The sequence below is a fragment of the Curtobacterium sp. MCBD17_003 genome, assembly GCF_003234885.2.
In the GTDB taxonomy this organism is placed as follows: domain Bacteria; phylum Actinomycetota; class Actinomycetes; order Actinomycetales; family Microbacteriaceae; genus Curtobacterium.
In genome coordinates this window covers 224709-337345 of the sequence record NZ_CP126275.1, presented here as the reverse complement: position 1 = coordinate 337345, position 112637 = coordinate 224709, and the positions used below count along the sequence as shown (strand labels likewise).

General features: G+C 71.2%; 113 protein-coding genes and 2 pseudogenes (2 of these 115 cut by a window edge). 24 read left to right on the top strand and 91 right to left on the bottom strand.

Annotated features, from left to right (window positions below; genetic code table 11):
* A protein-coding gene (locus DEI88_RS01720; protein WP_111027355.1) for an aldo/keto reductase crosses the window boundary here: on the bottom strand, positions 1 to 744 show its 5' portion. It extends 315 nt beyond the left edge of the window; the window shows 744 of its 1059 coding nt (coding positions 1-744); its start codon is at positions 742 to 744; the stop codon falls past the left edge of the window.
* Positions 745 to 802: 58 nt separating this feature from the next.
* Positions 803 to 1048 carry a hypothetical protein gene (locus DEI88_RS01715; protein WP_111012141.1) on the bottom strand — a complete coding sequence of 82 codons (246 nt, stop codon included), beginning with the start codon at positions 1046 to 1048 and terminating at the stop codon, positions 803 to 805.
* Positions 1049 to 1122: 74 nt separating this feature from the next.
* Between DEI88_RS01715 and coaA the strand changes: the two genes are divergently transcribed.
* On the top strand, positions 1123 to 2070 hold the full coding sequence (coaA, locus tag DEI88_RS01710) for a type I pantothenate kinase (protein WP_111009815.1): 948 nt from the start codon (positions 1123 to 1125) through the stop codon (positions 2068 to 2070).
* A gap of 67 nt (positions 2071 to 2137) precedes the next feature.
* On the opposite strand, the gene glmM is transcribed toward coaA, so the two are convergent.
* The 5 genes from glmM to truA form a co-directional block, all read right to left on the bottom strand.
* Positions 2138 to 3511: a phosphoglucosamine mutase gene (gene glmM / locus DEI88_RS01705; protein WP_111072191.1), complete on the bottom strand. Its 1374-nt coding sequence runs from the start codon at positions 3509 to 3511 to the stop codon at positions 2138 to 2140.
* A gap of 22 nt (positions 3512 to 3533) precedes the next feature.
* On the bottom strand, positions 3534 to 4019 hold the full coding sequence (gene rpsI / locus DEI88_RS01700; RefSeq protein WP_111009817.1) for a 30S ribosomal protein S9: 486 nt from the start codon (positions 4017 to 4019) through the stop codon (positions 3534 to 3536).
* A 38-nt stretch (positions 4020 to 4057) separates the two neighbouring features.
* On the bottom strand, positions 4058 to 4504 hold the full coding sequence (gene rplM / locus DEI88_RS01695) for a 50S ribosomal protein L13 (RefSeq protein WP_111009818.1): 447 nt from the start codon (positions 4502 to 4504) through the stop codon (positions 4058 to 4060).
* Between the two features lie 179 nt (positions 4505 to 4683).
* Complete coding sequence (locus DEI88_RS01690; protein ID WP_111036917.1) at positions 4684 to 5430, bottom strand: MBL fold metallo-hydrolase; 747 nt, start codon at positions 5428 to 5430, stop codon at positions 4684 to 4686.
* Positions 5427 to 6422 (bottom strand): tRNA pseudouridine(38-40) synthase TruA, encoded by a 996-nt coding sequence (truA, locus tag DEI88_RS01685; protein WP_258369898.1) that lies wholly within the window; start codon positions 6420 to 6422, stop codon positions 5427 to 5429. The genes DEI88_RS01690 and truA overlap by 4 nt, the downstream gene beginning before the upstream one ends.
* Before the next feature lie 87 nt (positions 6423 to 6509).
* Between truA and DEI88_RS01680 the strand changes: the two genes are divergently transcribed.
* Together DEI88_RS01680 and DEI88_RS01675 are read left to right on the top strand one after the other, a co-directional pair.
* The gene (locus tag DEI88_RS01680) at positions 6510 to 7511 is read left to right on the top strand and encodes an ATP-binding cassette domain-containing protein (RefSeq protein WP_111009821.1); all 1002 of its coding nucleotides are present in this window, start codon (positions 6510 to 6512) and stop codon (positions 7509 to 7511) included.
* Positions 7508 to 8329 carry an ABC transporter permease gene (locus tag DEI88_RS01675; RefSeq protein ID WP_111027359.1) on the top strand — a complete coding sequence of 274 codons (822 nt, stop codon included), beginning with the start codon at positions 7508 to 7510 and terminating at the stop codon, positions 8327 to 8329. Before DEI88_RS01680 ends, DEI88_RS01675 begins: the two co-directional genes overlap by 4 nt.
* Here the strand turns inward: DEI88_RS01675 and DEI88_RS01670 are convergent.
* The 7 genes from DEI88_RS01670 to infA all read right to left on the bottom strand — a co-directional run bounded on the left by DEI88_RS01670 (position 8311) and on the right by infA (position 14955).
* Positions 8311 to 11571 carry an AfsR/SARP family transcriptional regulator gene (locus DEI88_RS01670; RefSeq protein WP_111072190.1) on the bottom strand — a complete coding sequence of 1087 codons (3261 nt, stop codon included), beginning with the start codon at positions 11569 to 11571 and terminating at the stop codon, positions 8311 to 8313. The two genes, DEI88_RS01675 and DEI88_RS01670, sit on opposite strands and share 19 nt — an antisense overlap.
* A gap of 93 nt (positions 11572 to 11664) precedes the next feature.
* On the bottom strand, positions 11665 to 12321 hold the full coding sequence (gene rplQ / locus DEI88_RS01665) for a 50S ribosomal protein L17 (protein ID WP_111027361.1): 657 nt from the start codon (positions 12319 to 12321) through the stop codon (positions 11665 to 11667).
* A gap of 62 nt (positions 12322 to 12383) precedes the next feature.
* Positions 12384 to 13376, bottom strand: a complete 993-nt coding sequence (locus tag DEI88_RS01660) for a DNA-directed RNA polymerase subunit alpha (protein ID WP_111009825.1) — start codon at positions 13374 to 13376, stop codon at positions 12384 to 12386.
* A gap of 187 nt (positions 13377 to 13563) precedes the next feature.
* Positions 13564 to 13962, bottom strand: a complete 399-nt coding sequence (gene rpsK / locus DEI88_RS01655) for a 30S ribosomal protein S11 (RefSeq protein WP_055950867.1) — start codon at positions 13960 to 13962, stop codon at positions 13564 to 13566.
* A 9-nt stretch (positions 13963 to 13971) separates the two neighbouring features.
* Positions 13972 to 14346, bottom strand: a complete 375-nt coding sequence (gene rpsM, locus DEI88_RS01650) for a 30S ribosomal protein S13 (protein WP_111009826.1) — start codon at positions 14344 to 14346, stop codon at positions 13972 to 13974.
* A 203-nt stretch (positions 14347 to 14549) separates the two neighbouring features.
* Positions 14550 to 14666 (bottom strand): 50S ribosomal protein L36, encoded by a 117-nt coding sequence (gene rpmJ / locus DEI88_RS01645; RefSeq protein ID WP_066517823.1) that lies wholly within the window; start codon positions 14664 to 14666, stop codon positions 14550 to 14552.
* Between the two features lie 67 nt (positions 14667 to 14733).
* Positions 14734 to 14955 carry a translation initiation factor IF-1 gene (gene infA, locus DEI88_RS01640; RefSeq protein WP_017885509.1) on the bottom strand — a complete coding sequence of 74 codons (222 nt, stop codon included), beginning with the start codon at positions 14953 to 14955 and terminating at the stop codon, positions 14734 to 14736.
* A gap of 398 nt (positions 14956 to 15353) precedes the next feature.
* Between infA and DEI88_RS01635 the strand changes: the two genes are divergently transcribed.
* Positions 15354 to 16661 (top strand): LCP family protein, encoded by a 1308-nt coding sequence (locus DEI88_RS01635; RefSeq protein WP_258372050.1) that lies wholly within the window; start codon positions 15354 to 15356, stop codon positions 16659 to 16661.
* A 255-nt stretch (positions 16662 to 16916) separates the two neighbouring features.
* On the opposite strand, the gene map is transcribed toward DEI88_RS01635, so the two are convergent.
* The 43 genes from map to DEI88_RS01420 form a co-directional block, all read right to left on the bottom strand.
* Complete coding sequence (gene map / locus DEI88_RS01630; RefSeq protein WP_111072189.1) at positions 16917 to 17750, bottom strand: type I methionyl aminopeptidase; 834 nt, start codon at positions 17748 to 17750, stop codon at positions 16917 to 16919.
* 2 nt (positions 17751 to 17752) lie between these two features.
* Positions 17753 to 18346, bottom strand: a complete 594-nt coding sequence (locus DEI88_RS01625; RefSeq protein WP_181435195.1) for an adenylate kinase — start codon at positions 18344 to 18346, stop codon at positions 17753 to 17755.
* Positions 18343 to 19665, bottom strand: coding sequence for a preprotein translocase subunit SecY (gene secY, locus DEI88_RS01620; protein ID WP_111012132.1), 1323 nt, complete (start codon positions 19663 to 19665; stop codon positions 18343 to 18345). The genes DEI88_RS01625 and secY overlap by 4 nt, the downstream gene beginning before the upstream one ends.
* Positions 19666 to 19765: 100 nt before the next feature.
* Positions 19766 to 20257: a 50S ribosomal protein L15 gene (rplO, locus tag DEI88_RS01615; RefSeq protein ID WP_111009830.1), complete on the bottom strand. Its 492-nt coding sequence runs from the start codon at positions 20255 to 20257 to the stop codon at positions 19766 to 19768.
* Positions 20254 to 20442 (bottom strand): 50S ribosomal protein L30, encoded by a 189-nt coding sequence (gene rpmD, locus DEI88_RS01610; RefSeq protein WP_111009831.1) that lies wholly within the window; start codon positions 20440 to 20442, stop codon positions 20254 to 20256. Before rpmD ends, rplO begins: the two co-directional genes overlap by 4 nt.
* Positions 20442 to 21155 carry a 30S ribosomal protein S5 gene (gene rpsE, locus DEI88_RS01605; RefSeq protein ID WP_111009832.1) on the bottom strand — a complete coding sequence of 238 codons (714 nt, stop codon included), beginning with the start codon at positions 21153 to 21155 and terminating at the stop codon, positions 20442 to 20444. Before rpsE ends, rpmD begins: the two co-directional genes overlap by 1 nt.
* On the bottom strand, positions 21152 to 21523 hold the full coding sequence (rplR, locus tag DEI88_RS01600) for a 50S ribosomal protein L18 (protein ID WP_111012131.1): 372 nt from the start codon (positions 21521 to 21523) through the stop codon (positions 21152 to 21154). The genes rpsE and rplR overlap by 4 nt, the downstream gene beginning before the upstream one ends.
* Before the next feature lie 2 nt (positions 21524 to 21525).
* On the bottom strand, positions 21526 to 22062 hold the full coding sequence (rplF, locus tag DEI88_RS01595; protein WP_111009834.1) for a 50S ribosomal protein L6: 537 nt from the start codon (positions 22060 to 22062) through the stop codon (positions 21526 to 21528).
* A gap of 6 nt (positions 22063 to 22068) precedes the next feature.
* Complete coding sequence (gene rpsH / locus DEI88_RS01590) at positions 22069 to 22467, bottom strand: 30S ribosomal protein S8 (protein WP_111009835.1); 399 nt, start codon at positions 22465 to 22467, stop codon at positions 22069 to 22071.
* Between the two features lie 152 nt (positions 22468 to 22619).
* On the bottom strand, positions 22620 to 23225 hold the full coding sequence (gene rplE, locus DEI88_RS01585; RefSeq protein WP_111036927.1) for a 50S ribosomal protein L5: 606 nt from the start codon (positions 23223 to 23225) through the stop codon (positions 22620 to 22622).
* Positions 23225 to 23584 carry a 50S ribosomal protein L24 gene (gene rplX / locus DEI88_RS01580; protein WP_111009837.1) on the bottom strand — a complete coding sequence of 120 codons (360 nt, stop codon included), beginning with the start codon at positions 23582 to 23584 and terminating at the stop codon, positions 23225 to 23227. The genes rplE and rplX overlap by 1 nt, the downstream gene beginning before the upstream one ends.
* A 2-nt stretch (positions 23585 to 23586) precedes the next feature.
* Entirely contained in the window at positions 23587 to 23955 is a 369-nt protein-coding gene (gene rplN, locus DEI88_RS01575; protein ID WP_066517778.1) for a 50S ribosomal protein L14, read from the bottom strand.
* Between the two features lie 34 nt (positions 23956 to 23989).
* Entirely contained in the window at positions 23990 to 24286 is a 297-nt protein-coding gene (gene rpsQ / locus DEI88_RS01570) for a 30S ribosomal protein S17 (protein ID WP_111012128.1), read from the bottom strand.
* Positions 24286 to 24624, bottom strand: a complete 339-nt coding sequence (gene rpmC, locus DEI88_RS01565; protein WP_111009839.1) for a 50S ribosomal protein L29 — start codon at positions 24622 to 24624, stop codon at positions 24286 to 24288. Before rpmC ends, rpsQ begins: the two co-directional genes overlap by 1 nt.
* The gene (rplP, locus tag DEI88_RS01560) at positions 24624 to 25043 is read right to left on the bottom strand and encodes a 50S ribosomal protein L16 (protein WP_111009840.1); all 420 of its coding nucleotides are present in this window, start codon (positions 25041 to 25043) and stop codon (positions 24624 to 24626) included. The genes rpmC and rplP overlap by 1 nt, the downstream gene beginning before the upstream one ends.
* Positions 25044 to 25045: 2 nt before the next feature.
* The gene (rpsC, locus tag DEI88_RS01555; RefSeq protein ID WP_111009841.1) at positions 25046 to 25846 is read right to left on the bottom strand and encodes a 30S ribosomal protein S3; all 801 of its coding nucleotides are present in this window, start codon (positions 25844 to 25846) and stop codon (positions 25046 to 25048) included.
* Positions 25846 to 26238: a 50S ribosomal protein L22 gene (gene rplV / locus DEI88_RS01550; protein ID WP_111009843.1), complete on the bottom strand. Its 393-nt coding sequence runs from the start codon at positions 26236 to 26238 to the stop codon at positions 25846 to 25848. The genes rpsC and rplV overlap by 1 nt, the downstream gene beginning before the upstream one ends.
* Positions 26239 to 26264: 26 nt before the next feature.
* Positions 26265 to 26546 carry a 30S ribosomal protein S19 gene (gene rpsS, locus DEI88_RS01545; protein WP_111009845.1) on the bottom strand — a complete coding sequence of 94 codons (282 nt, stop codon included), beginning with the start codon at positions 26544 to 26546 and terminating at the stop codon, positions 26265 to 26267.
* Positions 26547 to 26558: 12 nt separating this feature from the next.
* Entirely contained in the window at positions 26559 to 27398 is an 840-nt protein-coding gene (gene rplB / locus DEI88_RS01540; protein WP_111009847.1) for a 50S ribosomal protein L2, read from the bottom strand.
* Positions 27399 to 27417: 19 nt separating this feature from the next.
* Complete coding sequence (gene rplW / locus DEI88_RS01535; protein ID WP_111009849.1) at positions 27418 to 27717, bottom strand: 50S ribosomal protein L23; 300 nt, start codon at positions 27715 to 27717, stop codon at positions 27418 to 27420.
* The gene (rplD, locus tag DEI88_RS01530) at positions 27714 to 28373 is read right to left on the bottom strand and encodes a 50S ribosomal protein L4 (RefSeq protein ID WP_111012127.1); all 660 of its coding nucleotides are present in this window, start codon (positions 28371 to 28373) and stop codon (positions 27714 to 27716) included. Before rplD ends, rplW begins: the two co-directional genes overlap by 4 nt.
* 2 nt (positions 28374 to 28375) lie before the next feature.
* Positions 28376 to 29029, bottom strand: coding sequence for a 50S ribosomal protein L3 (rplC, locus tag DEI88_RS01525; RefSeq protein WP_111009852.1), 654 nt, complete (start codon positions 29027 to 29029; stop codon positions 28376 to 28378).
* 13 nt (positions 29030 to 29042) lie between these two features.
* The gene (rpsJ, locus tag DEI88_RS01520; RefSeq protein ID WP_111009854.1) at positions 29043 to 29351 is read right to left on the bottom strand and encodes a 30S ribosomal protein S10; all 309 of its coding nucleotides are present in this window, start codon (positions 29349 to 29351) and stop codon (positions 29043 to 29045) included.
* A 524-nt stretch (positions 29352 to 29875) separates the two neighbouring features.
* The gene (locus DEI88_RS01515; RefSeq protein WP_111072188.1) at positions 29876 to 30688 is read right to left on the bottom strand and encodes a DarT ssDNA thymidine ADP-ribosyltransferase family protein; all 813 of its coding nucleotides are present in this window, start codon (positions 30686 to 30688) and stop codon (positions 29876 to 29878) included.
* A gap of 57 nt (positions 30689 to 30745) precedes the next feature.
* Entirely contained in the window at positions 30746 to 31723 is a 978-nt protein-coding gene (locus DEI88_RS01510; RefSeq protein ID WP_111009909.1) for a DNA topoisomerase IB, read from the bottom strand.
* A gap of 254 nt (positions 31724 to 31977) precedes the next feature.
* Positions 31978 to 33168 carry an elongation factor Tu gene (tuf, locus tag DEI88_RS01505; RefSeq protein ID WP_111009858.1) on the bottom strand — a complete coding sequence of 397 codons (1191 nt, stop codon included), beginning with the start codon at positions 33166 to 33168 and terminating at the stop codon, positions 31978 to 31980.
* Positions 33169 to 33305: 137 nt separating this feature from the next.
* Positions 33306 to 35420: an elongation factor G gene (gene fusA, locus DEI88_RS01500; RefSeq protein WP_111012125.1), complete on the bottom strand. Its 2115-nt coding sequence runs from the start codon at positions 35418 to 35420 to the stop codon at positions 33306 to 33308.
* 88 nt (positions 35421 to 35508) lie between these two features.
* Positions 35509 to 35979 carry a 30S ribosomal protein S7 gene (gene rpsG, locus DEI88_RS01495; RefSeq protein ID WP_111009862.1) on the bottom strand — a complete coding sequence of 157 codons (471 nt, stop codon included), beginning with the start codon at positions 35977 to 35979 and terminating at the stop codon, positions 35509 to 35511.
* Between the two features lie 5 nt (positions 35980 to 35984).
* Positions 35985 to 36353, bottom strand: coding sequence for a 30S ribosomal protein S12 (gene rpsL / locus DEI88_RS01490; protein WP_111009864.1), 369 nt, complete (start codon positions 36351 to 36353; stop codon positions 35985 to 35987).
* A 285-nt stretch (positions 36354 to 36638) separates the two neighbouring features.
* Positions 36639 to 36896 carry a hypothetical protein gene (locus DEI88_RS01485; RefSeq protein ID WP_146246073.1) on the bottom strand — a complete coding sequence of 86 codons (258 nt, stop codon included), beginning with the start codon at positions 36894 to 36896 and terminating at the stop codon, positions 36639 to 36641.
* Positions 36893 to 37348: a DUF6121 family protein gene (locus tag DEI88_RS01480; RefSeq protein ID WP_111072186.1), complete on the bottom strand. Its 456-nt coding sequence runs from the start codon at positions 37346 to 37348 to the stop codon at positions 36893 to 36895. The genes DEI88_RS01485 and DEI88_RS01480 overlap by 4 nt, the downstream gene beginning before the upstream one ends.
* A 49-nt stretch (positions 37349 to 37397) precedes the next feature.
* Entirely contained in the window at positions 37398 to 38168 is a 771-nt protein-coding gene (locus DEI88_RS01475) for a hypothetical protein (RefSeq protein WP_111072185.1), read from the bottom strand.
* Complete coding sequence (locus DEI88_RS01470; RefSeq protein WP_111012121.1) at positions 38165 to 38965, bottom strand: hypothetical protein; 801 nt, start codon at positions 38963 to 38965, stop codon at positions 38165 to 38167. Before DEI88_RS01470 ends, DEI88_RS01475 begins: the two co-directional genes overlap by 4 nt.
* Positions 38962 to 40014: a type IV pilus assembly protein PilM gene (pilM, locus tag DEI88_RS01465; protein ID WP_111009871.1), complete on the bottom strand. Its 1053-nt coding sequence runs from the start codon at positions 40012 to 40014 to the stop codon at positions 38962 to 38964. The genes DEI88_RS01470 and pilM overlap by 4 nt, the downstream gene beginning before the upstream one ends.
* A gap of 27 nt (positions 40015 to 40041) precedes the next feature.
* Positions 40042 to 40881 (bottom strand): prepilin peptidase, encoded by an 840-nt coding sequence (locus tag DEI88_RS01460; protein WP_111072214.1) that lies wholly within the window; start codon positions 40879 to 40881, stop codon positions 40042 to 40044.
* Positions 40878 to 42737 (bottom strand): hypothetical protein, encoded by a 1860-nt coding sequence (locus DEI88_RS01455; protein ID WP_111072184.1) that lies wholly within the window; start codon positions 42735 to 42737, stop codon positions 40878 to 40880. Before DEI88_RS01455 ends, DEI88_RS01460 begins: the two co-directional genes overlap by 4 nt.
* Complete coding sequence (locus DEI88_RS01450) at positions 42734 to 43426, bottom strand: PilW family protein (protein WP_181441240.1); 693 nt, start codon at positions 43424 to 43426, stop codon at positions 42734 to 42736. The genes DEI88_RS01455 and DEI88_RS01450 overlap by 4 nt, the downstream gene beginning before the upstream one ends.
* Entirely contained in the window at positions 43423 to 44835 is a 1413-nt protein-coding gene (locus tag DEI88_RS01445; protein ID WP_111072183.1) for a prepilin-type N-terminal cleavage/methylation domain-containing protein, read from the bottom strand. The genes DEI88_RS01450 and DEI88_RS01445 overlap by 4 nt, the downstream gene beginning before the upstream one ends.
* A 95-nt stretch (positions 44836 to 44930) precedes the next feature.
* Positions 44931 to 45431: a type II secretion system protein gene (locus DEI88_RS01440; protein ID WP_284183582.1), complete on the bottom strand. Its 501-nt coding sequence runs from the start codon at positions 45429 to 45431 to the stop codon at positions 44931 to 44933.
* Positions 45432 to 45623: 192 nt separating this feature from the next.
* Positions 45624 to 46847 carry a type II secretion system F family protein gene (locus tag DEI88_RS01435; protein ID WP_111012118.1) on the bottom strand — a complete coding sequence of 408 codons (1224 nt, stop codon included), beginning with the start codon at positions 46845 to 46847 and terminating at the stop codon, positions 45624 to 45626.
* The gene (locus DEI88_RS01430; RefSeq protein WP_111009877.1) at positions 46847 to 48466 is read right to left on the bottom strand and encodes a PilT/PilU family type 4a pilus ATPase; all 1620 of its coding nucleotides are present in this window, start codon (positions 48464 to 48466) and stop codon (positions 46847 to 46849) included. Before DEI88_RS01430 ends, DEI88_RS01435 begins: the two co-directional genes overlap by 1 nt.
* Before the next feature lie 28 nt (positions 48467 to 48494).
* Positions 48495 to 50165 (bottom strand): GspE/PulE family protein, encoded by a 1671-nt coding sequence (locus DEI88_RS01425; protein ID WP_111036952.1) that lies wholly within the window; start codon positions 50163 to 50165, stop codon positions 48495 to 48497.
* Between the two features lie 189 nt (positions 50166 to 50354).
* Entirely contained in the window at positions 50355 to 51383 is a 1029-nt protein-coding gene (locus DEI88_RS01420) for a GNAT family N-acetyltransferase (RefSeq protein ID WP_111072182.1), read from the bottom strand.
* Positions 51384 to 51462: 79 nt separating this feature from the next.
* Here DEI88_RS01420 and DEI88_RS01415 point away from each other — a divergent pair, with 79 nt between their 5' ends.
* Entirely contained in the window at positions 51463 to 51870 is a 408-nt protein-coding gene (locus DEI88_RS01415; protein ID WP_111009880.1) for a VOC family protein, read from the top strand.
* A gap of 204 nt (positions 51871 to 52074) precedes the next feature.
* Here DEI88_RS01415 and rpoC read toward each other — a convergent pair whose 3' ends face one another.
* From rpoC to DEI88_RS01385, 6 genes are all read right to left on the bottom strand, one after another.
* Complete coding sequence (gene rpoC / locus DEI88_RS01410) at positions 52075 to 55956, bottom strand: DNA-directed RNA polymerase subunit beta' (RefSeq protein WP_111009881.1); 3882 nt, start codon at positions 55954 to 55956, stop codon at positions 52075 to 52077.
* Positions 55957 to 55997: 41 nt separating this feature from the next.
* Positions 55998 to 59489, bottom strand: coding sequence for a DNA-directed RNA polymerase subunit beta (gene rpoB / locus DEI88_RS01405; protein WP_111009882.1), 3492 nt, complete (start codon positions 59487 to 59489; stop codon positions 55998 to 56000).
* Between the two features lie 391 nt (positions 59490 to 59880).
* Positions 59881 to 60852 carry an aldo/keto reductase gene (locus DEI88_RS01400; RefSeq protein WP_111009883.1) on the bottom strand — a complete coding sequence of 324 codons (972 nt, stop codon included), beginning with the start codon at positions 60850 to 60852 and terminating at the stop codon, positions 59881 to 59883.
* Positions 60853 to 60943: 91 nt separating this feature from the next.
* A complete protein-coding gene (locus tag DEI88_RS01395; RefSeq protein WP_111049920.1) occupies positions 60944 to 61693 on the bottom strand; it encodes a response regulator transcription factor in 750 nt (249 codons plus the stop codon).
* Entirely contained in the window at positions 61690 to 62979 is a 1290-nt protein-coding gene (locus DEI88_RS01390; protein ID WP_111035627.1) for a histidine kinase, read from the bottom strand. The genes DEI88_RS01395 and DEI88_RS01390 overlap by 4 nt, the downstream gene beginning before the upstream one ends.
* 7 nt (positions 62980 to 62986) lie before the next feature.
* Complete coding sequence (locus DEI88_RS01385) at positions 62987 to 63487, bottom strand: hypothetical protein (RefSeq protein ID WP_111011256.1); 501 nt, start codon at positions 63485 to 63487, stop codon at positions 62987 to 62989.
* A 153-nt stretch (positions 63488 to 63640) separates the two neighbouring features.
* On the opposite strand from DEI88_RS01385, the gene DEI88_RS01380 reads away from it, so the two are divergent.
* From DEI88_RS01380 to DEI88_RS01355, 6 genes are all read left to right on the top strand, one after another.
* A complete protein-coding gene (locus tag DEI88_RS01380) occupies positions 63641 to 64480 on the top strand; it encodes a spermidine synthase (protein ID WP_111011255.1) in 840 nt (279 codons plus the stop codon).
* Between the two features lie 93 nt (positions 64481 to 64573).
* Positions 64574 to 65380 carry a DUF4383 domain-containing protein gene (locus DEI88_RS01375; protein WP_181441239.1) on the top strand — a complete coding sequence of 269 codons (807 nt, stop codon included), beginning with the start codon at positions 64574 to 64576 and terminating at the stop codon, positions 65378 to 65380.
* A gap of 64 nt (positions 65381 to 65444) precedes the next feature.
* Positions 65445 to 66134 (top strand): hypothetical protein, encoded by a 690-nt coding sequence (locus tag DEI88_RS01370; protein WP_111012108.1) that lies wholly within the window; start codon positions 65445 to 65447, stop codon positions 66132 to 66134.
* Positions 66131 to 66598: a SprT-like domain-containing protein gene (locus DEI88_RS01365; RefSeq protein ID WP_111011252.1), complete on the top strand. Its 468-nt coding sequence runs from the start codon at positions 66131 to 66133 to the stop codon at positions 66596 to 66598. Before DEI88_RS01370 ends, DEI88_RS01365 begins: the two co-directional genes overlap by 4 nt.
* A gap of 39 nt (positions 66599 to 66637) precedes the next feature.
* Positions 66638 to 67327 (top strand): CGNR zinc finger domain-containing protein, encoded by a 690-nt coding sequence (locus DEI88_RS01360; protein ID WP_258368739.1) that lies wholly within the window; start codon positions 66638 to 66640, stop codon positions 67325 to 67327.
* Positions 67324 to 68553 (top strand): Nramp family divalent metal transporter, encoded by a 1230-nt coding sequence (locus DEI88_RS01355; protein ID WP_111049924.1) that lies wholly within the window; start codon positions 67324 to 67326, stop codon positions 68551 to 68553. The genes DEI88_RS01360 and DEI88_RS01355 overlap by 4 nt, the downstream gene beginning before the upstream one ends.
* 119 nt (positions 68554 to 68672) lie before the next feature.
* Here DEI88_RS01355 and DEI88_RS01350 read toward each other — a convergent pair.
* Positions 68673 to 68974 (bottom strand): annotated as a pseudogene (locus DEI88_RS01350) (DUF427 domain-containing protein).
* Positions 68975 to 69032: 58 nt separating this feature from the next.
* Complete coding sequence (locus tag DEI88_RS01345) at positions 69033 to 69662, bottom strand: hypothetical protein (protein ID WP_111011249.1); 630 nt, start codon at positions 69660 to 69662, stop codon at positions 69033 to 69035.
* Between the two features lie 35 nt (positions 69663 to 69697).
* On the opposite strand from DEI88_RS01345, the gene DEI88_RS01340 reads away from it, so the two are divergent.
* The 6 genes from DEI88_RS01340 to DEI88_RS01315 all read left to right on the top strand — a co-directional run bounded on the left by DEI88_RS01340 (position 69698) and on the right by DEI88_RS01315 (position 74229).
* A complete protein-coding gene (locus DEI88_RS01340) occupies positions 69698 to 70339 on the top strand; it encodes a GNAT family N-acetyltransferase (RefSeq protein WP_111027518.1) in 642 nt (213 codons plus the stop codon).
* 7 nt (positions 70340 to 70346) lie between these two features.
* The gene (locus DEI88_RS01335; protein ID WP_258375094.1) at positions 70347 to 70838 is read left to right on the top strand and encodes a hypothetical protein; all 492 of its coding nucleotides are present in this window, start codon (positions 70347 to 70349) and stop codon (positions 70836 to 70838) included.
* Between the two features lie 100 nt (positions 70839 to 70938).
* Entirely contained in the window at positions 70939 to 71598 is a 660-nt protein-coding gene (locus tag DEI88_RS01330; RefSeq protein ID WP_258375092.1) for a DUF1684 domain-containing protein, read from the top strand.
* Positions 71595 to 71963 carry a GntR family transcriptional regulator gene (locus DEI88_RS01325; protein WP_111072179.1) on the top strand — a complete coding sequence of 123 codons (369 nt, stop codon included), beginning with the start codon at positions 71595 to 71597 and terminating at the stop codon, positions 71961 to 71963. Before DEI88_RS01330 ends, DEI88_RS01325 begins: the two co-directional genes overlap by 4 nt.
* A gap of 375 nt (positions 71964 to 72338) precedes the next feature.
* Positions 72339 to 73925 (top strand): DEAD/DEAH box helicase, encoded by a 1587-nt coding sequence (locus tag DEI88_RS01320; RefSeq protein ID WP_111035810.1) that lies wholly within the window; start codon positions 72339 to 72341, stop codon positions 73923 to 73925.
* A gap of 106 nt (positions 73926 to 74031) precedes the next feature.
* Complete coding sequence (locus DEI88_RS01315; protein ID WP_111011245.1) at positions 74032 to 74229, top strand: CsbD family protein; 198 nt, start codon at positions 74032 to 74034, stop codon at positions 74227 to 74229.
* A gap of 144 nt (positions 74230 to 74373) precedes the next feature.
* Here the strand turns inward: DEI88_RS01315 and DEI88_RS01310 are convergent, their stop codons facing one another.
* Positions 74374 to 74916, bottom strand: coding sequence for an NUDIX hydrolase family protein (locus tag DEI88_RS01310; protein WP_111011244.1), 543 nt, complete (start codon positions 74914 to 74916; stop codon positions 74374 to 74376).
* Positions 74917 to 75038: 122 nt separating this feature from the next.
* Complete coding sequence (locus DEI88_RS01305) at positions 75039 to 75728, bottom strand: PadR family transcriptional regulator (protein ID WP_111072178.1); 690 nt, start codon at positions 75726 to 75728, stop codon at positions 75039 to 75041.
* Positions 75729 to 75895: 167 nt separating this feature from the next.
* Here DEI88_RS01305 and DEI88_RS01300 point away from each other — a divergent pair, with 167 nt between their 5' ends.
* From DEI88_RS01300 to DEI88_RS01290, 3 genes are all read left to right on the top strand, one after another.
* Entirely contained in the window at positions 75896 to 76225 is a 330-nt protein-coding gene (locus DEI88_RS01300) for a DUF7882 family protein (RefSeq protein ID WP_111035635.1), read from the top strand.
* Between the two features lie 303 nt (positions 76226 to 76528).
* Positions 76529 to 81214 carry an ATP-dependent helicase gene (locus DEI88_RS01295; RefSeq protein ID WP_111072177.1) on the top strand — a complete coding sequence of 1562 codons (4686 nt, stop codon included), beginning with the start codon at positions 76529 to 76531 and terminating at the stop codon, positions 81212 to 81214.
* Positions 81207 to 81986, top strand: coding sequence for a DNA-formamidopyrimidine glycosylase family protein (locus DEI88_RS01290; protein ID WP_111072176.1), 780 nt, complete (start codon positions 81207 to 81209; stop codon positions 81984 to 81986). Before DEI88_RS01295 ends, DEI88_RS01290 begins: the two co-directional genes overlap by 8 nt.
* A 101-nt stretch (positions 81987 to 82087) precedes the next feature.
* Here DEI88_RS01290 and DEI88_RS01285 read toward each other — a convergent pair whose 3' ends face one another.
* Positions 82088 to 82606, bottom strand: coding sequence for a hypothetical protein (locus DEI88_RS01285; RefSeq protein WP_111011239.1), 519 nt, complete (start codon positions 82604 to 82606; stop codon positions 82088 to 82090).
* A gap of 156 nt (positions 82607 to 82762) precedes the next feature.
* Here DEI88_RS01285 and DEI88_RS01280 point away from each other — a divergent pair, with 156 nt between their 5' ends.
* Entirely contained in the window at positions 82763 to 83572 is an 810-nt protein-coding gene (locus DEI88_RS01280) for a DUF4184 family protein (RefSeq protein ID WP_181435069.1), read from the top strand.
* A 13-nt stretch (positions 83573 to 83585) separates the two neighbouring features.
* Here DEI88_RS01280 and DEI88_RS01275 read toward each other — a convergent pair whose 3' ends face one another.
* Positions 83586 to 84461: a hypothetical protein gene (locus tag DEI88_RS01275; protein WP_111035639.1), complete on the bottom strand. Its 876-nt coding sequence runs from the start codon at positions 84459 to 84461 to the stop codon at positions 83586 to 83588.
* Between the two features lie 74 nt (positions 84462 to 84535).
* Positions 84536 to 85360, bottom strand: coding sequence for an alpha/beta fold hydrolase (locus tag DEI88_RS01270; protein WP_181441238.1), 825 nt, complete (start codon positions 85358 to 85360; stop codon positions 84536 to 84538).
* 526 nt (positions 85361 to 85886) lie between these two features.
* Between DEI88_RS01270 and DEI88_RS01265 the strand changes: the two genes are divergently transcribed.
* Complete coding sequence (locus tag DEI88_RS01265; protein WP_111012097.1) at positions 85887 to 87113, top strand: cobalamin-independent methionine synthase II family protein; 1227 nt, start codon at positions 85887 to 85889, stop codon at positions 87111 to 87113.
* 123 nt (positions 87114 to 87236) lie between these two features.
* On the opposite strand, the gene DEI88_RS01260 is transcribed toward DEI88_RS01265, so the two are convergent.
* The gene (locus DEI88_RS01260; protein WP_111072175.1) at positions 87237 to 87872 is read right to left on the bottom strand and encodes a methylated-DNA--[protein]-cysteine S-methyltransferase; all 636 of its coding nucleotides are present in this window, start codon (positions 87870 to 87872) and stop codon (positions 87237 to 87239) included.
* The gene (locus DEI88_RS01255; RefSeq protein WP_111072174.1) at positions 87869 to 89482 is read right to left on the bottom strand and encodes an AlkA N-terminal domain-containing protein; all 1614 of its coding nucleotides are present in this window, start codon (positions 89480 to 89482) and stop codon (positions 87869 to 87871) included. The genes DEI88_RS01260 and DEI88_RS01255 overlap by 4 nt, the downstream gene beginning before the upstream one ends.
* Positions 89483 to 89642: 160 nt before the next feature.
* Between DEI88_RS01255 and DEI88_RS01250 the strand changes: the two genes are divergently transcribed.
* Entirely contained in the window at positions 89643 to 90281 is a 639-nt protein-coding gene (locus DEI88_RS01250; RefSeq protein WP_258375090.1) for an MOSC domain-containing protein, read from the top strand.
* A 92-nt stretch (positions 90282 to 90373) separates the two neighbouring features.
* Here DEI88_RS01250 and DEI88_RS01245 read toward each other — a convergent pair whose 3' ends face one another.
* From DEI88_RS01245 to DEI88_RS01155, 19 genes and pseudogenes are all read right to left on the bottom strand, one after another.
* Positions 90374 to 90937, bottom strand: coding sequence for a type 1 glutamine amidotransferase domain-containing protein (locus DEI88_RS01245; protein WP_111011232.1), 564 nt, complete (start codon positions 90935 to 90937; stop codon positions 90374 to 90376).
* 186 nt (positions 90938 to 91123) lie between these two features.
* Entirely contained in the window at positions 91124 to 91786 is a 663-nt protein-coding gene (locus DEI88_RS01240; RefSeq protein WP_258375089.1) for an HAD-IA family hydrolase, read from the bottom strand.
* The gene (locus tag DEI88_RS01235; protein ID WP_111072173.1) at positions 91786 to 92610 is read right to left on the bottom strand and encodes a pyrimidine reductase family protein; all 825 of its coding nucleotides are present in this window, start codon (positions 92608 to 92610) and stop codon (positions 91786 to 91788) included. Before DEI88_RS01235 ends, DEI88_RS01240 begins: the two co-directional genes overlap by 1 nt.
* The gene (folP, locus tag DEI88_RS01230) at positions 92607 to 93659 is read right to left on the bottom strand and encodes a dihydropteroate synthase (protein WP_111072172.1); all 1053 of its coding nucleotides are present in this window, start codon (positions 93657 to 93659) and stop codon (positions 92607 to 92609) included. The genes DEI88_RS01235 and folP overlap by 4 nt, the downstream gene beginning before the upstream one ends.
* Positions 93656 to 94282, bottom strand: coding sequence for a GTP cyclohydrolase I (gene folE / locus DEI88_RS01225; RefSeq protein WP_111012092.1), 627 nt, complete (start codon positions 94280 to 94282; stop codon positions 93656 to 93658). Before folE ends, folP begins: the two co-directional genes overlap by 4 nt.
* Positions 94263 to 94730 carry a PHP domain-containing protein gene (locus DEI88_RS01220; protein ID WP_111072171.1) on the bottom strand — a complete coding sequence of 156 codons (468 nt, stop codon included), beginning with the start codon at positions 94728 to 94730 and terminating at the stop codon, positions 94263 to 94265. The genes folE and DEI88_RS01220 overlap by 20 nt, the downstream gene beginning before the upstream one ends.
* A gap of 82 nt (positions 94731 to 94812) precedes the next feature.
* Positions 94813 to 95397: a DUF1697 domain-containing protein gene (locus DEI88_RS01215; RefSeq protein WP_111072170.1), complete on the bottom strand. Its 585-nt coding sequence runs from the start codon at positions 95395 to 95397 to the stop codon at positions 94813 to 94815.
* Positions 95394 to 97901, bottom strand: coding sequence for a glycoside hydrolase family 65 protein (locus tag DEI88_RS01210; protein ID WP_111072169.1), 2508 nt, complete (start codon positions 97899 to 97901; stop codon positions 95394 to 95396). The genes DEI88_RS01215 and DEI88_RS01210 overlap by 4 nt, the downstream gene beginning before the upstream one ends.
* The gene (locus tag DEI88_RS01205) at positions 97898 to 98692 is read right to left on the bottom strand and encodes an HAD family hydrolase (RefSeq protein ID WP_111072168.1); all 795 of its coding nucleotides are present in this window, start codon (positions 98690 to 98692) and stop codon (positions 97898 to 97900) included. Before DEI88_RS01205 ends, DEI88_RS01210 begins: the two co-directional genes overlap by 4 nt.
* An 88-nt stretch (positions 98693 to 98780) precedes the next feature.
* Positions 98781 to 99080, bottom strand: coding sequence for a DUF6510 family protein (locus DEI88_RS01200; protein ID WP_111072167.1), 300 nt, complete (start codon positions 99078 to 99080; stop codon positions 98781 to 98783).
* On the bottom strand, positions 99077 to 99796 hold the full coding sequence (locus DEI88_RS01195) for an FAD-binding oxidoreductase (protein ID WP_220038161.1): 720 nt from the start codon (positions 99794 to 99796) through the stop codon (positions 99077 to 99079). Before DEI88_RS01195 ends, DEI88_RS01200 begins: the two co-directional genes overlap by 4 nt.
* Before the next feature lie 113 nt (positions 99797 to 99909).
* A pseudogene (locus DEI88_RS01190) lies at positions 99910 to 100500 on the bottom strand (molybdopterin-dependent oxidoreductase); the annotation flags it as partial.
* Between the two features lie 258 nt (positions 100501 to 100758).
* Positions 100759 to 101430: a LysM peptidoglycan-binding domain-containing protein gene (locus DEI88_RS01185; RefSeq protein WP_111027523.1), complete on the bottom strand. Its 672-nt coding sequence runs from the start codon at positions 101428 to 101430 to the stop codon at positions 100759 to 100761.
* A gap of 432 nt (positions 101431 to 101862) precedes the next feature.
* Positions 101863 to 103374 carry an L-arabinose isomerase gene (gene araA, locus DEI88_RS01180; protein WP_111049939.1) on the bottom strand — a complete coding sequence of 504 codons (1512 nt, stop codon included), beginning with the start codon at positions 103372 to 103374 and terminating at the stop codon, positions 101863 to 101865.
* The gene (locus DEI88_RS01175; RefSeq protein ID WP_111012084.1) at positions 103371 to 104102 is read right to left on the bottom strand and encodes an L-ribulose-5-phosphate 4-epimerase; all 732 of its coding nucleotides are present in this window, start codon (positions 104100 to 104102) and stop codon (positions 103371 to 103373) included. Before DEI88_RS01175 ends, araA begins: the two co-directional genes overlap by 4 nt.
* Positions 104099 to 105784, bottom strand: a complete 1686-nt coding sequence (locus DEI88_RS01170) for a xylulokinase (protein WP_111072210.1) — start codon at positions 105782 to 105784, stop codon at positions 104099 to 104101. The genes DEI88_RS01175 and DEI88_RS01170 overlap by 4 nt, the downstream gene beginning before the upstream one ends.
* Positions 105785 to 105890: 106 nt before the next feature.
* Entirely contained in the window at positions 105891 to 106904 is a 1014-nt protein-coding gene (locus DEI88_RS01165) for a LacI family DNA-binding transcriptional regulator (protein WP_258375087.1), read from the bottom strand.
* 78 nt (positions 106905 to 106982) lie between these two features.
* A complete protein-coding gene (gene arfA, locus DEI88_RS01160; protein WP_111012083.1) occupies positions 106983 to 108494 on the bottom strand; it encodes an arabinosylfuranosidase ArfA in 1512 nt (503 codons plus the stop codon).
* A 144-nt stretch (positions 108495 to 108638) separates the two neighbouring features.
* Positions 108639 to 111038: an alpha-galactosidase gene (locus DEI88_RS01155; RefSeq protein WP_111072164.1), complete on the bottom strand. Its 2400-nt coding sequence runs from the start codon at positions 111036 to 111038 to the stop codon at positions 108639 to 108641.
* Between the two features lie 162 nt (positions 111039 to 111200).
* Between DEI88_RS01155 and DEI88_RS01150 the strand changes: the two genes are divergently transcribed.
* On the top strand, positions 111201 to 112637 hold the 5' portion of the coding sequence (locus DEI88_RS01150) for a phospholipase D family protein (protein WP_111027500.1). 153 nt of this gene lie beyond the right edge of the window; 1437 of the gene's 1590 nt are visible here — the first part of the coding sequence; the start codon lies at positions 111201 to 111203; its stop codon lies off the right edge, out of view.

Here is a 112637-nt window from a genome sequence, read left to right as displayed (position 1 = left end):
GTCCTCGTCGTCGATGGGCGGCTCGGTCCAGCCCTCGAAGCGCCGCGAACCCTCGGGCACGTCCTGACCGCGACGGTACTTGCCGGTGAGCAGCCCGCCCGCGAGCGGACTCCAGACGAGGATGCCGATGCCCTGGTCGAGCGTGATCGGCACGAGCTCGTTCTCGGCGTCACGGGACTGCAGCGAGTAGTAGATCTGCTGGCTCGCGAAGTGCTCCAGGTGGTGCTTGTCGGAGGCCCACATCGCCTTCATGAGGTGCCACCCGGAGAAGTTCGACGCACCGATGTACCGCACCTTGCCCGACCGGACGAGGTCGTCCAGCGCGCTCAGCGTCTCCTCGAGGGGCGTCGAGCCGTCCCAGCCGTGCAGCTGGTAGATGTCGATGTGGTCGGTACCGAGCCGACGGAGGCTGTCCTCGGCGGCCTTGACGATGTGGTGACGGGACAGCCCGCCGTCGTTCGGCCCGGGGCCCATGCCCCCGCGGACCTTCGTGGCGATGAGCACGTCCTCGCGCGCGCTGCCCAGCGCCTGGCCGAGGATCTCCTCGGACGCGCCGTCGGAGTAGACGTCGGCCGTGTCGATGAGGTTGACGCCCGCGTCGCGCGCGATGTCGATCTGCCGGCGAGCCCCATCGACGTCGATGTGGCCGACCGGACTCGCCCAGCCGGTGCCGGCGAACCCCATCGTGCCGAGGCTGATCGTGGAGACCTGCAGTCCCGTGTTGCCCAGATGACGGTATTCCATGCGGCCGACCCTACTCAGACAACAGACAGCAGTACGCCCAGATGAGCGACGCGCTCGGTCACTTCGACGAGGCCTGGGGCGGGGTGTAGACGGCGGAGGGAGTGCGCGGAGCCTGCGCAGGGGCCGGCCGGTTCGTTGCGGGAGGCGCGCCCCACCACTGCACGGGTGGCGCCTCGAGACGGAGTTCCGCGTGGAGGCCCAGGGCCAGTGCGGTGGGGATGACGACCGCCATCACGAGGATCGCGACGCCGGCGAGCGCCGGCTGTGCGCTCAGGGTCTCCCGCGGCGCTGTGATCCGGTCCACCCGCTGTGGACAGCACGTCGTCCACACCGCGCCGGCTCGGAGACTGCACCATCCTCTCGTCTACCCTCGTCCTCATGGCCAACGCCCACGCGGAGACCGTCGCCCACCCGACGCCCTTCGTCGAGATCGACCGCCCCGAGTGGTCCGCCCTCGCACCCTCCCAGCACCTCGCGCTCACCGAGACCGAGATCGTCCAGCTCCGCGGGCTCGGCGACCGGCTCGACATGGACGAGGTGCAACAGGTCTACCTCCCGCTGTCCCGGCTGCTCAACCTCTACGCGGCGGGCGCCCGGAGCCTCCACGCCGCCACGAGCGGGTTCCTCGGCGAGCGAGCGTCACGCACGCCCTTCGTGATCGGCGTCGCGGGGTCCGTCGCGGTGGGCAAGTCGACCGTCGCGCGGCTGCTCCGCGAGCTGACGAAGCGGTGGGAGGACACCCCGCGGGTCGAACTCGTGACGACGGACGGCTTCCTCTACCCGAACGCGGAGCTCGAGCGCCGCGGGATCATGGACCGCAAGGGGTTCCCCGAGTCCTACGATCGCCGCGCCCTGCTGCGCTTCGTCAGCCAGGTCAAGAGCGGTGCGGCCGAGGTCCGCGCCCCGTTCTACTCACATCTGCAGTACGACATCGTGCCCGACGCCGAGATCGTCGTCCGCCAGCCCGACGTGCTCATCGTCGAGGGGCTCACGGTGCTCGCACCACCCGTCAACGGCGGCCTGGCACTGTCGGACCTCTTCGACTTCACGATCTACGTCGACGCGAAGACCCGCGACATCGAGTCCTGGTACGTCGACCGCTTCCTCGCCCTGCAGCAGGCGGCCTTCGCGGACCCGAACTCGTTCTTCCACCGCTTCGCGACGCTCTCCCACGAGGACGCCGTCCGCACCGCGACGGACGTCTGGCGGAGCATCAACGAGCCGAACCTCCTCGAGAACGTCCTGCCGACGCGATCCCGCGCGACGCTCGTGCTCAAGAAGGGTGCGGACCACTCCGTCTCGAGCGTGCTGCTCCGCAAGATCTGACGCACCACCCGGACACGACCGGGAGGCGCGGTGCGGGTCCGATCCGCACCGCGCCTCCCGCCCGTGATCAGGCCGCGTCGAGTCCGAGCCGGTCGTGCACGACCGCGGCGAGTTCGTTGGCGACGCGCTCCGCGGTCGCCTGGTCCGCCGCCTCGACCATCACCCGGACCACGGGTTCGGTGCCCGACGGCCGGAGCAGGACCCGCCCGGTGTCACCGAGCGCTGCCTCCGCGCCCGCGATGGCGCGCTGGACACCGGCGTCGTCGAGGCCGTGCCGGTCGACACCGCGCACGTTGACGAGCACCTGCGGGAACACGGTCATGCAGGCGGCCAGTTCGGCCAGGGTCTTGCCCGTGCGGGCCATCTCGGCGACCAGGTGGAGCCCGGTCAGGATGCCGTCGCCGGTCGTGGCGAACTCGTTGAAGATGATGTGGCCCGACTGCTCGCCGCCGAGCGAGTACCCGCCCTCGACCATCTTCTCGAGCACGTACCGGTCGCCCACGGCGGTCTCGAGCACCGCGATGCCGTTCTCGGCCATCGCCCGGCGGAGACCGAGGTTGCTCATGACCGTGGCCACGAGCGTGTCGTCCTGCAACCGGCCGCGCTCCTTGAGGGACAGCGCGAGGATCGCCATGATCTGGTCGCCGTCGATCGCGTTGCCCTCGGCGTCGACCGCCAGGCACCGGTCGGCGTCGCCGTCGTGGGCGATCCCGACGTCGGCGCCGGCCTCGAGCACGGCGCGGGCGAGGTTGTCGATGTGGGTCGACCCGACGCCGTCGTTGATGTTGACGCCGTCCGGGTCGGCACCGATGAGGGTGATCCGCGCGCCGGCGTTGACGAACACCTCGGGCGACACACCAGCCGCCGCCCCGTTCGCGCAGTCGAGGACGACGTGGATGCCGTCGAGCCGTGCGGGCAGGGTGCTCAGCAGGTGGACGACGTAGCGGTCCTCGGCGTCGGCGAAGCGGGTGATCCGCCCGACGTCGGCGCCCGTGGGCACCGGGACCTCGGCGCTCCCGATCGCTGCCTCGATGCGGTCCTCGACCTCGTCGGGGAGCTTCCGGCCGCCGGCGGCGAAGAACTTGATCCCGTTGTCGGGCGCCGGGTTGTGGGACGCGGAGACCATCACGCCGAAGTCCGCGTCGATGTCGGCGACGAGGAACGCCGCCGCGGGGGTGGGGATGACCCCGGCGTCGAGGACGTCGACGCCGGCACTCGCCAGGCCGGCCGCGACGGCCGCGCCCAGGAACTCCCCGGAGACGCGCGGATCGCGCGCCAGGACCGCGATGGGACGCGGCCGACCGGACGCACGACGTGCGTCCGCGTGGTGTCCGTGCGTGAGCACGGCCGCGCTCGCCTGGGCGAGGCCCAGTGCGAGCGCGGCCGTCAGCTCGCCGTTGGCGAGACCACGAACACCGTCCGTTCCGAACAGACGTGGCACGGTGATGCCGTCCGAAGCGCGATCAGCGCTTCGAGAACTGCGACGCCTTACGGGCCTTCTTGAGACCGGCCTTCTTGCGCTCGATGACGCGGGCGTCACGGGTGAGGAAGCCCGCCTTCTTGAGCGTGGCGCGGTTGTTCTCGCGGTCGATCTCGTTGAGCGCCCGGGCGATCGCCAGACGCAGCGCGCCGGCCTGGCCCGAGGGGCCTCCACCGGTGATGCGGGCGGTGACGTCGTACGAACCGATGAGCTCGAGGACCTTGAACGGGTCGTTGATGAGCTGCTGGTGGAGCTTGTTCGGGAAGTAGTCCTCGAGCGAGCGGCCGTTCACCGAGAACGTGCCGGCGCCGGGGACGAGGCGCACGCGGGCGATGGCCTCCTTGCGGCGACCGACGGCCGCACCCGAGACGTTGAGGATCTGACGAGGAGCCGCCTCCGAGGTCGCCGGGGCGCTCTCGGTGCTGAAGCTCGACGGGGTCTGGTCGATGGAGTCTGCGATCTGAGCCATGAGTGTGGAGTCCTGTGTCTTCTGCTGCGTGGCCGTCGTTACTGCGCGACCTGGTCGAGGGTGTACGGCGTCGGCTGCTGGGCGACGTGCGGGTGCTCGGGACCGGCGTAGACCTTGAGCTTCTTGAGCTGGGCGCGGCCGAGGCTGTTCTTCGGGAGCATGCCGCGGATCGCCTTCTCGACGGCGCGGGTCGGGTGCTTCTCGAGCATCTCCGGGTAGGTCGTGGCGGTGATGCCACCCGGGTAGCCGGAGTGCCGGTAGTACGTCTTCTGCGCCAGCTTCGAGCCGGTCAGGGCGACCTTCTCGGCGTTGACGATGATGACGAAGTCACCCATGTCCATGTGCGGAGCGAAGGTGGCCTTGTGCTTGCCGCGCAGGAGCGCCGCGGCGTGCGAGGCGAGACGGCCGAGGACGACGTCGGTGGCGTCGATGACGAGCCACTTCGGCTGGACGTCCGCGGGCTTCGGTGAGAACGTGCGAGTCACAGGTGTGCTGCTTTCGTGTCGAGGTGAGGTGTCCGTGAATCCCACTCCGGTGGGGTGTTCCGCGGGGCGACGCCCGGCGAACGCTCCGGTGGAGGGCTCAACTTCGGGTCCGACGCACGAGGCGCAGACCAATCGACCACACTACCGGAGCGTCGCGGTACCGTCAAACCTCGACGGACTCAGTGCCCGATCGGGACCCAGCGGTCACCGACCCGGTGCACGGCGGGTCCGTGGCCCGGCAGCACGATCCCCGGCAGGGGCAGCGCCGCGGCCGACTCGACAGCCGTGGCCGTGTCCGCGGTGAACAGGGCCGGGATCATCCGCGGCCGCGGCGACCACGACCGGGGCTGCACGTCGTGGTGCGTGACGACCGCGTCGCCGGTGACGAGCGCGTCCGCGGCGGGCAACAGGTACGCCGTCGACCCGAGCGTGTGCCCGGGTGCCGGCAGGGGTGCGATGGCCCGCTCGTCGAAGTCGCGGGCCGTGAACGCGCGGACCGGGGGCACGGTCACGGGGTCGAGGCCACCCGAGCGGACGGCACGGGCGGCCCAGCCGAGCACCCGCGGCGCCGCGATCCGGCCACCGATGTCGCCGAGCGTCGCCTGGTCCCGCTCGGGCCCGCGCACGGCCGCGACCTCGTCGGCGTGGGCCAGCACGGTCACGCCGGGGTGGGCCTCCAGGATCGCGGGGAGGCCACCGATGTGGTCGACGTGCCCGTGCGTGACGTACACCCGGCGCAGGTCGGCCGGGTCGTGTCCCGCGTACCGGATGGTGTCGAGAACGAGTCCGGCGTCGGCGGGGTACCCGGCGTCGACGAGGGCGACCCCGTCCTCCTCGGCGAGCACGACCCAGTTCGACACGGGTCCCTCGACGAACACCACGCCCGGTGCGACCGCGACGACGGCCCGGGGCCTGCGCCGGCTCACGCGCGTCGCTCCGCGACCGCACCCGACCCTGCGGGGCCTTCCGGGACGGCGGTGGGCGCGGCGGTGCTGATGGCGACCTGTCGAGCCTGGTCGGCCTCCGACCGGTGCCCGTCCTGGTCGCGGCGGGCCCGGGTCTGCTCCGCGCGGGCCGCGAGCTCGTCGTCGGGCGGGTAGCCGACCTCGGTGAGGACGAGCCCCTTCGCCGGGGCGACCGTGAACGCGCTCGTGCGCACCGCGTCCTCGCGCAGCTCCGCCAGCCGGTGCGGCGCGAGCCGCCCCTCGCCGACCGCGAGCGACGCACCCACCATCGCCCGCACCATGCTGTGGCAGAACGCGTCGGCCTGGAGGGACGCCACGAGCACGCCGTCCGGCTCACGGTGCCATCGGAACTCCTGGAGCGTTCGGATGGTGGTGGCGCCTTCCCGCGGCTTGCAGAACGTGGCGAAGTCGTGCAGGCCGAGCAGCGTCAGGGCGCCCGTCTCCATCGCGCCCTCGTCGAGGCGCGTGGGGTACCACAGCGTGTGGCCGCGGCGGAGCGGGTCCCGCGGTGCCCCGAGGTCCGCGACGCGGTACGCGTACCGTCGCCAGACCGGGGAGAACCGGGCGTCGAACCCCGGCGGCGCGACCGCGACGGCCGTCACCACGACGTCACTGTCGAGCCCCGCGATGCCGTTCAGGCGGTGCAGGAGGGCGTCCGTCGGCAGCCGCTGGGGTCGGCCGGCCGCACCGCGGTGCGGCCGAGCGAGGCTTCCCCACTGTTCGGGGGTGAGGTCACAGTGGGCGACCTGCCCCGTCGCGTGCACGCCCGCGTCCGTCCGGCCCGCCACCGTGAGGCGGGGCGCCGGACCGGAGCGCCGGAACACGGTCTCGAGCGCGGACTCGAGTTCGCCCTGCACCGTCCGGAGGGTCGGCTGCCGAGCCCATCCCGCGAAACCGCTGCCGTCGTAGGCGATGTCGAGCCGGAGACGCACGGTGCCGGCCTCGTCTGTCACGGGACGAGGGTACCGGCGTCAGCACCACGTCAGTGCCACGTCAGCGCCCGCCCGGAGCATGGGCACCGTCGAACGAAAGGACACCCCATGAACGACCAGGCGACGCTCGCCGTCGAGGCGACCGGCCTCGTCAAGACGTTCGGGCAGAACCGTGCGGTGGACGGCGTCGACCTGCGGGTCGAGGCGGGCACCGTGTACGGCGTGCTCGGGCCGAACGGCGCGGGCAAGACCACCACCATCAGCATGCTCGCCACGCTGCTCAAGCCCGACGCGGGCGAGGCACGCATCTTCGGACACGACGTGCGGCACGAGGCCCAGGCGGTCCGACGGCTCATCGGCGTGACCGGGCAGTACGCCTCCGTCGACGAGACGCTCAGCGCGACCGAGAACCTCGTCATCTTCTCCCGACTGCTCGGCCTCGGTCGGGCCGAGTCGCGGGCGAAGGCCTCGGACCTCCTCGAGCGCTTCGGACTGACCGAGGCCGCGAAGCGCCCGCTCAAGGCGTTCTCCGGTGGGATGCGACGGCGGCTCGACCTCGCCGCGAGCCTCATCGCGCAACCGCCACTCATCTTCCTCGACGAGCCGACCACCGGGCTGGACCCCCGGACGCGTGCGCAGATGTGGGACACGATCCGCGAGCTCGTCGCGACCGGATCGACCGTGCTCCTCACCACGCAGTACCTCGACGAGGCCGACCAGCTCGCCGACCGCATCGCCGTCATCGACCGTGGACGCGTCGTCGCCGAGGGCACGGCGGACGACCTCAAGGCATCGGTGGGCACCGCCTCCCTGCAGCTCCGGCTCGCGGACGCCGCCCGGCTCGGCGCGGCGCAGGCGATCGTCGAGCGGATCCTCGGGGCCGGCGCCGCCGTCTCACCCGAGGGCGCCCGCATCACCGCACCGATGGCCGACCCGGACCGCGTCGCGGACCTGCTCGTCGCGCTCCGCGACTCGGGCGTCTCCCTCGCCGAGATGAGCGTGCAGAAGCCGACGCTCGACGAGGTCTTCCTCACCATCACCGGGCGGAGCGTCGCGCAGGACGACCCGACCGACGACACCGACCGCGTCCTCGAAGGGACCCTCGCATGACCGCCATCACCAGCACACCCCGCACCGTCACCCCGCGCCCCGGCGTCGGCGGTTCGGGACTCGGGGCCACGGTCCGACAGTCGCTCACCATGGCGTACCGCGGGCTCATCAAGGTGCGTCGGACGCCGGAGCAGCTCTTCGACGTCACGCTCATGCCGATCATCTTCACCGTGATGTTCACGTACATCTTCGGCGGGGCCATCGCCGGCGGCGTGACGGCCTACCTCCCGATCATCATCCCGGGCATCCTCGTCCAGACGAACATCACCTCGTCGATCGTCACGGGCGTCCAGCTCCGCGAGGACATGGACAAGGGCGTGTTCGACCGGTTCAAGTCGCTGCCCATCGCCCGCATCGCCCCGCTCGCCGGAGCGCTGCTCGCCGACACGGTCCGCTACGCGATCGCGACGACCATCACGTTCGTCGTCGGGTTCTGCATGGGCCTGCGTCCCGAGGGCGGTTTGGGGTCGGTCGTCGCCGCGGGACTCCTCGTCGTCGTGGTCGCCTGGGCGATCAGCTGGGTGTTCGCGTTCTTCGGTGTCGTCGCGCGCACCGCGTCGAGCGTCTCGGGCATCTCGAACATGGTCCTGTTCCCGCTGACGTTCCTGTCGAACGCGTTCGTCCCCGCCGACACGCTGCCGTCCTGGCTCCGGTGGTTCAGCGAGGTGAACCCGATCTCGCACCTCATCACCGCCGTGCGCGACCTCGTCAACCACGGGCAGGTGGGCAGCGACCTCGTGCTCTCGCTCGTCGGCGCCGCGGTCGTCGTCGCGGTCTTCGCCCCCTTGACCGTCCGCGCCTACATGCGGAAGGCCTGAGCCTCCGCCCGCCGCGGGACGCGGACCTGCTCGAGCAGCGCTCGGGCCCGCGCGACGGCCTCGGCCCGGTCCAGACCGGCCGAGGCCGTCTCGGCGTCCGCGAGGGCGGCCCGTCCCGTCCACCGCGCGAGCACGCCCCGGACGCGCTCGTATCGGAGCACGGCGAGGTCCTGCCGCGCTCCCACGCGCACGGCGGTCCCCCAGATCGCCGCGACGAGACCCGGTTCGACGCGCTGCGTGGTGGCCCCCCACAGGGCAACCGCGATGAGCGCGTCGCCGATGACCGGCAGGTCGAGCCACCACGCGCCGATGCGGATCGCGACGAGCGCGCCGACCTTGGCCACCCGGGCCGCCTCCGTCGCCCTGCCGTCGTCCGGGAGGCGCGGTGCACCCCCGTCCCGCTCGCGGGCCTCCAGGTCGATCGCGATGCGCGCCGCGGCGACCATGAGCGTCCACTGCGGTGCCTGCTTCATGTGGTCACGGACGTACGCGAAGCCGCGGTCGTACTCCTCCAACGCGGTCTGCACGTCGCCCTCCGCGCGGGCGGCCTCCGCCCGGACGGCGAACGCGAGCGTCCGGAACTGGAGTCCGTCGTCGTCGAGTCGGGCGCCCGGTCGGGGCAGATCGAGGTCGACCGCGACGGCGCGCGCCCGGTCCGGCTGACCGGCAGCGGCGGCAGCCAGGCCCATCGACCAGCTGATCTCGGCGAGGTCGTCGTCCGCGCCGAACCACTGCAGTCGCTCCCGGGCGCGATCCGCGGCGACCAGTGCCTCCTCGGGGTGCCCGGTCTGGGTGAGGAGCTGCACGCGGGACACGTCGGCCGTTCCCGCCGTCCAGAGGTCGCCGTGGGCGCTCGCGAGCGCCTCCGCCCGGCGGGCGTAGCGGAGCGCGTCCGCCACGTCGCCCGCGTTCTCGGCCAGGGGCGCACTGATCGTCAGGGCGAAGCACGCGACCTCGGGGTCGTCGTCGTCGCGGAGGCGGGCGAGGGCCGCCATCGCGAGGTCGGCGCGTCCGATCGCGGTGAAGAGCTCCGCTTGCGCATCCGCCAGGCGGACTCCAGTCGGACCGTGCTGCCGACGCAGTCGGCGCAAGGCGGACACGGCGACGGCGGCCGTCCGGAGGTCGGTGAACGCCGACGACGCCCCCATGACGGTGAGGGCCACGACGGTGGGCAGGAGCAGGTCGGGGTCGGGCGCGCCGCCCGCCAGCGCCGCGACGACGTCGGGCGCGATCGCCACGACCTCCCCGTGCACGCCCCGGAGTGACCAGTAGGTCCCGAGCGCTGCGGCGATCGGCGCGATCGCCCTGTGGTCGTCCCGGCCGAGCGACCACCGCAGGAGCGCGACGAGGTTGTCGACCTCGCGTTCGACCTCGCGGAACACGCGACGCTGCCCGGGACCGGCGAGGAGCACGTTCCGATCGAGGGCGTGTGCCGCGCCCCACCGGATCATCACCGTGCGCACGTCCTCGGTCGCACCCCGCTCGGTGAGCCGCGCGGCACCGAACTCCCGGACCGTCTCGAGCAACCGGTAGCGTGCGGGCTCGCCCTCGCGCTCCGTCAACTGGACGAGCGACTGCTCGACGAGCTCCGCGAGGTCGTCGAGCGCCGTGTCGACCCGGTCCGGGCGCACGACGGCCTCGACCGCCTCCACCGCGACGCCGTCCGGGAACAGCGCCAAGCGGGTCAACAGGTCCTGGGCGCCGTCGTCGAGGAGGCGCCAGCTCCACTCGATCACGGCGAGCAGCGTCCGATGCCGTTCGGGCGCGGTCCGATCGCCTCCGCGGAGCAGGGCGAATCGGTCGTCGAGCCGTCGCTCGATCTCGTCGACACTCATGCCGCGGACGCGTGCCGCCGCCAGCTCGATCGCGAGCGGCGAGCCGTCGAGCCGGGCGCAGATCCGACGGACCGCATCGACCGGCAACACGGCGCCGGGCCGGGCGGCCCGGGCACGCTCGGTGAACAGCCGGACGGCGGCGCCGTCGGCCTCGACCGGCAGGGGCGGGAGTGGTGCGACCACCTCGCCCGGCACCGCGAGCGGGGCACGTGACGTCGTGAGCACGCGGAGGCTCGGGACCTCGCCGAGCAGGTCGACGACGAGTGCGGCGACCTCCCCGACGACGTGTTCGCAGTTGTCGAGCACGAGCAAGGTCGGCGCTTCCCCGAGAGCCCGGAGGACCCGTGACCGGAGGTCCGCGAGCACGACGTCCCGGAGTGACCGTCCGGCGCGGAGTTCCGCGATCCCGAGCACCGCGCCGAGCGCGGGGACGATGTCCGCGCCGTCCGTGAGCGAGGCGAGCTCGAGGACAACGACGGCGACGTCGGGCGCGGTGCGCCCCGCGACCTCCTGCGCGAGCCGGGTCTTGCCGAGGCCTCCGGCACCGAGGACCGTGACCAGCCGCTCCTCCTCGACGAGCCGCTCGACGGCCTCCACCTCGGCGTCCCGGCCGATGAGCGTGGTCGGGGATCGGCGCAGACCGAGGCGCCGCACGGACCGGGCCGACGTCGACGTCGCTCGGAGGATCTCGATGTTGAGCCGCACCAGGTCCGCCGACGGGTCCGCGCCGAGCTCCTCGGCCAGGCGATCGCGGTGTCCTGCGAACACCGTGAGGGCCTCGGCGCCCCGTCCTGCCGCGACGAGTGCCCGCATGTGCCCCGCGACCGCAGCCTCGTCGAACGGGTGGGCCACGACCTCCTGCTCCCACAGCCGCGCCGCGCCGTCGGGGTCGTCGCACGCCGAGAGCGCCTGGGCCAGGGCGCGCCGCAGGGTCCGCTGCACGGTCGCCGCCCGGTCCGCGAGCTCCTCGGCGACCGGTCCCTCGAGGTCCGCACCCGGCTCACCGCGCCACGTGGCCAGCACGGCCGATGCCCGGCGGGCCGCGCCGGCTGGATCGGTCCGGAGTTCGTCGGAGATCCGCCCGGCGACCTGCTCGGCCCGTCCCAGGTCGAGCGCCGACGGGTCCAGGGCCAACCGGTAGCCGGTGCCCGTCGACGCGACGACGCCCTCGACGGTCGACCGCCGTACCCGCGACACCAGGGTCTGCAGCGCGGCGCGCGCCCCCTTCGGCGGGGTGTCGCCCCAGAGCTCGTCGATGAGCGTCTCGGTCGTGGCGGTGTTGCCCCGGGCGAGCACGAGGACCGCGATGAACGTCCGGGCGAGCGCGCCGGGCAGCGGATCGAGGTCCCCTGCCGGGGACTCGACGAGCACCGGGCCGAGGACGGCGACGCGTGGCTGACCGGTCACGCGTCGAGTCTAGGGACCGGGGGCCCCACCGACGACGGAGGGCCTCCGCAGCGATCGCTGCGGAGGCCCTCCGTGTGGCGTGCTGGCGAGGACCTACTCGGTCTCGTCGGCCTTGCTGGCGGCGTCCGCCTCGACCTCGGCGGCCGCGTCGGTCGTCTCCTCGGCGGCGACGGGCTCGGACTCCGCGACGGCGTCCGTGCTCTCGGCCTCAGCGGCGTCGGTCGCGGTCGCGTCGGTCGCGGTCGCCTCGGTCGTCTCCGCGGCGACGGCGGCGTCGTCGGTGGTCTCCTCGGTGGCGGCCTCCTCGGCGGCGGTCGTCGACACGGCCCCGGCTGCGGCCGAACCGGACGCACGGTTCGAGCGACGGTTCACCGGAGCGGGCGTGCCCGAGACGGGCTCGAGCACGAGCTCGATCGACGCGAGGGGCGCGTTGTCGCCCTTGCGGAAGCCGAGCTTGGTGATCCGGGTGTAACCGCCCTGGCGGTCGGCCATCTGCGGCGCGATCTCCGTGAAGAGCGTGTGCACGACGGACTTGTCCCGGATGATGCTGATCACCTTGCGGCGGGCGTGCAGGTCGCCACGCTTCGCGAACGTCACGAGACGCTCCGCGACGGGACGGAGGCGCTTGGCCTTCGTCTCGGTCGTGGTGATGCGGCCGTGCGTGAACAGCGCGTTCGCGAGGTTGCTCAGGAGCAGGCGCTCGTGCGCGGGACCGCCTCCGAGGCGGGGGCCCTTGGTGGGCTTGGGCATGTCAGTTCTCCAGTGGTGGGAAGGGGGTGGGTGTGCTGCGCTCCGTCAGGAGCGGCACGGGATCAGTTGGACTCGTCCTCGTCGTACCCGCTGTAGAAGTGGGCGCCGTCGAATCCGGGAACGGTGTCCTTGAGGGACAGGCCGAGCTCGGTGAGCTTGTCCTTGACCTCGTCCACCGACTTCTGACCGAAGTTGCGGATGTTCATGAGCTGCGTCTCCGAGAGGGCGACGAGCTCGCTGACCGTGTTGATGCCCTCGCGCTTGAGGCAGTTGTAGCTGCGGACCGACAGGTCGAGGTCCTCGATCGGGGTCTGCAGCTCGTTCGAGAGCACCGCGTCGACCGGCGCGGGGCCGATCTCGATGCCCTCGGCCGCCGTGTTGAGCTCGCGGGCGAGCCCGAACAGCTCGACCAGCGTGCGGCCGGCGGAGGCGATGGCGTCGCGAGGCGTGATCGCCGGCTTCGACTCGACGTCGACGACCAGACGGTCGAAGTCCGTGCGCTCACCGGCACGGGTCGCCTCGACCCGGTAGGTGACCTTGAGGACCGGCGAGTAGATCGAGTCGATCGGGATCTGACCGGCCTCGCTGAACTCGGAGCGGTTCTGGGTCGCCGAGACGTACCCACGACCGCGCTCGATCGTGAGCTCCAGCTCGAACCGGGCGGTGTCGTTCAACGTGGCGATGACGAGGTCCGAGTTGTGGATCTCGACACCGGCCGGAGCCGAGATGTCCGCCGCCGTGACCTGGCCCGCGCCCTGCTTGCGGAGGTACGCCGTGATGGGCTCGTCGTGCTCGCTCGAGACGACCAGGTTCTTGATGTTGAGGATGATCTCGGTGACGTCCTCCTTGACACCCGGCACGGTGCTGAACTCGTGCAGCACACCGTCGATGCGGATGCTGGTGACGGCGGCACCGGGGATCGAGGACAGGAGCGTGCGGCGCAGCGAGTTGCCGAGGGTGTAGCCGAAGCCCGGCTCGAGCGGCTCGATGATGAACCGCGAGCGGAACTCGGAGATCGGCTCCTCGGTCAGGGTGGGGCGCTGTGCAATGAGCACTGTGGATTCCTTTCGGCGAAGTGTCCGCTATATGACACTTGGCGGTACGACGGGGCCCGAGGCCTCGCCGGGTCTGTTGAGTTGTGATCACGCGCACCGACGTGCGCGATCGAACGACCAGGAATGGCCGCGACCGGTCGACCCCGCTCGATGAGCGGGCGTCCGGTCGCGGCCGAGAGCTCCTAGCTCAGACGCGACGACGCTTCGGCGGGCGGCACCCGTTGTGCGCCTGCGGGGTGACGTCGTTGATCGAGCCCACCTCGAGGCCGGCGGCCTGGAGCGAGCGGATCGCGGTCTCGCGGCCCGAGCCCGGACCCTTGACGAAGACGTCGACCTTCTTGACGCCGTGCTCCTGCGCCTGGCGGGCGGCCGACTCGGCGGCGAGCTGCGCCGCGAACGGCGTGGACTTGCGCGAGCCCTTGAAGCCGACAGCACCGGACGAGGCCCAGCTCAGGACGGCGCCCGACGGGTCGGTGATGCTGACGATCGTGTTGTTGAACGTCGACTTGATGTGGGCCTGGCCCACGGCGATGTTCTTCTTCTCCTTGCGCCGCGGCTTGCGGGCAGCAGTCTTGGGGGTAGCCATGGTGATCTCCTATCGGGCCTTCTTCTTGCCTGCCACGGTGCGCTTCGGGCCCTTGCGGGTCCGCGCGTTGGTCTTGGTGCGCTGTCCACGCACCGGGAGACCACGACGGTGGCGGAGGCCCTCGTAGCTGCCGATCTCGACCTTGCGGCGGATGTCGGCGGCCACCTCACGGCGGAGGTCACCCTCGACCTTGAAGTTGCCCTCGATGAAGTCGCGGAGGGCGACGAGCTGGTCGTCGGTGAGGTCCTTGACGCGGATGTCGCCCGAGATACCGGTCTCGGCGAGCGCCTGGAGGGAACGGGTACGGCCGACGCCGTAGATGTACGTGAGTGCGATCTCCACGCGCTTCTCGCGCGGGATGTCGACGCCTGCTAGACGTGCCATGTCTGGCTGCTCCTGTTTTCGGTGGAGGTGTGGCGCAGTACCGGTGCTCGGGCCTCCGCCCCGAGGTGTCCCCGGTCGGTTCGTCGCCGATCGGTTCTGGCACTGCGTTGTCGATGTTCAGTTGTGCGTGCTGCTCAGCTGTTCGCTGTCGAGCCGGTGCGGGGCCTGGCGACCCCGCACGGCACCCGGCCGCGGCGGAGGGACTAGCCCTGGCGCTGCTTGTGGCGCGGGTTGCTCTTGCAGATCACCATGACGCGGCCCTTCCGGCGGATCACCTTGCAGTGCTCACAGATGGGCTTGACGCTGGGGTTGACCTTCATGTCGATTCCTCGATCTCGCTGGCTTCGTACCCGACGGGGCCGTCGGGCCGTTCCTTTCCGGCGAGGATCACTTGTAGCGGTAGACGATCCGGCCGCGAGTGAGGTCGTACGGGCTGAGCTCCACGATCACGCGGTCCTCCGGGAGGATGCGGATGTAGTGCTGACGCATCTTCCCCGAGATGTGCGCGAGGACCTTGTGTCCGTTGGTCAGCTCAACGCGGAACATCGCGTTGGGCAGAGCCTCGAGCACCGAGCCCTCGATCTCGATGACGCCGTCTTTCTTGGCCATAGCCTCACTGTCGCTTGGGTTGCTGTCGCTGGGAGTGATCCGAACCGGTCTGCGGGTTCGGCGCCCGGTCTGGCAGGATGTGCAGACCGAACCGGTGACCACCGGAGCGGTCACCTGCGCCACGCCGAACGGCATGACACACCAAAGATCGATCTTATGTGGTAGCGGGACGATTGCCAAGTCCGGCCCGGTCTCGGCGCGTCCTGTTCGCGACCCGCGATCGCGCCGTCAGCGACCCCTCTTCAGGGGTTCTCCGGCGATTTCCAGGAGTGCGACAGGAGCGCCATCGTACGGTTCTCCACGGGAGTGCCGCCGCGCACCTCCGCCCGGCGACGCTCCGCCACCCGCGATGCCGCCCACGCCCCGCGCTGATGCGCCCACCGAACGGAGTCCACCTCGTGTCCGACGCCCCGCTGCGCCGCCGTCGCGGTCGCCCCGGCATCGCCCGGCACGGACGGCTCCGTCGTCCGAGCTCCTGGCGGACCCTGCTCACCGTCATCGCGTCCGTGCTCAGTGTCGCCCTCGTCAGCAGCGTCGCCGTCACGGCCTTCGCCGCGGTGACGCTCACGGGATCCGTCTCGACGGTCAAGCTCAGCGACGACGACCAGGCGAGCGCCAACAAGACCTCCATCACGGCGATGAAGGGCGGGGCGAACATCCTGCTCATCGGCAGCGACACCCGCGTGGGGCAGAAGGCGGAGTCGCTCGACACCGAGGGTGCGCGGAACGACGTCACGATCCTCATCCACATCTCGGCCGACCACACGCAGCTCACCGCCGTGAGCTTCCCCCGCGATCTCGTCGTGCCCCTCCCCGCCTGCACGAACCCGGACACGGGGACGTCCTACCCGGCGTCCTCCGCTGCGCAGATCAACACGGCGCTCGGCAACGGGGGTGTCTCGTGCGTCGTGGACACCGTCGAGAACCTGACCGGCCTGTCCATCCCGTACGCCGGTCTCATCACCTTCGACGGCGTCATCGAGATGTCGAACGCGGTCGGCGGCGTCTCGGTCTGCGTCGCGAACTCGATCAACGACAGCTACACGGGCCTCCATCTGTCGGCCGGGACGCACACGCTCCAGGGCACGCAGGCCCTCCAGTTCCTCCGGACCCGCCACGGCGTCGGCGACGGCAGCGACCTCGCGCGCATCAGCTCCCAGCAGGTGTTCCTGTCCGCCCTGCTCCGCAAGGTGACCTCGAACGGCACGCTGTCGAATCCCCTGACCCTGTACAAGCTCGCGCGCGCCGCGATCTCGAACATGACCTTGTCCGACGGTCTCGCCTCGGCCCAGACGCTCGTGTCACTCGCCACGACCCTCAAGAGCATGAGCACGGCGGACATGCTGTTCGTCCAGTACCCGGTGACCGACGATCCCTACGACACGAACCGCGTGATCGTCTCCCAGAGCGACGCACACACGCTCAACGTCGCGCTGCAGAACGACACGAAGACGAGCCTCACCGACTCGAGCACCGGCCGTGCCTCCGAGGCCGAGGGCGGGACCGGCAGCGCGTCTTCCTCCGGCACCGGCAGCTCCGGGTCGTCGAGCAGTGGGACGTCGAGCAGCGGGACGTCGAGTGCACCCTCCTCCGGGTCCTCGGCGAGCAGTTCGGCATCGAGCACGCCGAGCGCGACGGCGACGCCGCTGCCCTCGACGATCACCGGACAGTCGGCCGCCGAGCAGACCTGCTCGGTCGGCAACTGACAGCGGTCGCAGGCCGGGCGGGCCGCCCGCCGGTCCGCCGCTGACTTCCGCACGATCGGGAGGCGCGGCACAGCCCGCCCGCCCGGCTCGGGAGGCGTGACGTGCTCCCGCCTCGGGCGAGACGAACCGGGGCGTCGAGTTGCCTGTGACGTCGCGTCGCCCGCTGGTTCACGCGCTCCGCTGGTTCCCGCACTGCGGCTGGTTCACCCACGCCGCTGGTTCCCGCACTGCGGCTGGTTCACGCGCTCCGCTGGATCACGCGATGGGCTGCGGCTGCACCCCGAGCGGTACCAGGGCGGCGGCACCGCCGTCCGGTGCGGTGAGCACCCAGATGCCGTTTTCGTGCACCGCCACGCTGTGCTCCCAGTGCGCGGCGTCCGAGCCGTCGAGCGTGCGGACGGTCCAGCCGTCCGCATCGGTGCTGCTGTCGATCGTGCCGGCGGTCACCATCGGCTCGATGGCCACCGCGAGCCCCGGACGGACCGCGGGACCCCCGCCCCGCACCCGGTAGTTGAACACCGGCGGATCTTCGTGCATGGAACGACCGATGCCGTGACCCGTGAAGTCCTCCACGATGCCCCAGGCGCCGGTCTCGTCGATCGCGTCCTCGATGCTCGCGCCGATCTCGTTGAGGTTCCGTGCCGTCGCGAGAGCCGCGATCCCCCGCCACATCGACCGCTCGGTGACGTCCGCGAGCATCGTCCGTGCCGCGGCCCGCTCCGGGTCTCCCCCGGGCACGACGACCGTCACGGCGCTGTCGCCGTTCCAGCCGTCAACCTCGGCGCCCGCGTCGATGGACACGATGTCGCCGGCTTCGATCACCCGTTCGCCGGGGATGCCGTGCACGATCTCGTCGTTGACGGAGATGCACAGGGTGTGCTGGTAACCGGGGACCAGCTGGAAGTTCGGGACGCCACCGCCCTCGAGGATGACACGCTCCGCGATCGCGTCGAGGTCAGCGGTGGTGATGCCGACGCGCAGCGCCGACCGGACGGCGTCCAGTGCCTGGGCGGTGAGGAGCCCCGGCCGGACCATCGCCCGGAGTTCCTCCGACGACTTGTAGAGCGACGGGCGGCGGAACCGCGCCACGGTCAGGCGACGGCGCGGCCGAGGCCGCGGGTCGCGAGCGCGTCGGCGATGCGGTCACCGACCTCGTCGACACCGCCGAGACCGTCGACGTCGATGACGAGCCCCCGCTGTGCGTACACCGCAACGATCGGCTCCGTCTGCTCGAGGTAGACGTCCTGCCGGTGCCGGATGGCGTCCTCGGTGTCGTCGCTGCGACCCTGCTCGAGCGCACGCCTGCGGAGCCGGTCGACCAAGGCGTCCCGGTCGGCGACGAGCTGCACCACCGCGTCCAGGGCCTGCCCCTGCTCGGCGAGGAACCCGTCGAGGAACTCCACCTGCGCCGTCGTCCGGGGGTAGCCATCGAGCAGGAACCCCGGCTCGGCGTCCGGCTGACGGAGCCGATCGGCGATGAGCTCGTTCGTGAGGCTGTCGGGCACGTAGTCGCCGGCGTCCAGGATCGCCTTGACCCTGATGCCCAGCGGCGTCTCGTCACGGACGTTCTGCCGGAAGATGTCGCCCGTCGAGATCGCCGGGATCCCGAAGGCCTCGGCGATCCGCCCTGCTTGGGTGCCCTTGCCAGCACCAGGCGGGCCCACGATGATCAGCCGCGCGCTCATCGGAGGAGTCCCTCGTAGTGGCGCTGCTGCAGCTGCGAGTCGATCTGCTTCACGGTCTCGAGGCCCACACCGACGATGATCAGCAGGCTGGCACCACCGAACGGGAAGTTCTGGTTGGCGCCGAACCAGGCGAGTGCGGCGAGCGGGATGAGCGCGATGATGCCGAGGTAGAGAGCGCCGGGGAGCGTGACCCGTGTGAGCACGTAGTCGAGGTACTCCGCCGTCGGACGCCCGGCACGGATCCCCGGGATGAACCCGCCGTACTTCTTCATGTTGTCGGCGACTTCTTCCGGGTTGAACGTGATCGCGACGTAGAAGTACGTGAACCCGACGATGAGGAGGAAGTAGAGGACCATGTAGAAGGCGTTGTCGCCCGAGGTCAGGTTGTTCTGGATCCAGGTGACCCACGCCGCGGGCTCGGTCCCGTCGGACTTCTGGTTGAACTGTGCGACCAGCGCCGGCAGGTAGAGCAGCGACGACGCGAAGATGACGGGCACGACACCGGCCATGTTCACCTTGATCGGGATGTACGTGTTGTTGCCACCGTAGGTTCGACGCCCGACCATGCGCTTGGCGTACTGCACCGGGATCCGGCGCTGCGACTGCTCGACGAACACGACCGCCATCATGATCACGAGTCCGACGAGGATCACGAAGAGGAAGAGCTCGAAGGACTGCGACTGCTCGATGGCCCAGAGCGCGGTCGGGAACTGGGCCGCGATGGACGTGAAGATGAGGAGCGACATACCGTTGCCGACGCCGCGCTCGGTGACGAGCTCGCCCATCCACATGATGAGTCCGGTGCCAGCCGTCAGCGTGACCACCATGAGGAGGATCGCGTACCAGCTGTCGTTCGAGATGATCGACGTGCAGGAGGTCGACGCCGAGGTGCCGAAGAGGGCACCCGAGCGCGCGACCGTGATGAGCGTCGTCGACTGCAGGACCCCGAGCGCGATCGTGAGGTACCGCGTGTACTGCGTCAGCTTGGCCTGACCCGCCTGGCCCTCCTTGTAGAGGGCGTCGAAGTGCGGGATCACGACGCGCAGCAGCTGCACGATGATCGACGACGTGATGTACGGCATGATGCCGAGCGCGAAGACCGAGAGCTTCAGCAGCGCGCCGCCGGAGAACAGGTTCACGAGCCCGTACAGGCTCCCCTGGGATGAAGCGCTCGCGAGGCACGACTGCACGCTGGCGTAGTCGACGAACGGCGCGGGGATGTAGGACCCCAGGCGGAACAGCGCGATGATCGCGAGGGTGAAGCCGATCTTCTTGCGAAGGTCGGGGGTGCGCAAGATCCGCGCGACCGCTCTGAACACGAGTTCTCCGTACTTCGTTCAGTGCGACCCGAGCATCTCGGATCGCGTCAAGCGATGCCGAACCGGCGGCCCGAGCTGTGCTCGGACCGCCGGTCAGGTACTACTTGGAGACGGTGCCGCCCGCCGCCACGATCTTTTCCTCGGCGGAGCCGGAGACCTTGTCGACCGTGATGTTGAGCGCCACGCTGATGTCGCCCTGGCCGAGGACCTTGACCTTCTCGTTCTTACGGACCGCACCCTTGGCGACGAGGTCACTCACGGTGACGTCACCGCCCTGCGGGTAGAGCTCGCCGAGCTTGTCGAGGTTCACGACCTGGTACTCCACGCGGAACGGGTTCTTGAACCCGCGGAGCTTCGGGGTGCGCATGTGCAGCGGCATCTGCCCACCCTCGAACCCGGCCTTGACCGAGTAGCGGGCCTTCGTGCCCTTGGTGCCACGTCCGGCCGTCTTGCCCTTCGAGCCCTCACCGCGTCCGACGCGGGTCCGGTCCTTCTTCGAGCCAGCAGCGGGACGGAGGTGGTGGACCTTGAGGACCTGCACGCGGCCCTCGGTGTTGCCGGCCTGTCCGGCCTTGGGGGTTTCGTCGCTCATGCGTTGATCTCCTCGACCTTCACGAGGTGCGCGACCGTCGCGACGTACCCGCGGTTCTGGGCGTTGTCCTCACGCTCGACCGACTGGCCGATGCGCTTGAGGCCCAGGCTGCGCAGGGTCTCGCGCTGGTACTGCTTCTCGCTGATAACGGACTTGATCTGGGTGACCTTGATCTTGCCGGCCATCAGGCACCTGCCTTCTCGGTCGCAGCCGTGCGGGCCGCGGCCTCGGCACGCAGCAGACGACCCGGGACGACCCGGTCGACGTCGAGGCCACGGCGGCTGGCGACCGCACGGGGCTCCTCGAGCTGCTGCAGCGCCGTGACGGTGGCGTGCACGATGTTGATGGTGTTGGACGACCCGAGCGACTTGCTCAGGACGTCGTGGATGCCGGCGCACTCCAGGACGGCGCGCACCGGACCACCGGCGATGACGCCGGTACCCGCAGCGGCCGGGCGGAGGAGCACGACGCCAGCGGCGGCCTCACCCTGCACGGGGTGCGGGATCGTGTTGCCGACGCGCGGGACGCGGAAGAAGTTCTTCTTCGCCTCCTCGACGCCCTTGGAGATCGCGGTCGGGACCTCGCGGGCCTTGCCGTAGCCGACGCCGACGAGTCCGTTGCCATCACCCACCACGACGAGCGCGGTGAAGCTGAAGCGACGACCGCCCTTGACGACCTTCGACACACGGTTGATCGTCACGACGCGCTCGAGGAACTGGCTCTCGGCGGCGCGGTTGTTGCGGTCGCCGCGACCACCCTGCTGGCGGTCACGACCCCCACCACGGCGTCCGCGCTCGGGGCCCGTGTTCTCGCGGTTCGCCGACGCGGAGCCGGCTGCGGTCTCGACCGGCTTCTCGACCGGTGCTTCCTGATTGGTGCTGCTCGCGGTGTCGCTCACAGGTTCAGCCCTCCTTCACGGGCGCCTTCGGCGATCGCGGCGACGCGACCGGCGTACTTGCTGCCACCGCGGTCGAACACGACCGCCTCGACACCCGCGGCCTTCGCGCGCTCGGCGACGAGCTCGCCGACGCGACGCGACTTCGCGGTCTTGTCGCCGTCCAGGCTGCGGAGGTCCGCCTCCATGGTCGACGCGCTGGCGACGGTGTGGCCCTTGGTGTCGTCGATGACCTGCACGAACACGTGACGCGACGAGCGGGTGACGACCAGACGCGGACGCGTCTCGGTGCCGGTGATCTTCTTGCGGAGGCGGGTGTGACGGCGCGCCTTGGCGGCCGACTTGCTCGCTCCTCGAGTTCCGAGAGCCATGATCACTTACCTGACTTTCCGGCCTTGCGGCGGACGACCTCGCCGGCGTAGCGAACGCCCTTGCCCTTGTACGGCTCGGGCTTGCGAAGCTTGCGGATGTTTGCGGCGACCTCACCGACGGCCTGCTTGTCGATGCCGTTCACGGTGAGTCGGTTGTTGCCCTCGACGGTGAAGCTGATGCCCGCGGGCGGCTCGACCGTGATGGGGTGCGAGTAGCCGAGTGCGAACTCGACGCTCGTGCCGCGTGCCTGGACGCGGTAGCCGGTCCCGACGACCTCGAGGCCCTTGGAGTAGCCCTGGGTCACGCCGGTGATCTGGTTGGCGATCAGCGTCCGGGTCAGGCCGTGCAGCGAGCGCGAGGTGCGCTCGTCGTCCGGACGGGTGACGAGGATCTGGTTGTCCTCGATCGCGACCGCGATGGGGCTGGCGACGGTGAGCGCGAGCTCACCCTTCGGCCCCTTGACGGCGACGTTCGCGCCGTCGACCGTCACGGTGACGCCGGCGGGGATGTCGATGGGAAGACGTCCGATACGAGACATGGTCGATCACCACACGTAGGCGAGGACTTCCCCACCCACGCCCTTCTGCTCGGCCTCGCGGTCCGTGAGGAGACCCGAGGAAGTCGACAGGATCGCCACGCCGAGGCCACCGAGGACCTGGGGGATCTCCGTCGACTTGGCGTAGACCCGGAGACCGGGCTTGGAGACGCGCTTGATGCCGGCGATGGAGCGCTCGCGCTCGGGGCCGTACTTGAGGTCGATGGTGAGGGTCTGCCCCACGCGGGCATCCTCCACACGCCACTCGCTGATGTAACCCTCGCGCTTGAGGATCTCGGCGATGTGGGTCTTCAGCTTCGAGCTGGGCAGCGAGACGGCGTCGTGGTGCGCCGAGTTCGCGTTGCGCAATCTCGTCAGCATGTCTGCGACCGGATCGGTCATCGTCATGGTTGGTTCATCCTGTTCTCACCCGGTTTCGACACCCGTTCCACGGATGCCGACCTGTGTGATCGGGCGACGTCAGGGCGATTCCCCGACGTCTCGGTGCTCGTGCGGCGGGCCGGAGGGAGCGCCCCTCCGGCCCGGCCGTCCGAACGATCTTAGACCGTCTGCTCGCTGGAACGGAACGGGAAACCGAGCTGGCGGAGCAGCGCGCGGCCCTCGTCGTCCGTCTTGGCCGTGGTGACGACGGTGATGTCGAAGCCACGGACGCGGTCGATGCGGTCCTGGTCGATCTCGTGGAACACGCTCTGCTCCGTGAGACCGAAGGTGTAGTTGCCGTTGCCGTCGAACTGGCGGTCGCTCAGACCGCGGAAGTCGCGGATGCGGGGCAGTGCCAGCGACAGCAGGCGGTCGAGGAACTCCCACGCGCGGTCACCGCGGAGGGTGACGTGCGCGCCGATGGGCTGGCCCTCGCGCAGCTTGAACTGCGCGATGGACTTGCGGGCCTTCGTGACCTGCGGCTTCTGGCCGGTGATGGCCGTGAGGTCGCGCACCGCACCGTCGATGACCTTCGAGTCACGAGCGGCCTCGCCGACACCGGTGTTCACGACGACCTTGACCAGGCCGGGGACCTGGTGGACGTTCGTGTAGCCGAACTGCTCGGTGAGCGCCGCGGCGATCTCGTTCTTGTACTTCTGCTTCAGCCGCGGCTGGACCTTCTCGCTGGACGCGGCCTCGGCCGGCGCCGTAGTGGTGTCGCTCATCAGAGGTCCTCCCCCGACTTCTTGGCGTAACGGACGCGGACGGTCTTGGTGACGCCGTCCTTCTCGACCGTCTCGGTGCGGTGACCGACACGGGTCGGCTTCTTGGTCTTCGGGTCGACCACGGCCACGTTGGACACGTGGATCGGGGCCTCGTGGGTCTCGATGCCACCGGTCTTCGAGCCGCGCTGGGTCTGACCGACGCGGACGTGCTTCTTGACGAAGTTCACGCCCTCGACGACGACACGCTGCTCGTCGGGGAGCACCTCGATGACCTTGCCCTGCTTGCCGCGGTCGCCACCGCGCGCCTGCGACGGGCCCGAGATCACCTGGACCAGGTCGCCCTTCTTGATGTTCGCCATGACTAGATGACCTCCGGTGCCAGCGAGATGATCTTCATGAACTTCTTGTCGCGGAGCTCGCGACCGACCGGCCCGAAGATGCGGGTGCCCCGGGGGTCGCCGTCCGCCTTGAGGATCACCGCGGCGTTCTCGTCGAACTTGATGTAGGAGCCGTCCTGACGACGGGTCTCCTTCTTGGTGCGAACGATGACGGCCTTGACGACGTCACCCTTCTTGACGTTGCCGCCCGGGATCGCGTCCTTCACGGTCGCGACGATCACGTCACCGAGGCCGGCATAGCGACGACCCGAGCCACCGAGCACGCGGATGGCCAAGATCTCCTTGGCTCCGGTGTTGTCGGCGACCTTCAGGCGGGATTCCTGCTGAATCACTGCTGTCTCCTATTCCGCAAGTAGGCCCGGGGGCTTACTTGGCCTTCTCGAGGATCTCGACCAGGCGCCAGCGCTTGGTGGCGCTGAGGGGACGGGTCTCGCTGATGAGGACCAGGTCGCCGATGCCGGCGGTGCCCTGCTCGTCGTGGGCCTTCACCTTGGAGGTGCGACGGATGACCTTGCCGTAGAGGGGGTGCTTCACGCGGTCCTCGACCTCGACGACGATCGTCTTGTCCATCTTGTCGCTCGTGACGTAGCCACGACGCGTCTTGCGGTAGCCGCGCGCGGTGGTCGCGGCGTCGACCTCGGTGGCCTGCTTCTCGGTGGCCATCACTTCTCCTCGGTGCTGGTCGATGCAGCGGTGTCGGTCGTCGTGGCCTCGGCCGCGTCGGCCTTCTTGCGGGACGACTTCTTGGTCGTGGTGGTGCTCGCCTCGACCGGGGTCGGGGTGGCACGGATGCCGAGCTCGCGCTCGCGCAGCACCGTGTAGATGCGGGCGATGTCGCGCTTGACGGCACGGAGGCGGCCGTGGCTCTCGAGCTGGCCGGTGGCCGACTGGAAGCGCAGGTTGAACAGCTCTTCCTTGGCCTTCTTCAGCTCGTCAGCGAGACGCTCGTCCTCGAAGGTGTCGAGCTCCGACGGACGGAGCTCCTTGGAACCGATCGCCATTATGCGTCGCCCTCCTCGCGCTTGATGATGCGTGCCTTGAGGGGCAGCTTGTGGATTGCACGGGTCATCGCCTCGCGGGCGATGTCCTCGCTCACGCCGGAGAGCTCGAAGAGCACGCGTCCCGGCTTGACGTTCGCGACCCACCACTCGGGCGAACCCTTACCGGAACCCATGCGGGTCTCGGCGGGCTTCTTCGTGAGCGGACGGTCCGGGTAGATGTTGATCCACACCTTGCCGCCACGCTTGATGTGACGCGTCATGGCGATACGAGCGGACTCGATCTGGCGGTTCGTCACGTAGGCGGGGGTCAGGGCCTGGATACCGAAGTCACCGAACGACACCTTGGTGCCGCCGGTCGCCTGGCCGCGACGCGTGGGGTGGTGCTGCTTGCGGTGCTTGACTCGACGGGGGATAAGCATGGTTACGCCTCAACTCCTGCGCCGGCCGGCGCCTCCTGCGGAGCCTGCTGCTCGCGACGGTCGCCGCGGGGGGCGCCGTCACGGCCGCCACGACCGCCACGGCCGCCGTCACGACGCTCGGGGCGCGACGAACGCTGGTTCGCCTGCTCGCGAGCGAGCTCCTTGTTGGTGATGTCGCCCTTGTAGATCCAGACCTTCACACCGATCCGACCGAAGGTCGTGCGGGCCTCGTAGAAGCCGTAGTCGATGTTGGCGCGGAGCGTGTGCAGGGGCACGCGGCCCTCGCGGTAGAACTCCGAACGGCTCATCTCGGCGCCGCCGAGACGACCCGACACCTGGATCCGGACGCCCTTGGCGCCAGCGCGCTGGGCGCCCTGGAGGCCCTTGCGCATGGCGCGACGGAAGGCGACACGAGCGCTGAGCTGCTCCGCGATGCCCTGGGCGACGAGCTGCGCCTCGGTCTCGGGGTTCTTGACCTCGAGGATGTTCAGCTGGATCTGCTTGCCCGTGAGCTTCTCGAGGTCGCCGCGGATGCGCTCGGCCTCGGCGCCACGGCGGCCGATGACGATGCCAGGACGTGCCGTGTGGATGTCCACGCGGACGCGGTCACGGGTGCGCTCGAGCTCGATGCGGGCGACGCCGGCGCGGTCGAGGGACTTCGTCAGCATCTGACGGATGCGGACGTCCTCGGCGACGTAGTCGCTGTACCGCTGGCCCTTCTTGGTGCTGTCCGAGAACCAGTGCGACACGTGGTCCGTCGTGATCCCGAGACGGAAGCCGTACGGGTTGACCTTCTGGCCCATTACTTGCTCGCCTTCTTGCTGGTAGCGGCCGCCTCGACCTCGTCCGGCGTCGCGAGGACGACCGTGATGTGGCTGGTGCGCTTGTTGATGCGGAAGGCTCGCCCCTGGGCACGCGGCTGGAACCGCTTCAGGGTCGTGCCCTCGTCGACGAAGACGCGGCTCACGTAGAGGTCGCGCTCGTCGAGGAAGCTGTTCGTCTGGTCCGCCTTGACCCGGGCGTTCGCGATCGCCGAGGCGACCAGCTTGTAGACCGGCTCGGAAGCGCCCTGCGGGGCGAACTTCAGGATGGCGAGGGCTTCGTGGGCCTGCTTGCCGCGGATCAGCTCGATGACGCGACGGGCCTTCTGAGGCGTGACGCGGATGTGTCGCACGCGTGCGATCGACTCCACCATTTCGTTCCTCCTTCAGCGTCCCCGCGTTAGCGGCGACGGCCCTTCTTGTCGTCCTTCACGTGACCACGGAAGGTGCGGGTCGGCGCGAACTCGCCGAGCTTGTGACCGACCATCGACTCGGTGACGAACACCGGGATGTGCTTGCGGCCGTCGTGCACGGCGATCGTGTGCCCGAGCATGTTCGGAACGATCATCGAGCGACGCGACCACGTGCGGATCACGTTCTTCGTGTTGGCCTCGTTCTGGACGACCACCTTGCGAAGCAGGTGCTCGTCGACGAAGGGGCCCTTCTTCAGACTGCGTGGCATCTTCTACAACTCCTACTTGCGCTTCTTACCGGCGGTGCGGCGACGGACGATGAGCTGGTCGCTCGGCTTGTTCGGCTTGCGCGTCCGGCCCTCCGGCTGGCCCCACGGGCTGACCGGGTGGCGACCACCGGAGGTCTTGCCCTCACCACCACCGTGCGGGTGGTCGATCGGGTTCATCGCGACACCACGCACGGTCGGGCGGACGCCCTTCCAGCGCATGCGGCCGGCCTTGCCCCAGTTGATGTTCGACTGCTCGGCGTTGCCGACCTCGCCGATCGTCGCGCGGCAGCGGGCGTCGACGTTGCGGACCTCGCCCGACGGCAGGCGGAGCTGCGCGTAGGGGCCGTCCTTCGCCACGAGGCGCACTGAGGCACCCGCGGAACGGGCGAGCTTGGCGCCGCCACCCGGACGGAGCTCGATGGCGTGCACGACCGTACCGACGGGGATGTTGCGGAGCGGCAGGTTGTTGCCCGGCTTGATGTCGGCGCCGGCACCCGACTCGACGACGTCGCCCTGCTTCAGGCGGTTCGGCGCGAGGATGTAGCGCTTGGTGCCGTCCACGAAGTGCAGCAGCGCGATGCGCGCGGTGCGGTTCGGGTCGTACTCGATGTGCGCGACCTTGGCGTCGACGCCGTCCTTGTCGTTCCGACGGAAGTCGATGACCCGGTACTGGCGCTTGTGGCCACCACCGATGTGACGCGTCGTGATCCGGCCGGAGCTGTTGCGGCCACCGGTCTTCGGGAGCGGACGCAGGAGCGACTTCTCCGGGGTCGAACGCGTGATCTCGGCGAAGTCGGCGACGGAGGAGCCGCGACGACCCGGGGTCGTGGGCTTGTAGTTACGAATAGCCATGATGTATCCCTTCCGGTCCTCAGCCGACAGCCGTGAAGATGTCGATCGAACCGGACTTGAGCGTGACGATGGCGCGCTTGGTGTCCTTGCGCTTGCCGATGCCGAACCGCGTACGACGGGTCTTCCCCGGACGGTTCAGGGTGTTGATGCCCGCGACCTTGACGTCGAAGATCTTCTCGATGGCGAGCTTGATCTCGGTCTTGTTCGCGCGCGGGTCCACGAGGAACGTGTACTTGCCCTGGTCGATGAGGCCGTAGCTCTTCTCCGACACGACCGGCGCGATGATGATGTCGCGCGGGTCCTTGTTGAAGCCGCTCATGCGTTGTTCTCCTTCGCGGTCTTCGACGCGACGAAGGCGTCGAGGGCGCTCTTGCTGAAGACCACGTCGTCGCTCACGAGGACGTCGTAGGCGTTCAGCTGGCCGTACGTGAGCGCGTGGACGTTGGGCAGGTTCCGGACGCTCTTGAGCGCGACCTCGTCCGTCGACTCGAGCACGACGAGGACGTGCTTCGACGGGGCGATCTTCTCGAGGAGCGTGCGGACGCTCTTGGTCGAGGGGACCTCGGCGTCGAGGAAGGCCTCGACCGCGTGGATCCGCCCACCGCGAGCGCGGTCCGAGAGCGAACCGAGCAGCGCCTTGGCGATCATCTTCTTGGGGGTGCGCTGCGCGTAGTCGCGCGGCACGGGTCCGTGGACGATGCCACCGCCGGTCATCTGCGGGGCGCGGATCGAGCCCTGACGCGCGCGGCCGGTGCCCTTCTGCTTGAAGGGCTTGCGGCCGGCACCGGAGACCTCGCCGCGGCGCTTGGTCTTGTGGGTGCCCTGACGCGCGGCGGCGAGCTGCGCGACGACGACCTGGTGGATCAGCGGGACGTTGGTCTCGACGTCGAAGATCTCGGCGGGGAGCTCGACCGTGCCGGCCTGGGCGCCCGACGCGTCGAGCACGTCGATCGTGGTTGCAGTCGTGGTGGCCATGCTCACTTACCCTTCACGGCGGTGCGGACGAAGACGATGCGACCGCGAGCACCGGGGACCGCGCCCTTGACGAGCAGCAGGTTCTTCTCGGCGTCCACGGCGTGCACCGTGAGGTTGAGGACGGTGACGCGCTCCCCACCCATGCGACCGGCCATGCGCATGCCCTTGAAGACGCGCGACGGGGTCGACGAAGCACCGATCGAGCCGGGCTTGCGGTGGTTGCGGTGCGCACCGTGCGAGGCGGAGACACCCTTGAAGTTGTGGCGCTTCATGACACCGGCGAAGCCCTTGCCCTTGCTGGTGCCGACGACGTCGACCTTCTGGCCGGCCTCGAACATGTCGACGGCGAGCTCCTGGCCGAGCGCGTACTCGCCGGCGTCAGCGGTGCGGATCTCCGTGAGGTGGCGGCGCGGCGTGACACCGGCGGCCTCGAAGTGCCCGGCGGAGGGCTTGTTGACCTTGCGGGGGTCGATCGCGCCAGCGGCGATCTGGACGGCCTGGTAGCCGTCCTTCTCGGCGGTGCGGATCTGGGTCACGACGTTCGGGGTGATCTCGACGACGGTGACGGGGATGAGCTTGTTGTTCTCGTCCCACACCTGGGTCATGCCGAGCTTCTTGCCGAGCAGGCCCTTGACGGTTTTGGTTGCGATGGCCATCGTTGTCGCCCCCTTACAGCTTGATCTCGATGTTGACGTCGGCGGGCAGGTCGAGACGCATGAGCGAGTCGACGGCCTTCGGCGTCGGGTCGATGATGTCGATGACCCGCTTGTGCGTGCGCTTCTCGAAGTGCTCGCGCGAGTCCTTGTACTTGTGGGGAGAACGGATCACGACGACCACGTTCTTCTCGGTGGGGAGCGGCACCGGGCCGACCACGGTCGCACCGGCACGGGTCACCGTGTCGACGATCTTCCGGGCCGACGTGTCGATGACCTCGTGGTCGTACGACTTGAGCCGGATGCGGATCTTCTGTCCCGCCATGTCTCTCTCGTTCCTCTCTGCGCCGCGCACCGCGTGGGCCGCCTGACGCCGCCTGCCTCGTCGGGCAGGCTGTTTGCCTAGATCACCGGCACGTCACCGTCGGGATCACTCCCGCCGGCCATGACCGCTGTTCTCCTGTCAACTGCCCTCCCGGGCCGGTCGAGAACCCACTCCGCAGGAGGGGGATTTCGACCGTTCCGGTCGGACCCGTATCGCCTCCGCGGAGCACACGGGTGTCCCGTGCGTTCCAGGTGTGGAGTCGATGTGGTGTTCTTGCTGCCTGCGGCCCAGGCGCAGCCACCCGGAGGGCGGGGCCTGTGCACTGCCTGGGCAGTGACCCGGCGGACACGTGTGTCCGCGGAATTTGGAACCGGACAAGTCTCGCATGTCCTCCGCACTCGTGCAACCCGGGCGTGTCGCGTGCGATCCACGCCGTCGCGGGGCTCGAGGAGCGGCGGACGGGCGGTCCGGGGCGACCTGGTGACGGGCCTCCCGTCGGGAGTCCGGCGACCGCCCGCCGGACGTCAGACGGTCGGACGGAACCAGGGCGGGAACACCGCGACGCGCGGGGCGTGGCCGCCGGCCTCCGCCAGGACCGAGCGGACGTCGTCGCGGACGCGGTCGTTCGGCACGCCGACGACCGCGACGGCCGAGAACGGCACACGCGGACCCGCCAGCAGCTCGACGCGCTGCAACTCGGGGTTCTGGAGCGAAGCGCGTCGGAGCAGCGTGCCCGCGGCCTCCGGGCCGACGGCCGAGCGCGCCGCGGGGTCCTCCGCGTCGAGATCCGTCACGATGACCGACGCCCCGAACGCGACGGTCGGCACGACCAGCATGACGTAGTCGACCGGACGACTGCGACGTGCCGCGTCGGACCACCGGTCGTCCTCGGCGCCGGTGCGCAGCGACTGCCAGGTCAGGGCCTCCGGGGTGAGCACGAAGGGGACGTGGTCCGCGACGGACCCGCCGTCCGGGGTGGCCGCGGCCGCTCGGGCCGCGCGGACCTCCGCCGCGCTGACGTCGAACTCGGGGACCACCGACGACGCGGCCAGCAGCGCACCCTCGGCGACGATGGCCGCGAGGTTGTCGCGATGGGTCCAGTGGTGCGCGCGCATCGACGCGAACGGGCGGACCTGGGGCTCCGCCGCCACCGGGGCCGCGGTCCGGGTCGCACTCCGGGAGGCCCGGGGCGCGTCCGACGGACCGTCCGACCGGAGCGAGACCGGACGGGCACGCCGCGGGGCGCGGGTCGGTGCGACGACCGGTTCCGCCCGCTGCCGTGGGGTGCAGATGTCACAGAGCTCGACGGGGAAACCGTGGATGCACTCGTCGGTCACGCTGGCCTCTCCGTGCCGACGCCCGAACGGTCGGCACGTGCATCAACGGTACGTCATTCAGTCGCGGTAGAGCAGCGCGCGGACCTCGGACTCCGCAGAGGCCAACCGGGCGGGATCGATCGTCTCGCCGTGGTTGTACGCGTCGATCACGCGCGGGTCGATGTAGCTCTGCCGCGCCACGGTCGGGGTGTTGCCGAGCACGTCGGACGCAGCCTTCACCGCATGCGAGATCGCCTTCTTGCGCTTGGCGTCGGACGACTGGGGCCCCGTCTTCGCCAGGTCCACGGCCGCGGCGACCGTACCGTGCAGCGTCCGGAAGTCCTTCGCCGTGAAGTCGTCGCCGGCGCGCTCCTTGACGTACTCGTTGATGAGCTCGGCCGACAGCGGACGCCACTCGGCACCGGGCTCGTCGCGGAACGAGAGCAGTCGCGCGTTCCCGCCCCGACGCTTCATGCCCACGAGCACCCGCGCGAGGTCGTGGTCGTGGATGGTGGACGACCACTCCTGCCCGCTCTTGCCCGGGAACCCGAGCTCGATGTCGTCGCCCGAGATGTGCGCGTGGGAACACAGCAGCGTCGACAGGCCGTGGCTCCCGTGCTCGAGCGCGTACCGCTCCGAGCCGACCCGGAGCGACCCCTGGTCGAGCATCCGGAAGGCCGCGGCCTGCGCACGTCGGAGGTCCGGGTCCGGTCGGCGGAGGTCCATGGTCACCATCCGTCGAGCGGACGGGAGCGACTCGGCGAGGGCGAGCGCCCGGTCGTACTTGATCTTGTCCATCCGCTCGCGCCAACCCGGGTGGTACATGTACTGGCGCCGACCGGCGCCGTCGATGCCCGTCGCGAGGATGTGTCCGTTCTCGTACGGCGAGATCCACACGTCGTTCCACGCGGGCGGGATCACCAGCTCGTCGAACCGGTGGCGGAGGTCGGCGTCGTGGACGGTACCGCCGTCCGGATCGCGGTAGGAGAACCCCTTGCCGGATCGGACCCGGTGGAATCCGCGTCCCGTCGTCCTCGAACGGCGCAGACGTGTCATGCGACCAGTCAACACCGGCATCCCCGCCGATGACCCACCGAGGTGCCCTCGGTCCTCCCGGCTCGCGGTGGGCTCGCGCACGTCGCGCCCTGCCTCGTCCCCCCCATCATGCCCAGGGACGCCACGTCCCGCCCAGGGACCGCCACGTCACGCCCCCGGGGACGCCACGTCCCGCCCGGGGACACCACGTCCCGTCCGGGAACGACGAAAGGGGCCGGACCCGAAGGTCCGACCCCTTGTCGCAGCAACCGGAGTTACTTGATGATCTTCTCGACCGTACCGGCGCCGACCGTACGACCACCCTCACGGATGGCGAAGCGGAGGCCCTCCTCCATGGCGATCGGCTGGATCAGCTCGACCGTGATGGAGGTGGTGTCGCCGGGCATGACCATCTCGGTGCCCTCGGGCAGCGTGATGACGCCGGTGACGTCCGTGGTGCGGAAGTAGAACTGCGGGCGGTAGTTCCCGTAGAACGGGTTGTGACGACCACCCTCGTCCTTCGACAGGATGTAGACGTTCGCGGAGAACTCGGTGTGCGGCGTGACCGAACCCGGCTTCACGACGACCTGGCCGCGCTCGACGTCCTCGCGCTTGGTGCCGCGGAGGAGCAGACCCGTGTTGTCACCGGCCTCGGCGGAGTCGAGCAGCTTGCGGAACATCTCGATGCCCGTGACGGTGGTCTTCTGCGTCGCGCGGATGCCGACGATCTCGACCTCCTCGTTCACCTTGAGCGTGCCACGCTCGACACGACCGGTGACGACGGTGCCACGACCGGTGATCGTGAAGACGTCCTCGATCGGCATCAGGAACGGCTGGTCGGTGGCGCGCACCGGGTCCGGCACGTTCTCGTCGACGGCGTCCATGAGGTCGGCGACCGTCGCGGCCCACTTCTCGTCACCCTCGAGCGCCTGGAGCGCCGAGACGCGGACGATCGGGGCGTTGTCGCCGTCGAACTCCTGGCTCGAGAGGAGCTCGCGGACCTCGAGCTCGACGAGCTCCAGGATCTCCTCGTCGTCCACCATGTCGGCCTTGTTGAGGGCCACGACGATGTAGGGGACACCGACCTGACGGGCGAGCAGCACGTGCTCACGCGTCTGCGGCATCGGGCCGTCGGTGGCGGCGACCACGAGGATCGCGCCGTCCATCTGCGCCGCACCCGTGATCATGTTCTTCACGTAGTCCGCGTGGCCCGGGGCGTCGACGTGCGCGTAGTGGCGCTTCTCGGTCTGGTACTCGACGTGCGAGATGTTGATCGTGATACCGCGCTGCTTCTCCTCAGGCGCGTTGTCGATCTGGTCGAACGCCGAGGCCGTGTTCAGCTCCGGGTACTTGTCGTGCAGGACCTTGGTGATCGCCGCGGTGAGCGTCGTCTTGCCGTGGTCGACGTGCCCGATGGTTCCGATGTTGACGTGCGGCTTGGTCCGCTCGAACTTGGCCTTAGCCACTGTGGGTCCTCCTCAGGACTCGGATGCAGGACCCCCGGTTCACGTCCGGCGGCGCTGCGTGTTGGTGTGGAACTACTGTACTTGGTGGCGAGGGGGCCGCTGCCGACCCCCTCGCCTGGGGAGTCACGCCGAGGGCGTCACTCCCCCTTGCTCTTCTGCACGATCTCGTCCGCCACGGCCCGGGGGACCTCGGCGTAGGAGTCGAACACCATCGAGTAGACGGCGCGGCCCGACGTCTTCGACCGGAGGTCGCCGACGTAGCCGAACATCTCGGACAGCGGCACGCTCGCGCGGACCACCTTGACGCCCGAAGCGTCCTCCATCGACGAGATCTGCCCACGACGGGAGTTCAGGTCACCGATGACGTCGCCCATGTACTCCTCGGGAGTGCGGACCTCGACGGCCATGAGCGGCTCGAGCAGGACGGGGTTCGCCTTGCGCGCAGCCTCCTTGTAGGCCATCGAACCGGCGATCTTGAACGCCATCTCGGACGAGTCGACGTCGTGCGCCGCACCGTCGAGGAGGGTCGCCTTGACGCCGACCGTCGGGAAGCCCGCGAGGATGCCGACCTGCATGGCGTCCTGGATGCCGGCGTCGACCGAGGGGATGTACTCGCGCGGAACGCGGCCACCCGTGACCTTGTTCTCGAACTCGTAGATCTTCTCGGCCGTGACCTCCATCGGCTCGAGCGCGATCTGCACCTTCGCGAACTGGCCGGAACCACCGGTCTGCTTCTTGTGGGTGTAGTCGTACCGCTCGACCGGCTTGCGCAGGGTCTCGCGGTACGCGACCTGCGGCTTGCCGACGTTCGCCTCGACCTTGAACTCGCGCTTCATGCGGTCGACGAGGATGTCGAGGTGGAGCTCGCCCATGCCCTTGATGACCGTCTGACCGGTCTCCGCGTTGAGCTCGACCCGGAACGTCGGGTCCTCCTCCGCCAGCTTCTGGATGGCGGTGGAGAGCTTCTCCTGGTCCTGCTTGGTCTTCGGCTCGATCGCGACCTCGATGACCGGCTCCGGGAACGTCATCGACTCGAGGACGATCTGGTTGTCCGGGTCGCACAGGGTGTCACCGGTCGTCGTGTCCTTGAGGCCGATCACCGCGTAGATGTGGCCCGCGGTCACGCTGTCGACCGGGTTCTCCTTGTTGGAGTGCATCTGGAAGATCTTGCCGATGCGCTCCTTCTTGCCCTTGGTCGAGTTGATGACCTGCGACCCGGACTCGATGGAGCCCGAGTACACGCGGACGTAGGTGAGGCGACCGAAGAACGGGTGCACCGCGACCTTGAACGCGAGGGCGGAGAAGGGCTCGGTCGAGTCGGCGTGACGGGTGAGGATGGTCTCCTCGTTCTTCACGTCGTGGCCCTCGACCGCCGGAACGTCGAGCGGGCTCGGCAGGTAGTCGATGACCGCGTCGAGCATCGGCTGCACACCGCGGTTCTTGAACGCCGAACCACAGAGGACCGGGTAGACCTCGCTGTTGACCGTGAGCTTGCGGATGGCGCCCTTGATCTCGTCGACGGAGAGGTCCTCGCCACCGAAGTACTTCTCGAGCAGGGCGTCGTCGGTCTCGGCGACGCGCTCGATCAGCTTCGCGCGGTACTCGTCGGCCTTGTCCTTGAGGTCGGCCGGGATCTCCTCGATCTCGTAGTGCGCGCCCATCTGGACGTCACCCTTGGCGTCACCGCGCCAGGTGAGCGCCCGCATCTCGACGAGGTCCACGACACCCTCGAACGTGCTCTCGGCACCGATCGGGAGCTGGATCACGAGCGGCTCCGCGCCGAGGCGGTTGATGATCGTGTCCACCGTGAAGTAGAAGTCCGCGCCGAGCTTGTCCATCTTGTTGACGAAGCAGATGCGGGGCACGTCGTACTTGTCGGCCTGACGCCAGACGGTCTCCGACTGGGGCTCGACGCCCTCCTTGCCGTCGAACACGGCGACTGCGCCGTCGAGGACGCGGAGCGAACGCTCCACCTCGACGGTGAAGTCGACGTGACCAGGCGTGTCGATGATGTTGATCTGGTTCTTGTTCCAGAAGCACGTCGTCGCGGCCGACGTGATCGTGATGCCGCGCTCCTGCTCCTGCGCCATCCAGTCCATCGTGGCGGCCCCGTCGTGGACCTCCCCGATCTTGTGGGTGATGCCCGTGTAGAACAGGATGCGCTCGGTGGTGGTGGTCTTGCCGGCATCGATGTGCGCCATGATGCCGATGTTGCGGACCTTGTTCAGGTCGGTGAGCACGTCCTGTGCCACAGGGTTCCTCCGAGTAGTTGTGGGAGTCGACAGCGCCCATGGGGGCGCCGGGATCATGTCGCCGGCACCCCCGATGGGGCCGGGAGTGTTACCAGCGGTAGTGCGCGAAGGCCTTGTTCGACTCGGCCATCTTGTGGGTGTCCTCGCGGCGCTTGACCGCGGCACCCAGACCGTTCGACGCGTCGAGGATCTCGTTCATGAGACGCTCGGTCATCGTCTTCTCGCGACGAGCCTTGGCGTACGAGGTGAGCCAGCGGAGCGCGAGCGTGTTCGCACGGTGCGGCTTGACCTCGACCGGCACCTGGTAGGTCGAACCACCGACGCGGCGGCTGCGGACCTCGAGGGTCGGGCGGACGTTGTCGAGGGCCTTCTTGAGCGTCGCGACGGCGTCCTGCTGGTTCTTGGCGGCGACGCCTTCGAGTGCACCGTAGACGATGCGCTCGGCGAGGCCCTTCTTGCCGTCGAGCAGGATCTTGTTGACGAGCTGGCTGACGACCGGAGCGCCGTAGACCGGATCGGCGACGACGGGGCGCTTGGGGGCGGGTCCCTTACGAGGCATCTATCTCAACCCTTCTTCGCGCCGTAGCGGCTGCGGGCCTGCTTACGGTTCTTGACGGCCTGGGTGTCGAGCGCACCACGGACGATCTTGTAGCGGACACCGGGGAGGTCCTTCACACGACCACCACGGACGAGCACCATCGAGTGCTCCTGGAGGTTGTGGCCCTCACCGGGGATGTACGCGGTGACCTCGGTGCCGTTCGAGAGCTTGACACGAGCGACCTTGCGCAGTGCCGAGTTCGGCTTCTTCGGGGTGGTGGTGTAGACGCGGGTGCACACACCACGCTGCTGGGGGTTCGCCTTGAGGGCGGGCGCCTTGGTCTTGACGACCTTCGGCGCGCGGCCCTTGCGAACCAGCTGCTGAATCGTAGGCAACTGCTGCTCCTGGTTCCTGCTCGATTCCCTGGCCGACGTGATCCGTCGGCTTCCTCGTCCCGCGGCCGGACGGCGCCCGACACGGTGATCCGTGTCGCTTCCCGTACAACCCCGACACCGGGCCGACGATTCCAACGTCGGACCACGGCGGGCGACCGCTCTCGCGGTACCGCCTGGGACGGACATGTCCTGTACCGCTCCGTGAGCGTTCGGACTTCCGGGCACGCCGCTGTCGGCGCACACCGGAACAAGATTACTCGGCGTGACAGAGGCGGTCAATCCCGCTCAGGAGGCCGTGCCCGCGTCGGTGCCGTTCGTCACCGTCGGTCGGCACACCGCTCCCGCGTCCGTGCAGCCCGTGACGACACCGTCCGCGGGGAACGCGACCGGACACGCACTCGCGATGCCCGGTCCGGCCGGATTCGCGAACGTCGCCGAGAACGAGCGCTCCCGGGCGAGGCCGACCGGAGCGGCCGTCATGGCACCGGGGACCGGGACGGGAGGGACGGTGTGGGCGGCGTCGTCGGCCTCCTCGGTCATCACGACCGCCCGGTACGGAAGCCGGGCCCGCCCTTCTGGCGGCGGCGGTCCTCGTGGCGGGCCAGGAGCACCGCCGCGATCACGACCACGAGCGCGATGACGACCGTGCCCACGACGAAGGGGCCGAGCGCGTAGCCGGCGGGGAACACCACGAGCTGCGCGGCGTCACCGTGGACCAACGCGTAGCCGACCGACCCGACGCCGAGCATGACGAGGTACGCCGTGGCCGCACACACCAGCCCGGACATCGCCGGGTTGCCGCTCCGCGCGCCCACCGCCGTGCCTGCGAACACCACGATCGCGACGCCCGTCACCATCGCCGGGCCGAGGTACGGGGTGGCGTCGGGTTGGCGGATGACCTCGAGGCCGGAGAACAGGCTCTCGAACCCCGTGACCGCGATGACGAGCGCGAAGAACAGCACCGTCGTCATCGTCGCGAGGAGCCACCGGGACATGGGACGAGCGTAGTGCCGGGGGCGAGGGGAGGTCAGGCCGCCGCTCGGTTCACCCAGCCGCCTGTGTCGAGGTGGCATCGGTCGACGACGAGGACGCGGACGACGCCTTGAGGACGTAGATCTCGCCACCGAGCGACCAGTTCTGCCCGCCGGACCCGCCGCTCGAGGAGTCCGAGAGGGACTGTGAGACGGTGTCGACGAGGAACAGGCGGGACCCGTTCTGCAGGGCCTTGGTGAAAGCGAGCGCCTGCTGGTACGAACCCGTCACCGCGACCGTCACGGGGACGACCGTGAAGTCCGCACTCGTGATCGACGAGTCGGTCGTGGGGCCGCCAGGGGCGGGCGTCGCCGCTGGCGCGGCCGCGGGGGCCGCCGTCGCCGTCGCGCTCGGTGACGGGGTGGCCGACGCGCTGGCCGTCGGCGAACCGGTGCTCGTGCCCGTCGTGGTGGCACCGGCCTCGGCGGCGGCCGATGGCGCGTACGCGACGGGGGTGTCGAACTGCACCGAGGAGATCCCGACGCCGCTCGTGGTCGCGGCGGTGTTGATCTCACGCGTGAAGCCCGTGGTGTCGGCCTTCGCAGGGACCGATTCCTGGAGATCGGCGAACGTCGTCTTCATCGTGCCGAGCTTCTGGTACTGCTCCTCGAGGCGCGTCAGCTCCGCACGGTTCGAGGCGTTCGTCTCGTCGATGCTCTCGCGCTGGAGGTCGTTCGCGGACGCGGTCGCGAGCTGCGGCTGCACCCCGAGGAACCAGCCACCGACGATGATCACGAGCGCGGCGACGCCCGCGAGGACGAGTGAGAGCTTGTGCTTGTTCATCGGTTGCTCCCCGTGTACTTGCCGTCGTAGGCCTTCTCGTCCAGGTCGACCGAGATGGACGCCGTGTACGCGTCGCCGTCGGACGCGCGGTCGATGGACGCGATCGACGAGTCGACGTAGCCCTTGAGCTTCGAGAGTCGGTCGGTCCAGTCCGGTACCGACGGCACGGACGTGCTCGACACCGAGACCTGGATGGCTGCGACCCGCGACGCGTCGAGCGGCGACGTGCTCTGTGCGAACGGCACCGTCGCGTTGGCCGACGTGATCGTCATGCTCGTGATCGTGACGCCGCTCGGGAGGTACGACGCGAGGTTCCCGAGCATCGAGGACCAGTCGATCTCGGTCGATCCGCCGACGGTCTGACCCGCTTCGAGCAGTGCGATCTGCCCCTCGAGCGTGCGGACCTCGGCGTACTTCTGCTGCTCGAGGAGGAGTGAGGTCGTCTCGTTCTGAGCGGTCGCGAGATCGGTTCGCGACCGGATGGCATCGACCGTCGCTCCGCCCGCGACGAGCAGCACCACGACGGCGAGCACGACGACACCGAGCCACGCGCGTCGCGCGACCGCGCGCTCGCGTCGGTCGAGGTGCACCTCGGTGGGCAGGAGGTCGACACGGGGCTCTCGGCCGACGAGGGAGGACGCGACCGCCGCCCGCGTCGCCGGCGCCGCCGAGCCTCCCGTCGTCGCGGTACCGCCCTTGACCCGGGACTGCTTGCCGGTGCGCGGCGCCTTGGCGCCGCCGATCACCGAGGTGCGCTGCTTCTGCTCCTTGCGGATGTCCGCCTCGACCTTGCTCATGCTGCCCTGCTTCCGACGGCGAGCCCGAAGGCCACCGTGATCGCGTCGCCGCGCTCTGCGACGTCCTGCTCCGAGATCGATCCGGCGAGCGCCACTCCGCCGAACGCCTGCCCGTACGACACGGGGATCCGGGTGTAGTCGGCGAGTGCCTCCCGGAAGCCGCGCATCCGCGCGCCTCCGCCTGCGATGAGGATGTGGCCGACCGGCTGGTCCGGGTGGGTGTTGACGAAGTAGTTGATCGTGTTGCGGAGGCTCGCGAGGACCTCGGTGATCGTCTCGTGCGTGACCGCGATCGCGCGACGGTCGTCCGCGGTCTGGGCGACGGCCGCGATCCCGAGGTGGCGCTTGACCGCCTCGGCGTCGTCCGCCGCGATGTCGAGCTGTCCGCTGAGGGCGCGTGTGACGTCGGCACCGCCCGCTGGGATGATGCGCACGAACTGCGGGACGCCGTCCGTCGCGATGACGACGCTCGTCGTGTCGGCACCGATCTCGATGAGCGCCACCGTCCCGACCAGACCCGGTCGTGAGACGAGTGCGCGGGTCAAGGCGAACGGGATCAGGTCGACGCCCGCCGGGTTCAGGCCCGCGAGTTGCACTGCCTTGACGTTCGCCAGCACGGCGTCCTTGATCGCGGCGATGAGCAGACCCCGGACGACCGGTCCGTTCTCCCCCATCCCCTCGGACGTCGGATAGAAGTCGAGGATCGCGTCGATGACCGGCACGGGAAGCATGTCCTGGACCTGGAACGGCAACGACTCGCGGATCTGCTCGATGGGCGCGAGCGGCACGGTCAGGTCACGCGACAGCACACGCTGGTTCCCCATGCCGAGCACGACGTCCCGGGAGCGGAACTTGCCGAGGGACCACAACTGCTTCAACGCGCCGGCCACCGTGTTCGCCTCGAGGACCTCACCCCGGCTCACCGATCCTTCCGGCGTGGGGACCTCGGCGAACCGGACGACGGTCGGACGGCCGCGGTCGGCCGAGGCGACCTCGACCGCGCGGATCGAGGCGGCCGCGATGTCCAGGCCGACGATGCTCTTCGCCATGGGTGTGTTCTCCGTAGGGGGCGGCGCTCAGGCCAGACCGATGAGGTGCAGGTAGGCGTGCGACGCGGGCGCGCCGACGAGGACGCCGATCCAGGCTCCGGTGAGCATGGACGGGCCGAAGGGGATCCCTCCGCGCCACTTCGCTCGGCGCGCGGCGACGAGGACGAGCGCGAAGATACCCCCGACGAGGAAGGCGCCGAAAGCACCCACTGCGAGGGGTCCCCATCCGAGGTACGCGAGCGCGAGGCCCAGGATCCCGGCGAGTTTGACGTCGCCGAGCCCCATGCCGCCGGGCACCGCGATGGCGAGCACGAGGTACAGGACCCCGAGCGCAGCGGCACCGATGACGCCCCGCACGAACGCCGCCCAGTCGCCCGACAGTGCCGATGCACCGGCCAGGAGCACCGCGAGCACGACGGACGACGGGTAGGTGATGGCGTTCGGCAACGTGTGCGTGTCGACGTCGATCAGAGCCAGGGCCACGCTGATCGCCATGAGGTAGAGGAACGCCAGCAGCAGGACGACGTGCGCGGCGAGCACCCGGTCCCCCGCGGTGGTCGCCGGCCAGAACCGGAGCGCCACCACGACGAACAGGAGGCCCGTGGCGAACTCGACGAGCGGGTACCGCGACGAGATGGGCGCGCCGCAGTCGCGACACCTGCCGCGCAGGACGAGCCACGAGAGCACCGGGACGTTGTCGTACCCGCGGATCGGATGGTCGCACCGCGGGCACGCGCTCGGCGGCGACACGATCGACACGTGCGCCGGCACCCGGTACACGACGACGTTGAGGAACGAGCCGATGAGCAGCCCGAACACCCCGCCGAGGGTCGCGACGAGCGGGCCGAGGTCGAGCGCGGTCGTCATCGGCACTTCCCCCCGGTCGTCGCGCACGAGCCGTCCGGGTTGTAGGCCGGCTGGACCTCGACCTGCGTCGTGACGCCGTAGGACGTCGACACGGGCTGCAGGAACTTCGGCGGTGCGGTCGTGAGCAGCCGGTTGTCGTAGATGTAGTTCTTCGTGAAGCCGGTGCTCACCTTGCCGTTGCCGCTGTTCGAGGTCGCGACCGTGCCGCGGTACTTCTGGGCGATCGAGCCCTTCACCGTCAGGGTGCCGAGCGCGCTCCCCTGGTCGTAGTTCTGCACGTAGAACGTTCCGTTGTTGCTGGCGATGGCCGCGTCGATCGTCAGGTTGGTGCCAGCGGATCGGACGAGCTGGACGTTGCGGCACGTGACGTAGTTGCCGTAGCCCTGGTAGTAGACCGACTGGTAGTTCCAGCACGTCATCGGGTTGTAGACCTCGACCGCGTTCTGTCCGACCAGGCCGAGGATGTCGTCGTTCGGGTCGGTGTATGTGATGTCACCGGTCACCCAGACCGTGCCCGCCGATGCGATCGTCATGTGCCCCGAGAACGTGCCGCTGACGAAGACGTCGCCGGCGGTGCAGCTGTAGACGGACGACGCCGTCCCGGGTGTCGAGTCGGTACCGATCCACTCGTTCGACGTCGGGTAGCCGACCCCGTTGCTGAACGTCTGGTTGTCGCTGTAGCTGACCGAGTTGCCGCTGACGGTCACCTTGGTCGTGCAGTACGTGTTGGTGTAGCGCTGCGGGTACGACGAGCCCCAGTAGTTCGGGTCGGACTTCGTGGTGGGCACGCCCTGCACGTACATGAGGTTCGTCGGGAGCGTCGGGATCGTCGCACCGCTCGCGCTCTGGAGCGCGGCGCTGCTGCCACACAGTGCATCCGCTGCTGCCGTGTCCGAGGAGTGGCTCGTCGCGGTCACCTGCGTGAACCGCGTCCACGGGGACCAGATCGTCATGGTGCCGCCGCTGTTGAACTGCACCTTCGTCGGTCCGGTGTACAGGCACCCGGGGCGCGGGACGGTCGTCGGGAGGTCCGTCCGGGCCTCCTGGGCCATGTTCGTGTTGAGCGACGGCAAACCGAGGTAGGCGGCGGCGCTCGGCTGGCCGCCGTTGTACTTGGGCGTCGTCGTGCAACCGCTCGGCGCGAGGACCTTGCCGCTGTGGTCCTCGACGGAGGAGTTGAACGTCGACCCGCAGGCGGTGAAGTCGTCGTCGGAGCGGATGGCACCGTTGAGCACGTCGCCACTGGCGAACTGCACGGGGTCGCAGGTCCTGCTCGTCGCCTGCCACTGGTAGTCGTTCGTGCAGTTGTCGCCCGTGATGTCGTTGTCCGCTGACTCGTACTGCGTGAAGTACAGGTAGTTGATGAAGCCGTCGCCGCGGAGGTCCGCCACGAGCGACCGGGTCTTCGTCCCGCTCTTGCCCGTCACCCGGACGCGGAGGAAGCCCTGCGACGCGTACTTCGAGTTGTCGACCTCGTAGCGGAAGAACTCGTCGGTCGTTCCGACCACCGGAGCCCACGTCGAACCGCTGCTCGTGAACGCGACGTTGCCGTTGTCGCCCTGGAACACCGAGCCGCTGTCCTTGCTGAACTGCGCGTCCTTGTTGCCGTACGTCGCGTAGCCGTTGTCGTTCGAGATCTTCGCCTGGTAGTCGGCGAGCCCCGCGTACGCTGCCGCCGCCGCGTTCTGGTAGTTGCGGTCGTTCCCGGACTTGAGCGACCCGGCCGTCGAGAGCGCGACCATCGCGGCGACGATCATCGTGACGATCATGCCGAAGATGATGACGTTGGCGAGGACGAACCCCTGCTCGTCACCGCGGTCGACGCTCCGCATCACGCGGACGATGCGGTTCATCATGGTGCCGGGCTCGCAGTGCTCGTGCTGTACCCGACGTTGAACAGGTACAGGGTGTTCTGGATGTGGGTGTTCGAGGCGGTGCCGGCCTTGGTGGAGCCGAGCTCGAGGTTCACCTGGATCGCGCGGACCGCACTGGGGTTCGCCATCGGATTCGCGATCTTCGCACCGCTCGCGTCGAGGTACGTGAAGAGGTCTGTGCCGTCGCTCGTCGGCGACGCGACGGGACCCCCCAGCGTCACCGTCCGTGCGGCCGCGCCGGTGGTCGTGAAGCTGTAGTAGCCCTTGGTATCGGCCGAGCCGTCCCACTGCTTCTCGACCAGGTTGCCCGTCGCGGTGTCGATCTTGAACTCGACGTACTCCGGCTGGTCCACCGTGCCGTTCGTCAGGTTGACGTACGAGTAGAAGGCGAGGTCTGTCGCCGTTGCGGTGGTGATCGCGTTCGCGTACGTGCCGTCCGGCTTCGGCAGGACCGTCGCGGCGTGGATGTACTGGGTCAGCGCGTTCATGACGTTGGACGCCTGCCGCGTGTTCGTCTCGGCCGTGCTGCCCGTCTTGCTCGCGTGCAGCGATGCGGCGAAGAAGCCGCCGACCGCGGTGAGGACGATCATCGAGACGGACATGGCGACGATGAGCTCGATCAGGGTGATGCCGCGCTGACCGCGGTGGAGCTGCCGGATGTCGCCGATCACTTCGTCTGTCCTCGCGGGTCGACGAGCACGGTGTTGCCGGTGACCGAACCGGGCGTGACGTTCTTGATGTTCGCGCCAGCGACGGTGCCGGTCACAGCACCGGACGCTCCCGATGTCGTGGAGATCGACCAGGTCCCGAAGGGCAACGCGAGCGTTGCGGTCGAACTCGTGGTCTTCGGGAAGTTCAGCGTCATGCCGGCCGAGCACCCGGGATCGTCGGCGGTGGTTCTCGACGCCGTCGTCGCCCTGAGGTACGAGCCGCTCGCGACCGACACCTGGATGACGCCGAGTGCCACGTTCTGCGGAGGCGACACGGTCTGCCCTGGGCTGACGCTGACGACCGGCACCGGCACACTGGTCCCGACGGCGCCTGCCGAGGTCGGGGTCGTCCACTTCGTCGGGTTGGTGTCGATGCAGCTGCTCGCACCCGAGCTGCTGTTGAACGTCCCCCCGTACATCTGGTAGCCGTCGGAGAATGGGAAGACGTTCATCGACACCTTCGTCGACGACGTCACGGTGGCGCTGGTCGACCACGGGGTCATCGTGTCGAGGCCGCCGGAGTTGCTCGACAGGGTCGTCGTCATGTTCGTCGCCATGGTCGCGCTGTACGTCTGCGCGTAGTTGACGGGGATCGTCGCGGCTTGGTCGTACGAGACCGGTTGATACGCACTCGCGCCTGCGATGACGGGGATGGTCCAGGTGGACGTCGCAGCCTGGTTGGAATCGATCCCCCCGGTCGTGCTCGCGGTCAGCGTGTACGTGCCCGGCTGCACGTCCGTTGCGTACCAGCAGCCCGCCGCGTCGGTCGTGGTGGGGGCGGTGGTGATCGCCGCGCCGGTTCCCCCGCTCACGGGCGCCGCCGACACGCTGACGCCCGCATTCGCCGCGCCAGCAGCGTCCCTGACGGAGACGATGATCGTTCCATCACCGGGATCGGTGACAGCGTCGGACGGCGCGATGGCCGAGGTCACGGTCGTCGACAGCTTGCCGGGGCCATGCGGGTTGTTCCAGCTGACCGTCTCGGCGACGCTCTTGTACGCCAACGTGCCGTTGCTCGATCCGCAGGCTCCGGTGGCACCGTCACTCTGGACCCAGTTGGCGGTGCGCGTGACGGTGTACGTGACACCGCCGATGCTCTTGGTGGTGGAGGCGCTCAGGACGCTGAAGATGCCGTTCGTCGTCGCCGCGGCGGTCTGTCGCATCGTGTCGATGTCCTGCGACGCGAGCGACACGGCCATGTCCCGGCCGCGGCTCGCTTGCGTGGTCTGCAGGGAGTTCGTGATGCCGTAGGCGAGGCCCACGCTGATGATCGCGAAGACCATCATCGCGACCATGACCTCGATGACCGTGAAGCCCTCCTCGCGGCCGGTCAGCGCGCGGTCGAGGGCGCGGCGCATGTGTCGCAGCATTGCCTCGTCCTTCCGGGAAGAGCTGATGCGGTGGGGCGGGAGAGCAAGTCGAGCCCGTGCGGACGAGCAGTCCGCACGGGCTCGATCGGCACTGCTTACGGGCAGGCGGTGATGGCGCCGCTGGCCTTGGTCACACCCTTCGAGTCAGTTGCGTAGAAGTAGGTGCTGTTGACGCTCTGGCCGATGATGCAGAACGAGCTACCGCTCGACGACACGAGCTTCAACGAGGTGGTGTTCGAGGACCCGGTGACACCCGCGCTCGACCAGCTCTGCGTGGTGGTGGCGGTGCTTCCGCTGGGAGCAGCGGGAGGGGTGCTCGACACGGCACCACTCGTCACGAGCGTGGCCGGAGCAGGGGCGACGCCCATGTCGGTCTGAATGCTCACGACCGCCGTCTTCGCGTTCGACACGTCGGACTGCGTGGCACTGTCCTGCGCGTTCTTCTGCACGCCGAGGTACACCGGGATCGCGATCGCCGCGAGGATGCCGATGATGATCACGACGACGAGGAGCTCGATCAGGGTGAAGCCCTTCTCGTTCTCCTCGAGCAGGTTCTGCCGGCGAGCGTTGAGCTTGCCCATGAGGCGGAAGTACATGAGATTTCCATTCTTTCGGGAATGTGAGGGGAGAATTGGATCCGGCGTGTGCTCGCCGCCGGAGACCAGCGTATTCAGGGCACTCGCTCGGGAGAATCCCGAGAACGGGGGTGATCGGGCAAGCGAAATGCCCCCAGAAACGGGGGCAGTTCGCGGGCGAACCACCCCCGCACGGGGGCATTCCGGTCAGATTCAGTGGATGAGCGTGGTGATCTGGAAGATCGGCAGGTACAGCGCGACGATCATCCCGCCGACCACGACGCCGAGGAACGCGATGAGCAGCGGCTCGATCAAGGAGGTCAGGGCTTCGGTGGTCGACTCGACCTCGGCGTCGTAGAACACCGCGATCTTCTCGAGCATGACCTCCATGGAACCGGCGTCCTCGCCGACCGCGACCATTTGACTCACCATTTGCGGAAAGACACTCTCCCGCGCCAGTGGAGCGGCGATCGATTCACCTTTTCGGACGGATTCGGCGACGCGGTCCAGGGCCTTTTCCACCACGAAGTTGTTCGACACTTCGCCGACGATCTTCAACGCTTGCAGGATGGGCACGCCGGCGCCGATCATGTTCGCGAAATTGCGGGCGAACCGGGCGATCACGATCTTGGTGCTCAATTGCCCGAACACCGGCAACTTGAGCCGGATCGGGTCGAGGAACCCACGCACCCGGTCGGTGTTCTTGTTGGCGCGGTACCAGAGCCACCCGACGATGATCAGCACCGCCAGGACCGGACCGAGCCAGACCATGGCATGCGATGCGTACACGAGCATCATCGTCGGCAACGGGAGCTTGCCGCCGAGACTCGCGAACATGTTCTGGAAGATCGGCACGATGAAGATGAGCATGATCACGACGCTGGCCAGCGACATGATCAGCACGACGGTCGGGTAGGTCATCGCGGACTTGATCGTCGAGCGGAGCTTGTGTTCCTTCTCGAAGTTCATCGCGATCGAGTCCATCGCCTGGTCGAGGAACCCGCCGGTCTCACCCGCACGGATCATGTTGATCATGATCGGCGGGAACTCGACGGGGTACTTCGACACGGCGTCCGAGAACGAGACGCCCTGCTCGACCTCGTCGCGGACCTTGCCGAGGATCTCCTTGAGCTTCTTCGACTCGGTCTGGTCGGCCAGGATCGTCAGTGCGCGGAGCAGCGACAGGCCGGACGAGAGCATGGTGGACGCCTGACGCGCCATGATGGCGAGGTCCTTGAGCCCGACGCCCTTCTGGAACCCCGGGATCTTGATCTCGGCCTGGAGGCCCGTGCCCGGCTTGGCCTCGTCGAGCGCGATCGGCGAGATGCCCATGGTGCGGAGCCTCGCGACGGCGGCACCCTCACTCGCGGCGTCGAGCTTGCCCTTGACGAGCTTGCCTGCGGTGTCACGCCCGCGGTAGTCGAACGCCAGGGTCATCAGTAGCCTCCCGAGTACTTGTCGCCGAAGTCGATCTCGCTCGCGGCGATGGCGGCGGCGGACGAGTCGGACGGCGACTCGACGCGCTGGACGAGGCGACCGAAGCCCTCTTCGTCGTGCACCTTCTCGAGCGCGGCCCGGCGCGTGATGGTGCCCACGTTGACGAGTTCGGCGAGGTCCTGGTCCATCGTGTGCATGCCGGCGTCACCGCCGGCCTGCATGGCCGAGACGATCTGGTACGTCTTGCCCTCACGCACGAGGTTCGCGATGGCGGGCGTGGTCACCATGACCTCGGTCGCCACGACGCGGCCCGAGCCGTTCGCCTTGGGCACGAGGGTCTGGCAGACGACACCCTGCAGGGTCGCGGCGAGCTGGGTCCGGATCTGCCCCTGCTGGTGCGGCGGGAAGACGTCGATGACACGGTCGATGGTGCCGGGCGCACTCTGCGTGTGCAGGGTCGCGAACACCAGGTGGCCGGTCTCGGCCGCGGTGAGCGCGACCGAGATGGTCTCGAGGTCGCGGAGCTCGCCGATGAGGATGACGTCCGGGTCCTGGCGGAGCACGTGCTTGAGCGCCTGCGCGAACGAGCGGGTGTCGGCCCCGACCTCGCGCTGGTTGATGATCGCCTTCTTGTGCTCGTGCATGAACTCGATCGGGTCCTCGACCGTCACGATGTGGTCGGCGCGGGTCTCGTTGACGAGGTCGATGAGCGCCGCGAGGGTCGTCGACTTGCCGGACCCCGTCGGGCCGGTGACGAGCACGAGCCCACGGGGCAACTTGGCGAACTCGCCGATGTGCTCCGGGATGCCCAGCTGCTTGAGGCTCTTGATCCTGGTGGGGATGATGCGGAAGGCCGCGCCCCAGTTCCCGCGCTGCTGGTAGAAGTTCACGCGGAACCGCGACTCGGTCGACAGCGAGTACGCGAAGTCGAGTTCCTGCTCCGACTCGAACTGCCGCAGCTGCTCCGGGCTGAGCAGTGTCGTGAGCGCGTTGATGACCTTGTCACGCGACCACGGGCCTCCCGGCACGGCGGGACGGAGCGAACCGTCGACGCGCACGGTCGGTGCCGCGTCCGCGGTGACGTGGAGGTCCGACGCGCCCTGGTACACGACCTGCGAGAGGGCGACGACGAGGTCCGGGTCGGCGACCTCACGCGCGTGTCGCGTGTACTCGATGACGACCGCGTCGTCGTCGGTGGGGACCGCCGCGGCGACGTGCGCGGGGGGCGCCGGCACGAACGCAGGGGTCGGGAGGACCGTGGTCGGCGGGGCGGGTTGTACCGGCACCTGGGCGGTCGCGACCTCGGACGGAGCGGCATAGGCGACGGAGGAGGCGACGGGGTACTGCGGTGCCGGCGGTGTCGCCGGGACGCTGCCGTCGGGCGAGGCGTACACCGGCTCCGAGTACGGGGACGACACCGACGCCGTGTTCGCCGCGGCCCACGCAGCATCCTCCGACAGGTCGAACACACGCCCGGTGCCCGCGACGACCGGCTGCTGGCCGGTCTCCGCGAGCCGCGCCGCGCGCCGTCCACCGACGACGTTGCCCGCGGAGCCGGGATGCCATCCGGCGACGGGCTCGTCCGAGCCGGCACCGAGGTCGTAGACCGAATCACTCATGCGATGACCTGTTCGTTCGTTCTCTGGGCTACGCGACGACGCGCAGGATCTCCTCGACGCTGGTGAGGCCGAGCTTGACCTTCTCCCAGCCGTCCTGGCGGAGCGTGAGCATGCCCTGGGCCTGGGCGACCCGGCTGATCTCGACGCTCGAGCTGCGGGAGACGGCGAGGCGCTCGATCTCCTCGGAGACCGTCATGACCTCGTGCAGGGCGATGCGGCCGCGGTACCCGGTGTTCGAGCACACGGCGCAGCCGACCGGTGCGTACACGGTCGGCAGGGGTTGCGCCACGTCGTCGATGAAGCGGAGGTCCCGGAGTCGCTCCATGGTGTGGTTCGCCGGTGCCTTGCAGCGGTCGCAGAGCTTGCGGGCGAGGCGCTGCGCGACGACGCAGTCGAGGGCAGAGCCGACGAGGAACGGCTCGATGCCCATCTCGGTGAGGCGGGTGACCGCGCTCGGGGCGTCGTTCGTGTGGAGGGTCGAGAGCACGAGGTGACCGGTGAGCGACGCCTCGATGGCGATCTGGGCCGTCTCGTGGTCGCGGATCTCACCGAGCAGGACCACGTCGGGGTCGGACCGGAGGATGCTCCGCAGCGCCGAGGCGAAGGTCAGGCCCGCCTTCGGGTTGACCTGCACCTGGTTGACGCCCGGCATCCGGTACTCCACCGGGTCCTCGACGGTGATGACATTGATCTCGGGCTTCGCGACGGCGTTCAACGTCGTGTACAGCGTGGTCGACTTGCCGGAACCCGTCGGGCCCGTGACGAGGATCATGCCGTACGGCTTGGAGTAGGAGCGCTTGTACGCCTCGGCGTTGCGCTCGAGCAGGTTGAGGTCGCGCAGGGACATCGACGTGTTCGAGTTGTCGAGGATCCGCATGACGACCTTCTCGCCCCACACGGTGGGGAGCGTCGCGACGCGGAGGTCGATCTGCCGGCCGCCGTGCCGCACGGACATGCGGCCGTCCTGCGGCTTCCGTCGCTCGGCGATGTCGATGTCGCTCATGATCTTGAGCCGGCTGATGACACCGTTCTGGATGTTCTTCGGCGCCGGCGTCATCTCGTGCAGCACGCCGTCGATGCGGTAGCGGACCCGGACGTCGTGCTCGCCGGGCTCGATGTGGATGTCGGACGCGTGGTCCTGGATCGCCTGCGACACGAGCAGGTTCACGAACCGGACGATCGGGACGTCGTCGAGGCCACCGTCGCCGATGTCGACCTGCTCGTCGTGGTGCACACCAGCTTCCTCCTCGAGCGAGGAGGTCAGGTCGTTGAGTTCGTCGTCCGCACGGAGGTACCGGTCGAGTGCGGCGACCATGTCGCGCTCGTCCACCTGCAGCGGCTTGATGACCCGACCGGACGCGGCACGGGCGTCATCGAGGGCGAGCACGTTCGCGGGGTTCACCATCGCGAGGACGAGGGCCTCGCCCTCGAACCCGACGCCGAGGATCCCGTGCCGACGACACAGGGCGGCCGGGAGCATGGACACCGCGGTGCCGTCGACGGGGTAGTCGGTGAGCGGCACGGACTTCGAGTTGTTCGACGCCGCACGCGCCGTGACGAACTGGGCCTCGCTCACGACGCCCTGGTCGACGAGAGACCGGATCGCCCGCTCGTCCACCTGCTCGTCGCCGGTGAGGGTGTCGAGGTGCTCGATCGGCAGCGCGCCGTTGAGGATGAGGATCTCCGAGAGGGTCGCCATGGCGCTCCTCACCTCCTTGTTCTCGCACGATCAGGGGACGCGGCACGGCAGGGATGACCGAGACCTCGTCGATGCGGCCGGAACGCGATGCGGATCAGACCCGGGACGCCGCGTTCTCGGACGTTGACCCACGCTAATTCGTGCGCATGATCCGGGCGCAGTCCCAGAAAGAGGGGGGACCGCGCTGGATCAGAACAGCGCTGCGTGGCTGACGGTCGTGCGCGCCCGTACGAACCCCATCCGCTCGTAGAGGCCGAGCGCCCCGGAGGGGTTCTCCGCGTCGACGTCGAGCACGACGTTGTCGAGGCCGGCCCGCTGGGCTGCCCGCATGGTCGCGCCGAGCACGAGCGGGGCGAGTCCCCGCCCTCGGTGGTCGCGCACGACCCCCACGTAGTCGACGTAGGCGTGCGATCCGCCCCGGGCCGCGAAGGCGTCGGGATCGACCTCGGTGACCGAGAACGCGACCACGACTCCCGACCCGTCGACGACGACGTACGAGAGGTCGAAGCGGAAGGTGTCCTCGTGGAACCGGCGCGCCCAGTCCTCGGCCGGGGTCGACTGCGATCCCCAGTGGTCGCGGAAGGCGTCGTTCCGGGCGATGCGGATCGCCTCGACGTCGGACTCGACGGACGGCCGGAGCACGAACCCGTCCGGGACGGCGCGCTCGGGGATCGGATCGGCGAGGTCACGTTCGAGCTCGAGCCAGTACCGGAGCGGCACCAGACCGGCGCGTGCGGCGAGGCGCAGCGGTCCCGAGCCCTCGGCCGCGGCGAGTTCGAGCATGCCCGGCACCGTGAGCTCCGAGGCCGCGAGGAGCTGCCGACCGCGACCGAGTTGCCAGGCGAGGACGCGCCGGCCGATCCCCTGCCCGCGGACGTCGGGGTGCACGGCGCCGAGGAGCAGGACGCGGAGCATGGTCTCGCGTCCGGGGACCGCGAGGTCGAGCGCTGCAGCCATGACATGCCCACCAGCATCGACGCCGACGAGGCCGTCCCGCTGCGGATCGACGCCACTTGTGGAGAACCAGTGGGCGATCTCCCCTCGGGAGGGCCGCCACGTGGGGGCGTCGACCGCGGCAGCGGCGACGATGAGCTGGTGCACGGCCTCGAGGTCACGCTGCTCGAGCGGCCGGAACGACAGCCCGGCGATCGACGTGGGCAGCGACAGGGCCGCCGGAGCGGTCACCCGCTCGGCGAGGGACGTGGTGCTGGTGCTCATGCCGCCAGTCTCCCAGGAACCGTCCGTCCGGCGCGGCGGGGATCTCGACGGGCACAGCGCCGGTGTCGCAAGATGGACCATGGACATCACGAGCGTGACCGTCGGGCTCCCCGTCACCGACATCGAGGCATCGTGCCTCTGGTACGGCGCGGTGTTCGAGCGCGCCGAGCCCGACCTCGAGCCCGCCGACGGCGTCGCCGAGTACGAGGTCAGCGGCATCTGGATCCAGCTGTACGAGGACGAGCACGCCGAGGAGCAGTGCGTGGCCGTCCGGTTCGGCGTCGATGACGTCGCCGCCCAGCACGCGCGGATCGGCGCCCTCGGCATCGACGTCGGCCCGATCGCCCGGGTCCCCGGCGCCGTCGAGTACTTCGACTTCCGCGATCCCGACGGCAACGTGTTGAGCCTCTACTCGCTCATCGACGAGACCGGTCGTGACGAGTCCGGGCGCGACAGCGACGCCGGTCGCGCGCCCGGCAAGGGCTGACGCCGGTCGGGAGGCACGGGGCGGCCCCGCGCCGCGCCTCCCGACCGCGGCCGGCCACAGAGCACCGGCGAGATCGCAGTGGTTGTCGCTCCGACCCCGGTCGGAACGGCGACGACTGCGATCTCCCGAAGGGACCGGAGGACCGGGGAACGCGGAAGGGCCCCGCACCGATGATCGGTGCGGGGCCCTTCGTGGTCACCTGACTCAGTTGTAGGTACCCGGCGTGAAGTCGTCCGACGAGAAGCTGTCGAAGTCGACGAAGCTCAGGTCGGCGTCCGAGAACGAGGAGTCGTCGGCGAAGATGCGGTTGGGGTACCGCTCCGCCTTGGCTTCCTCGGTGGCCTGGACGTCCACGTTCCGGTACCGGCTGAGGCCCGTCCCCGCGGGGATGAGCTTGCCGATGATGACGTTCTCCTTGAGACCGACGAGCTGGTCCTGCTTGCCCTCCATGGCCGCCTGCGTCAGGACGCGGGTGGTCTCCTGGAAGGACGCGGCGGACAGCCACGACTCGGTCGCGAGGGACGCCTTGGTGATGCCCATGACCTCCTGGCGGGCGGAAGCGGTCTTCTTGCCCTCCTGGAGCGCCGCACGGTTGATCTCGTTGTACCGCGAACGGTCGACGAGCTCACCCGGGAGCAGCTCGGTGTCGGCGTGGTCGACGACCGTCACCTTGCGGAGCATCTGGCGGACGATGACCTCGATGTGCTTGTCGTGGATCGGCACACCCTGCGAGCGGTACACGTCCTGCACGCCGCCCACCAGGTGCTTCTGCACCTCGCGGACACCCTTGACCCGGAGGACCTCCTTCGGGTCGACCGTGCCGGCGATGAACTGCTCGCCGAGCTCGACGTGCTGGCCGTCCTCGACGAGGAGGGTCGCACGCTTGAGCACCGGGTAGACGAACGGCTCGTCACCGTTGTCCGGCGTCAGGATGACCCGACGCTGCTTGTCCGTGTCCTCGATCGTCACGCGACCGGCGGCCTCCGCGATGGGCGACGCACCCTTCGGGGTGCGGGCCTCGAAGAGCTCCGTCACGCGGGGCAGACCCTGCGTGATGTCGTCCGCCGACGCCGAACCACCCGTGTGGAACGTGCGCATCGTGAGCTGCGTGCCGGGCTCGCCGATCGACTGGGCCGCGATGATGCCGACGGCCTCGCCGATGTCCACCAGGTTGCCCGTGGCGAGCGAGCGGCCGTAGCACTTCGCGCAGACGCCGACCGCCGACTCGCACGTCAGGACCGAGCGCACCTTGATGCTCTCGACACCCGCCGCGACGAGCTTGTCGATGAGGACGTCACCGACGTCCTCACCGGCCTCGGCGAGGACCGTGCCCTGCTCGTCCGTGACCGCGGTCGCGAGCGTGCGGGAGTACACGGTGTTCTCGACCGTGGCGTCGCGGTGCATCGTGCCGTCCGCGTCCTTGGTCGCGATCGGCAGCTCGAGCCCACGCGTCGTCCCGCAGTCGTCCTCACGGATGATGACGTCCTGCGACACGTCGACGAGACGACGGGTGAGGTACCCGGAGTCCGCCGTGCGGAGCGCGGTGTCGGCGAGGCCCTTGCGGGCACCGTGCGTGGCGATGAAGTACTCCGCCACGGTCAGGCCCTCCCGGTAGGAGTTGATGATCGGGCGGGCGATGATCTCGCCCTTCGGGTTGTTCACCAGACCACGCATACCGGCGATGTTCCGGACCTGGAGCCAGTTACCACGAGCACCCGAGGACACCATGCGGTTGATGGTGTTGTCCTTCGGGAAGTTGTCACGCATCTCCTGCGCGATCTCGTTCGTGGCTTCGGTCCAGATCTTGATCAGGTCCGCGCGACGCTCGGCGTCGGTGATCAGACCCTTGTCGAACTCGCCCTGGACCTTCGCCGCCTGCGTCTCGTAGCCGGCGATGATCTCCTTCTTGCGGGGCGGGGTCACGACGTCCGACAGCGCCACCGTGACGCCCGAGCGGGTGCCCCAGTAGAAGCCGGCGTCCTTGATCCGGTCGAGCGCCGCAGCGACCTCGACCTTGGGGTACCGCTCCGCGAGGTCGTTCACGATCGACGACAGCGTGCCCTTGTCCGCGACCTTCTGGACGAACGGGTAGTCCGCCGGGAGGGTCTCGTTGAAGAGCGCGCGACCGAGGGTCGTCTCGAGGATGAACGGCTGACCGGCCTCGAAGCCCTCGGGGGCCTCGCCCTCGGCGAAGTGGAGGTCCGACATGCGGATCTTCACGAGCGCGTTCAGGTGGAGCGACCCCTGGTCCTTCGCGAGGATCGCCTCGGCGACGGACGAGAACGCGCGGCCCTCGCCCACGGCACCCTCGGTGACGGTCGTCAGGTGGTGCAGACCGATGATCATGTCCTGCGCGGGCAGGGTCACCGGGCGGCCGTCCGACGGCTTGAGGATGTTGTTCGAGGCGAGCATCAGGATGCGGGCCTCGGCTTGGGCCTCGACCGACAGCGGCAGGTGCACGGCCATCTGGTCACCGTCGAAGTCCGCGTTGAACGCGGCACACACGAGCGGGTGGAGCTGGATCGCCTTGCCCTCGACGAGCTGCGGCTCGAAGGCCTGGATGCCGAGGCGGTGCAGCGTGGGCGCGCGGTTGAGCAGCACGGGGCGCTCGCGGATGATCTCCTCGAGGACGTCCCACACCTGCGCGCGCGACCGCTCGACCATGCGCTTGGCGGCCTTGATGTTCTGTGCGTGCGACAGGTCGATCAGGCGCTTGATGACGAACGGCTTGAACAGCTCGAGCGCCATCTGCTTCGGGAGACCGCACTGGTGGAGCTTGAGCTGCGGGCCCACGATGATGACCGAACGACCGGAGTAGTCGACGCGCTTGCCGAGCAGGTTCTGGCGGAAGCGACCCTGCTTGCCCTTGAGCATGTCGCTCAGGGACTTGAGGGCGCGGTTGCCGGTACCCGTGACCGGACGACCACGGCGACCGTTGTCGAACAGCGCGTCCACGGCCTCCTGCAGCATGCGCTTCTCGTTGTTCACGATGATCTCGGGGGCACCGAGGTCGAGCAGGCGGCGGAGACGGTTGTTGCGGTTGATCACACGACGGTAGAGGTCGTTGAGGTCACTCGTGGCGAAGCGGCCACCGTCGAGCTGCACCATCGGGCGCAGCTCCGGCGGGATCACCGGCACGACGTCGAGGACCATCGCCGCCGGCGAGTTGCCGGTGATGAGGAAGGAGTTCACGACGCGGAGACGCTTGATCGCGCGGATCTTCTTCTGGCCCTTGCCCTCGGCGATCTGCAGGTGCAGCGCCTCGGCCTCGGCGTTCAGGTCGAAGCCCTCGAGCCGGAGCTTGATCGCCTCGGCGCCCATGTAGGCGTCGAAGTAGATCCCGTACCGGTCCTGGAGCTCGTGGAACACGGCGTCCTCGGGCTTGAGGTCGCCGACCTTGAGGTTGCGGAAGTCCTCCCACACCCGCTCGAGGCGCGTGATGTCCTCGTCGAAGGACTTGCGGACCTGCGACATCTCCTTCTCGGCGCCGTCCTTGGTGCGACGCTTCTGGTCGCTCTTGGCGCCCTCTTCCTCGAGCGCCGCGAGGTCGTCCTCGAGCTTCTTGAGGCGGTCGGCGATGATCGAGTCGCGCTGGTTCTCGAGGTTCTTGATCTCGAGGCGCATCTCGTTCTCGAGGCCGGGCATATCGGCGTGACGGCCCTCCTCGTCGATGTCGATGATCATGTACGCCGCGAAGTAGATGACCTTCTCGAGGTCCTTCGGCGCCATGTCGAGCAGGTACCCGAGGCGCGACGGGACGCCCTTGAAGTACCAGATGTGCGTGACGGGCGCGGCGAGCTCGATGTGGCCCATGCGGTCACGGCGGACCGAGGACTTGGTGACCTCGACACCGCAGCGCTCGCAGACGATGCCCTTGAACCGGACGCGCTTGTACTTGCCGCAGGCGCACTCCCAGTCGCGGGAGGGACCGAAGATCTGCTCGCCGAACAGACCGTCCTTCTCGGGCTTGAGGGTGCGGTAGTTGATGGTCTCCGGCTTCTTGACCTCGCCGTACGACCACTGACGGATGTCGTCGGCCGTGGCGAGGCCGATCCGCAGTGCGTCAAAGGAAGTTGCTTCGAGCAATGTTCTTCTCTCTTGCTGGATCTGACGTGTGTCGGGCGGGATCAGATGTCGTCGATCGTGGACGACTCGAACCGCGAGGAGATGTTGATGCCGAGCTCTTCAGCGGCGCGGAAGACCTCGTCGTCCGTGTCGCGGAGGCTGACCGCGGTGCCGTCGGCCGAGAGGACCTCGACGTTCAGGCAGAGCGACTGCATCTCCTTCATGAGGACCTTGAAGCTCTCCGGGATGCCGGGCTCCTGGATGTTCTCGCCCTTGACGATCGCCTCGTACACCTTGACGCGGCCGAGGATGTCGTCGGACTTGATCGTGAGGAGCTCCTGGAGGGCGTACGCGGCGCCGTAGGCCTCGAGGGCCCAGACCTCCATCTCGCCGAAGCGCTGACCGCCGAACTGCGCCTTCCCACCCAGCGGCTGCTGCGTGATCATCGAGTACGGACCGGTCGAGCGGGCGTGGATCTTGTCGTCCACCAGGTGGTGCAGCTTCAGGATGTACATGTAGCCGACCGAGACGGGCTCCGGGAACGGCTCGCCGGAGCGACCGTCGAAGAGCTGCGCCTTGCCCGAGGAGCCGATCAGCCGCTCACCGTCGCGGTTCGGGAGGGTCGAGTCGAGGAGTCCCTCGATCTCGCGCTCCGCCGCGCCGTCGAACACCGGGGTCGCGACCTTCGTGCCCGGAGCCGCGGTGCGCGCGGCCTCCGGCAGGTTCTCGGCCCACTCCTGGATGCCCTCGACGTTCCAGCCCTGCTTGGCGAGCCACCCGAGGTGGATCTCGAGGACCTGGCCGAAGTTCATGCGGCCGGGGACGCCGAGCGGGTTGAGGACGATGTCCACCGGCGTGCCGTCGGCGAGGAACGGCATGTCCTCGACCGGGAGGATCGTCGAGATGACGCCCTTGTTCCCGTGGCGGCCGGCGAGCTTGTCACCCGCGGTGATCTTGCGCTTCTGGGCGATGTAGACGACCACGCGCTGGTTGACGCCCGAGCCGAGCTCGTCGTCGCCGTCCTGCGCGTCGAACACCTTGACGCCGATGATCGTGCCCTCTTCACCGTGCGGCACCTTGAGCGAGGTGTCACGGACCTCGCGCGACTTCTCGTTGAAGATCGCGCGGAGCAGGCGCTCCTCGGCGCTGAGCTCGGTCTCGCCCTTCGGCGTGACCTTGCCGACCAGGATGTCGCCGGGGCGGACCTCGGCACCGATGCGGATGATGCCGCGCTCGTCGAGGTCGGCCAGGAGGTCCGGGCTGACGTTCGGCAGGTCGCGGGTGATCTCCTCCTTACCCAGCTTGGTGTCGCGGGCGTCGACCTCGTACTCCTCGATGTGGATCGAGGAGAGGACGTCGTCCTTCACGAGGTTCTGCGACAGGATCATCGCGTCCTCGTAGTTGTAGCCCTCCCACGGCATGAACGCGACGAGGAGGTTCTTGCCGAGCGCGAGCTCGCCGTTCTCCGTCGCGGGGCCGTCGGCGATGACCTCGCCGGCCTCGATGCGCTCACCGGCGTTGACGATCACGCGGTGGTTGTAGCTCGTGCCCTGGTTCGAGCGGTCGAACTTGCGCAGGTAGTAGGTCTGCGTCCCGCCCTCGTCGAGCTGGACGGTGACCGCGTCGGCCGACACCTCGGACACGACACCAGCGGCGTCGGCGGTGACGACGTCACCGGCGTCGATCGCGGTGTAGCCCTCCATGCCGGTGCCGACGAGCGGCGACTCGGAGCGGAGGAGCGGCACGGCCTGGCGCTGCATGTTCGCACCCATGAGGGCGCGGTTCGCGTCGTCGTGCTCGAGGAAGGGGATGAGCGAGGTCGCGACCGACACCATCTGGCGCGGCGAGACGTCCATGTAGTCGACCTCGGCCTTGTCGACGAGCTCGACCTCGCCGCCCTTCTTGCGGACGAGCACCTTGTCGTCGACGAAGTTGAAGTCGCTCGTCAGCGGGGCGTTCGCCTGGGCGACGACGTAGTCGTCCTCTTCCGAGGCGGTGAGGTAGTCGATGTTCGTCGTGACCTGACCGTTGACCACTCGGCGGTACGGCGTCTCGATGAACCCGAAGGAGTTGATCCGGGCGAACGAGGCGAGCGAACCGATGAGGCCGATGTTCGGGCCTTCCGGGGTCTCGATCGGGCACATGCGGCCGTAGTGCGACGGGTGGACGTCGCGGACCTCGACGCCGGCACGCTCACGCGACAGACCACCCGGACCGAGGGCCGACAGACGACGCTTGTGCGTCAGGCCCGCGAGCGGGTTGTTCTGGTCCATGAACTGCGACAGCTGGCTGGTCCCGAAGAACTCCTTGATCGCGGCCACGACGGGGCGGACGTTGATCAGGGTCTGCGGCGTGATCGCCTCGATGTCCTGCGTGGTCATGCGCTCGCGGACGACGCGCTCCATGCGGGACAGACCGGTGCGGACCTGGTTCTGGATGAGCTCGCCGACGGCGCGGATGCGACGGTTGCCGAAGTGGTCGATGTCGTCGACGTCGAGGCGGAGCTGGACCGGCTCGCCGTCGCGGACGCCGTTCAGCGTCTTCTGCTCGGCGTGGAGCGCGACGAGGTACTTGATGGTCGCGACGATGTCGGCGACGGTCAGGACCGAGTCGGACAGCGGCGCGTCGATGCCGAGCTTGCGGTTGATCTTGTAGCGACCCACCTTGGCCAGGTCGTACCGCTTCGGGTTGAAGTAGAAGTTGTCGAGGAGCGCACGCGCGGCCTCGGCAGCGACCTGCTCGCCCGGACGGAGCTTGCGGTAGATGTCCTTGAGCGCCTCCTCCTTGGTGAGGATGGCGTCCTTCTCGAGGGTGGCCTCGATCGACGCGAAGCCCTTGAACTCGTCGAGGATCTCCTCGCTCGTCAGGCCGAGCGCCTTGAGGAAGACCGTGACGGACTGCTTGCGCTTGCGGTCGATGCGGACACCGACCTGGTCGCGCTTGTCGATCTCGAACTCGAGCCAGGCACCGCGCGACGGGATGACGCGAGCGGAGTAGATGTCCTTGTCGGACGTCTTCTCCTGGGCGCGCTCGAAGTACACACCGGGCGAACGGACGAGCTGCGAGACGACGACGCGCTCGGTGCCGTTGATGATGAACGTGCCGCGCTCGGTCATGAGCGGGAAGTCGCCCATGAACACGGTCTGCGTCTTGATCTCACCGGTCATGTGGTTCATGAACTCGGCGTTGACGTACAGCGGCGCGGCGTAGGTCTTGCCGCGCTCCTTGCACTCGTCGATCGAGTACTTGGGGTCCTCGAGCTCGGGGGCCGTGAACGAGAGCTGCATGGTCTCGCCCAGGTCCTCGATCGGGGAGATCTCCTCGAAGATCTCCTCGAGCCCGGAGTGGAGCGCGAGGTCCGTGCGACCCTGCTCCTGCCCCTCGGCGAGGCGGGCCTTCCAGGTGTCGTTGCCGACGAGCCAGTCGAAGCTCTCGGTCTGGAGGGCGAGGAGATCGGGGACGGTGAGCGTGTCCTTGATCTTGGCGAACGAGAGCCGCTGGTGAGCGCGGCCGTTCTTGGGTGAGTTGGTGGATGCGTTGGGCGCAGCAGCCAAGGGGGTAACCTCCGGATGGCCCCGTCGGGCCGATACTGACGGGCAGTATGTAGGTGGATGGACTGATCGCTCGGCGACCCCGGGTGGGCACCCCGCACCGTGTCGGACCTGGGTCCGATGAGTCGGTGTGGGATGATCAGGCGAGCTGCTCCGTCACCCCCGCCGCCATATACGGGGTAGAGCCGGAGCGCTGCACCAGGGGCCTTGGTCGACCGCAATATGACGACACCGATGCCAGGGAGCGCGAACCTCTATCATAGGTCGCCGGTTTCGGTGCTGTCCAGTCCGTAGTTGACCGGAATCCGCACCGGAGTGTATAAGCGGGCAGCGCCTCCCGGCATTCCCACTGCCAGGAGGCGCTGCCCGCGTCCGTCCGTCGGGGCGCGCGTCCTCAGATGTTGAGGCCCGACATGTCCGGGTAGCGGTCGCCCGCGGCCGGCTCGAGCCGGTCGAGCGCGGCCATCTGCTCGGGCGTCAGCACGAGGTCGTCGGCCGCGAGGTTCTCCTCGAGCCGCTCGATGCGCTTCGTCCCGGGGATGGGCGCCATGTCGTCGCCCTTGGCGAGCACCCACGCGAGCGCGATCTGCGCCGGGGTCGCGTCGACCTCGCGGGCGATGCGCTCGACCTCGTCGACGATCGCCAGGTTCTGCTGGAGCGCCTCGCCCTGGAACCGCGGGTTGTTCCGACGGAAGTCGTCGGCGTCGAGCTTCGAGGGGTCACGGAGCGCGCCGGTGAGGAACCCGCGGCCGAGCGGCGAGTACGGCACGAAGCCGATGCCGAGTTCGCGGAGGACGGGGATGACGGCCTCCTCCGGGTCCCGCGTCCACAGCGAGTACTCCGACTGCACGGCGGTGACCGGGTGCACGGCGTGCGCGGCTCGGATCCGCTCGGGCGCCGCCTCGGACAGGCCGTAGTGCAGGATCTTGCCCTGCTCGATGAGCTCCGCGAACGCGCCGACCGTGTCCTCGATCGGGGTGTCCGGGTCCATGCGGTGCTGGTAGTAGAGGTCGATGTGGTCGGTGCCGAGGCGCTGCAGCGAGCCCTCGACGGCGATGCGGATGTTCTCGGGGCTGCCGTCCGTGCCGCGCTGGCCGTCGCCGCGGTGCCGGATGTTGCCGCCCTTCGTGGCGATGACGACCTCGTCGCGGTGCTCGCGGAGGGCCGCGCCGACGAGTTCCTCGTTCGTGTAGGGGCCGTAGATCTCGGCGGTGTCGAAGAACGTGACGCCGAGTTCGACGGCGCGGTGGATCGTGGCGGTCGACGCGGCGTCGTCGGCGGCGGCACCGGAGTAGAAGGCGCTCATGCCCATGCAGCCGAGACCGAGTCGGCCGACGTCGAGGGTTCCGAGGGTGACGTGACGCATGCAGGTGCTCCTGTCGGGTCGGGGTGGGGGGACGAGCGGAGGCTACGCTCCGCACCGGGGGGCGGCTCGGATGGGCGGGGCCGGAGGGGTGTCAGGAGCGCGGGGACAGGACGACCGCGACCGCCTCGGCCCGGGTGCGGACGCCGAGCTTGGCGAACACCTGGTTCACGTACGACTTCACGGTCGGGACCGTCAGGAACAGCGCGCTGGCGATCTCCGGGTTCGTGCGACCCGCCGCGATCGCCGCGAGCACGTCCGCCTCGCGCGGGGTGAGCGTCGGCCAGCGGGTGCGGAGCGCCCCGGGTGTCGCCGGGTCCGCCGCTCGCGAGGGCGCTGCCAGGGGGTGGGTCCCCGGATCCGCGGCGCCCGTCGCCCGCGGCGCCGCCGGTGCCGGGAGGCCCGTCGTCGGCTCGGTCGCGTCCGGCAGGTTCGCCACGAGGAGCGCCGCCACCGACGCGTCCAGGGTCGTCTGCCCACTCGCCACGGCCCGGACCGCCGCCGCGAGTTCGGCTCGACCCGCGTCCTTCGTCAGGTACCCGCGGGCCCCGGCACGGAGCGCGGTGACGATCGAGGCGTCGTCCGCGAAGGTCGTGAGCACGAGGACGCGGACCCCGGGGTGCTCGCGCTGGATCGCCGCGGTCGCCGTCGCGCCGTCGACCCCGGGCATCCGGAGGTCCATGAGGACGACGTCGGGGCGTTCCGTCGCCACGAGCGCGAGTGCCGCGGCGCCGTCGGCGGCCTCGCCGACGACCTCGACGTCGGGCAGGAGCGACAGGACCGTCACGAGCCCGTCGCGGACGATCGCCTGGTCGTCGGCGACGAGGACGCGGATCGGGGTCACGAGCGCGGGCCGCCGTCCACGTGGGGCACGTGCATCGACACGACGAACTCCCCCGCCGTGCGATCGGCGCGGACGGCCGAACCGTCGCCGAGCTCCGCGAACCGCTCCCGCATGCCGACCAGGCCGTGGCCACCGCTGGCGAGCGGGTTCGTGACGACCACGTCGACGGCATCGGAACCGTGGACGACGGAGAGCTCCACGGTGGCACCCGGCGCGTGCCTGCGGGCGTTGCTCAGGGCCTCCCGGGCCGCGGCGACGACGACCGCGCGGTGCGCGTCGTCGAGGTCCCGCAGCGAGAGGTCGCCCTCGGTGAGCACGGCGCCGCCGAACGAGCGGTGCGCGGCCACGAGGGGCACGAGCCCGCCGCCGGATGCGCCAGGACCGGGCACGGCGGCACCGGCGTCGACAGGGCCGGACGTGGCGGCGCCGGACTCGGTGCCGGACACGGTGGCGCGGGTCGCGGCGGCGCCGGACGCGGCGGGGAGGGACGGTGCGGCTCCGTCCCTCCCCTCCGGATCGCGGAGCGCCGCGACCGCACGCCGGGCCTCCACCAGGCTGTCCGCGGCGAGACGGCGGGCATCGGCGGCCTTGGCGGTGCCCTCGGCCGTCCGCCCGGCCTCGAGGAGGGCCTCGACCGCGTCGAGCTGGAGGACGAGTCCGCCGAGTCCGTGCGCGAGGACGTCGTGGACGTCGCGGGCGACCCGAGCCCGGTCGGCGAGCAACGCGGACCGCTGCTGCTCGGCCTCGGCCTCGGCGACGCGGTGTGCGAGCGCTTCCTCCCGGCGCCTGGCGAGCCGGGCCTGCCGCCGGCTGACCCCGATGAGGACCGCCACCGCGAGGCCCGCGAGCACGCCGAGCAGGACCAGTGCCGGGACGCCCTCGACGGCCGCCACGACCGCGACGATGACGGCCGCGACCGCGGCGAGCGACGGTCCGAGCCACACCGGCAGCGCGAGGTCCGCTCCGAGGACGACGAGCGCGACCATGATCGGTGCGACGAGGGCGGCCGAGGACGCCATGACGCCCGGTGCGGCGAGGAGGACCATCACGACCGCGGCGACGGCCGGGCCGGCACGTCCGGGCAGGAACAGCCGCACGGCCCACGCGAGCAGGGCGACCCCGGTGGCGACCACGACGAGCACGGGCACGTCCGCGCCGGCGAAGGACCGGGCCGTCGACCACGCGACGACGACCACGCCGACGAGGTTGAGTGCGGAGCCGACTCCGTTGCGGTCCGTCAGCAGGGCGTCGGTCGAACCGGTGCCGGGGCGGCCCACGCTGTTCACCGCTCCATCATGCCCGGACGAGGGGTCCGCGCGGGATCCGGCGGTCGATGACGAACGCGCGGGCGGCCCGGTTCGCCGCGATCCCGAGCAGGACCACCCCGGTCGAGGTGAGCAGGACGGCGCCGAGCTGCGATCCGAGGACGTCGATCCCGACGCGGACCAGGACGAGGACGAGCCAGAGCGCCGCGCCGGTCCAGCCGCTCCGCGCCTCCAGGGACGACGGCCGCCCGGGGCCACCTGCGTCCACGGTCCGGAACCGCGTCATCGTGCCCATCACCGCACCGACGGCGGCCGACAGCACGAGCTCGACCACGAGGAGCGCGACGTCCACCGTGCCGACGCGGGTCACGCCGCTGTGCGTGAGCGAGAGCACGCCGACGCCGGCAAGGACGACCGGCATCCGCCAGACCCGGGTCGGGTCGACGCGGCGCCAGGTGGTCTGGCGGTACATGAGGAACGCGACGAGCGCGAGTCCGAGCGCGATGTTCCCGATGGCCTGCAGCGTCATGACGACGGTCTCCTCCCGGTGGTCGGGACGCTCCCGTGACCACCGGGATCCAGCCTCGTCATCGGGTCGCGGACGCCCCACCACCCCCGGGTGGGGACCGGGGTGCAGGCGGGTGGTGATCGTGCTCGTCGGGGCAAGGCGGAGGATGGGGGCATGGAGGACGCAATCCGCATCGGTGCCGGCATCGCCGTGATCGAGCCAGACCGGCACCGCCCGGGGTCGTACACGCTCGTCGTCGACGGCACCCCGCAGTCGCACGTCGACCTCGAGGACCCCACCCACCTGGCCTTCGAGTACGTGCGGCGGATCGGCCACGCGATCGACCTGCTGCCGTCGGGGCCGATCACCGCGCTGCACCTCGGCGCCGGGGCGCTGACGCTGCCACGGTACGTCGCGGCCACCCGCCCGGGGTCCCGCCAGCAGGTGATCGAACTCGAGCGGGACCTCGTCGACCTGGTGCGCAAGGAGCTGCCCCTGCCCCGCGACGCGTCCATCCGAGTCCGGTACGGCGACGCCCGCGCCGTGCTCGAACGGCTGCCCGCGGGACTCGCCGGGACGGTCGACCTCGCCGTGGTCGACGTCTTCAGCGGCTCGACGACGCCGGCCCACGTGACGAGCATCGAGTTCCACCGGGAGCTCGCCGCGCTCCTGTCGCCCACCGGGATCATCGCGGTGAACGCGGCGGACGGTGCCGGCCTGGCGTTCGTGCGCGGGCAGCTCGCGACGCTGCAGGCCGTGCTGCCCTCCGTGGCGGCCGTGGCGGACACGGGGATGCTCAAGGGGCGGCGGTTCGGGAACGTGGTGCTCCTCGCCTCGCCGACCGAACTGCCGTTCGCCGACATGCCCCGACGGTTCGCGTCCGACCCGCTCCCGAGCAAGGTCGTGCACGGCGCCGAACTCACCGCGCTCATCGCCGGTGCGGCCGTCGTGACGGACGACACCGCGACCGGGTCCCCGGAGCCGAACCGGTCCGTGTTCACGAGCGGGCGCTGAGTCCCCTGCCGCTGGGTCGCCGGTCCTGCCAGGATGAGCGCAGTGCCGCCGGGCCCCCGGCGTCGCACCGACCCGGACGAGTGGGGAACCGCCATGAGCAACGACGACCGCGACGCACCCCGGTGGGGGGAGCGCCTGCCGCAGCCCGACGCCGACCGACACGGTGAGGCCCCGCGGGACGGGCAGCCGCGGTACGGCGAGCAGCCGGACGGGCAGCCCCGGTACGGCGAGCGGCAGGACCCGGCACCGCAGGACGGCCAGCCCCGGTACGGCCAGCAGGACGGCCAGCAGTACGGGCAGCCCCGGTACGGCGAGCAGCACGACGGGCAGCAGTACGGCCAGCAGCACGACGGGCAGCAGTACGGCCAGCCCCAGTACGGCCAGCCCCAGTACGGCCAGCCGCACCAGGGCGACACCCAGCACGGCGCTCCGCAGTGGCAGCCGTACGCGCAGCACCCCTACGGGCAGCCGTCCGGCGGCAGCGCGGCGTGGGCGAGCGCTGGCGGCGCGCGACCGTCCCGTCGACTCGGCGTGATCGCGCTCATCGCAGGCATCGTGGCGCTCGCGCTCGGGATCGTCGGCGGGATCGTCTTCGGCCAGGGCCTGGCGCACATCCCCGGCCTCGCCGACCAGATCCGCAGCGGTGGCGGCGTGGTCGACCAGTCGGAGCTCCAGGCGAAGATCCGCCAGGACCCGTCCGTGCTCGCGGGGATCGCGACGGGCGGTCTCCTCGCCCTCGTGGGCACGGCCTTCGGGATCTGGGCCCTCGTGCAGGGCATCATCGCGATCGCCAAGGACCGCGGCCGCGTGTTCGGGATCATCGCGGTGGTCGTCGCCGTGCTCGGGCCGATCGCCTTCGGCGCGGTCTACACGGCCGTCGTCGCCGCAGCGACGCGATGACGGTCGCCGCCGAGCGGGCGCAGTGCACCCCGCACGCAGGTCGACGGGGCTACCCTCGTTCCTGATGTGCCCCCTCCCGACCGACCCGACCGGCCCCCGGGACCCGCGCGCGGACCGACGCCTCCGGGACACCGACCCGGTGGACCTGCGGCCGCGGACCGCCGGAGTCAGCCCCGGGAGCACGTTCGCGCCCATCAGCCTCCGTCCCGCCGTGGACGTCGCCCTCGTGCAGGAGCGACTACAGCGCCTCGGCCAGAACCGCAGCACGGCAGCGCTCGCCGAGCGGGCCGAACTGCTCCGGCTGCTCGGTCGGCTCGACGAGGCCCTCACCGTGGCCGAGGAGGGGTTCCGCCTCGCTCTCTTCACGGGTGACCGCGCCGACGGAGTGTCCGCCCGCATCCGACGCGCGCACGTGCTGCACGACCTCGGCCGGTTCGAGCGCGCGGTGACCGAGGCCTCGACCGCCCGGGGCACCGCCGCGATCGAGGAGTGGTACGAGCTCGAGGGTGCCGCCGCCGAGCTCGAGGGCTGGTCGCTGTACGAACTGAACCGCTACGAGGAGGCCCGCGCCGCACTCAACCGCGCCCACGACGCCTTCCGTGCCGCGGGGGCATCACCGGAGCGGACGAGCGCGCTCAAGGCCGCGGTGGAGGAAGCGATGCGTGCCCACCTGCAGAACCCCTCGTCCTCGCGACGCTCGGATCCAGCCGACGCCGTGCGTGCCGCCGCGGCGAGGAGGGACCTGCCCCGGTGAGCGACCTGGACCGCGTCCGGCAGATCGCCGCCGCGGTCATGGACGCCCACCTGGAACCCGGGAGCTGGTCGTTCGACCTCGACAACGCGAAGACCCGCGCCGGGCAGTGCGACTTCGGCCGCCGCCGCATCACCGTCAGCCGGTACATCGCCCTGCGCTCGACCGATGACGAGGTCCGGCAGGTGCTCCTGCACGAGGTCGCCCACGCGCTCGCGGGTGCCCGCGCCGGCCACGGTCCGGCATGGCGACGGGCAGCGGGGGCCATCGGGTACGTCGGCTCGCGCTTGCACGACGGGCCCATCGCGAGCGAACTCGCGCCGTGGGTCGGGACGTGCCCGGCCGGCCACGAGCACTTCCGGTACCGCACCCCGAACCGCCCGATGGCGTGCGCGCGGTGCTCGCGGCGATACGACCCCCGGCACGGGATCACCTGGCAGCGCCGCACACCCGAGCGCGCGGCCTGATCTGAACCGGCTGCGACGTAACCGACTAGCGTGGTGTCCGTGCACACCGGGCAGCAGATCAGGACCGAGTCCGGCGGGACGTGGTTCTTCGACGCGGGCCGGATCGCGCTCGACTTCGCCCACACGGGCGGCTTCGCCGACGACCCGGACGGACTCCGGCCGCGGGCGCACCTCGGCGAACTGCTCGCGACGCCCGCCGACCTCGACCAGTGGTTGTCCGAGCACACCGAACCGGTGGACGTCGGCGCCGGCGAGCGTGAACTGCACGACGCGCGCGAGCTCCGGGGCGCGATCGCCCGCCTCGCGGTGGCCGCGGCACCACCGCCCGTCGTCACGGCCGGCGGCAGCGTCGTGGCCGCGGGCCTCCGCGCACCCGCCGGCCCGGTCCGACCGCGCCCGGACGACATCGACACCGTCAACCTGTTCGCCGCCCTGCCCGACGTCCCGCCGACCCTCGCCGGAGGGCGTCGTCGCGCCGGTGCGAACCGCGTCCGACTCGCGCAGGCCCTGTCGAGCATCGCGCGTGACGCGGTCGCGCTGTTCACCGAGGTCGGGTTCGACGGCGTCGAGGGAGACCACGCCGGTCGGCTGAGCCGCTGCGCGGCCGCCGACTGCGGGCTCGTGTTCCACGACGGGTCGCGCGGTGGCACCCGGCGGTGGTGCTCGATGCAACGGTGCGGCAACCGCGAGAAGGTCCGCGCGCACCGCGCGCGCGTCGCAGCACGGTGACCGACCCCCGGCCGGAACGTCGGCGGGCGGGCGGTCTCGCACTCCTCGGGCCCGCGTTCGTCGCGGCGATCGCGTACGTCGACCCGGGGAACGTCGCCGCGAACCTCACCGCCGGCGCGCGCTACGGGTACCTGCTGCTCTGGGTGCTCGTCGCGGCGAACGCGAGCGCGGTGGTCGTGCAGTACCTGTCGGCGAAGCTCGGCATCGTGACGGGTCGCTCACTGCCCGAGGTGCTCGGCGCGCACATGCGCCGCCCCGCGCGACTGCTGTTCTGGGCCCAGGCCGAGGTCGTCGCGGCGGCCACCGACGTCGCCGAGGTGATCGGCGGCGCACTGGCGCTCCACCTGCTGTTCGGGCTCCCGCTGTTCGTCGGCGGGGTCGTCACGGGGATCGTGTCGGTCGTCGTGCTCGCCGTGCAGTCCCGCCGGGGCGCCCGGACGTTCGAGGTCGTCGTCTCGGGCATGCTCGCCGTGCTCACCGTGGGGTTCTGCGCCGGCCTCGTGTTCACCGATCCGTCACCGTCGGCGATGCTCGCGGGACTCGCGCCGCGGTTCGAGGGCTCGGGGTCGGTCGTGCTCGCGGCGTCGATGCTCGGCGCGACGGTCATGCCGCACGCCGTCTACCTGCACTCCGCGCTGAGCCGGGACCGGCACGCGGCGGCCGCGCCGGGCACCGAGCGCCGGCGGGTGCTCCGCGCCACCCGCTGGGACGTCGGGCTCGCGCTCGTCGTCGCGGGCGGGGTCAACGTCGCGATGCTCGTCCTGGCGGCCGCGACGCTGCAGGGGGTCGGGGGCACCGACACGATCGCGGGTGCCCAGCGCGCGATCACGGCACACCTGGGTCCGGTCGTGGGCGTGCTGTTCGCGGTCGGGCTCCTCGCGTCGGGGTTGGCGTCGACCTCGGTGGGCTGCATGGCCGGGGCGGAGATCATGCGGGGCCTGCTGCACGTCCGGATCCCGCTGCTGCTCCGGCGCCTCCTGACGCTCGTGCCCGCCCTGGTGCTCCTCGCGGTCGCGGTCGACCCGACCGTCCTGCTCGTGGTGAGCCAGGTGGTCCTCAGCTTCGGCATCGCGTTCGCCGTCGTGCCGCTCGTCGCGTACACGTCCCGCCGGAGCCTCATGGGGCCGGACGTCAACGCGATCGGGACGCGGGTGCTCGCGTCGGTGATCGCGGTCGTCATCGTCGCGCTCAACGTCGCGCTCATCTGGCTGACGCTGCACGGCTGAGCCCGCGCGCCCCTGCCTGCCGTCCGAGGTGGCTCGCAGGCAGGCCTCCGGCCCCCGTCCCCGGACGCAGCGCGGCCGGACCCGGGACGTCCGGATCCGGCCGCGGGGCACGCGTCAGGTCAGTCGGTGACCTGGACTTCCTTCCAGAACGCGACGTAGCCGCTGTAGTCCTTGCCGACGCGGTCGAACGACGACGGGATCGGGTCCGGGTACGACCACGCGCGGTCGGGCAGGACCTGGTCGCCGGCGTGGACCGTGAAGTACTGGTGTCGCCCTTCCACGGGCAGTGGTACGGCGTGTCCGACTCCTCGAGCAGGTCGGTCCGCACGCTCGCCGGCGGGAAGTACCAGTTTCCCTCGATCTGGATGAGGTCCTCCTGCGGGGCCTCGGCGATCACGGTGCCGTTGGCGACGGCCTTCATGGGTCCTCCTGGGTCGATCGGTCCGCGGCCCGGGCGACCGCGTTCCCGTTATGGAACGCTACCCGCGGCGGCCGTGTTCCCGTCCGCCGCCGGCGCCCCCGGCGCGCAGGGTCCGCAGCGTCGCGGGGGCGGCGAGCGCCGCCTCCACCAGGTCGTGACGGCCGACCGCGTCGAGCATCGTCGCGCTCACCGACGCCGTCAGGAGGTGCCGGACGGCACGCCGCAGGCCCGTGTAAGCGGCGCAGGCCGCGGCGGCCTCGGGCGACGTGTGGTCGATGCCCCGAGCGGCGAGCGCGTCGACCACCGCGCCGGCGGCGAGGAGGTCCTCGACGGCGGGCTCGGGTGCGCCGGCGGGATCGGCCACGGCCTCCCCGGCGTCCTCGAGCGACGGCGCCGCGCCGCCGGCCGTCGCGTCGTCGTCGACACCGGCGCCGACCACGGCGACGACGCACCGGTCACCGAGTGCGGCCTGGAGGCCCAGCACCCGCTCCGCCACGAGGTCCGCGTCCGCGAGTCCCGCGTGCACGACCTCGGGGCCCGCGGGGAGGAGCGGCAGGACGGCCCGGACCTCCGATGTCGGGAGGACGTCGACCCACACGAGCACGTGGGCGTCGGCGGCGATGCGACCCGCGCCCGCGGCGCCCCACCCGAACCGGACCTGGTACTTCGTCTGTCCACGCTCGTGCACCCCGTCACTGTAGCCGCGACGACTAACATCGCCGCATGGACATCGACCCGATCCCGACCCTCATCGGCGACCGCGTCACGCTCGAGCCGCTCGGACACGAGCACGCCGACGACCTGCGGGCCGTGGTGGCGGACGGGGACCTCTGGCGCACCTGGTACACGTCCGTACCCCGCCCGGCCGAGGTCGAGGGCGAGATCGACCGTCGGCTGGCCGAGCACGCGGCGGGCACGATGGTCCCGTTCGCCATCCGTGACCGTCCGACGGGTCGGGTCGTCGGGGCGACCACGTTCCTCGACGTCGACGAGCTGAACCGGCACGTGGAGATCGGCGCGACGTTCCTGGCGCGCTCGGCGCAGCGCACGGGCGTCAACCCCGAGGCGAAGCTGCTCATGCTGTCCCACGCGTTCGACGTCTGGGAGTGCATCGCGGTCGAGTTCCGCACGCACTGGCACAACCGGCAGTCGCGTGCCGCGATCGAGGGGCTCGGCGCGAAGCTCGACGGCGTCCTCCGCAACCACCGGCTCGGGCCGGACGGCAGTCGACGCGACACCGTCGTCTACTCGATCACCGACGGCGAGTGGCCCACGGTCCGGCTCGGTCTGCGTGAGCGGCTCGCCGCCCACGACCGCCGCGCGGGCAGCCGCCACGAGGGTCGGCACGCCGGCCGGCACGCCTGAGGCAACCGTGCACGTCGGACTCCGCGTGGTGCTGGACGCCCCGGTCGCCACGGTCCGGGAGGCCCTGCTCGACCCCGCCGTGATGGTCGCCGTGACCCGCCCCCTGCTGGTGTACCGGTCGCTCGAACCGGGCGGGTTCCCGGAGCGGTGGACCCCCGACGAGCCCCACCGGGTCCGGGCGGACGCGTTCGGCGTGCTGCCGAGCGGTGCGACCCACGTGCACCTCGAGCGGTACGAGATCGACGGCGTCCCCGTGCAGCGCGACGTCGGCGGGGGGATCTCCGGCCTGTTCGCGCGCATGACGATCCGGCACCGGATGGCGGCCACGGCGACCGCGGATGGACGGACCCTGCTGCACGACCGGCTCGTGTACCGCACGCGGCCGTGGGGGCTCGGCGTCGCGCTGTGGCCGGGCATGTGGGTGGTGTGGCAGTGGCGCGGCCTGCGCATGCGGATGCTCGCGCCGACCTGGGCGGCGCGCGGCCGATCCCCCGTCTGATGCCCCGTCCTCCGGAGACGCCGACCAGAGCCGGGCGCGGCTGGCGCGCCCTGTGGACGGCGGAGGGCACCGGATCGCCGTCGGGCGTACCCTCGCTCCCGTGACCGACGCGAGCACCGCCGTGGACGAGACGACCGCCGCCACCTTCGCCACGATCGACTGGCGGCGCAGCACCTTCGACCTGTACCGCCGGATCCGTGCGGTCGGGGACCCGGCCGAGGCGCACGCGCTGTGGCGGGCCGGACGCGACGCGATGTTCGCGGAGCACCCCGCCAGCCCGCTCCTCCCCGAGGACACCGTGGGGTTCACCGGGCTGCCCGTGGCGGCGTACGACCCCGCCTGGCGGTTCGAGCTCGCCGTCGAGCCGACCGAGCCCGCGCACCTCGACGTCCCGACCGGCACCGACGGGATCGTCGCCTTCGACCGCGTCGGCCTGGTCCGGGTCCCCGACGTCGGACCGCTCGACGTCTGGGCGCACGCCGGGTACGGCGGTGGGCTGTTCGTGCCCGTCAAGGACGCCGACGCGGGACGCCCCGGGGGCACGTACGGCGGCGGTCGCTACCTGCTCGACACGATCAAGGGCGCGGATCTCGGTGGCGCCCCTGACTCCCTCGTGGTCGACCTCAACTTCGCGTACAACCCGTCGTGCGCCTACGACCCGGCATGGGCGTGCCCCCTCGCGCCGCCCGGCAACACCGTCCCCGTGCCGATCCCCGTGGGCGAGCGCTCCGGCGTGGTGGCGGCGGAGGACGCGCGATGAGCGGCACCGGGCACCTCGTCGCGATCGACGCCGGCGGACGGGTCCCGCCGTACGAACAGGTCCGCTCGCAGATCGCCGCGCAGATCACCGCCGGCTACCTGGTCGACGGCGAGCGCTTGCCGAGCGTGCGGGGCCTCGCCGGCGAACTGCGGCTGGCTCCCGGCACGGTCGCCAAGGCCTACGGGCTGCTCGAGGAGGCCGGTCTCGTCACGACGGCGCGCGGCGGTGGGACCCGCGTGGTCCGGCCTGCCGCCGTGCCCGAGGCGGTCGACGCCGCCGCTCGGGTCCTCGCCGAGCAGGCCCGCCACGACGGCCTGTCGTTCGACCAGACGGTGGCGGCGCTGCGGGACCGCTGGCAGGCCTGACGCGCCGAGCGCGCACCCGTCGGACGCGGTCCGACACCCGTCGCCCTGGCCCTCCGGTGCCGACGGCGATATGATGGGGGCACTCGAGGCGTTCCACTGCCTCGTGCGTCGTACGACGCCCCCGAGACTCTCCCGGTCCCCGGCCACATGGTCGGCCGGACCGATGCGTATCGTGCACCGGGCCTCCAGAACGGAGGGCCGTGCCTGGCTCACTGCGGCGAACCCGCCCGCGCGTCCGCGCCGGCGTCCCGCTCCGCACGGCCGTCGGCCGTGCGCATCCGAAAGGCCCTCGTGACCTCCGACTCCACCGTTCCCGCGTCCACCGACACGGACGCCCCCACCACCTCGTTCGCCGAACTCGGCGTCCCGACCGCCATGGTCGACGTCCTGACCGCGCAGGGGAAGACCGGCGCGTTCCCGATCCAGGTCGACACGCTGCCCGACACCCTCGCCGGCAAGGACGTCCTCGGCCGCGGCCGCACGGGCTCCGGCAAGACCCTCGCGTTCTCGATCCCGCTCGTGGCCCGGCTCGCCGGCGACCAGCGCCGTCGCCGGAGCGGCCACCCCCGCGCGCTCGTCCTCGCGCCGACCCGAGAGCTCGCGACCCAGATCGACGCCGTGCTCGCCCCGCTCGCCCAGGCGATGGGCCTCAACACCACCGTGATCTTCGGCGGTGTCTCCCAGGGCCGTCAGGTCGATGCCGTCTCGCGCGGGGTCGACATCGTCGTGGCCTGCCCGGGCCGACTCGACGACCTCATGAAGCAGGGGCACGTCAAGCTCGACGGCATCGAGGCGACCGTCCTCGACGAGGCCGACCACATGGCGGACCTCGGGTTCCTGCCCGTCGTCACGCGGATCATGAAGGCCACCCCGGCCGATGGTCAGCGACTGCTCTTCAGCGCCACGCTCGACAACGGCGTGGACAAGCTCGTCAAGCAGTTCCTGCACTCCCCCGTCATGCACTCCGTCGACGACGCCTCGTCGCACGTCGACCAGATGACGCACCACATCTTCGAGGTGTCCGGGGCCGACGACAAGAAGGACCTCGTCCAGGTGCTCGCCTCGGGCTCGGGCCGTCGCATCATGTTCATGCGCACGAAGCACCACGCCAAGCGCCTCGCGAAGTCGCTGACCGCGGCCGGGATCCCCGCCGTCGACCTGCAGGGCAACCTGTCGCAGCCGCAGCGGGACCGCAACCTCGCGCGCTTCGCGTCGGGTGACGCGCTCGTCCTCGTCGCCACCGACGTCGCCGCACGCGGTGTCCACGTCGACGGTGTCGAGCTCGTCGTGCACGTCGACCCGCCGACCGAGCACAAGGCGTACCTGCACCGCTCGGGCCGCACCGCCCGCGCCGGGTCCGCCGGTGACGTCGTGACGGTCGTGCTCCCCGAGCAGCGCCGCGACGTCGCGCAGATGCTCAAGAAGGCGTCGATCGGCGCGCGCCCGCAGCAGGTGACCGCACGGTCCGCCGCGGTCACCGAGCTCGTCGGGGACGTCGCACCGATCCGCCACGTCGCGGAGGCCGCGCCCACGCAGCGCCAGCCGCAGCGCGCCACGCGCTCCGTCGCCGACGCGGTGGCCGCCTCGGCCACCGAGGGCGCCGGGCGTCGCCGTCGCCGCGGCGGTCGCGGGACCGGGCAGGGCACCGCCACCGGCGAACCGACGCAGGGTCGATCGGGAGGCCCGCAGCGGTCCGCCGGGGCCCGTTCCGGTGACGAGGCCGGGCACCGCTCGGACGCGCGTCGCGGCGAGCCCCGCCGCGGCGGCCAGGCCGGCTCGCGGTCGACCGGCCACACGTCCGGCGGCGGTCGCCGCGCACAGTCCTCCGTGACGCGTGGCGGCTCGGCCGCGGTGTACTCGTCCGAGACAGGTCGGCCCGCCCAGCCGTGGCACGACGAGAAGCCGGCCCGCCGGACGGGCTCGCGCCGGGCCTCCCGTCCGGCCGGATCCGCGCGCGACTGATCGCTGACAGGCCGCTGGGAGCACGTCCTCCCATCCGCGTACGGTGAGCGGCGTCCTGGTCACGACGTGGCCCGGACGGCAACCGTCCCCGACGGAAGGAGAGCCCATGGCAGGCACGGAAGACATGAAGAACAACGGCGAGAAGCTCCTCGGCAAGGCCAAGGAGGCGTTCGGCGACGCGACCGGCGACGACCGGTTGAAGACCGAGGGCCAGACCGACCAGGCCAAGGGCTCTGCGAAGCAGGGTGTGACGGACGTCAAGGACGCCGCGCACGGTGTCGCGGACAGCTTCAAGGACAAGTAGGACCAAGCCGGAGAACGGCTGCGGACGGCCCCGACGATCGATGATCGTCGGGGCCGTCCGTCGTTCCCGAGCCGTTCGTCGTCCTCGAGCTGGGGCGCCGGCAGCGGTCGCGGGTGTCGGTGGTGTGGGGGTGTTGACCCCTGGTCACATGAGGGCGCCGACCGACGCCAGCCCGGCGCGGAGCAGGGAGCCGCGGCCACCCTCCATCTCGGCCGCCACCGCGTCGCTCGCCGCCTCGATCGGGGTCATCCACGTGAGCTCGAGGGCGTCCTGGCGTGGTTCGCACGTGCCGGTCACGGGCACCACGTAGGCGAGCGAGATCGCGTGCTGCCGGTCGTCCGTGTACACCGACGCGCCGGGCAGCGGGAAGTACTCGGCGACCGTGAACGGCGTCGGGCTCGCGGGCAGCTGCGGGAACGCCATGGCACCGAGGTCCTTCTCGAGGTGACGGAACAGCGCGCTCCGCAGCGACTCCCCGTACATCACGCGGCCCGACACGAGCGTGCGCGCGATCGATCCGCTCGGGCTGACCCGGAGGAGGACGCCGACCTCCGTCACGACACCGAGTCCGTCGGTGCGGACGGGCAGCGCCTCGACGTAGCAGATGGGGAGTCGGCGCCGGATCGACGCGAGCTCCTCGTCGGACAGCCAGCCGGAGTCGGGGTCGGGAGTGCGCAACGAGGCCATGGTCCGTTCTTACCAGGCAGGACGAGCGACGGCGGCGACCGGCACGCGTGGCACGGTGTGCGCGCGATCGGTCACCGCCGCCGGTCCGGGTCGGGTCCGTGGATCGGACCCGTGGCGCCGGCTCACTCCGCGAGGATCTGGAGCAGCTCGCGGCGGAGCTGGTCGATCTTGTCCCGCGCTGCGGCCAGCTGCGCCTCCGACGCTCCGGAGCGGTAGAGGTGCACGACCCCGAAGAGCTTCTGCAGCCCCTCGGCGAACGCGCGCTGGGTGTCCGAGACACCGCTCGGGCTCGTCTCCCAGGCGCGAGCGATGTCGGCGGAGCGCGCCTCGACCTCGGCGCGGCCGGCGTCGGTGAGCTCGTAGGTGCTCCGCCCGTCGGTGCCCACGGCCCGCACCAGTCCCTCGTCGACGAGCTGTTGGAGGGTCGGGTAGACCGACCCCGGACTCGGACGCCAGTTCCCTCCCGTCCGCTCGGCGATCGCGCGGATGAGGCCGTAGCCGTTGTACGGCTCGCCGTTCTCGGCGCCGTCCGCGAGCAGTCCGAGGACGGCCAGGCGGACGTCGCCACGGCGTGCGCGCCGGCCCTCTCGCCCGAAGCCGAAGCCGGGCGCGAAGCCGGGACCGAAGCCGCCGGGTCCGAAGCCGCCGGGTCCGAAGCCGCCGGGTCCGAACGGCGCTCCCGCGCCGCCTCGGCCGCGGCCGCCGCCGTGCTGGTGGTGTTCCCGGGCGCCGCCGAAGCGCGCGGCCCAGGGGCCTCTGCGGCCCTGGTGGTGACCGTCGTGGCCGTGTTCGTCGTCATGCATGGATCGCATGGTCGACCTCCTGTTCATGTCACTGTCATCGCGGTATCGCGATGTGTCAACGATATGTCGTTATTGCGCGGGCCGTCAAGCCTGGGGCGGAGTTCCGGCCGAGCGAGCATCCTGAGCGGAACGGGACCGCCACCGATCCCGACGGTCGGTCACCGGAGGGAGACGCCATGGGCAAGCTCGTGTACGGCGTGAACGTGGTCGAGATCGGGTTCGACGACCGCACGCTCGCGCACCTCAGCGTCGTGATCATCGCCAAGCTCCGGCGACGCGAGAGCTTCCTGTTCTCGTGGCGCGACGACTCCTCGGTCGGGGACGGCCGGAGCAGCGTGTGGATCGACCCGTCCATCCCGCTGTACTTCAAGTACTTCGGGTCACGGCCACCCTCGCTCAACCGGGCGTGGGTCGCAGCGCTCACCGCCACCGCGAACTCGGCGCAGGGGCTGCACCTGGTGCCGGAGCCGAGCGACGGGGACGGGGCCGGCGGCGACGACGGCTGAAGCGCGCTGTCCGCCAGCCCCGGCCACGGCGTGACGCGCGGCGTGGAGCGACGGCCTGGCGACGGGTCGAGGGGATGCGAGACCTCGCGCCCTGCCGTATCGTGCAATGCGTTGACGATGTCTCATGCGTCGTCGCCGTCGTCCGTCGACGAGGAGCCGGGGCGGGTGCCGGCACGGGGAGCCGGGTTCAGGGGCGCTCCGCGCCGGGACCGGCCGGGCTCCGTCCGGAGGCGAGTCGGAGCACGTGGGCGGGGTCGGGCCTCCCGGCCGGATGTCGGGCGTCGCGGGCATGATGGGCCGCACATGACCGACGTGCTCGACCGCTTCTCGCCGCCCACCGCCGCGTGGTTCCGCGGGGCGTTCACCGCGCCCACGGCCGCGCAGACCGGCGCGTGGGACGCCGTCTCGACCGGGCGCCACGCCCTCGTCGTCGCGCCGACCGGGTCCGGCAAGACCCTCGCGGCGTTCCTGTGGTCGATCGACAGGCTCATCACGGCGCCCGAGGAGCCCGATCCGCGGGCACGGACCCGCGTGCTGTACGTGTCCCCGCTCAAGGCGCTCGGCGTCGACGTCGAGCGCAACCTCCGCAGCCCGCTCGTCGGCATCACGCAGACGGCGAAGCGTCTGGGGCTCGAGCCACCGGACGTCACCGTCGGCGTGCGGAGCGGTGACACCCCCGCCGCCGATCGTCGTCTGCTGCAGCGGACGCCGCCCGACGTCCTCATCACGACGCCCGAGTCGCTCTACCTCATGCTCACGTCCTCGGCCCGGGACACCCTGCGGAACGTGGACACCGTCATCGTCGACGAGGTCCACGCCGTCGCGGCGTCGAAGCGGGGCGCGCACCTCGCCCTGAGCCTCGAGCGCCTCGACGACCTGCTCGAGCGTCCGGTGCAGCGGATCGGCCTGTCGGCCACGGTCCGCCCGGCAGAAGAGGTCGCACGGTTCCTCGGTGGTCGGGCTCCCGTCGAGATCATCGCGCCGCCCGCCCAGAAGACGTTCGACCTGCGCGTGGTCGTCCCGGTCGAGGACATGGCCGAACTCGGGCAGCCCGCCGCGGGTGACGACCCGACGGCCACGCCGACGAACGGCTCGATCTGGCCCCACGTCGAGGAGGCCGTGGTCGACCTCGTCGAGGCCCACCGGTCGACCATCGTGTTCGCGAACTCGCGGCGCCTGGCGGAGCGGCTCACGGCACGGCTCAACGAGATCCACGAGGAACGGCTCGGGCTGGTCGGCGCCCCCGAGGAGGCCCTGGTCGCCGTCGCCGCGGACGCCGGGGAGGCCGCCGAGCACGGACCCGGCTCGGACGACGGACGCGCGACACCGCGACGACCGCCCGCACAGCTCATCGGCGGCTCCGGACAGACGGCCGGTGGCGGCGGCGCGACGACGGACGACGCCGTCCCCGTCCTGGCCCGCGCCCACCACGGCTCCGTGTCGAAGGACCAGCGCGCGATCATCGAGGACGACCTGAAGTCGGGGCGCCTGCGGTGCGTCGTGGCGACGAGTTCGCTCGAGCTCGGGATCGACATGGGCGAGGTCGACCTCGTCGTCCAGGTCGAGGCACCACCCTCGGTCGCGAGCGGCCTGCAGCGCGTCGGCCGGGCGGGACACCAGGTCGGCGAGGTCTCGCGGGGCGTCCTGTTCCCGAAGCACCGCGCCGACCTCGTGCACAGTGCGGTCACCGTCGAGCGCATGGTCGAGGGCTCCATCGAGTCCATCGCGGTACCGGCGAACCCCCTCGACGTCCTCGCCCAACAGACCGTGGCCGCCGTCGCGCTCGACGAGGTCGACGTCGAGCACTGGTTCGAGCTCGTGCGGCGGAGTGCTCCGTTCAGCGGCCTGCCGCGCTCCGCGTTCGAGGCGACCCTCGACCTCGTGAGCGGGCGCTATCCGAGCGACGAGTTCGCCGAGCTGCGCCCCCGGCTCGTCTGGGACCGCGTGCACGGCACGATGACCGGGCGTCCGGGTGCCCAACGCCTCGCCGTGACGAGCGGTGGCACGATCCCGGACCGCGGTCTGTTCGGCGTGTTCATGGTCGGCGAGAAGGCATCGCGCGTCGGCGAGCTCGACGAGGAGATGGTCTACGAGTCCCGCGTCGGCGACGTCTTCGCCCTCGGGGCGACGAGCTGGCGGATCGAGGACATCACGCACGACCGCGTGCTCGTCAGTCCCGCGTTCGGCCAGCCCGGACGCGTCCCGTTCTGGAAGGGCGACGGCATCGGCCGCCCCGCCGAGCTCGGCCGGGCGATGGGCGCGTACGTGCGCGAGCTCGACACGGCCGCGCCGGACGACGCCCGGGCCCGGGTGTCGGGCAGCGGGCTGGACGACCGCGCCGTGACGAACCTCCTGGCGTTCATCCGGGAGCAGCGTGAGGCGACCGGGCACGTGCCGACCGACACGACGCTCGTGGTCGAGCGCTTCCGGGACGAACTCGGCGACTGGCGGATGATCCTGCACTCGCCGTTCGGCATGCAGGTCCACGCACCGTGGGCACTCGCGGTCGGGGCGCGCCTGCGCGAGCGGTACGGGATCGACGGCGGCGCGATGGCCAGCGACGACGGCGTGGTCGTGCGGATCCCGGAGACCGACGCCGAGCCTCCCGGCTCCGAGCTGTTCGTGTTCGAGCGCGACGACCTCGACGCGCTGGTGACGGACGAGGTCGGGGGCTCCGCGCTGTTCGCCGCGCGGTTCCGCGAGTGCGCCGCTCGCGCGCTCCTGTTGCCGCGCCGTGACCCGGGCCGGCGGTCGCCGCTCTGGCAGCAGCGCCAGCGGGCGTCGCAACTGCTCGACGTCGCGCGCAAGTTCCCGACGTTCCCGATCATCCTCGAGACCGTGCGCGAGGTCCTGCAGGACGTCTACGACGTGCCGGCCCTCCTCGGCATCGCCGACGACATCGCGCGTCGGTCCATCCGCATCGTCGAGACCCAGACCGAGCAGCCGTCGCCGTTCGCGCGCTCCCTGCTGTTCGGGTACGTCGCGGCGTTCATGTACGAGGGCGACTCGCCCCTCGCCGAGCGTCGGGCCGCGGCGCTGTCGCTCGACGCCACCCTGCTCGGCGAACTGCTCGGTCGCGCAGAGCTGCGGGAGCTCCTCGACCCGGGCGTGCTCGCGAGTGTCGAGGCGGACCTGCAGCGGCTGTCACCCGACCGCCGCGCGCGCGACGCGGAGGGGCTCGTCGACGTGCTCCGCCTCGTGGGACCGCTCGACCTCGACGAGTGCGTGGCCCGGAGCTGGCTCGCCGACGGCGCCGCCACGTCCGAGTCCGCCGCCGCGGAGGCCCGGGCGACGATGACCACGACCCTCACGGACCTGGAGCGGGACCGCCGACTCCTCGGCTTCACGTTCCGGGGCGAGCAGCGGTGGTCCGTGATCGAGGACGCCTCGCGCCTCCGTGACGCCCTCGGGGTGGCCCTGCCGATCGGCGTACCGACGGCGTTCGTCGAGCCGGTCGCCGACCCCCTCGGCGATCTCGTCGGCCGGTACGCGCGGAGCCACGGGCCGTTCGCGGCTGGCGAGGCCGCCACCCACCTCGGCCTCGGGGTCGCGGTGGTCACGGACGTCCTGCGGCGCCTCGTCGCGGACCGGCGCGTCGTCGAGGGCGAGTTCCGCCCGGACCGTCAGGGTGCCGAGTGGTGCGACGCCGAGGTCCTCCGGCGCATCCGGACGCGGTCGCTCGCCGCGCTCCGGCACGAGGTCGAACCGGTGTCCGCCGACGCGCTCGCCCGGTTCCTGCCCGCGTGGCAGCACGTGCACACACCCGAGACCCGTGGGGGCCTCCGCGGCGTCGACGGCGTGCTGCAGGTCGTCGACCAGCTGTCCGGCGTCGCGGTCCCGGCGTCCGCGTGGGAGTCCCTGGTGCTGCCGAGCCGCGTGGTCGACTACACACCCGCGATGCTCGACGAACTGACCGCGACCGGGGAGGTCCTGTGGTCCGGCGGCGGGTCGCTGCCGGGGAACGACGGCTGGGTGCGCCTGCACCTGGCGGACACGGCCTCGACGACGCTCGCCGAACCGTCCGGCGCGGACACCACCGAGCTGCAGCGCGACGTGCTCGGGGCGCTCGCGGGTGGCGGCGCGTACTTCTTCCGACAGCTGGCACAGTCCGTCGGCAGCACGGACGACCAGGCCCTCGCGACGGCGCTGTGGGACCTCGTGTGGGCCGGGCAGATCACGAACGACACCTTCGCGCCGCTCCGGTCCGTGATCGGCGGTCGCACCCGGGCCGCCGCGCCCCGCACGCGCGCCTACCGTGGCCGACGACGACCGACCCTGCCCGCACAGTCCGGGCCGCCGACCGTCGGCGGCCGGTGGTCGCTCCTCCCCCTCGCCGAGCCCGACCAGACCGTCCGGGCCGCCGCACTCGCCGAACAGCTGCTCGAGCGGCACGGCGTCGTCACCCGCGGTGCCGTGCAGGTCGAGGGCGTCCGAGGCGGGTTCGCCGGCGTGTACCGCGTGCTCGCCCGGTTCGAGGAGACCGGGCGTGCCCGTCGCGGCTACTTCGTCGAGGGCCTCGGCGCGGCGCAGTTCGCGACCGGGCCCACCGTCGACCGACTCCGCACGTACAGCCAGGACATCGACGACGCCGAGGCCGACCCGGAGCGCCGTCGCGTGGCGACCACCCTCGCCGCGACCGATCCCGCCAACCCGTTCGGGGCGGCGCTGCCCTGGCCGGCGGGCGACACGGACGAGGACGGCTCGCGCGGACACCGGCCGGGACGCAAGGCCGGTGCACTCGTCACGATCGTCGACGGCCGCCTCGCCGTGTACGTCGAGCGGGGCGGCAAGAGCGTGCTGACGTTCACCCCGGACGAACCCGTGCTCGCCGCCGCCGCGCAGTCCATCGCCGCGACGGTGCGCCGTGGGCTCGGGCGCCTCGCCGTCGAGCGCGTCGACGGGACCTTCGTGCTCGAGACGCCGCTCGGAGACCTGCTGCGCGACGCCGGGTTCACCGCCACGCCACAGGGACTGCGACTCCGTGCCTGAGGGCGACACCGTCTACCGCGCGGCCCACAAGCTGCACGCGGCCCTGGCCGGCAAGGTCCTGACGCGCACCGACTTCCGGGTACCGGCGTTCGCGACCGTCGACCTGACCGGGCGCGTGGTCGACGAGGTCGTCCCGCGCGGCAAGCACATCCTGCACCGCATCGGCGACGTCACCGTCCACTCGCACCTCAAGATGGAGGGCCGGTGGGACGTCTACGCGCCGGGTGACCGTTGGCGGCGCCCGGCACACCAGGCACGCGCCGTCCTCGACGCCGAGGGCGTCTCCACCGTGGGGTTCACCCTCGGTGTGCTCGAGATCGTCCCCCGCGAGCACGAGGACACGATCGTCGGGCACCTCGGCCCGGACCTGCTCGGGCCGGACTGGGACCCGGCGCGCGCCGAGGCGAACCTCGTCGCGGACCCCGCACGGCCGATCGGCCTCGCGCTGCTCGACCAGCGGGTCATGGCCGGGCTCGGCAACGTCTACCGGAACGAGTTGTGCTTCCTCCGCGGGGTGCTGCCGACGCGGCCCGTCGGCGAGGTCAGCGACCCGACGCGCATGGTGGCGCTCGCGGAACGGCTCATCGTGGCGAACCGCGACCGCTCCAACCGCGTCACGACGGGGAACACCCGGCCGGGGCAGCGCTTCTGGGTCTACGGGCGCGACGGCAAGGCGTGCCTCCGCTGCGGCACGCGGATCCGGTACGGCACGCTCGGCGAGGACGCGCTGTCGCTGCGGGACACCTACTGGTGTCCGCGGTGTCAGCACTGAACCCCGCGGACAGCACCGTGCGCCGCAGACAGCACTGAGCGCCGCGGGGCTCGTGGCCGGCCGCGGCGCTCAGAGTCGTTGCGCGGGCGGACCCGCGTGGATCAGTGGTCGATGTCCTCGACGATGCAGCTGATCACGGTCTTCGCGTCCGACGACGACGCGGTGAAGCCCGCGGGTGCGTTCGGCGACGACGAGCCGTTGCGCGCTGCGGCGTTCACGGCGTAGATCGTGCCGTCGAAGGTCTGCCCCTTCGCCATGGTCGGGTTCTTCGTCGTCACCCAGACGGCGACCTCGTCCTCGTTCGGGTCGTCCTGGCCGTTCGTCGGCGCCACCGAGGCACCGATGTACCAGCCCCCCGTGGTCTTCCACGTGTCGGCGAAGTCGATGTCGTCATGGGTGCCGAGCGCGTGGTTGATCTGCTCGACGACGTCGACGTTCGCGACCGGGCACTTCGACCCGTTGCGCTGCGCGGGGTTCGTCTGCTGCTGCTGGGAGCCGGGGACCTTGCCGACGGGATCCTGGTTCTGCGCGCCCCCGGTGCCCGCGGTGTGACAGCCGGTGAGCAGGAGTGCAGACGCGACGGCCACGATGGCCGCGCTCGTGATCTTCGTGGTCCTCATGGCCCGGACCGTACCCGCGCGCTCCTGCCCGGGCTCCCATTTCCGGGAGTCCGCTCAGCGTGTCTGTCCCCCGACGGTTCGACGTCGCGGCTGATCCACGGGTGTCGCGCAACCTCGGCCCGGTTCCTCCCGGTGCCGGTGTGCCATCATCCGCGCATGCCGTTCACCGTCAGCCACACGATCGTGGCGCTGCCGTTCCGCGGGACCCGGATCCCCGCAGCGGCCCTCGCCGTCGGTGCCATGGCACCGGACGCGGTGCTCTTCGTCCCGGAGCTGCCCGCGTACGGGGTGACGCACTCGGCACTCGGCGCGCTGACGGTGTCCACGCCGGTCGCACTCATCGCCCTGGCCGCGTGGACCTTCGGGCTCCGATGGGCGTTCACCGCGATCCAACCCCGGTCGGTGCACGACCGACTGCCTGCGTCCTGGGACGACCCGACGAGTGCGTGGTCCGCCTTCCGGTCCCGGACGCCCGCCGCGCGGGTGGGTCGGCTGGCGCTGGTGCTCGCCACCGTGATCGCCGGCGTCTACAGCCACGTCGCGTGGGACTCGTTCACCCACCGGCACGGGTGGTCGGTCGCGCGGATCGCGGTCCTCCGTGCGTCGATCCACGGCCACCCCGTGTACGACCTGGTGCAGAACACGTGTTCGGTGGGCGGGATGCTCGTGCTCGCCGTCGCGTTCGTGCTCTGGTTGCGCCGGACGCCCACGGTGCCGCGTCCCCGGCGCCTGGCCGCCGGGATCGCGCGCGGCCTGCGCGTCGCACTGCTGGCGGTCGCGGGGCTGGTGACGATCGTCGGAGCTGCCCCGCTCCTCCTGGTCGGATCGAGCGCGGAGGGCGTGCTCGGCTGGGCCGCGATCCTGGCCGTGCGGGTGTGCGCCGTGCTGCTCGTCCTGACGGCCGTCGGCCTCGCGCTGGTGCGCGTGGGACGGGCGCCGGAGCGGGTCGTGCCCCGCGGCCGGTGACCGGGCGGACTCGTCAGGGGGCCGTGACCCAGGTGCGCAGGAACCGGGCTCCCGCCTCGTCGTGGATGACACCGTCGGGCGCGGTGAGGACCGGGTACGGGGTCTCGGGCACACCGTCAGCCGGGCGGACGTCCACGTGCGCGACGTCGTGCCCGTGCTCGTGCAGCCAGTCCGCCATGGCGTAGTCGCTCCGGGAGTCACCGACCGTGCGCCAGGTCGTGGGCAGGGCGCCGTCGCCGGCCAGGAGCTCGAGCGCACGCTCCGCTCCCATGTCCTTGCCGGTGCGGGCGGACTCGATGTCGGTGGAGATGATCGTCGGGTCGATGCGCCAGGTGACGCTGCCGTCGTCGGCCGGGCGGACGTCGTCGAGTCGCCGCACCCCGTACCCGCGGCGGACGAGGGCGTCCATCGCGCGGGCGTCGAGGTCGGGCTGCCGGGCCAGGAACGTCGCACTCGGGACGTCGACCCGCTGCTCGATCGAGACCATCGCCCGCTTCGTCTCGTCGTAGAACACGACGTCGGCGAAGGTGTCGGCGACGAGGGCGCGCATCTCGTCGGCGAAGTCCACCGGGAGCGCGAGGTCCTCGGCGACCTCGATCGCGCTCATCCCGCCGTCGAACCGCGGGTCGATCGAGCACCAGACCGCGCCCTTCTCGCACACGGCGTGCACCCGACCACCGGGCGCGAGACCACCGGCGAGCAACGGCCCGACGACCTGCTCGCGGATGAACGCGTCGCTGCGGCCGGTGTTGAACACGACCGGGATCCCCTGGGCCGCCAGTGCGACGAGGTCCTCGACGATGGACGGGATGGCGATCGTCCGCGACACCGGACTGGCGATCGGACCGTCGACGTCGAGGAGCAGACCGAGGCGCGGAGGGGTCGTCATCCGTCCATCCTCCCAGGCGAACGCCGAGGGACGGACGCGGACCGACGCGCTCCGTGGTGACGCGCCGACCGAGGTCAGCCGAGCGGGTCGGGCTCCTCCACCCGCTGTCGCAGGAGGAACGGGACGACGCCCTCGGCCAGCGCGGCACCGTTGACGACGTGCGCCTGGTCCTGCAGCACGGTGTGCTCCGACCCCGGCACGGCCTCGACCGCCGCGTGGGCCGCGAGCTTGAGCCAGTCCGGGCTCGATCCGCCGGTCATGACGAGCACGGGTGTCGTGATGCGGGCGAGGACCTCGGTCGGCAGGGCGAACCCGGTCATGACGTGGACGTCGTTCGGGAGGGTCGCGGCACCGGCGAGCAGACCGGCCCACGCCGGGCGCTGCATCCGCAGGACGACGGGCGCGAGCCAGGGCGTGCCGAGCACGCGACGCAGGAAGAACCGCACCGCTGCCGCGGCACGACCGCCACGGACGAGGGCCGTGATGCGCTCGGGGTCCGGGAACCGCGGATCGACCGACGCGCGGTACGGCGGCTCCCAGGCGACCGCTCGCTCGATCGGCGCTCCGCCCGCAGCGGCCAGGAGGACCAACCCGGCGCCGGCACAGAGGCCCACGACGGACGGTCGCCCGCCCGCAGCGGCGATGACCGCCTCGAGGTCCTCGACCTCGCGCTGCGCCTCGGCCAGCCCGCCACCGCTCTCGCCCCTGCCACGGCGGTCGTACCAGGTGACGGTGAAGTGCTCGGCGAGGGCCGTGGCGGTCTCGGTGAGGGCCCCGAAGGCGCGGTGGTCGAACGGTCCGGCGACGAGCACGAGCGCCGGCCCGCTGCCCGTGGTGGACGTCGCGATCGCGGTGCCGTCCGCGGAGACGACGGTGCGCTCAGCGGGTTCGACGTGCATGGAGGTCCTCTGGACGGGATGGCGCGTGGTCGGGGCGCTTCCGGGGAAGGCGCTCCCGATTCTGTCAGCGCGCTCCCGACGCGTCATCACCCGCAACCAGGGGTGGTCGTCGCGCCTCCGGCACGGAGCGGAGCCGTCGTCCGGACGAAGCCCCCGGGGCCGGTCACCCGAACGGACCGGCCCCGAGGCGACGGCGACCCGACCCGAACGGGTGCGCCCTCGGCCCTGGGGGCTCCCCGACGCCGAGCGCCGGGCACTTCTCGCCATGCCTTCGATGCGGGGTCCGCGGACCGATGGGATCGCGCTTGACCCCAGTTCGGGTGGCGTCGGCGATCGCGTCCGTCGCGTGGCGTAACAGATGCCGTGCGGCGCCGGACCCGTGGCACGCTTGCCTCCACGCAGCGCACCACGCGAAGCCTCGCGCGCGGCGTCGACCGCTCCCGTCGTGGACGGCCGCCGCGCACGCCTGCGACGTCCCACTGCCCGAGGGAGTCGCACGACGACTCCGTCCCCGAGGAGCGCACGCATGTCATTCGAGAACACCACACACATCCAGGCCACCACGGCCGGTTCCCTTCCCCGTACCCCCGAGCTCATCGCCGCGAACGCCGCGCGACCGCTCGCCGAGGACGGGTTCACCCTGCAGACCACCGACGAGGTCCGCGCCCTGACGAGTGCCGCCGTCGACGACGTGGTCGCCCGGCAGGTCCGGCTCGGGATCACCCAGCCCGGCGACGGCGAGTACGGCAAGGCGATGTCGAGTTCGGTCGACTACGGCGCCTGGTGGGGCTACTCGTTCCAGCGCGTCAGCGGCCTGTCCCTGACCGAGGAGAACATCTTCACGCAGGAGCCCGTCCGCTCGGAGCCGGGGCACGTCCGCCTGACCTCGTTCCCCGACCGACGGGACTGGATCGCCTTCCGGGACGCCTACCAGGACCCGGAGAGCGGGATCGGGGTCGGCAAGAACGCGACCGCGTTCCCCACGACGACCGGGCCGATCGTCTACACGGGCCACGAGGCCGCCCGCACCGACGCCGCGAACCTCAAGCACGCGCTCGAGGCGAACGGCGTCGACAACGGGTTCATCACCGCGCTCTCGCCCGGTTCCGGTGCCCGCGTCGCGAACGAGTACTACGCGACCGAGGAAGAGCACATCTGGGCCTGGGCCGACGCTCTCCGTGAGGAGTACCGGATCATCCTCGACGCGGGGCTCTCGCTGCAGATCGACGACCCCTCGATCGCCGAGAACTGGGACCAGATCAACCCCGAGCCGAGCGTCGAGGACTACCGCGCGTTCACCCGGATCCGGGTCGAGGCCCTCAACCACGCACTCCGCGGCCTGGACACCTCGCGCGTGCGGTTCCACCTGTGCTGGGGCTCGTGGCACGGACCCCACACGACGGACATCGAACTCCGTCACATCGTGGACCTCATGCTCGACATCGACGCGAGCGCCTACTCGTTCGAGGCCGCGAACGCCCGCCACGAGCACGAGTGGACCGTCTGGGAGGACACCGAGCTGCCGGACGGCAAGGTGATCATCCCGGGTGTGGTCGGCCACGCCACGAACGTCGTCGAGCACCCGGACCTGGTCGCGCAGCGGATCGAGCGGTTCGCCGAGTTCGTCGGCCGCGAGCGGGTCATCGCCGGAACGGACTGTGGTCTGGGCGGCCGCGTCCACCCGTCGATCGCCGCCGCCAAGCTCGAGTCGCTCGGCGAGGGCGCCCGACGGGCCTCGGCGAAGCTGTTCTGAGCCGTCACACATCGCGCTGACCGGACGGCCCGGCCCCTCCTGGGGGTCGGGCCGTCCGTCGTCCCGGCCCCTCCTGGGGTCGGGCCGTCCGTCCTCTCGGCCGCCGCGATCCGTGCTCGGTCGTCAGACCGTCCGCGCGGCGAGGTCGGCCTCGCGCTCGAGCAGGGACCGTTTGACGTGCTCGCCCCAGGCGAAGCCCCCGAGACCGCCGTTGCTCCGGAGCACCCGGTGGCAGGGCACGAACAGTGCCGGTGCGTTCCGGGCGCAGACGCTCGCCGCGGCGCGCACGGCCTCCGGACGACCCATGGCCGCGGCGAGCTGCGTGTACGTGAGCACGGTGCCCGCCGGCACGAGCCGGAGCTGCCGCCAGCCCTCGGTGAACAGTTCCGTGCCGAACTGCCGGACGCGCACCTGCATGGCCGGTTCGACGTCGCCGTCGTAGTAGGCCTGGACCGCCGTGGCCGACGCCACCCCGCCCGGCACGACGACCACCGGGCGGTGGCGCTCCGCCAGCCGGGCGAGGACCTCGGTGGCCTCCGCCGTCCACCCGGACGCGAGGACCGTGCCGTCGCCGTCCTCGAGCACGGTGAACGGACCGTCGGGCGTCGCGAGGGTGGCGACGCGCGCGACCGTCGTCGCCGCGCGAGGCTCGGGCGGGACCACGACGGCGTCGGACGACCGGAGCGGGGATGCCGCGTCCGGTACGACGGACGCCGACTCCGACGCGGCCGGTTCGGGCCGTAGGTCGATGGTGCTCATGGGATGTGCCTTCCGTTCGGTCGATGCCCCTGGTGCGGCGGGGTGCGTGCGGCAGCGCGCCAGAGGTGCATGGTCAGGTAGCTCCGCCAGGGAGCGAGTGCCGACGACCATACGGAGAGTCCGCGCGGGTCGTCGGGGATCCCGAGGGCTTGTGCACCGTTCCGCACGGCGGTGTCCCTGGGGAGGAGGAGATCGGGGTGGTGCCGGACCCGGAGCGCGACGTACGCGGCGGTCCAGGGCCCGACCCCGGGCACGGCGAGCAGTCCCGCGCGGAGGTCGTCCAGCGTCGCGGCCCGGTCCACGACGAGCGATCCGTCGGCGAGCCCCGCCGCGACCCGGTGCAGCGTCGCGACACGGGCTCGGGGACCGCGGATGACCCGCTCCGCGTCGCCCGGCGGCGCCGACCCCGCTCCCGCATCGGCGACGAGCTGTCGCCCCACGGCATCGGCGAGCACGGCGGCCGTCGGGAACATCCGCATCCCGGGCGCGACGGTGTCGGGCACCGGCTCTCCGAGGGCGTCCACCACACGACCGAGCGCCGTCCGCGCCGCGGCGACGCGCACCTGCTGCCCGAGGACCGCCCGGACGACGAGCTCGTCGGCGTCGAGCGCCCCCGGCACCCGGATGCCCGGCACGGCGGCCACCGACGACGCCAGCTCCGGGACCACTCCGAGCAGGGCGTCCACCGCGACCGGGTCCGCGTCCAGGTCGAACAGGGACCGGACGCGCGCGACGAGGGTCGGGAGGTCGGACAGCGTCGTCATCCGGACCTCGAGGTCGATGCCGGTACCGCGGCCGGAGGGTCCCGGGTCGGCGGGGGTCGCGGCGAACCAGGCCGGGCCTCCCGGCAGTCGCACGACCCGCTCGTAGCGGGCGCCGCCGGGATCCGCGGCGGTGGCCGCGACCTCGACGCCGGGCAGCGTGCGGGCGGCGAACCAGGCGAAGAGGCCGTGGGCGTCGAACGGCGGTCGCGCGGGCAGGTGGACGCGGAGCGCCCCGTCCGGCGTCGGCGCCGCGCGTCCACTCCGCGCCCGCAGCGCGGTCGGGGTGAGCCCGTAGACCTCGCGCACGGTGTCGTTGAACTGCCGCATGCTGCCGAATCCGGCGGCGAACGCGACGTCGGCGACCGGCAGCGACGACGTCGTGAGCAGCGTCCGGGCGTGCTGGGCGCGCTGCGCGCGGCTCAGCGCCTTCGGCCCGGCGCCGAGCTCCTGCACGAGGATCCGCGTGAGGTGTCGCGGGGAGTACCCGAGGCGTGCGGCGAGCGCCGGCACTCCGTCGCGCTCGACCACGCCGTCCGTCACGAGGCGCATGGCGCGCGCGGCGACGTCCTCGCGCACGTTCCACGCGGGGCTGCCGGGGCTCGCCTCGGGCAGGCACCGCTTGCACGCGCGGTACCCGGCGAGGTGCGCGGCCGCACTCGTGGGGTAGAACGTGACGCCCGAGCTCCGCGGCGTGCGAGCGGGACAGCTCGGTCGGCAGTAGATGCGCGTCGAGTGGACGGCGGTGACGAACTGGCCGTCGAAGCGGGCGTCGCGCGACGCGGCGATGCGGTAGCGCTCGGCGTGGAGCGGGTCCGAGGTCGCGCCCGTCCCCCCGCCCGTGTCCATGCTCCCAGCCTGACACGCGCCACCGACCCGGACCAGCGGGAATCGGACACGGCGGCAGGGTCGACGGGATCGGCCCGGCGGGCGCGCAGTGGCGCGCTCGGTCTGCCTCCGCACCTCGACCGGGAGGCGCGGCGGACGCCGACAGGTACGGTCGGGTGTCATGGACGCGAGCGGTGAGCACCCCGCCTGCGACGGACGACCGCGCGACGGGGCGGATGCGCGCGACGGGGCGGACGCGCGCGACGGGGCGGACGGGGCTGCGGGCCTCCCGGCCGGACTGCTGACGACCGCGTACCCGGTGACCGTCGAGCTGCTGCTCGCCGCACCGCGGCACCGCTACGAGGGCCGGCCCGCCGACGGTCCCGCCCCGGCGGACGGACCGGAGCTCCACGAGCGGATCACGGTCCGGGCCGGGCTCGGGATCGTCGGCGACCGGTTCCACGGCCACCCCGCGCACCGGCAGGCGTCCGTCACGGTGATCGGGGCCGAGCCGCTCGAGGCGCTCGCGGCGGAACTCGGCATCCCGCTGGACCCGGCGCTCACCCGACGGAACGTGGTGCTCCGCGGCGTCGACGTCGAGGCCCTCCGCGGCGTCCTGTTCTCGATCGACACGGGGTCGGGGCCGGTCGTGCTGCAGGGACACCGTGCGGCGAACCCCTGCGCGTGGATGGACGTGGCGATCGGGCCGGGCGCGTTCCGGGGGATGCGGGGTCGGGGCGGGATCCGCTGCGAGCCGCTGACCGACGGCGTGCTGACGCTCGGCCCGGGGACGCTCCGGGCGGCGGTGCCGCTGGGCTGAGCATGGTTCGCGTGGCCGTCGAACCGCCTGGTGCCCGTGGAACCGCGGGATCACGCGGTTCGACGGGCACCAGGGTGTTCGACGTGCCGCGGTCAGCCGACGGGGACGACCGCCCCTTCGATCGCGGGGACGAACGCCTGCAGGTCGCCGGGGTTGCGGGAGGTGATGAGCGTGTACCCGCCCGAGACGTCGACCTCGACCTCGCGGTCCACCCACTCGGCGCCGGCGTTGCGGATGTCGGTCTGCAGCGTGTGGAACGAGGTGATCGTGCGTCCGGGGAGGATGCCCGCCTCGACCAGGAGCCAGGGGCCGTGGCAGATCGCGGCGATGGGCTTGCCCGCGTCGGCGAACGCCGTGACGAGGGCGATCGCTCCCGGCTCGCGGCGCAGCGTGTCGGCGTTGATGGTGCCGCCGGGGATGAGGATCGCGTCGTAGTCGCTCTCGTCGGCCTCGTCGAGCGCGAGGTCGACGTCCACCTGTTGGCCCGGGTCCTTGTCGCCCACGAGCGTCTGGATGGGCGACTGCTCCTTGGCGGCGATCGTGACCGCGGCGCCCTTCTCGCGGAGCTGCTCGACCGGGACGACGATCTCGTCCTGCTCGACCCCGTAGTTCGTGGCGATCACGAGGATCTTCGTGCCGTTCAGTTCGTCGGCCATGGTGCTCCTTCCGTCGGTGCGCGGTCCGGATCGGCTCCGCGCCGCCGTCGGGTCGTGTCCGGCGGCTCCATCGAGTGTCGGCGTGATCACCCGCGAGCGTCCGCAGGTCGCAGCCGACGTGGAGGCGCCCCGTCCCCCGGGTGCACACCGGCTCGGCCCGGCACCTGCTCCCGGCCCGGCGGGCGCTCAGCCCCGGATGCGGAAGCCCGCGCCCGCGCGTGACACCGTGACGCGCGTGTGGTCCGTCACGCGGTCGAGACCCTCGGTCGTCGGGGACGTGTGCGCGCCGACCACGACGACGTGGGCCCCCGACGCCACGGCGGACACGAGGCCCGCTTCAGCGTCCTCGAAGGCGGTGCAGTCCCCGGGCGGGAGACCGAGCATCTCGGCCCCGAGCCGGTAGCAGTCGGGAGCGGGCTTGCCGTTCGGCACGTCCTCGGCGGTGACGACCACCTCGGGCACGGGGACGCCGGCCGCCACCATCCGGTTCAGGGCGAGGTCGCGCGGCGCGCTCGTCACGAGGGCGACGGGCGCTCCGAGGTCGAGGAGGGTCCGCATGAGCGCGCCGGCGCCGGGGACCTCGGTGATGCCGTCGGTGCGACGGACCTCGTCGGCCACGAGCGCCGCCGACAGGGCGACCCGTTCGTCGTGCGACCGGTCGGGCAGGAACCGGGTCACGGTGTCGATCGTCTGGCGACCGTGCGAGAACGCGAGGATCTCGCGCGGGTCGATGCCGTGCTCCGCCCCGAAGCGCCCCCAGGCGGCCTCGACGATCGCGGTGGAGTCGACGAGGGTGCCGTCCATGTCGAACAGGAACCCGGCGGTGACGTGGTCGAGGTGCTGCGGCATCACGGTCGACGGTACCGCGTCAGGAGCATGTCGCCGGCGCGGAGGACGTGGGCGAGCCGCATCGAGCGGAGGCCCTGCCCAGCACCGCCTCGCGCGATCCGGGGGCCGTCACCGCCCTCGAGGACCGGGCTGACGGTGAGGCACAGCTCGTCCACCGCATCGGCCGCCACGAGCGCCCCGAGGAGGCCGGGCCCGCCCTCGCAGTGGATCTGGGCGAGGCCGCGCTCCACCAGCGCCCGCCGGACGACCGCGACGTCGACGGCGTCCGCCCCGCAGTCGACGACGTCCGCGACCGCGGCGAGCGCCGCGCGTCGGTCCGCGGGCGCCTCCGCGTGCGTCAGGACGACCGGTCGCACCGGTGCCTCCGTGAAGACCCGCGACGCCGCGTCGAGCGCCAGGGACCCGCTGACGATCGCGAACGCGGGGTGGTCCGGGAGGTCCCGCGCACGCCGCCACGCCACGTCCGCGTCGTGCAGGCGCATCGGCCCGTACCCCTCGTTCCGGACGGTCCCGGCTGCGACGAGGACGACGTCCGCGAGGCGGCGCAGGAGGTCGAACACGCGGAGGTCGGCCGGGCCGCCGAGGCCACCGGAGACGCCCTCGGCGGTGGCGGAGCCGTCGAGACTGCTGACGAAGTTGACCCGCACCCAGCTGTCGGCCGTCGTCGGGGATGGGTGTCGGGCCTCCCGGCCGTACAGGGCGAGGAGCGCGTCGTCGTCGAGCGGCCCCGGGCCGGCGGCGGGGAACAGCTGCTCGACGGCGGCGGCGTCCGTCGCCCCGGCGGCGGCTGCGGGCTCGTCCGCGGCGTGCTCGTCCGGGCTCATGCGACCGGACGGTTGCCCTCGGGCAACAGGTTGTGGACCGGGTCGACGGGGGCGCGCCAACCGAGCACGGCCTCGACCATGCGGGCCGCGTCGACCGCGGGACGGACGTCGTGCATGCGGAGGATCCGGGCGCCGAGCATCGCGCTCATCGTCGCGGCCGCGAGCGACCCCGCCAGCCGTTCGCCCCGGGGCCGCCCCAGGGACTCCCCGACGAAGTCCTTGTTCGACACCGCCGCGAGGGTCGGGAACCCGAGCGCCGCGACCTCGGCCAGTCGCCGGGTCAACTCGAGCGAGTGCACCGTCGTCTTGTTGAGGTCGTGTCCGGGGTCGACGACGATCCGCGACTCCGGCACACCACGCTCGAGCGCGAGGTCGACCCGCCGCCGGAGGAACGCGACCACGTCGCCGACGACGTCGTCGTACCGCGGCATCGGGTGCTCCTGCCGCGGGGCAGCCAGGCTGTGGGTGATGACGACCGTCGCGTCGCTGTCGGCCACGACGTCGGCCATCCGCGGATCCGACAGCCCCGTCGTGTCGTTGACGACCGAGGCGCCCGCGGCGATCGCCGCCGCCGCCACCTCGGGCCGGAACGTGTCCACGGACACGACCACGTCCGACGCCTGGACGAGCGCGCGCACCACGGGCACGACGCGGTCGGCCTCCTCGTCCGCGGGCACCTCGGGGCCGGGGGCGAACTTGACGCCGCCGACGTCCACCCAGTCCGCGCCCTCGTCCGCCGCCGCCACCGCTGCGGCGACCGCTCGATCGAGCGCGAACGTGGCGCCTCGGTCGTGGAACGAGTCGGGGGTGCGGTTGACGATCGCCATGACGGCGATCCGCCGGTCGAAGTCGAACGTCCGGCGGCCGATCCTGCGGACGGGGTGGCGGAGCGGCGGGAGCACGGGACCGGTCGCGAGCACGGGGGCGGCCGTGCTCTCGGGGCCGACCGCGCGCTCGGGGCTGGCCGCGCGCTCGGGGTCGGCCGTGCGCTCAGGGCCGGTCACGAGCACGGCGCCGGTCGGGAGGCCCAGGGCCGCGTCCGCCGTCATGCCACCGCTCCGCTGCCGGCCGCGCCGATGAGCGCGATGACCTCGGCCCGACGGACCGGATCCGCGAGGACTCCGCTGCTCGCCACGGTCACCGTCGAACTGGCCGTCTGCCGCTCACCACGGGTCGTCACGCAGGCGTGCACGGCGTCGAGCACGACGAGCACCCCCGGGGCGTCGAGCCCCTCGGCGATGGCCGACACGACCTCGGACCCGAGCCGCTCCTGCAGCTGCGGCCGCGAGGCGATCGCGTCGACCACCCGCGAGAGCGTGCCGAGCCCGATGATCCGCTCGCCCGGCACGTACGCCAGGTGGGCGACCCCGAGGAACGGCAGCAGGTGGTGCTCACACACCGAGCGGAACCGGACGTCGCGCACGATCACGACCTCACCGAGCTCGTCCGGCTCGGCCGGCACCGCCCCGCGTCGCACGATGTCGGTCGCGTCGACCCCGAGGCCGCTGAAGAACTCGGCGAACGCGTCCGCCACCCGCGCGGGCGTCGCCTGGAGGCCCGGACGCGTCGGGTCCTCGCCGACACCGGCCAGGAGCTCGCGCACGGCCGCCTCGACGCGAGCCCGGTCCTGGCGTCCGTTCACCGCCCCATCATCACACCTGCTCGCCGACATCGGCGGGCAGGGCCTCGTGGTGGGGCGCCCCGTGGGTGCGGCGCTGCTCCTTCATGCGGGCCTCGAAGAGGTGGCGACGGCCGCCGACCAGCTGCTCGCGGGCCTCCCGTTCGGCGTCGCGGACGACCGACCAGTAGCCGTCGTCGTAGTCCTCGACGATCTGGAACGTCCATCGGCCGGCGATGACGTTGCGGCCGACGACGTCACGCTCGATGCGGTCGGCGACGTCGTCGTGTCCGGCCTGGCGGAACAGGTCCACCGCTTCACCGATCGCGAGGTCCGCCGTACCCGTGAGGCGGTGGAAGCCGTACAGCAGGCCGCGAGCGTGCTCGAGCGCCTCGAGCCCCTCGGACAGCTTGCCGAGGGCGTCCACCGTGGCGTCGTCGGCCCCCTCCGGGATCCGATGGGCTGCGTCGGGCCCGTCGGTGTCGGGGCGTTCGTTCGTCATGGTGATCGTTGTACTCGGGCGGCTGCCGGTCGCCCCCGGGGCGGTGTCCCCCGGCGCGTTTCCCTGACGCATGGTGCCGCGGTCACGCCATGCGACGGAGCGTGTTCACGTTCCGGGTCGTCGTCGTCGCGCGGAACCGCGACGTGGCCGCACGCTTGGCGAACGGGGTGTCGGTGCTCGACCCCTTCGGGCACGCCCAGTAGACGACGCCGTCGCCGACGGCCACTCGGTCCGGCGGGTCCACCGGGTCGGCGACGAGGGCCTCGAGGGCGTCCTGGTCCGACGAGAACACGACGTACGCGTGCGTCGCCGCGTCGACCGGGAACGGGAACGCGTCGACGAGCGCCGCCAGCCGGTCCTGTCGCACGAGCACCACGGGCACCGGGCGGCCGAACCGGTCCTGGAGGCCCCGCTCGAGCCGGTCCCGCAGGGTCGCCTCCGCAGCGTCCTGCGCGACCGCGTGCTCCGGTCCGGCGTCGGGCGCCGGGGCCGTGAACACCACGTTGCCGCTCGCGAGCACCGGTCGGACGTCGGTGCCGCCGATCCCCTCGACGACCGCGGTGAGTTCGGGGTTCCGGACGGTGACCCCGCCCACGTTCACGCCGCGGAGCAGGGCCACCCAGCGGGTGCCGACGTCCGCGTCGGCGGCGACCCGGCGTGCACTCACGACGGCTGCGCCTCCACCTCGTCACGCTCGAGCGAGATCGTCGGGATGGACGCGGTGATCACCGATCCGTCGGCACGGAGCGTGCCCTGGATGTCGCTCGTCGTCGGCGCGTGCGCCTCGAGCCGCGGCCCCTGGTGCCCGAGCTCGACGACGAGCGGGTGGTCCGCCGAGACGAGGAACTCCTCGTTGTGCACCCACACCGTGACCTCGGTGCCGTACTCGATCGTGAAGGTCATGCGATCCGGTTCGAGCTCGACGCGCATCCGGTTCCCCTGCACGGTGAGCCGGAAGGTCAGGCCGGGCCATGTCTTCGGGAGCCGCGGGTTGAACGTCAGTCGGCCGCCGTGGTCGCGCATGCCGCCGAAGCCGTTGACGAGGGCACCCCAGACGCCGCCCGTCGAGGCGACGTGGACGCCGTCGGACGTGTTGCCGTGCAGGTCGGCGAGGTCGACGAACAGCGAGGTGAGGAAGTACTGCTCCGCGAGCTCGTGGTACCCGACCTCGGCCGCGATGATCGACTGGACGACCGCCGACAGCGTGGAGTCACCCGTGGTCAGTGCGTCGTAGTACTCGAAGTCGCGGCGCTTCTCGGCGGGCGTGAACTCGTGGCCCTGCAGGAACAGCGCGAGCACGACGTCCGCCTGCTTGAGCACCTGGAACCGGTAGATCACGAGCGGGTGGTAGTGGAGCAGGAGCGGGCGCTTCGACTCCGGCGTCTTCTCGAGGTCCCAGAGCTCCTTGTCGAGGAACTGGGCGTCCTGCGGGTGGATGCCCCGGTGCGGGTCGAACGGGATCTCCATGGCCTCGGCCGCCGCGGCCCAGCCCGCGATCTCCGACTCGTCCAGACCCGTACGACGGACCATGCGCGAGAACTCGACCGGGTCGTCGGCACGGAGTTCACGGCACGCGTTCACGGCGAACCACAGGTTCGCGCGGGCCATGACGTTCGTGTACATGTTGTCGTCGACGACGGTGGTGTACTCGTCCGGGCCCGTCACGCCGTCGATGTGGAACTTCCGGTCGCCGTTCCGCCGCCAGAAGCCGAGGTCCTCCCACAAGCGCGCGGTCTCGACGAGGATGTCGATCGCCCCACGCTTGAGGAACTCGCGGTCACCGCTCGCCCGGACGTACTGCATGAGCGCGTGGGCGATGTCGGCGTCGATGTGGTACTGCGCGGTGCCGGCCGCGTAGTACGCGCTCGACTCCTGACCGTTGATCGTCCGCCACGGGAACAGGGCGCCGCGCTGGTTCAGCTCGCGAGCGCGGTCACGGGCGGCGTCGAGCATGTTGTAGCGGAACCGCATGGCGTTCCGGGCGACGATCGGTGCCGTGTAGCTGAGGAACGGCAGCACGTAGACCTCGGTGTCCCAGAAGTAGTGGCCGCCGTACCCGGAGCCGCTCACGCCCTTCGCCGCGATGCCGTGGCCATCGGTGCGGGCGGTGGCCTGCGCGAGCTGGAACAGGTTCCACCGGACCGCCTGCTGCAGGCCGGGCTCGTGCGGGATCTCGACGTCGCTCCGGGCCCAGAAGTCGTCCATCCACGCCCGCTGGTGCGCGAACATGTCGTCCACGGAGGTCTCGGCCGCACGGTCGAGCGTCCGGTCGCAGCGATCGGCGAGCTCCCGGGCGGGGACCCCGCGCGACGTGTGGTACGTGATCGTCTTGACGAGGCGGATCGGCTGTCCGGCCTTGGCCGTGATCCGGTACACGTGCTTGGCGAGGTCGTCGTCGATCTGCGCGGTGTGGTCCCAGGTGTTGTCGGTCTCGAGCCGGTGCTCGGCCCCCACGCAGATGGTCATGCCCGAGCTCGACGTCTGGTAACCGAGCAGCGACCGCTCGCCCGTGTTCCGCCGGAAGCGCGGTTGCAGGACCCGGTTCGTGAACTGCTCCGCCTTGCGCGGGTCGAACATCGGCGCCGCGGTCTGCATCATCGCGTGGTACTCGTCGGGCACGTCCTGGCGGTTGAGGATCTGGCTCGACAGCAGCACCGAGGCATCGTGGTCGAGCATCGTGACCTCGTAGTCGACGACCGCGAGGTGCCGGTCGGCGAACGACACGAGTCGGCGCGAGCGGATGAGCACGCGCTTGCCCGAGGGCGTGCTCCACTCGGTCTCACGGAGCAGGTAGCCGTCACGGAACTCGAGCCGTCGCGTGTACCGGAGGATGTCGGCCTCGGCGAGGACCAGGGGTTCGTCGTCGACGTAGAGCCGGATCACCTTGGCGTCGGGTGCGTTGACGATGGTCTGTCCCACCTTCGCGAACCCGAAGGCCTCTTCCGCGTGGCGGATCGGCCAGGTCTCGTGGAACCCGTTCACGTAGGTGCCGTACGAGTACCCGCCCCGGCCCTCGTCGAAGTTCCCCCGGAGGCCGAGGTACCCGTTGCCGACCGCGAACAGCGTCTCGGCGACGCCCTGCTCGTCGGGGGCGTACTCGGCCTCTTCCAGCGCCCACTCGTCGATCGGGTAGCGGGTGCGGTCGAGGGGATCCGCGGTGATCGGGTTCATGCGTCCTTCCCGGGAGCGTCCGTGGGGTGGGTGACGGTGCCCGGAGCCGGCAGGTCGTCGACGAGGTCGGCGAGGTCGGGCACGACGACGTCCGCGCCGTGCGCGCGGAGGGCGTCCGCGCCCGCACCGCGATCGACGCCGACGACGAGTCCGAAGGCCCCGGCGTGGCCGGCCTGGACCCCGGCGAGGGCGTCCTCGAACACGACGCACGACGCCGGGGTCAGTCCGAGGCGGTGTGCCGCGTCGACGAAGGTGTCGGGGGCCGGCTTGCCGGCCAGGTGGTCGGCGATCGCGACGGTGCCGTCCACCACCACGGGGAAGCGGTCGAGGATCCCCGCGGTGCGCAGGACCGACCGGGCGTTCGCGGAACTCGAGACGACCGCGACGAGGTACCCGGCAGCGATGGCGGCGTCGAGGAACCGCGCGGAGCCGGGGTACGGCAGGACGCCGTTCTCCTCGAGCTCAACGTTGAACGCGGCGTTCTTCCGGTTGCCGAGACCGCAGACCGTGTCGGCGTCCGGGCCGTCGGACGGGTCGCCCTCGGGGACCTGGATCCCCCGCGCGACGAGCAGGGACCGGACGCCGTCGTAGCGCGGCTTGCCGTCGATGTACGCGTAGTAGTCCTGCTCGGTGTACGGGGCGACCCCGTGCTGCTCGAGGTACGGCGTGAACAGCCGTGACCATGCGCGCATGTGGACGTCCGCGGTGGGCGTCAGGACGCCGTCGAGGTCGAAGAGGAGCGCACGCTGCTCGGCGAGTCTGCCGGGCACGCGTGTGGACGGGGTGGTCATCGGGCGATCGACCTTCCGAGGGGTGTGGCGGGGTGGGGTGGGGTTCCTGCGACTGGCCAGTGTAGGAGTCCGACCAGGGCGTGTCCGCTCAGCCTCCGGGCCGGGTCCGTGCACGGCTGCCCAGGGGCACCGGTCGTGGGATGCCGATCGCGCTCACCCCGGGCATGGACAGCCAGGCCGTGGTGCCGTCGTCGACCACCGTGGCGAGGACGTCGTCGCACTCGGGGCAGCGGAGGACCGTGCCCGCCGCATCGGCCAGGACGACCACCGTGGCGACGACCCCGACCGTCCCGCAGCCGGAGCATCGGACCCGTGCGGTGGTGGTGTCCGTGCCGAAGACGTCGGCCAGGACCCCGGCCGCCGCGTTGCCGTCGAGTCGGGTCGTCATGCGCTGCCTCCGAACCGCTCGGCCCGCACGCCCCGGGTGTCGTACCCGAGCTCGCCGAGCCACGTGATGACCTGTTCGACGAACGGCGTCGAGCCGCAGACGTAGATGCGCGGGTGGGCAGCCGCCGGCACGATCGCGGCACCGAGGCGGTCCCGCGTCAGGCGGCCGGGTGCGGTGTCGTCGCCCGGGGGCGTCCGTCGCGAGTACACCGTCGTCAGCGCGAAGGGAGCGTCCGCGTCGAGCGCCGCCCGCAGTTCGGGACGGAAGAAGACGTCCTCCGGCGTGCGGACCGCGTACAGCAACCGGAAGGGCGTGGGGTCCCCGGCCTCCGCGTGCGCACGGACCATCGCGACGAGCGGGACGACGCCGGATCCGCCCGCGATGAGCTGGACCGGGCGCGGTTCCGGTTCCGTCGGTGGCCGCCAGACGAACCAGCCGCCGAGCGGTCCGTGCACCTCGAGTTCGTCGCCCACCATGACGTCGTCGACCAGGAAGGGCGAGACCTCGCCGTCGTCGACCCGGTCCACCGCGAGCTCGACCCGGCTGCTCGCCCCGTGCGAGGCGATCGAGTAGGACCGCGTCGCCTGGTAGCCGTCCTCGGCGGTGAGGCGCAGGTCGAGGTGCTGACCGGCCTCGTTCCCGGGCCAGCCCGCGACGTCGAGCACGATGCGCCGCGCCGTCGGGGTCTCGGACGCGACCGCGACGACACGCGCCACGTGCCACCCCGGGCGCGGGAGTGCGGACGCGGGACGGGAGGTCGGGTCCGCGGGCGCACCCGTCGTGGCCGACACCGTCTGCGCCGATGCGGTCGCTCCGACGTCGACGCTAACCAGTAGCGCTCTTCCTTCCACGGGTCCCCGTGCAGGTGGTAGCCCGCGTTCTCCCAGAAGCCCGGCTCGTCGTTCGCCTGCATCGTGATCCCGCGGACCCACTTGGCGCTCTTCCAGAAGTAGAGATGCGGCACGAGCAACCGCGCCGGACCGCCGTGTTCGGGCGACAGGGGCTCGCCCTCGGCCTCGAACGCGATCCACGCCTTGCCGTCGAGGACCTCGGCCAGGGGCAGGTTCGTCGTGTAGCCGCCGTAACTGTGGACCATGAGGTGGTCGAACGAGGTCTCGACGTCGGCGAAGACGGCGTCGAGCGGGACGCCCCGCCACCCCATGTCGAGCTTGGACCAGTGGGTCACGCAGTGGATGTCGGTCCGGATGTCCTCGATCCCGAGCGCCCGGACCTCGTCCCACGACCACTCGTGCACTGCGCCGGTCTCGGTACGGACGGAGAACTGCCACTCCTCGGGCTCGATGATCGGTGTGCCGCTCGCCGAGAGCACCGGCCAGTCGGCCACGGTGGTCTGTCCCGGTGGCAGCCGCGGGTCCACGTCACGCCGCCGCCCGCCGAACCCCCTGGTGAAGGTCGCCATGTCCCGTCCTCCTCGTGCTCCTGCGCACCCCGCGGCGCGTGCTCCGATGATGGCCGGGAAGCACGCCCGCCGACAAGGTGCCGAGCCGAGATGGTGGACAGCGTTCATGCACCGGCCGATGTGGAGGACGAGCCGGACAGGGCGTCGACACGGCGGTGTCCACGCCGAACGGAACGACGGACGGGACCCGGTCGCCCGGGTCCCGTCCGTCGTGTCCCGCTCGGTCCGCGCGTGGTGCGGACCGAGCGGCGCCTGCGATCAGGCCGGGAGCTGCAGGACCTGCCCCGGGTAGATCAGGTCGACGTCGGTCACGGTGCGCGTGTTCGCACCAGCGAGGCGCGTCCACCCGCCGCTCACGCCGAGCTTCGTGGCGATCGTGTTGAGCGTGTCGCCCGAGAGCACGGTGTACGTCTTGCCGCTCGTCGCCACGGACGGGATCGACGGCGCCGCGGGTGCGGACGGTGCCGCGACGGGCGCGCTCGAGGTCGCCGCGCTCGACGTCGCGGTGGACGAGGCGGCCGACGGCGCGGTGGAGGTGGTCGACGACGGAGCGGTCGAGGTGGTCGCCGCGGGAGCGGACGCGCCCTCGGTGCCGCTCAGACCGAGCCGGGACGAGCACGCCGGCCAGGCGCCCCAGCCCTGCGACGCGAGCACGCGGTTCGCGACCGCGATCTGTTCCGACTTGCTGGCGGACGCCGGGGTCCCGGTCCCGCCGTTGGCGGCCCAGGTGCTCTGGGAGAACTGGAGGCCGCCGGAGTAGCCGTTGCCGGTGTTGGTGGCCCAGTTGCCACTGCTCTCACACTGGGCGATCTGGTCCCAGGTCGACTCGGAGGCCGCGTTGGCGGGTGCCGCCAGGGCGACGCCCGTGACGGCGAGGCCGGCGAACGCGAGCCCGCTGACGAGCGCGCGGGTACGGATGGACTTCTTCATGGTGTGGTGCTTCCTCACGGGGCCGCGCACGCCGACGATCGTCGGACGACCGCTGCCCACCCCGGCCGATCTGCGGTCAGGTCGAGGGTTCCGTCGCGGGGCAGCTGTTCGCGCGCGTCCGGCCTCGTTGGTGCAACCGCCAGGGGCGGCCACCGTCGTTCCCCACCCCCGGGACGACCTCGGCCACGATAGGTACCGCTCGACGCGGACTCAACCGGGAACGATCGGTCCACCCCTCGGTCGGGCGCGCAGCCTGAGCGGAACGACACCCCGGGATCGCCATGACCGCGCGGATCGGCGGCAGTGGGCGCCGCGATCATCCGAATCACCTGGGAACCCCGCATCCGGGGGTCACGCCGACCCTGCCCAGAGTGCACGACACGCCGTGTGCACTCGGTGCACACGGCGTGTCGTGCGTTCTGAGCGGGAGGCTCAGAACCCCCGGTCGAGGCGGTGCCACACCTGCTGCACCTTGAGCTCCTGCCGGAACTCGCGGATCGTGGTGTGCTCGTCGATCACCACGAACTCGGTCCCGGCCATCGTCGCGAAGCGCTCCACGACGTCGAGCCCGACCGCGTTCGTCATGACGGTGTGGTGGGCGGCACCCGCGGCGAGCCAGGCCTCGGCGGCGACGGGGAACGACGGCCGGGGCTCCCAGACGGCGCGGCCGACGGGCAGGTGCGGCAGCGGCGCGTCGGGCTCGACGACGTCGACGACGTTGGCCGTCAGGCGGAAGCCGTCGCGGACGTCGGACATCGCGACGACGACGGCCTCACCCGGGTCGGCCGTGAACACGAGGCGCACGGGGTCGTCCTTGCCGCCGATGCCGAGCGGGTGGATCTCGAGCGTCGGGCGTGCGGCCGTCAACGTCGGCGAGACCTCGAGCATGTGCGCGCCGAGGATCTTCTCGCGACCCGGCGTGAGCTCGTACGTGTAGTCCTCCATGAGCGAGGCGCCGCCGGGGAGCCCGGCCCCTGCGACGTTCATCGCGCGGACGAGCACGGCGGTCTTCCAGTCGCCCTCGGCACCGAACCCGTAGCCGTCGGCCATGAGCCGCTGCACCGCGAGGCCCGGCAGCTGCTTGAGCGCGCCGAGGTCCTCGAAGTTCGTCGTGAACGCACCGAACCCACCGGCCTCGAGGAACGAGCGGAGCCCGAGCTCGATGGCGGCACCGTCACGGAGGGACTGGTGGCGCTCGCCACCGCGACGGAGCTCGGCGACGACCTCGTACTCCTCCTCGTACGAGGCCACGAGGGCGTCGACGTCGGTGTCGTCGACGTCGGCGACCGCGTCGGCGAGCTCGTTGACGGCCCAGGTGTTCACCTGGACGCCGAGCGCGATCTCGGCCTCGGTCTTGTCACCCTCGGTGACGGCGACGTACCGCATGTTGTCACCGAAGCGCGCGAGCTTGAGCGACCGGACAGCGGCCCAGGCGGCGGCCGCACGGGCCCAGGCCGAGACCTCGGCCACGACGCGCGGATCCGACACGTGGCCGATCGTCGTGGCGTGCGCGACCCCCATGCGGGCCAGCGCGTAGCCGAACTCGCGGTCGCCGTGCGCGGCCTGGTTGAGGTTCATGAAGTCGAAGTCGATCTCGCCCCAGGGCAGCTCGACGTTCGCCTGTGTGTGCAGGTGCAGCAACGGCTTCGTGAGCGCACCGAGCCCGCCGATCCACATCTTCGCCGGGCTGAACGTGTGCATCCACGTCGTGACCCCGATGACGCGGTCGTCCGCGCTCGCCTCGATGAGGGCGCGGCGGATCGAGTCCGGGTCGGTGAGCACCGGCTTCCACACGAGCTCGACGGGCACCTGCGCCGCGAGCTGCGCGTGCACCGCCTGCGACTGCTCCGCGACCTGGCGGAGGGTCTCCTCGCCGTAGAGCCCCTGGCTCCCCGTCAGGAACCAGATCTGGTATCCGTCGAGTCCGCTGTCGATCTGCGTCATTGCATCGCTCCCTTGGGTTCCTGTCCGTAGACGTTCTGGTACCGGTCGAACAACCGGTCGATGTCGGCGGGGTCGATCGGCAGCGGGTCGCCGAGCTGCCGGCTGATGTGCACGGTGCGGGCGACGTCCTCGGCCATGACGGCCGCCTTGACCGCGTCGCGGCCGTCCTTGCCGATGGTGAACACCCCGTGGTTCTGCATGAGCACGGCGCGCGAGCGGTGCCCCTCGAGCGTCGCGACGATGCCGCGGCCGATCGAGTCGTCACCGATGATCGCGAACGGACCGATCGGGATGGGCCCGCCGAACTCGTCCGCCATCGCGGTGATGACGCACGGGATCTCCTCGCCCCGCGCGGCCCACGCGGTGGCGTAGGTCGAGTGGGTGTGCACGACGCCGCCGACGCTCGGCATCTGGCGGTACACGTAGGCGTGCGCGGCGGTGTCGCTCGACGGACCGTGCTCGTTGCCCCAACCGTCGGCGGGCACGCCGTCGAGGGTGCAGACGATCTGGTTCTCGGGACGGAGCTCGTCGTACGTCAGGCCGGACGGCTTGATGACGAACAGGTCGGCGCCGGGCACGCGCTCCGACACGTTGCCGCCCGTCCAGACGACGAGTCCGTTCCGGGTCAGCTCGCTGTGCAGGGCGGCGACCTTCTCGCGGGTCGCCTGCACGGCGGCACGGACGTCGTCGGACACGGCGTCGCCGGACACGGGGGTGTCCTCGGTCATGGGGTTGCTCCTTCGTTCGGGGTGTCGCCGATCGCGACGGCGTCGCCGGCGGCGTCGCCGTCACTCGTGCCGGCCGGTGTGGCCGCGACCGCGACCGGCTGCAGGGCCAGGCCGGCCCGGTACCGCTCGAGGAACGTGGCGAAGCCCGCGACGTCCTCGGCCGCCGGCTGCACGACGTCGACCGTGTCGCCATCGAAGACCTCGGTGGCCAGGTACTCGGCCAGGGACCGCTCGTCGGCGGCCTCGAGGTACGCGGCCAGGACCGCCATGCCCCACGGACCGCCCTCACCGGCGGTCGCCCCGACGGCGATCGGCACCCGCAACGCGGCGGCCAGCAACTGCTGGGCCGGCCCGCGCGTCCGGAACAGGCCCCCGTGGGCGAGCAGCTGGTCGACCGCGACTCCCTCGCCCGCCAGGACGTCCATGCCGATACGGAGGGTCGCGAACGCCGCGTCCACCTCGGCCCGGATGAGGTTGCCGAGCGTGAACCGACCCGCGGGACTGCGGACGAGGAGCGGTCGCCCCTCCTCGACGCCCGTCACCGGCTCGCCGGACAGGTAGTTCGAGGACAGCAGGCCACCGGCGTCGGGGTCCGCGTCCAGGGCCTCCGCGAGCAGCGCCGCGTACACCCGGTCCGGCTCGACCGGCGACCCGGTGACCTCGGCGAAGCGGCCGAACACCCGCGCCCAGGCGGCGAGCTCGCTCGCGCCGTTGTTGCAGTGCACCATCGCGACGGCGTCACCGGACGGCGTCGTCACGACGTCGAGCTCGTGGTGCGCGGCGGTGAGGGGTTCCTCGAGCACGACCATGGCGAAGATGCTCGTGCCGACGCTCACGTTCCCGGTGCGCGGCGCGACCGCGTTCGTGGCCACCATGCCGGTACCCGCGTCCCCCTCGGGCGGGCAGAGCGGGATGCCGTCCTGCAGCGAGCCGGTCGGGTCCAGCAGTCGTGCGCCGTCCGCGGTCAGGTGCCCCGCCTCTCGTCCGGCGGGGAGCACCTCGGGGAGCACGGCCGCGAGGTCGAGGTGCGCGGCCCGCCGTCCGACGCGCTCCTGGACCGTGGCGAGCATGCCGGCGTCGTAGGTGCCGGTGGCGGGGTCGATCGGGAACACGCCCGACGCGTCCCCCACGCCGAGCACCCGACGCCCCGTGAGCTTCCAGTGCACGTACCCGGCGAGCGTCGTCAGCGACGCGATGTCGGCGACGTGCGGTTCGTCGTCGAGGACCGCCTGGTACAGGTGGGCGACGGACCAACGGAGCGGGATGTTGAACTGGAGCGCCTCGGTCAGGTCGGCTGACGCCGCGCCGGTCGAGGTGTTGCGCCAGGTCCGGAACGGGACGAGCAGTTCGTCGTCCGCGTCGAACGCCAGGTAGCCGTGCATCATCGCGGACACGCCGATGGCCCGGAAGCGCGTGGGGCGCACCCCGAACCGGTCCTGGACGTCGGACACGAGGTCCGCGTAGCAGGCCTGGAGGCCCGACCAGACGGCGTCGAGCGGGTACGTCCACCGGCCGTCGACGAACTCGTTCTCCCACTCGTGGCTGCCCGATGCGATCGGCAGCAGGTCGGCGCCGACGAGGGTCGCCTTGATGCGGGTGGAGCCGAGCTCGATCCCGAGGGTCGCGCGACCCTCGCTGACGTCGTCGGCGTGGCGCTGGCGCGCCTGGTCGTCATCGGGCATGGGCGACTCCTTCGTCATGGTGTGATCGTGCCATGTGAGCGCTCACTTCGGCAAGGCCGGGAGGCACGGATCGGGTGGGTGGGCCGGTCAGGACCGGGGGTGCGGGCTACGTCGACGTGCGCACGACGAGCTCCGGCTCGACCGTCCGGTCGGTCACGGCACCACCGGTGAGCACGACGAGGACGGCCTCGAGCACGCGTTCGCCGAGCGATGCGAAGTCCTGCCGCACGGTGGTGAGCGGCGGGGTGAAGTGCGCCGCCTCGGGGATGTCGTCGAAGCCGACGAGGGCGACGTCCTCGGGCACGCGGACACCCCGGTCGGCGAACGCGTGGAGCACGCCGAGCGCCATCTGATCGTTCCCGCAGAACACGGCGTCGACCGTGTCCCGGTCGAGCGCGAGCCCGGCGTCGTACCCGCTCTCGGGCGTCCAGTCACCCGCCAGCACGAGCGGTTCGAACCCGGCCTCGCGGACGAGTCGCTCGTACGTGTCGCGGCGGACCACGGCCTCCTGCGAGACCTCCGGGCCTGTGAGGTGCGCGATCCGGCGCCGCCCCCGGTCGAGCAGGTGCCGCACGGCGAGTTCCGCGCCGGCAGCCTGGTCGATCGCGACCGCCGTCCACCCCGCGACCTGGCCGGCGCGACCGTTCGCGATGACGACGGGGACCGGCGGGGCCACCGGGAGCGCGGCGAGGGCGTCGGTCGCGGTGGAGTCCGCGGCGACGAGGACGATCGCGACGACGTCCTGCGCCAGGAGGGTCTCGACGGCGTCGCGCATCGACTCCGGTTCCGCCCGGTCGAGCGTCGCGGTGAGCACGTGGTACCCGGCACGACGGGCCGCCTGGTTGAACGCGAGCGCGGTGCTCGTGGGACCGTGCAGGGCCCCGCCCGTGGACACGACACCGAGGGCGCGGCTCGTCCGGCTCGCGAGGGCCCGGGCGGCGGCACGGGGTCGGTACCCGAGCTCGGCGATCGCCGCGGTCACGCGCTCGCGCAACGGCGCCCGCACCGTCGCGTCGCCGTTGATGACGCGGGACACCGTCTGGTGGGAGACCCCGGCGCGCTCGGCGACGTCGAAGATCGTCGGCGAGCGCGTCACGCTCCGCTCCGGGGTTGCTGTCACGTCTGCACCGTACCGTTCCGGCATCGGCGACCGAGCCCTGGCCGGCTGCGGGACCGACCCGCACCCCGCCAGGTCGGCTCAGCCGATGGTCACCGCCGTCCACGACGTCGCCGGCAGCTCGATCGTGAGCGTGCCGTCCTCGAACGTCGCGGTGTCGTTCGTCCGCAGGCCGACGCGCTCGGTGTCCTCGAGCGTGTTCTTGGCGTAGACGTCGTCGTCCCAGATGCCCTGGGCGCTGACCGAGCCGGTCGCACTCGCGCCGAGCCGGCCGAGGTCGAGCGTGACGGTCGTCGCCGCGTCGGTGCTCCGGTTGATGAGGAACACCGACGTGCGCTCACCGTCGGTCGTCGCAGCGGCGTCCACCACGGGGACGGCACCGTAGACCGGGGTGTCGATCGTGTCGCCGTCGATCGCGACCTTGAGCGCCTGGCCCTGGGCGAGCTGCGACGTGAGCGAGAACGGGAAGAACGTCGTCTGCCGCCAGGCCGGGCCGTTCGGCTCGGTCATGATCGGGGCGATGACGTTGACGAGCTGCGCGAGGCTGGCCGAGGCGACCCGGTCGGCGTGGTTGAGCAGCGTGATCATGAGGCCGCCGAAGGCGACCGCGTCGGCGACCGAGTAGATGTCCTCGAGCTGCCGCGGGGCGATCGGCCACTCGTCGATCGTGTACGTCTTCTGCTGCGCCTCCCAGTCGGTGATGTACCAGACGTTCCACTCGTCGAACGAGATCTCGATCGTCTTGTCCGACTTCCGGGCGGCCTTGACGTGGTCCGCGGTCTCGACGACCGAGCGGATGAACTGGTCCATGTCGATGCCGGACGAGAGGAAGCTGACGAGGTCGCCGTCCTTCTCCTCGTAGTAGGCGTGGCAGGAGATGTAGTCGACGTCGTCGTAGGTCTGCTCGAGGACCTCGCGCTCCCAGGCGCCGAACGTGGGCATGCCACGGCCCGAGGACCCGCACGCGACGAGGTCGATGTCGGGGTCGATCTGGCGCATCGCCTTGGCGGTGCGCGAAGCGAGCTTGCCGTAGTCGACGGCGTTGCGGTGGCCGAGCTGCCACGGGCCGTCCATCTCGTTGCCGAGGCACCACATGCGGACGTCGAAGGGCCGTTCCCGCCCGTTCGCCTTGCGCTCCTCGGAGCGCGTGGTGCCACCGGGGACGTTCGTGTACTCGAGGAGCTCGATGGCCTCCTTCGTGCCGCGCGTGCCGAGGTTCACCGCGAGCATGAGGTCGCTGCCGACCTGGTCGAGCCAGTGCGAGAACTCGTGCAGCCCGACCTGGTTCGTCTCGGTGGCGTGCCACGCGAGGTCGAGGCGGCGGGGACGCTGGTCGACCGGGCCGACGCCGTCCTCCCAGTTGTAGCCCGACACGAAGTTGCCGCCGGGGTACCGGATCGTCGTGACCCCGAGCTCCTTGACGAGCTCGATGACGTCCTGCCGGAAGCCCTGCTCGTCGGCGGTGGGGTGGTTCGGCTCGTGGATGCCGTCGTAGACGTGGCGGCCGAGGTGCTCGACGAACCCGCCGAACAGACGGCGCCGGACCGGGCCGATGGTGAACGCAGGGTCGAGGGAGAGGTGGACGCGCGGCATTGCGGTGTTCCTTCGTTCGCGGTTACAACGTTGTAGTGGCTCCGAGTGTACGGCGGAAGCCCGAGTGACACAACGCGATCCGCGCCGTGCCGCGGGATGCCGTCGCGTCCGCTGGGCAGCACCGCGTCCGGTGACTCGGGGCGGTCAGTCCTCGGCCGTCACGTGCAGCAGCACCACGCGCTCCGGGTACATCAGGGGCGCTTGCAGCCCCGCCGACGCGAGCGCGCTGCCCGGGAGGACCGTCCCGCGGAACCGACGGACCGTCCCGTCGCCGACGCTGGTCCCCGTGGCACCCGCGGCACCCGTGGCACCCGTGGCACCCGTGGCACCCGTGGGCGTTGCACCGCCTCCGTCCGTTCGAACCGCGTCATCGCGGGGTTCGTCAGGAAGGACGCGGTTCGAGGCGGATGCCGTGGCGGGATCGGCAGCAGCGACGACCGGCCCCCACCACGATGCGGGCTGCACCCCCGCCTCGGGGTCGCCGACGAGCACGGGAGTGATCCGGTAGCGCGTCGCCGGGTCGAGGCCGGGCAACGTCAGGCGACCCCGCGGTGACACGTCCGACCGCCCGATCGTGGCGAGGAAGAACAGGGCCTCCCGCCGCGCGGGGTCGACCACGCCGTACACGTTGAGCGTCGGGTCCACCTGGTCGACCCGCACGAGCTCCCCACGGTGCATGAGGTCCCGGTACCGCTTGTACAGGTCGATCCACGCGCCGAGGTCCCGGAGCTCGAGCTCCGTCGCCCGCGCCAGGTCCCACTCGATCCCGAAGTGGCCGAACAGGGCGGTCCCGGCGCGGAACGACAGCTCGTGCCACCGCCCCGTCGTGTGGTTCACGCCCGAGGCCACGTGCGACCCGAGCAGTTCCGGCGGCAGGAGCTGCATCGTCCACCGGTTCATCCGCTGGCGCTCGAGGGGGTCGATGCAGTCGGAGACCCAGACCCGGTCCGTGTGTTCGATGACGCCGAGGTCGACCCGCCCGCCCCCGGACGAGCACGACTCGATCTCGAGCCCCGGGAACCGCTCCTTCAGCGTGGCCATGAGCCGGTACGCCGCCCGGGTCTGCTCGTGCACCGCCGGTTCACCGCCCGGCCACCGCCCCGCGTCGACGAGGTCCCGGTTGTGGTCCCACTTGACGTACGCGATCGCGTACTCCTCGAGCACGGCCGTCATCTGCCCCAGCACGTGCTCGTACGCCTCGGGGATCGCCAGGTCGAGCACCTGCTGGTTCCGTGACCGGACCGGGAGGCGCGCCCCCGTCTGCATGAGCCACTCCGGATGCGCGCGGGCCACGTCGCTGTCCTCGTTCACCATCTCGGGCTCGAACCACAGGCCGAACTCCATGCCGAGCTCCCGCACGCGGTCCACGAGCGGGTGCAGCCCGTCCGGCCAGACGTCCTCGTCGACCACCCAGTCGCCCAGCCCGCGGGTGTCGTCCCGGCGGCCCCGGAACCACCCGTCGTCGAGCACGTACCGCTCCACCCCGAGCCCGGCAGCACGCTCCGCCAGGTCCGTCAGCCGTCCCAGGTCGTGGTCGAAGTACACGGCCTCCCACACGTTGATCGTCACCGGGCGGTCCCGCCGCGGGTGTCGGGGGCGCGAGCGCAGGAACCGGTGGAACCGCCGCGCCTGGTCGTCGAGACCGACCCCGTACGCGCCGAACACCCACGGCGTGCGGTAGGACACGCCGGGGCCGAGCCGGACCTCGCCCGGCAGCAGGAGCTCCCCACCGCCGAGCACCTGCTCGCCGCTGAACACGCGCTCCGCCGCGTGCCGGTGGTTCCCGCTCCACGCGGTGTGCACGCCCCAGACCTCACCGCCGGCGAACCCGAACCCGGGCGTCCCGACGCTCAACACCGTCGCCGCGTCGGCACCGGTTCGGCCCTTGCGGCCCTGCCGCTCGTGGATGCCCGTCACGAGTTCGGTCCGCTGCGGTGTCCGCTCCGCGCCCCACCGTCCGCCGAAGTCGAGGACCTCGCGCGCTCGCGACGGCACGGGCAGCGCGAGCGTGACGTCGTCGAGCGTGTACTCCTCCGCACCCGTGTTCTCGACCTCGGCTCGCAGCCGCACGAGGCCGCTCTCGAGCAGTTCGACGACGACCACGAGCCCGAGCCCGGCCACCTCGTCCGCCGCGGTCACGGTGACGGTGCCGGCCCCGACCTCCCGGAAGTCGGCCAGCGCGCCCTCGTGCCCCCGGGCCTCCAGGCGGACCGCCGTCGTGCGGAACCGCGGCGACCAGTCCCGGCCGCTCCGATGGCCGCTGATCCCGGGCCTCCCGGTCCATCCCGTCCACCCCTCGGGCAGCACGGCGACGCGCACCGGCTCGTCGACGGCGTTCCCGCCGACCGGTGGGACGTCCGCCTCGGACAGCGCCGCGACGTCGTCCGCGGTCAGCGACCCGAGCGCGGCTCCCCAGTGGACGACCGCGGGCAGGAGGCCGGACGACGCGTCGAGCACGAGGCTCACCCCGCCGCTGCTCAGGTGGACCACCGCGTCCGGCACGGAGGATGCGGTGGCCTGATCGGGGACCGGGAGGTGCGTCATCGGGACTCCTGACTCGTCGCCCTGCCAGCATCCCGGCTCCGGCCGTGCGCACACAACACGACCCGCGGCGGTACGCCCTCGTGCACACAACACGACCCGCGGCGGTACGCCCTCGTGCACACGCACCGGACGCCCGGGAGCGCCTCCCGTAGTGTTCCCACCGTGTACGAGGACGCCCGCCACTGGTTCCTGCGCGCCGGCGAGCGGGGCAACACGGCCACCGCGGTGCATGCCGACCACGACGGCGAACCGGCGTGGTCGGAGGGCAACCTCGTCGTGCCGATCGTGCACGGCGCGCCGTACTTCGCCCGGCTGCACGAGGAACTCACCGCGCTGGAGCCCGGCGACCGGGTCTGGTTCACGGACTGGCGCGGCGACGCGGACGAGCGCCTGCTCCCCGACGGGCCGACGATCGGGGAACTCCTCGCGGACCTGGCCCGAGGCGGTGTCGAGGTCCGCGGCCTGGTCTGGCGATCGCACGGCGAACGGATCTCCTCGCCGATCAGCGGCAGGTCGAACGAGCTGCTGGGGCGCGAGGTCAACGACGCCGGCGGCGAGGTGCTCCTCGACCAGCGCGTGCGGGTGTTCGGCTCGCACCACCAGAAGTTCTTCGTCATCCGGCACCGCGACGACCCGGCGCGCGACGTCGCGTTCGTCGGCGGGATCGACCTCTGCCACAGCCGGCGGGACGACGCCGACCACGCCGGTGACCCGCAGGCGCTCTCGATGGACCCCCGCTACGGCGACCGACCGCCGTGGCACGACGCCGCCCTCGAACTCCACGGACCGGTCGTGGCCGACGTCCTCGCCGTGTTCGCCGAGCGGTGGGACGATCCGCACCCGCTCGACCACCGGGACCCCTACCGGATGCTCCTGCAGCGCCTCGCACGGATGCCGCGGCACCCCGAGCCGCTGCCGGAGACCGCACCCCCGCCGCCGCCCGCCGGCACGCACGCGGTCCAGCTCCTCCGCACCTACGGAGTGAAGCGCCCGGCGTTCCCGTTCGCCCCCGCCGGCGAGCGGAGCGTCGCCCGGGCGTACACGAAGGCGTTCGAGCGGGCGCGGCGACTCATCTACATCGAGGACCAGTACCTGTGGTCCACCGAGGTCGCCACCGGCATCGCGGACGCGCTCGAGCGGAACCCGGACCTGCACGTCATCGTCGTCGTGCCGCGCTACCCCGACTCCGACGGTCCCCTCGCCGGACCACCGAGCCGCATCGGGCAGCTCCGAGCCGTGCGGGCCCTGCAGCGCACCGCCCCGGACCGGGTGGGGGTGTTCGACCTCGAGAACACCGCCGGAACCCCGATCTACATCCACGCCAAGATCTGCATCGTCGACGACACCTGGATGACGTGCGGGTCGGACAACTTCAACCGCCGATCCTGGACCAGTGACAGCGAGCTCACCTGCGCCGTGGTCGACGGAGCGGCGCGGCCAGACGACGGCCCGGACTCCTCCTTGCCGCGTGACCTGCGCCTCCAGCTGTGGGCGGAGCACCTGGGGACGACGCCCGACGACCCCCGGCTCCAGGACCTGACCGGCGGACTCGCGCTGTGGAAGGCCACCGCTCGTGCCCTCGACCACTGGCACGAGGAC

Excerpts from the sequence above, each read along its gene's own strand:
- rplD (WP_111012127.1), bottom strand. The coding sequence starts at position 28,373 with ATGGCCACCACGACTGCAACCACGATCGACGTGCTCGACGCGTCGGGC.
- DEI88_RS01200 (WP_111072167.1), bottom strand. The coding sequence starts at position 99,080 with ATGACGACCCGACTCGACGGCAACGCGGCGGCCGGGGTCCTGGCCGAC.
- DEI88_RS01255 (WP_111072174.1), bottom strand. The coding sequence starts at position 89,482 with ATGGACACGGGCGGGGGGACGGGCGCGACCTCGGACCCGCTCCACGCC.
- DEI88_RS01185 (WP_111027523.1), bottom strand. The coding sequence starts at position 101,430 with ATGAAGAAGTCCATCCGTACCCGCGCGCTCGTCAGCGGGCTCGCGTTC.
- infA (WP_017885509.1), bottom strand. The coding sequence starts at position 14,955 with ATGGCCAAGAAAGACGGCGTCATCGAGATCGAGGGCTCGGTGCTCGAG.
- DEI88_RS01455 (WP_111072184.1), bottom strand. The coding sequence starts at position 42,737 with ATGATGAACCGCATCGTCCGCGTGATGCGGAGCGTCGACCGCGGTGAC.
- DEI88_RS01435 (WP_111012118.1), bottom strand. The coding sequence starts at position 46,847 with ATGACCCTGGCGTTCGACTACCGCGGGCGTGACACCGCAGGCAAGCTC.
- rplE (WP_111036927.1), bottom strand. The coding sequence starts at position 23,225 with ATGAGCGACACCACTACGGCGCCGGCCGAGGCCGCGTCCAGCGAGAAG.
- DEI88_RS01270 (WP_181441238.1), bottom strand. The coding sequence starts at position 85,360 with ATGCACGTCGAACCCGCTGAGCGCACCGTCGTCTCCGCGGACGGCACC.
- pilM (WP_111009871.1), bottom strand. The coding sequence starts at position 40,014 with ATGGCGAAGAGCATCGTCGGCCTGGACATCGCGGCCGCCTCGATCCGC.
- rpsC (WP_111009841.1), bottom strand. The coding sequence starts at position 25,846 with ATGGGCCAGAAGGTCAACCCGTACGGCTTCCGTCTCGGGATCACGACG.
- DEI88_RS01285 (WP_111011239.1), bottom strand. The coding sequence starts at position 82,606 with ATGAGGACCACGAAGATCACGAGCGCGGCCATCGTGGCCGTCGCGTCT.
- DEI88_RS01260 (WP_111072175.1), bottom strand. The coding sequence starts at position 87,872 with ATGAGCACCATCGACCTACGGCCCGAACCGGCCGCGTCGGAGTCGGCG.
- DEI88_RS01440 (WP_284183582.1), bottom strand. The coding sequence starts at position 45,431 with ATGTACTTCCGCCTCATGGGCAAGCTCAACGCTCGCCGGCAGAACCTG.
- DEI88_RS01170 (WP_111072210.1), bottom strand. The coding sequence starts at position 105,784 with ATGCCCGATGACGACCAGGCGCGCCAGCGCCACGCCGACGACGTCAGC.
- DEI88_RS01205 (WP_111072168.1), bottom strand. The coding sequence starts at position 98,692 with ATGACCACCCCGTCCACACGCGTGCCCGGCAGACTCGCCGAGCAGCGT.
- rpmD (WP_111009831.1), bottom strand. The coding sequence starts at position 20,442 with ATGGCCGGCAAGATCAAGGTCACCCAGATCAAGTCCGTTATCAGCGAG.
- rpsS (WP_111009845.1), bottom strand. The coding sequence starts at position 26,546 with ATGCCACGCAGTCTGAAGAAGGGCCCCTTCGTCGACGAGCACCTGCTT.
- DEI88_RS01480 (WP_111072186.1), bottom strand. The coding sequence starts at position 37,348 with ATGTCCCGGTGGCTCCTCGCGACGATGACGACGGTGCTGTTCTTCGCG.
- DEI88_RS01250 (WP_258375090.1), top strand. The coding sequence starts at position 89,643 with ATGGACGCGAGCGGTGAGCACCCCGCCTGCGACGGACGACCGCGCGAC.
- folE (WP_111012092.1), bottom strand. The coding sequence starts at position 94,282 with ATGTCGGCGAGCAGGTGTGATGATGGGGCGGTGAACGGACGCCAGGAC.
- rplP (WP_111009840.1), bottom strand. The coding sequence starts at position 25,043 with ATGCTTATCCCCCGTCGAGTCAAGCACCGCAAGCAGCACCACCCCACG.
- DEI88_RS01445 (WP_111072183.1), bottom strand. The coding sequence starts at position 44,835 with ATGCTGCGACACATGCGCCGCGCCCTCGACCGCGCGCTGACCGGCCGC.
- rpmJ (WP_066517823.1), bottom strand. The coding sequence starts at position 14,666 with ATGAAGGTCAACCCCAGCGTCAAGCCCATCTGTGAGCACTGCAAGGTG.
- DEI88_RS01415 (WP_111009880.1), top strand. The coding sequence starts at position 51,463 with ATGGACATCACGAGCGTGACCGTCGGGCTCCCCGTCACCGACATCGAG.
- DEI88_RS01220 (WP_111072171.1), bottom strand. The coding sequence starts at position 94,730 with ATGACGAACGAACGCCCCGACACCGACGGGCCCGACGCAGCCCATCGG.
- DEI88_RS01295 (WP_111072177.1), top strand. The coding sequence starts at position 76,529 with ATGACCGACGTGCTCGACCGCTTCTCGCCGCCCACCGCCGCGTGGTTC.
- DEI88_RS01240 (WP_258375089.1), bottom strand. The coding sequence starts at position 91,786 with ATGCCGCAGCACCTCGACCACGTCACCGCCGGGTTCCTGTTCGACATG.
- DEI88_RS01315 (WP_111011245.1), top strand. The coding sequence starts at position 74,032 with ATGGCAGGCACGGAAGACATGAAGAACAACGGCGAGAAGCTCCTCGGC.
- arfA (WP_111012083.1), bottom strand. The coding sequence starts at position 108,494 with ATGCCGCGCGTCCACCTCTCCCTCGACCCTGCGTTCACCATCGGCCCG.
- DEI88_RS01675 (WP_111027359.1), top strand. The coding sequence starts at position 7,508 with ATGACCGCCATCACCAGCACACCCCGCACCGTCACCCCGCGCCCCGGC.
- rpsQ (WP_111012128.1), bottom strand. The coding sequence starts at position 24,286 with ATGGCCACCGAGAAGCAGGCCACCGAGGTCGACGCCGCGACCACCGCG.
- rpsI (WP_111009817.1), bottom strand. The coding sequence starts at position 4,019 with ATGGCTCAGATCGCAGACTCCATCGACCAGACCCCGTCGAGCTTCAGC.
- DEI88_RS01275 (WP_111035639.1), bottom strand. The coding sequence starts at position 84,461 with ATGACGACCCCTCCGCGCCTCGGTCTGCTCCTCGACGTCGACGGTCCG.
- DEI88_RS01420 (WP_111072182.1), bottom strand. The coding sequence starts at position 51,383 with ATGAGCACCAGCACCACGTCCCTCGCCGAGCGGGTGACCGCTCCGGCG.
- DEI88_RS01175 (WP_111012084.1), bottom strand. The coding sequence starts at position 104,102 with ATGACCGAGGACACCCCCGTGTCCGGCGACGCCGTGTCCGACGACGTC.
- DEI88_RS01300 (WP_111035635.1), top strand. The coding sequence starts at position 75,896 with ATGGGCAAGCTCGTGTACGGCGTGAACGTGGTCGAGATCGGGTTCGAC.
- DEI88_RS01370 (WP_111012108.1), top strand. The coding sequence starts at position 65,445 with ATGTGCCCCCTCCCGACCGACCCGACCGGCCCCCGGGACCCGCGCGCG.
- DEI88_RS01210 (WP_111072169.1), bottom strand. The coding sequence starts at position 97,901 with ATGAACCCGATCACCGCGGATCCCCTCGACCGCACCCGCTACCCGATC.
- rplF (WP_111009834.1), bottom strand. The coding sequence starts at position 22,062 with ATGTCTCGTATCGGACGTCTTCCCATCGACATCCCCGCCGGCGTCACC.
- DEI88_RS01400 (WP_111009883.1), bottom strand. The coding sequence starts at position 60,852 with ATGCGTCACGTCACCCTCGGAACCCTCGACGTCGGCCGACTCGGTCTC.
- rplC (WP_111009852.1), bottom strand. The coding sequence starts at position 29,029 with ATGGCCATCGCAACCAAAACCGTCAAGGGCCTGCTCGGCAAGAAGCTC.
- DEI88_RS01380 (WP_111011255.1), top strand. The coding sequence starts at position 63,641 with ATGGAGGACGCAATCCGCATCGGTGCCGGCATCGCCGTGATCGAGCCA.
- rplR (WP_111012131.1), bottom strand. The coding sequence starts at position 21,523 with ATGGCTCTCGGAACTCGAGGAGCGAGCAAGTCGGCCGCCAAGGCGCGC.
- rpsJ (WP_111009854.1), bottom strand. The coding sequence starts at position 29,351 with ATGGCGGGACAGAAGATCCGCATCCGGCTCAAGTCGTACGACCACGAG.
- DEI88_RS01460 (WP_111072214.1), bottom strand. The coding sequence starts at position 40,881 with ATGACGACCGCGCTCGACCTCGGCCCGCTCGTCGCGACCCTCGGCGGG.
- DEI88_RS01510 (WP_111009909.1), bottom strand. The coding sequence starts at position 31,723 with ATGACACGTCTGCGCCGTTCGAGGACGACGGGACGCGGATTCCACCGG.
- DEI88_RS01680 (WP_111009821.1), top strand. The coding sequence starts at position 6,510 with ATGAACGACCAGGCGACGCTCGCCGTCGAGGCGACCGGCCTCGTCAAG.
- DEI88_RS01305 (WP_111072178.1), bottom strand. The coding sequence starts at position 75,728 with ATGCGATCCATGCATGACGACGAACACGGCCACGACGGTCACCACCAG.
- DEI88_RS01245 (WP_111011232.1), bottom strand. The coding sequence starts at position 90,937 with ATGGCCGACGAACTGAACGGCACGAAGATCCTCGTGATCGCCACGAAC.
- DEI88_RS01475 (WP_111072185.1), bottom strand. The coding sequence starts at position 38,168 with ATGAACAAGCACAAGCTCTCACTCGTCCTCGCGGGCGTCGCCGCGCTC.
- DEI88_RS01310 (WP_111011244.1), bottom strand. The coding sequence starts at position 74,916 with ATGGCCTCGTTGCGCACTCCCGACCCCGACTCCGGCTGGCTGTCCGAC.
- DEI88_RS01430 (WP_111009877.1), bottom strand. The coding sequence starts at position 48,466 with ATGAGTGATTCGGTCTACGACCTCGGTGCCGGCTCGGACGAGCCCGTC.
- DEI88_RS01155 (WP_111072164.1), bottom strand. The coding sequence starts at position 111,038 with ATGACGCACCTCCCGGTCCCCGATCAGGCCACCGCATCCTCCGTGCCG.
- folP (WP_111072172.1), bottom strand. The coding sequence starts at position 93,659 with ATGACGGCGGACGCGGCCCTGGGCCTCCCGACCGGCGCCGTGCTCGTG.
- coaA (WP_111009815.1), top strand. The coding sequence starts at position 1,123 with ATGGCCAACGCCCACGCGGAGACCGTCGCCCACCCGACGCCCTTCGTC.
- DEI88_RS01470 (WP_111012121.1), bottom strand. The coding sequence starts at position 38,965 with ATGAGCAAGGTCGAGGCGGACATCCGCAAGGAGCAGAAGCAGCGCACC.
- rplB (WP_111009847.1), bottom strand. The coding sequence starts at position 27,398 with ATGGCTATTCGTAACTACAAGCCCACGACCCCGGGTCGTCGCGGCTCC.
- DEI88_RS01325 (WP_111072179.1), top strand. The coding sequence starts at position 71,595 with ATGAGCGGCACCGGGCACCTCGTCGCGATCGACGCCGGCGGACGGGTC.
- rpsK (WP_055950867.1), bottom strand. The coding sequence starts at position 13,962 with ATGGCTACCCCCAAGACTGCTGCCCGCAAGCCGCGGCGCAAGGAGAAG.
- rplV (WP_111009843.1), bottom strand. The coding sequence starts at position 26,238 with ATGGTGGAGTCGATCGCACGCGTGCGACACATCCGCGTCACGCCTCAG.
- DEI88_RS01280 (WP_181435069.1), top strand. The coding sequence starts at position 82,763 with ATGCCGTTCACCGTCAGCCACACGATCGTGGCGCTGCCGTTCCGCGGG.
- DEI88_RS01385 (WP_111011256.1), bottom strand. The coding sequence starts at position 63,487 with ATGACGCTGCAGGCCATCGGGAACATCGCGCTCGGACTCGCGCTCGTC.
- DEI88_RS01235 (WP_111072173.1), bottom strand. The coding sequence starts at position 92,610 with ATGAGCCCGGACGAGCACGCCGCGGACGAGCCCGCAGCCGCCGCCGGG.
- DEI88_RS01625 (WP_181435195.1), bottom strand. The coding sequence starts at position 18,346 with ATGAGCGCGCGGCTGATCATCGTGGGCCCGCCTGGTGCTGGCAAGGGC.
- rplX (WP_111009837.1), bottom strand. The coding sequence starts at position 23,584 with ATGGCGAACATCAAGAAGGGCGACCTGGTCCAGGTGATCTCGGGCCCG.
- DEI88_RS01375 (WP_181441239.1), top strand. The coding sequence starts at position 64,574 with ATGAGCAACGACGACCGCGACGCACCCCGGTGGGGGGAGCGCCTGCCG.
- rpsH (WP_111009835.1), bottom strand. The coding sequence starts at position 22,467 with ATGACGATGACCGATCCGGTCGCAGACATGCTGACGAGATTGCGCAAC.
- rplQ (WP_111027361.1), bottom strand. The coding sequence starts at position 12,321 with ATGCCCAAGCCCACCAAGGGCCCCCGCCTCGGAGGCGGTCCCGCGCAC.
- DEI88_RS01425 (WP_111036952.1), bottom strand. The coding sequence starts at position 50,165 with ATGGCGACCCTCTCGGAGATCCTCATCCTCAACGGCGCGCTGCCGATC.
- DEI88_RS01340 (WP_111027518.1), top strand. The coding sequence starts at position 69,698 with ATGGACATCGACCCGATCCCGACCCTCATCGGCGACCGCGTCACGCTC.
- rplW (WP_111009849.1), bottom strand. The coding sequence starts at position 27,717 with ATGAGCGGCTTCAACAAGGACCCGCGCGACATCATCATCGCGCCGGTC.
- DEI88_RS01320 (WP_111035810.1), top strand. The coding sequence starts at position 72,339 with ATGGTCGACGTCCTGACCGCGCAGGGGAAGACCGGCGCGTTCCCGATC.
- araA (WP_111049939.1), bottom strand. The coding sequence starts at position 103,374 with ATGACGCAGATCGACAGCGGACTCGACGGATACCAGATCTGGTTCCTG.
- DEI88_RS01265 (WP_111012097.1), top strand. The coding sequence starts at position 85,887 with ATGTCATTCGAGAACACCACACACATCCAGGCCACCACGGCCGGTTCC.
- rpsG (WP_111009862.1), bottom strand. The coding sequence starts at position 35,979 with ATGCCTCGTAAGGGACCCGCCCCCAAGCGCCCCGTCGTCGCCGATCCG.
- rplO (WP_111009830.1), bottom strand. The coding sequence starts at position 20,257 with ATGAGCGACGAAACCCCCAAGGCCGGACAGGCCGGCAACACCGAGGGC.
- rpsM (WP_111009826.1), bottom strand. The coding sequence starts at position 14,346 with ATGGCACGTCTAGCAGGCGTCGACATCCCGCGCGAGAAGCGCGTGGAG.
- rpmC (WP_111009839.1), bottom strand. The coding sequence starts at position 24,624 with ATGGCGATCGGTTCCAAGGAGCTCCGTCCGTCGGAGCTCGACACCTTC.